The organism is Terriglobales bacterium, assembly GCA_035487355.1.
GTDB lineage: Bacteria > Acidobacteriota > Terriglobia > Terriglobales > Acidobacteriaceae > QIAW01.
Map to the genome: position 1 here is coordinate 1 of DATHMF010000020.1, position 115,343 is coordinate 115,343.

A 115,343-nucleotide genomic window follows, 5' to 3' on the forward strand; every position below is an offset into this window, starting at 1 on the left:
AACCTGGTGGGTAATACCGTGGCGCAATTCGGCACGCGGCCAGTGCAATATCACTTTGCCATTCTGGATACTGACATGATTAACGCCTTTGCAATGCCCGGCGGTTACGTATTCATCACCCGCGGAACGCTGGCCAATATCAGCAACGAATCTGAATTGGCGGGCGTGCTGGCCCACGAGGCGGCACACGTAGATGGCCGGCACCTGGAAAAGATTGTTCGCGGCAAGAAGCTTACCGGACTTGAGGTCCAGACCGGGGCTGATGTGGGCGCCTCGCAAGTGGGCGGCGTTGCAGGTCTTGCGGCCGGATTGATTGACCAGTACGCCACTCAAGCCATCACCACCGCCCTCACGCAGAATTATGGATCCGATAAAGAGCGCGATGCCGACAAGGCAGGAATGGATTTTGCCGCCAGGGCCGGCTACGATCCCGCGGGATTGCGCAACTTCCTTTCCATGCTGGCGGAGGCGGCCAACAACCCCGCGAATAAACAAGCCACCGGTATGTTGAATGGCAAGACGCACCCTCCATTGAAAGAACGCGTTTCCAAATTGACCACGCTTTCGGCAACATATCCCGCCGGCGGCCAGGTACTGGAAAAACGCTACAGGCTGAATGTAAATTTCGGAACGGGTAGCGCTGCTGCGCCGGCAACAGCATCGGCCACAAAATCCAGGAAGAAATCAACCTCCAGCAAATAGTTTTACTCGCAGCTCAGGAGGGCAGATTTGAATTATTCTTCTGAGCTGTTTATTTTTCTGGCGTGATCATGAAATATTTTGCTCTCTTGTTTGTCTACGCGGCTTTTGCGTCATCCGTTTTCGCGCAGGCTGTCCCACCTGTGAGTTTGCAACTGTCGCTGAAAAAGCTTCAAACCCAGGCACAGAAGATTGCGCGCGCGACCACAAACCAGGAAAAAGCCAAGACGTGGCTCGCCCTGAACCACGAGGCGGTCAAGTTCGCCAGGGAAATGAATCGCGCCTTCCCTCACTCCAGCATTCACGGAGACAAAATCAGCCCGCCAGAAGCACAGAAGCTGGCGGAACAGGCGACTTCCTATGGTGTTCGGATTGACTTCTGCGAGTCGGGCGGCGACTGGGGCGCCAACAACGAAGGCTATTTCAAGTACCTCGAGCTCTGGCCCGACGGCCCTGATGCCGACGAGGCCACATGGATGGGCCCCGTGGGAAACCAGTCTTTCTGCGGCGACTTCGAGGGCTCAGTCGAAGAGCTGCAGGAAATCATTCAATTGAATCAGCGCTTCATTACCCAATTTCCCAACAGCCGCTTCGCCCCTGAAGCAAAAGAACGCCTCGCCGACGCCCAGAAGATGCTTGCTCAACAACAGCAATCCCAAAAGGACAAATAGCCCGGCAACTTGCTACGCCGTGGGTCAGAACAACGATCGAAAATCCGCACCAATCCGCGTTCATCCGCGGCGAAAGAACTGCCTTTTCCTCCCCGCCTGATATAATCACAGGTTTGCCGCTCGCGATCTGGACCCATCTGATCTGCGCTCGGACGTTATAGATACACAAAAATTCATCAATACCAGATATACATGAAAATTCACGAATACCAGGCAAAGGCAATCCTGTCGAAGTATGGTGTGGCTGTCCCACGTGGTGAAATGGTCACCAACCGCGAAGAGGCGGAGCGTGCCGCCAAGAACCTGATGTCAGCCGGAGCGCAAGGTGTAGTGGTCAAAGCGCAGATCCATGCCGGGGGCCGCGGCAAAGGAGGCGGCGTGAAGATTGCGAAGTCAGTGGAAGAAGCCGGAGCGCTCGCCGAGAAAATGCTGGGCATGACCCTGGTGACGCACCAGACTGGCCCCGAAGGCAAGAAAGTCCAGCGCCTGCTGATTGAAGAGACCCTGCCGATTGATCGCGAGCTGTATCTTGGCATCGTGATTGACCGCGCCTCCGGCAAGCCTGTGTTCATGGCCTCGGCCAGCGGTGGAATGGAAATTGAAGAGGTCGCAGCCAAAGATCCGAAGGCAATCCTCAAGGAATACATCGAGCCCGGATTAGGACTTGAACCCTTCCAGGCGCGCAAGCTGGCATTCGCGCTGGGCATCAAGCCGGAGCAAATCAATCAAGCGGTGCAGTTCATGACCGCGCTCTACGCGGCCTTTGAAGCTACCGATGCGTCACTGGCCGAGATCAATCCTTTTATTACGACCAATGACGGCCGCCTGTTTGCTCTCGATGCCAAATGGACCTTCGATGACAATGCCATGTTCCGCCACAAGGACCTGAAAGAGCTGCGCGACACCAGCGAGGAAGATCCGCTCGAGGTCGAGGCTTCCAAGTACGGTCTGAATTACATTAAGCTCGACGGCAACATTGCCTGCATGGTCAATGGAGCCGGCCTCGCTATGGCAACGATGGATATCATCAAATACGCCGGGGGCTCGCCGGCAAACTTTCTCGACGTCGGTGGCGGAGCCAATGCCGAGCAGGTCACGCACGCCTTCCAGATTTTGCTGAGTGATAAGAACGTAAAAGCCGTGCTCATCAATATCTTTGGCGGCATTTTGCGCGTGGATACGCTGGCAACTGGCGTCGTAGAGGCGGCCACCAAAACCAAAATTTCAATCCCTGTGGTTCTGCGCCTGGAAGGGACCAACGTCGAGCAGGGCCGCGAAATCCTCAAAAAATCAGGGTTGAATTTTATGGTTGCAGAAAATATGAAAGACGCGGCGGAAAAAGTTGTAGCAGCCGCCAGATAGGTGCGGCGCTAAGTTAGGGTGAGCTTTTGGTGAGCGCCGTCCCGCGCGAACCAAAAGCGAGGGCAAAGCGGTTTACCGCGGAGCCCTCATATAAAAGACGCGGCGGAAAAAGTTGTAGCAGCGGCTCGCTAGTTTGCGACTTATATCGAGATATCAAAAATGGCAATTTTAGTTGATAAAAATACAAAACTTATCGTTCAAGGTATTACCGGCCGTGAAGGTACATTTCACGCCAAGGGCGCGGCAGCATACGGCACCAAGGTTGTAGGCGGCGTCACTCCCGGCAAGGGAGGCACCACGCATGAGGGCTGGCCGGTATTTAATTCCGTCTCCGAAGCCGTGGAAAAAACCGGCGCCAACGTCACTGTCATCTTTGTTCCGCCGCCCTTCGCGGCCGATGCCATCATGGAAGCGGCCGATGCCGGCCTGCCGTTGATTATCTGCATCACCGAGGGCATCCCAACACAAGACATGGTGCGTGCCGCTGAGTTTCTCAAAGACCGCAAGTCGCGCCTCATCGGTCCGAATTGCCCGGGAATCATATCGCCGGGGAAATGCAAGGTCGGCATCATGCCGGGACATATCCATAAAGAAGGTAACGTGGGGATTGTTTCCCGTTCTGGAACTCTGACCTACGAAGCCGTGCATCAGCTCACGCTGCGCGGCATTGGGCAATCCACCGCCATCGGGATTGGCGGCGACCCCATCATCGGCACCACGCATACCGATGCAGTCCGTCTATTTAACGAAGATCCGGAGACGCACGCCATCATCATGATCGGCGAGATCGGCGGCAATGCCGAGGAGCAGGCTGCAGAATACGTGAAGCAGCATGTGAAAAAGCCGGTGGTGGCGTTTATCGCCGGCCAGACCGCGCCCCCCGGACGCCGCATGGGACACGCCGGCGCCATCATCAGCGGCGGCCACGGTACCGCAGCAGAAAAGATCAATGCGCTGGAAGCCGCTGGGATTCGCGTGGCCAAGTCGCCGGCCGTGATTGGCGAAACTCTGATGCAGTCCTGGAGCGGAGCGGCCAAAGCTTAAGTTCGATTTGAATTCCTAAATAATCTAAACGAGAACGAAAAATCATGAAGACTTTGCAACGCACATTTTCCATCATCAAGCCGGACGCGGTCGCCAAGGGCGCAACCGGTGATATTTTGAAGACACTCCAGGAGAAAGGCTTCCGCATCATTGGCATGAAGATGCTGGAAATCAGCAAAGAGCAGGCCGAAGGCTTTTACGCCGTGCACGCTGCTAAGTCCTTCTTCGGCTCTCTCACCGACTTTATGTCGAGCGGCCCGATTGTCGTGCTGGCGCTGGAGAAAGACAACGCCATCGCCGACCTGCGCGAGCTGATGGGAGCGACCAATCCGGCGAACGCTAAAGAAGGAACCATTCGCAAGAAGTGGGCCGACAGCATCGAGCGCAACACTATCCACGGCTCCGATGCGGATGAAACGGCGCGCTTTGAATTGAGCTATTTTTTTGCGGGATACGAATTGACCAAATAGAGCTTTTATCGTCTTGCAGCCATGGCATAGAGTGCCCTGCTCCACTTAGTAGGAAGCTTGGCGCGGAGCAGATAATACTCGTTCACAGGCCTGTCGTCATCCATGGGCTGAACATCAATGTCCTTGAATTTAAGAATTTGGTCTATGGAGATCTCGTTTCTGAACATCAGGGCGAATTGTTGCTCCGCAGTATGTCCTGGCCCCCATTCCAACATATCGGCCACGGCAGCGGGGGGCATACGGCTGGCAAGTTCAGCAGGTGTCAGGTTCGGGATGGGACTCATGCTGGCAATGAAATGAAACCCCCATCCTTCCACAGAGCCCATGCAGCGCACATAAGGAAAAGATTCCTTCAACGCTTTCGTGATGGCTACCAAGTCTACGCGAGGATCTGTGGTCGCGCTCCATACAGCGTTGCTTGCCGTAGTCCATTGCTGCAAAATACCCCCTGGTTTCAACCGGCGCTTTGCAGTTTCATAGAACTCCCTTGAATATAGAAGGCTCACGCCTGCGGCCGAGGTAGGAGGCGGCGGATCAATTGTAATCACGTCAAATTGCTGACGTGTCTTTTCCAGAAACAGGCGGCCATCGTCAATGATCAGGTGCGAGTTCGGGGATTGTAGAAGCCGCTCTCCATCGGGATGGAAGTAAGAGAAGACCTGGGGTACGCTGGGCAAGAGCTCTACCGCAGTGGATGAAACTCCCCAGGAAAGCATCGATCGGTGTGTCGTTCCCATTCCAAAACAGATCACCAGTACATCTTTGGGAGGCTGCTCATGCAATGCAAGCGGCAGATGGGCCATCATCTTTGTCACGGGAGTGAGCTGGGTGATCGTGATCCCATTGACGAACAGCAGTTTCTGCATTCCTTGGCCCGTGGCCACCACCGTTGCTGCATAGTCCCTGCTCACCTCACCTCCACTAAGTTTCATGATGTAATCTTTTGTGAATACGATCAAGGCCAGGGCCACAACCGCGTTTTCCACATAAAAACGGAATCCGTAGCGCGACTTTGCTACCGGTGTTTTGGGTCTGAAAATGTAGAGAAGAGCAAACAGCGGCAAACACAGGAAAATCAGCGACTGACGCTCTCCCACGTACGGCAGCAACAGGAAGCCGGAAAGCAGCGGGCCTAAGATACATCCCATAACGTTGACGGCATAGGCCCGTCCCGCCCGGTCTGGATCTCCTTCCGAATACTGATCCACCAGCATAGGAGTCACGAATCCCATCAGCCCGCTTACGGGCATGATGCCCAACGGAACCCGTAAAAACCCAATAATTGGGAGGCGGGGATCAGACGCGAGTAACGGCAGAAGTCCTGCCAACCCCAAAAGCAGCCAGGCGACTGTTTCGTCGCCCGGCGAGTAGCGCTGCAGCCATTTCCGGTAAATCCGTGAACCGATGAAAGTGCCTATTAAGTAAGAACCCAGAATTGAGGCAAAGGCATAAACTTCCGTTCCGATATATACGGTGAATTGCCTGATCCATACAACTTCCATGGCGAGGCTGACCAGCCCAGTGAGAAAAAGCATGCTCAGGATCAGCTTCGCTGATGAAACAACGGCAGGCTTTGCTGTTTTGGCCTCAATCTCGTACTTTTCCTGCGCATCTTTCACTCGTAGGCTGAGCAGAAACCCGCCTGCCGAGATCAGCAGATTGCAGATTGCCGCCAACTTCATCGTGCCCCGGAAACCGAAGATCTCTACCAGCACGAACGCCGGCAGCAGCGCTCCTACGACGGCTCCAAGAACGTTCGCTACATATAGAAAACTGAAGGATCTCTGTGAAGAAGAACTCAATTTACGGATAGCGGCCATGGCCAGCGGGAACGTCATTCCCATCAAAGTGCACCATGGCACTAGAATAACGATGAGCCATAGGCCTGTGATCCAGTAGTAATGCAGCGAAGAGACAGCAAGGTCGCTCTGATAATTCTCCAGATAATTCTTGGCCCATCTCATTTCCACCGGCACCGCCCAGGCGGAAATACCAATCAGCAATTCGGCCGCGGCGTAGAGACGAAGAGGATATTTTCCGCTGTGCGTTTCAAGGTTGCGCATCCAGCGGCCGGCGATCCAGCTTCCCAAGCCAAGTCCGGCCATGAAGAGAGACAGGAAAATGGAAACCACCGGCGTGGTAACGCCAAAATGGGCCATCCCCAGCCGTACCCAAATTACCTCGTAGAGTAGACTGCAAAAACCGGAAAAGAAAAAGAAAACAAAGAACCACCGCATTCGCACGAATTGCCCCCTTGGGAATTGGTCGCGACTATTGTCGCTGGATAAAATTCCTCAATAACGATGAATTTGGCTTCAATTGTGATGAAGTATTAAAACATGACTTTCCGGAATTCGATACACTAAAGATCCTTATCAAAGCACATCCAGGGCACATCACCGGCGTCATTCCTCAGACGATCGGGTCATACAAATCGCCTTGCATGCGCTCGCCAATCAAAGGAAGTTGTTTGCGTGCGTATTCCAGAAAATGCGGCGTGTTGCGGTGCGCCTCTAAAGCTGCGTCATCCGTATATTGCTCATAAATAAAAAATCGTGCGGGATCGCTGCGGTGGCGGTGCACGATGTACATCAGGCATCCGGGTTCTTTGAGAGACTCGGTGGTTAAGATTTGAAATATTTTTGCAGCTTCGGCTTCGTGGCCGGGTTTGGTGACCCAGATTACGGAAAGAACAGTCATAGTCAGTACTCGGTACTCAGTTGTCAGTACTCAGATTATTTGCGCCGTACAGCGACGGCGGTCTGCACTCCCATCTCAGCCGCAAAGTCCTCCATGAAGATGGTTTGTTCGCGGTCGGGGCCGGTGGAGATCATCCCAATTTTCACGCCGTTCTCTTTCTCCAGAAATTGCAGGTACTCATGGGCCTTTTTGGGGAGCCTCTCCCATTCCGAGATGCCCTCGGTTGATTTCTTCCAGCCCGGCAACTTTGTGTAAAGACACTCGACTTTTTCCAGGACAGCGGCTTCCGCGGGAATTTCATCGATTTTTTTGCCATTCAGCTTGTAACCGATGCAGACGGGGATTTCCGGCAATTCGTCGAGTACATCAAGCTTGGTGACCACCAGCCAGGAGCATCCGTTGATCATGTTGGAGTAACGCAGCAAGGGAAGGTCCATCCAGCCGCAGCGGCGTGGGCGCCCGGTCACAGCGCCAAATTCGTTGCCGCGCTCGCGGAGCCGGTCAGCAATGGCGCCATTGATTTCCGTAGGAAACGGCCCGCCACCTACGCGGGTGCAATAGGCCTTGGTCACGCCAATGACATTGTTAATCGCAGTAGGCGGCACGCCGGTGCCAGTGGCCGCGCCTCCAGCGGTGGTGCTGGACGAAGTAACAAACGGATACGTCCCGTGATCAATATCCAGCATGGTGGCCTGTGCGCCTTCAAACATTACCGCTTCACCATCGGCGATGGCGCGGTTCAGCAGCAACGCTGTATCGGCCACAAAAGGCGCAATCTGCTCTGCGGCTGCAGCGTATTCGGCATACATCTTATCGGCATCAATCGGCTCGGAGTTGAACAGCGCATGCGCGATCATGTTCTTCTCGCGGCAGGCGTTTTCGATGTGCTTTTTCAGAAGCTCCAGGTCGAGCAGGTCAATCACGCGCAGGCCGCGGCGGCCCATCTTGTCTTCATACGTCGGACCGATGCCACGCGAAGTAGTGCCGATCTTGACCCGGCCCGGCGCGTTTTCCGAGGCCAGCTCCATCATACGGTGATAAGGCAGGATGACCTGTGCGCGATTGCTGATGAAGAGATTGTTGCCATCAACCGTGACGCCGGTTTTGCGAAGCTCTTCCACTTCCTTCAAGAAAGCGATGGGATCGAGCACGACTCCGTTGCCGATGACGCCCCGGCATCCCTTGCGGAAGATGCCACAGGGCACAAGCTGCAGCACAAACCGATTGCCATTGATAATGACGGTGTGGCCCGCGTTGTGTCCGCCGGCGTAGCGCGCCACTACGGAAAACTGCTCGGAGAGCACGTCAACGATTTTGCCCTTGCCCTCGTCGCCCCACTGCGCGCCGACAATGACTGCTGTTCTGCTTTTCTTCATCCTGTTTGTATCTTTTCCATTTAAATAAGCTACTTCGCGCTATCGCACACACCGCTTCCCTGCTATAAAGAATCGAAAATTACCAGGGAAAGTTCGGCAGGACGCCAACCTTTTATGATAACTCAGCCCAAAGACCTGCGTCACGGATTTATGCGGGCAATGGATTTATGCAGCACTGGCCAGGAGTTCATCCAAAATTCTCGGTCTTCTCGATATATTCCAGCGCTGCACGGGCCATCTCGCGGTCGCCTTTGTAGGTAAGCAACTTGGGGGCGTCTTGCAGGGGAATCCAGGAGGCCTGCTCGACCTCGTGGCGCATTTCAGGCGTGATGTTTCCAATGCGTCCGGAAAGATAGCGGAACAGGTAGTAGGTCACGACTTTGAACACACGCGCGCCGTCACCCCAACTGCGCATGTAGACGTATTTCACATTGCCGAGCTTGATCACTCGCTCGGCTTCGAGGCCGGTTTCTTCGCGAATCTCGCGCACGGCGGTTTCTTCCGGCTTCTCCCCGGGATCAATCAATCCCTTGGGAAGGGTAAGCACGGGCTTGGGAACCTGCGCTGCCTTGCTCTTTCCAGCCTTTTTCTTCGGGGCCTCACGGCCGGTGGGTTGAATGACGGCCACCCACCACTGCCCGTCTTTTTGCCTTACAACTACTCCACCTGCAGAAAATTCTCGTCCTGTCTTGGCCATAAGGAAATTTAACCATAGCACTCGTGGGGCTTAGAACGCCAATCCTACGGCCATCGGCCGGCCACTACTTGTTTTGCGAGGAATGGCCAACTGATGCCAAAATAGGCGCATGGACCAAGTGAGACTCCCCGAAGCGTGCGGATCCCTGGCCGAAGTCCGTAGCGAGATTGATCGCATTGATCGAAGCATCATCAACGCCATCGGCAGACGACGGCTCTACGTCATTGCAGCAGCAAAGTTCAAGACGAGCCCGGCTGCTGTGGCTGCTCCTGAGCGCTTTGCGGCAATGCTTCAGATGCGGCGGCAATGGGCAGAACAGGACGGCCTGAATCCGGATGTGATCGAAAAGATGTACCGTGACCTGGTTACTTATTTCATCGCGGAAGAGCTGGCTCACTGGAGTGAATCTTCGCAGTCGTCTTCCTGATGTTTATGCTGACGATTCAGATTACAAAGCGCACAGATGGCGCCGGGTTGCTGCGATGCATACGCGCGGATGGCTCAATAACATGGCAGAAGCAGCGCGAGCGGCACGCCGGGTTCTTTGCCTTGCACGATCTCACGCATTTTGCGGTTGAATCGGCGCTTGGGTTTCGACAGGGTTTCTACGGACTCATTACCCAGAGCTGGGAGATAGACGATACCACCGGCAAGGGCGCACGCGGCTCACTGCCGGATGAAGCTGTAGAAGTTGAGCATATCGTCGGATGGTTCGACAGTGAGCGCGCCAGCCTAACTACGGGCACCGCAGAGGAATTCAACCAGTACGCTGCGATGCAAGCAGCATCTTCCGGAAGGCGAACGCCGCGCCGGCTCTCCGAGGATGACCTGGCACGCGTGCGGGAGCTGCGCGGCAGATTGTTCTCGCAGTGGTTCGCTCTGGAACCTGGTGCGACTCTCGAGTTGCATTACGAACTTCAATTGGATCCCCCTAGCACGCTAAGTCTCTAATTCCTCTTTAGTTATCTTCAGCGCCAAGATTTTCCCGCCAAAGTATTACTCCCCCACCCCCCATTACTTGGAGTAGTCCAAGCATTGATAAATCACTATAATTCAATGACATACGGAGAGGGCCGAGTAGTGGTCAGATAACACCCCTTTTGCGGGTAGACTGAAGCTGACAAACTGTTCCCCCCGGAACTCGAAGCTGCTTATTGAATTTTTCAAAGAACCTTTAAAGAGCTAAAGCCCCTGCATTCTGGATGCTGGATACACTTCCGAGACCATGGTAGGCCATATTCAGAAGGAATCAGGACTTTGATACCACAATGGGGCCATGTGGCAAGGTCCAACAAAACGGGTTCACCAAATTTGGGCATTTTTTAAAAGACCAAAAACCGCACATCCGATGGATAATAATTAAGCATCTAACTACAGGGAGACATGAAGCCATTTTCCAAGATCGCGCGATCGCTGAAATCCTTCAAAGAAGTGCTTTCGCGGCGAGCGGGACAGGTGACTGACCCCACCCCGCCAGCACCAGCTTCGCTTCCCCGCAGACCCCGCATTGGCATAGCTCTGGGCGGAGGATTTGCCCGCGGCATGTCGCACATCGGCGTGCTCAAGGTGCTGGAAGAAGAGAAGATCCCTATTGACTACGTCGCTGGAACCAGTGTGGGCGCGGTAATCGGAGCTGCGTATTGCAGCGGCCTGAGCGCCAAGGAGATGGCAGAAACCGCAGGCCTCGTGCGCTTCAAAGATTTTGCCCGCTGGACCATCTCGCGTTTTGCCTTATGCTCCACTGACCGCATGCAGGGTTTTCTGGAGCGGCTGCTCAAAGTGCACAGCTTTGAAGAGCTGCGCATTCCGCTGGCGGTCGCGGCAACCGACCTCACAACCGGACAGGGCGTGGTCTTCAAGTCGGGTTCCCTGATTGACGCCGTGCGCGCAAGCTGTGCCTATCCCGGAATGTTCATGCCGGTAAACCTGAATGGAAAACTTTATGTGGATGGGCTGCTGGGATATCCAGTGCCCGCCAAGCCGTTACGGGAGATGGGCGCCGAGCGCGTGATCTCTGTGCATTTGGCGGCGAACTGGGTCTCAGGCAAAGGCCCACGGCATGTCTTCGACGTTATTGGCCAGTGCTTCTCTATCGCCCAGGAGAGAATGAGTTCTTTCTGGAAGCAGCATACCGATATCATGGTCGAGCCCAACATCGGCCGCTTCGGCTACGACGAATTTCAGCGCTCGCCGGAGATGATCGCCATCGGCGAGGCCGCAACCCGCGAGATCATTCCCCAGATACGCGCCTGGCTCGAGGGCACCGAGCCCGAACCACAGGTACAAGAGCAATCCGCCATCAAAGTCTCAAGCGCGCCTGCGCTGCAAACCGCCCGCTTAACGGCAAAATAGAAAATTAAGAAGTAGGATGTGCGCAGAGCCCTCGCTGTAGCTGCCGAAAAACGTCTTTCTGGGGCGCTCCACTTCGTTGCGCGCCTGCCTGCGGAGGGGTGCCGCATACAAATCTTACCGACACATTCCTGAGATATTTATGCATGTGGTCTACGCGCATCGTTTTCAGCGACGTAAGTGCAGCAAGAAATAGACGAGCAGACCAACCAGCAACGCTATGATCACACGCCAGACTATTCCAGACATACCAGAGCGATCGGCCGGCAGTATTGGCCCCATGGAACTGCTGCTTTGCGGGAGGCCTGGTTGCGACAAACCTGGCTGCGGCAAATCTGGTTGTGAAAAATTTGACTGCGAGAAATTTGACTGCGAAGTTTGGGACGCCGAGCCGAGTGAGAAGTGAAAGTTGGTGTGATGGGTTTCATTGATCTTTTGGGTTAGCGCCCGATCAACCATTTCGGCGATCAGTGGATGCTGGGGACCGAGCAGTTCACCGAATGTTTCCCGCAACTTCTGCGCGACTTCTTCCCGGCTTGCACCCTGCAGCGACTCCAACTTGGGATCGTTGAAATGAGCCGTGAATCCGCCGCCCGTCTTTTCCTCAATATGGTACGAAAACTGGCTGGATGTGCTCATCGCGCTCAGACCGTCGAACAATTTGTTCCGCACAAAACCCGGAAGCCCCGCGCCGAACAAATCGTTCATCCTGGCGTGGATCTTCTGCTCAATCTCTTGCTTTGTGGCTGCCTCGATGGTCTCCATGGTGGGGTCACTGGTATGAGCAATGAATCCGCCGCCGGGCTTTTCTTCGATACGATAGGAGAAACTGATGTTCGTTTTTTTGATGTCCATGGCCAGCTCCGTGGCGCAATTGTACTGCGGAATTCCGGCGACTCGGAAAGATCAATTTCTCAATGCAGTTCCCGGTTGCCGGTTTCTTTTTTCCAAGCCTGACAACCAAAAACTGCTTTTAACTACTGGCACGAGGCGTTCAGGGCTGTGAAGGTTCCGCTGTATGCTCCAATGCACGTATAGGTGTTGCCGCCGCCCGTAAAGACTCCCCCGCCCGCCAACTGCGAGGCTCCCACCTTCACGGCGAATGTGGCACCACCGCTCAGTTGGCTGAAGATGGAGTTCGTGCTGCCGCTGATCTCTGAATTGCTGATATTCAGCGTAAAAGCGCTGGCAGAAAACCCCAGGGTCTCAATTCCATAGTTCGTGGGTGCGAGGGAAGAAGCAATCACACCATTTATCAGGGTGGTTGGGCCTCCGACGATCATGCCCGTGCCATTACTGCTGCCGCCGGTAGTCGTTGCAACAATGTTAGTCATGACAGGCACGCTGGAGTCGTTCTCCACGGCGGTGTTGTCATGACCCCCTGAGGCGGTGGCGGTTATGTTGCTCATTGCCGGCGCACACAGGGGAGCGTTGTTGATAGCGCGGTTGCCGCTTCCCGAAATACCCGTGGCCGTGGCGATGATATTGGTCATTACCGGTGAAGAGCCCGTGCCGCTGCTATTTTCGTTAAACACTCCCATGTTGGACGAGCTCCCGCCCGATGCGCTGGCAATCACATTCGTCATGCCCGGCGACGAGGCGATGTTATCAACTGCTGTGTTGCTGGTTGGCCCCGAAGCATTGACCGTAACACGGGTCATCGTGCCACTCGAGCTGCTGTTAAACATGCCCGTATTATTACTTCCTCCCGTGGCGGTCGCGGTAACATCGTTCATCACCGGCGCGGAGCCGTTGACGTTGATGATCGCATAGGTGGTAGCGGCGCCAGAAGCTGTGGCCGTTACATGATTCATCACCGCAGACGAGTTGTTGTTATAGACACCCTGGCTTTGAACGGTTCCACCCGCACCGAGGGCAGTCACGTGCGTCAGCCGCGGTGAGGCAGACACATTAGCGATGCCTGTGCCAAATGAGTTACCGCCAGTATTCTTTACGGTCAGAAAACGTAATTCTGCGTTGTTTGCGCCTACGACCGTACCCGTGAGAATACTTGCGCTTCCGGCTGCCGTGATCGTGGTCACATCCTCCCCCGAGCCCTCTACATCTACGAACGGCTTCATGGTGAGTGCGCCTGTGCCCAGATCATAAATTCCCGGCTCGATCTTCAGCAGCCAGGGATTCGTGGCTGAGGCTGTGGTAATGCCTGCCAATGCATTCAGCAATGCTGTCCCGCTGGCAACTGCGTTCCCCGGAACCGGACTCACCACCACTGTGCGCATAAATGAGGTCGCGCCGCTGGCAATGGTCAGCGTCTGCCCGCTGGGGGTGATGGTGACATTGGAGCCCGCCGCGAGTGTGACGCCATCGAACAATCCGTTCAGATTTTTGACCACCTGTCCGGTTGCGATATTTCCCGCCTGGACTGCGTTGCTCGCCAACTGTGCGTTGCCGACACCACCGTTGGTGATGCTCACACTTCCCGTGCCAGTGATCGGGCTGGGAGTTGTGGTCAATCCCGTGCCTGCTGTGATGCTCACGCTGGGCACTGTGGCTGCAATCGTCAAGCTCTGACCACTGGGGGTGATGCTCACGTTCGAACCGGCGGCCAGCGTCACTCCATCGAACAATCCATTCAGGTTCTTGACTACCTGTCCGCCAGCGATATTGCCCGACTGCACTGCATTGCCGGCGATATTCGCCGCCTGCACTGCCCCGGCGGCCAACTGCTGGGTGCCAACACCGCCGTCAGCGATGCCGATGGTTCCCGCACCGGTAATGGGGTTTGGAGTTGCAGTCAATCCGTTGCTGGGCGTGATGCTTTCGTTGCTGCCTGCGGCTGCAATCGTCAGCGTCTGCCCGCTGGGAGTGATGGTGACATTTGATCCGGCTGCGAGTGTGATGCCATCGAACAATCCATTCAGGTTCTTGACCACCTGTCCGCCTGCGATATTGCCCGACTGCACTGCGTTGCTCGCCAATTGCGCGTTGCCTACACCGGCGTTCGCGATAGCAATCGTTCCCGTGCCGGTAATCGGGCTGGGCGTTGCGGTGAGGCCGGTTCCGGCTGTGATGCTCACGCCAAGAGGAGACTGCCAGCTTGCATTGCCCGAATTGTCGGAAGTGAATACCTTTCCGGCCGCAGCCCCGGTGGACATCGTGAAGGCTGCCACACTGGTGGTGCCGCCGATACTGACAATACCGTTGCTCTCAGAGACCAGAGAGTTCGTCAGCGTGTAGGTCTGAGAGATCTTCGGCAGGTTCCCGGCGGTAGCGTTGCTGCGCATAATGATGGTGTACAGTACCGGTCCTTCGAGTGAACCGGTGGGAGGCGAGACCCGCTGCCAGCGCAAGGCTGGCATCTGCTGACCCTGCGACCACACTCCCGGAGCAGGGCGCAGACTGGCTACCAGCTCAGTTTGTTTTGGCTGTTGCCCAGTCGACTGTTGAGCTTCGATCCAAGATGGGAATACGGCAAAAACCGCAAGACACACCGACAGGACCTTCAGGTTCCTGAAAGATTGCATGAAAGTTCTCCTGTAATTTTAAAGGGTCGCTCGTATTCTGACAGGGAAGACGTCGAAAGAATAGTGCTTAATATGGCAACAATCGCACTGGTTGAATGCCATGCCCGAGAAGACGCTTATCGGGAGCGCCCAAAACAGGAATGCTACCGCCTGCATGTCTGATACAAAGCAAAATCGGCCTTGATACGTGTGTTGACTCGTCCGTCTAGACCGACCATGAAACAGATTTAAGCCGCCGATTCGACAGAGCCTGTGAGGGGCAATGGTTCTTCAGAATCCGGCGCGGGAGAACATGCCTGGCGATAGATGGGATGCACTTCTTCGCCCTCCCGGAAGGTGCGATAAAAGACGGCAAAAAGAACGCAGCGCAACACGGCCAGCGTGCCAAGACAAAGATTGAACAGAAGGCCAAAATCCATACCCTTCTCCCGTAGCAGAGGCGTCGTTTACAGAGACTCTGCTTACATCTTCAGTTTGTGACATGATCCGGGCAATGGCAAATCTAAACTTTTCATAATGGGAATCAGCAAAACGAATAACGCGCCCTGGACTTCTGGGATCATGCGGATTTTTGAAACAAGTTGTCAGTACCCCTACTGGGACGCTCCGTACTTGTTGTGCAGTTCAAGATTCCCTTCCAGCACGTTGACCATTTTTTCTCCTGCCAAGCCCCTTATTGGTGTTGGCCGCCAGAGAGAACGAATGAGAGACCAGGTGCTGATCTTTAGTTCAGATATGAAATTGGACTTGGATTTGGATTTCACGTTTACGAAGATCACGTGATGGCCCAGGGCAAGCATCAACTGTTCCAGCTTCCGCTCTTGCCGGGGTGTGCGCCAATCTTTTCTTCCACCTATGACAACCAGGGCACGCGGGGCCAAAACAGATTGCAGGCATTGCTTCCGATCGCGGCAGAGATAAAGCTCAAGGCTTACCTCTTCGGCATCAATGCCCGATTCGGAAATCACAGCAAGCTGCAGCCGCTCGAGAAAATCAACCGGCACCGGAGGACGATCCAGCGGGAAGTGGAAAGGAACTACTTTGATCATCATCAGCGCAACCCGAAGGCCCAGGTTCCTGGCCAAATCGTAGGCAGTCTTCAGGGCTGCGATCGTTCCTTCCTGGGAGGTATAGATAACCGTCACTCGCAGGCGATGGTCCGAGTCCGAGTCATCCGCATTAAAACGTTCGCTGCAGGAATGCTCAGACTGAACTTCTTCAAGCCGCTTATCGTGCACTAAGGTCATTGCAGGTACAAACTTAGACCTCAAGCCCTAAGCGAGTCATAAACAAATCATGAACAATTTATAAGGGCAGAAAGGCGATTGAATCCAAGGAGTTACTTTGGAGAGCAACCAAGCTTAGCCCAGAAGAGTTAAGGGGTGTTCCAATCCTCACGCTGGAGGTGGGTCTTTATGATTAAAGATAGATCAATCACATAAAGTACGATCACGACGTCGCCGAGAACAACGGCCACATGACTTGGGGGCAACAACTGAACGATGCCCCACAGAATGAAGGCCAATCCAAGCAACAATCTCTTCAGCGACTCAATGGGCCTGGGCCGAGCCATCGGTTGCAACGAGACATACGCTAACCCGATTAACAGAAGGGGCGCTGCCGAGCTGACCTCATGTTTTGACCGCACAAAATGGGGGAAGGCATCAAGAAGCAGCAGAAAGATGCCGCGGAGAACCGCCACACTCGCGAGTCCGGCACTGACCCACCGCAAGAGACTGTGGAGTATAGATTTGGGTTCCCCGGTCAACTCGTTCAATATTGCTTTGACCTCATCCATGCCGGGCCAGAGAAAACATGAGCACAAGAATGGTGATGGGAATTGCCGCCAGCATGACATAAAACAAAACTACATTTCTCTCGGTTGAACGCCTGGGGCGCGACTGTTGTATTTCTGTACGCTCGGCCACCCCTATCTCATCGAGGTGTTCGAGGTCCCAGGCAAACTCGCGGGCGTGGGCATAGCGGTTTATGGGGTCGCGCTCCATGGCGCGATAAATGACTTCCTGCAAGGCAGGGGAAATTTCCGGATTCAGTTTTCGCGGAGGCACCGGATCATTCACCAGCCGGTCATTCATGATGGCGAGGGAAGTAGGCCCTTGAAAGGGCATTTTTCCGGTCAACATCTCATACAGCATGACGCCCAATGCGTAAATGTCGCTGCGGGCATCGCCGCGCTTGCGCTTTACCTGTTCCGGGGAGATGTAGTCAGGCGTTCCCATGGTATGAGACATTCTGCCGAAGGTCAGGCGCCGCGCCCCGGCCGCTCCGGCAATGCCGAAGTCAATGAGCTTGATATTGTCTTCCGCATCTACCATGACGTTTTCCGGCTTCAGGTCGCGGTGTACGATCTCGTGCTGATGGATGTACTCCAGCGCATGACAGATGCCAAGCGTAATCTTGATCGCGCGCTCGATGGGAAGCTTCTCCTGCTCGGTGAGGATCTTGCGCAGCAGGTTGCCTTCCAGCCACTCCATGGCCATGTAGACACGGCTCTGGTCTTCGTTGGAGATCACTTTGATAACGCAAGGATGATCGAGCTTCTTGCCGATTTCCTGCTCGCGGCGAAAGCGATCAAAGAATACGGGGTCACACTCTACCTCGGGATGCGGAACTTTAATGGCCACTGGGCAACCGGCGCGCAAATCCGTGCCACGAAAAATAGTTGTCATATAGGTGCGGGCAACCGCACTTTCGATGCGGTAGTGGTCGAGCGTGTCGCCAGGATTGATGGGTCTCATCACAGCACCTTCTGCGCCGCAATCATTGAACTTGAGGCCATCTCATAAACTGGAAATTCTGAGGAGAACAATGTTTTCGGAGAATGTTCAGAATGTCCCTCGGTGTCCATAAGATGGCTGAGCTTAAGGTAGGCGAGAGGCCCTAAATTATGCATAAACGACCCATAAATAATTTATAAAGACCACGGATAAGACACTGAAAACGCTGGGGATAGCCAATCTAGATTAATTATTCTGGCAGGCGCAAACGGTAGCCGATCCAGGGCTCGGTGAGCAGAAACTTGGGGCTTGCCGGTGTGTGCTCGATCTTCTTTCGCAAACGATTCATGAAGACCCGCAGGTATTCCTGCTCGCCTCCGTAGTCGGGCCCCCAGACTGCCTGCAGTAACTCGCGGTGGGTAATCGTCTTGTTAGGATGGGCGGCAAGATAGGAAAGCAGATCGAATTCCTTGCAGGTCAGCCGTATCTGTTCATTACGGGAGATGACTTGCCGCGCCTTGAAGTCAATCTCAATGTGTCCCAGTTGCAGATTGGTGACCTCGAATTCCGAAGAGACAGCGGCCCTTCGCAGCGCAGCGCGGATGCGCGCCAGCAATTCAGGCATACTGAAGGGCTTAGTTACGTAGTCGTCAGCTCCAGCATCGAGCGCATCGACTTTGTCTTTTTGGCTGTTGCGCACGGTAAGCATGATAATGGCTGCGTCAGAACCGACGCGGATGGCCCGGCAGGTCTCAACCCCGGTCATGCCAGGCATGTTCATATCCAGAATCACCAGATCGAACTTGGCGGAGCGGAAAAAATCTAACGCCTCGTCGCCGCTGCGAGCGTCGGTAACTTCGTAGCCATGGGTCACGAGTGTGGTCCGCATTACGCGCCGGATCTGTGGCTCGTCATCTACGATGAGAATACGTGCTTCACTCACGCTGACACCTCCTGCACGTGAGGATCTGAGTCAGCCCGATAGGGCATGATTCAACTATTACGCTAGACCTAAGGCCATAAGGGAGGAGTAAAGGGTTCGCAAATAATTCGTAAATGAGGTGTAAAGCCTCGTTCTTCATTCAATTCGATTGACCCCTGCTTGAACACAACATTAAACTAGTAAAGAGTTCCTAATCTTCCCTGTGGATACCAAAATCATTGATCCGCGCAAGCTTGTGAAGCAGATTGAGCGCATTCTGGCACAAAAACCGGTCAGGGGAAAGGACGCACCACTGGAGCAGGTGGTTGATCTTCTCTATCAGCAACGGAGATATTCTTCGATTGGTATCTATGCGCTTGTGGGCAAAAAAATTCTTGGGCTCGCCTACCGAGGGCCAGCATTATCCTGCCTGGAAGTCGCTTTGGGAATAGGTATTGTTGCCCAGAGCGGAGTCATTAAAGCAGCTCCCGAAGTCAGCCCCCAAATTATCCCTGAAGTGAACCCTGCAATCACTCCACAAACCAGCCAAGCCCTGCCAATCAGTGTGGGTTATACCGATGTTAAGCGTGGAATTGTTGTTCCCATCAAGGTCGCCGGACGGGTGCTGGGCGTAATTGACGCGGAAAGCGACAGGTTGAAGAGCTTCAGTTATCATGATCAAGTCCTGCTGAAGCAGGTGGCCTCCCGGGTGGCGCGTTATCTCATCTCAAATGGTAAGGTAGTGATGCAAAAATTACGTAGGCAATCACGGGCAACCGAGGGCAGCAGCCTTGCAACAGAAACAAACAAGGACAAGAAAATGGCGGTTGACCGTCCGTTGAGCGGAGAGAAGACCAGCAGCCTTAAAGCCACCGCAGGAGAGATGCTCCACATATGAGCACAGCCTTGATTTCTAACGCAATTAAGATCACCCCGGCCGGCCCGCGGATTGATTCGACCGAAGAACTGAAACGACTCGCCACGCGCCTGCGCATTGAGATCATAAAGATGATCGGTGCTGCGGGCAGCGGACATCCTGGCGGCTCGCTCTCTGAAGTTGAGTTGCTGGCTGCACTTTATTTCCGCGTGCTGCGGCATAACCCGAAAAATCCGGGCTGGAGAGAGCGCGACCGCTTTATCCTCAGCAAAGGCCACGGCTGCCCGGCGCTTTATGCCGTGATGGCGGAGGCAGGATATATTGATCCAGCGCTTTTATCGACGTTGCGAAAATTGGGGTCGCCACTGCAGGGGCATCCGGATAAACGCATGCTGCCGGCGCTGGAGGCCTCTACAGGATCGCTTGGCCAGGGACTTTCCATCGGGATCGGCATGGCACTGGCGGCGCAGTTAGATAAGCTCGACTACCACACCTTTGTCATGGTGGGGGACGGAGAAATTCAGGAGGGCCAGAATTGGGAGGCGGCCATGTTCGCTCCCTATCACAAGCTGAGCAACTTGACTCTCATCGTTGATTACAACCACCAGCAGCTTGATGGCTTTACCAAAGACATTCTCGACGTGGACCCATTGCCGGCAAAGTTCGCGAGCTTTGGATGGAATGCCGTGGAAATTGACGGCCACAACTTCGATGAGGTAATTCCCGCTTTGGAAAAGGCGCGGGCGAACACCAACGGTAAACCGGTGGCCATCATTGCCAACACGATTAAAGGCAAAGGCGTCTCGTTTATGGAGAATAATCCCAAGTGGCACGGGGTTGCGCCTAAGCCGGAAGAAGTTGCAGCGGCGGTAAAAGAACTGGAAAGTACGAAGTGAGAAGTATGAAGCGAGAAGTACGAATTTACGATTTCTGATTTTCGATTTACGATTTTTACTGTGAGAGATAATTCTGCATTCTTAAATCGTAATTCGTCAATCGTAATTCCCACTTTGTATTGGCAACCTGGCTCGAATCTTGCGATAAATTTTGAGCATTACTTAACTTAAGAAAAATGCACATGGCGACTACTCCGACAAAACCGAAATTCGAATTGAAGATGGGAGCAGCCACGCGCGAGGCCTACGGGCAGGCGCTGGTCGAGCTGGGCACGAAGGACCCGAACGTAGTGGTTCTGGATGCCGATCTGGCAAAATCAACCTTCAGCGCCAAGTTCCAGGAGAAGTTCCCTGAGCGCTTCTTCACCTGCGGCATTGCCGAGGCCAACATGGTGAGCATTTCGAGCGGCCTGGCGCTGTGCGGCAAGCTGACCTTTGCTTCTTCATTCGCAGTTTTTCTCTGCGACAAAGGCTACGACCAGATGCGCACCTGCGTTGCCTACCCTCGCGTGAACGCCAAGTTCTGCGGCTCACATGGCGGCATCTCCATCGGCGAAGATGGACCGAGCCAGCAATCGGTAGAAGACATTGCCCTCATGTGCGGATTGGCTGGGTTCACAGTCCTGGTTCCCTCCGATGAATTCTGTGCGCGCGCCCTGGTGCATCGCATGGCGGAGCACGTGGGACCTGTCTACATGCGCACGGCGCGTGCAAAGAGTCCCATCATCTATTCAGCCGCTGATACCTTTGAGATTGGCAAGGCGAAAGTTCACGGCGATGGCCGTGATGTGGCCATTGTCGCCTGTGGCCTTGAGGTTGGCTATGCCTTGCACGCGCAGGCGCAACTGGAAGAAGAGGGCATTCACGCCCGCGTAATTGACATGCACACCATCAAGCCGATGGATGACGACGCCGTCGCCAAGGCCGCGCAGGAGTGCGGCGCGATTGTCACTGCGGAAGAGCACCTGCTTGATGGCGGATTGGGCGCGCACGTGGCGCAGTCTGTAGCCAAGTCCAAGCCCGTGCCCATGGAGTTTGTCGGCATCCAGGACACCTACGCCGAATCGGGCACGCCCGACCAGCTTATGGAAAAGTACGGACTTACGGCGCCTCACATCGTGAAAGCTGTCCACGCCGTTCTAAAGCGGAAGAGCTAGATTTCTGATTTACGATTTTCGATTTACAGAAACGTGGTTGAATAAATGCTTAACAGAGCCAATTTATAAATTAAGACTACAGAAATCGTAAATCACAAAATCGTAATTCGTAAATCGTCCTTCCCATGCCTCGCTACGACTACCGCCAACTCGGACCAACGCCTGCAGCCGAAAAAACATTTCTTGGCTGGATTGAGTCGCTCGACCGCGAGTTTGCGAACCGCGATCCCGAGCACCGCAGTCTGGCGGTCCGCAACGCTCTGCACGAGTTGTATCTCGGCCGCGGCTACGAAGAGCCCAAGCTCACCGAAACCCTGACGCAGCAGGCATTGGTGCATTCTTTTGATCCGCGCAACGCCACGCTTGAACCCGAATACTACGGCGACGTGGACCCGGCAAAATACGCCGAGCGCAAACCGCTGATCTGGTTCTGGATGATGTATGACCGCTCGCCCGTCGGGCTGAACCACTGGCTGGGCTTCCGCGTCCGCGCTATGCTGGCGCGGCACATCTTCAAATATTGCGGTAAGAACGTAAAAATCTTCCACGGTGTCGAAATCTCCTATGGCTATAACCTGACGGTGGAAGACAACTGCACCATTCACAAATACGTTCTGCTCGATGACCGCGGTGAAATTATTCTCCATGAGGGCAGCTCGGTCTCCGATTACGCCAACGTGTACTCGCACGAGCATGACCTCAACGACGGCATGATCGTCACCAACGTTGCCACCGAGATCGGTCCTAAGGCACGCATCACCTACCACGGCACCGTGCTCAGCGGCGTAAAGATCGGCGAGCATGGCATGCTGGGCGCGATGGGCGTGGCCACAAAAGATATTGAGCCCTATCACATCAAGGGTGGCATTCCTGCCAGGACGCTAAAGGTTAAAACCATTGCTCCTCCTGGCCAGCCCCCATCCCCTGAGAAAAAGTAGGACGCATTGGCATTGTTGGCGTCTTTTTTGAGCAATCGGCGTTGATCCGCGTTCATCCGCGGCGAAAAGATTTGAAACTCGAAACTTGAAACTGTCGCCGTGTTACCATCGTAAAAACCTTCGTCTCCAGAGAGTTGAATGTCACCTGAAGCAACGTCCATACAAAAACCGCGCGTGCTGAGCGGCATGCGCCCCACCGGCAAACTTCATCTGGGAAATTACGTAGGCGCCCTGGAAAACTGGGTGAAGCTGCAGGAGGGTGGTAAGTACGCCTGTTATTTCTTCATTGCCGACTGGCATGCGCTGACCACCGACTACGCCGATACATCACAGATCAAGCAGAATTGCGTAGAGATCCTGCTCGATTGGCTCGCCGCCGGGCTCGATCCGGAGCGCTCGACCATCTTTATTCAGTCCCATGTGCCGCAGCACGCCGAGCTTCATCTTTTGCTTTCCATGATCACCCCGCTGGGCTGGCTCGAGCGTGTGCCCTCGTACAAAGAGCAACAACAGAATCTGGGCAACAAAGACCTCAACACCTACGGCTTCCTGGGCTATCCCCTGCTGATGGCGTCCGATATTCTGATGTACCAGGCCGACGTTGTTCCCGTAGGCGACGACCAGGTAGCACACATTGAGCTGACCCGCGAGGTCGCGCGGCGGTTCAATCAGTTTTATCCGGGAGACGACAAGTTTGTTTTTCCTGAACCGCAGCCGCTGCTCACGCCTTCGCCAAAGCTGCCGGGCACCGATGGCCGCAAGATGTCGAAATCGTACGGCAACACCATCCTGCTGACTGATCCCGAGCCGGTGGTCCGGCAAAAGCTAAAACCCATGGTCACCGATCCGGCGCGGGTGCGGCGCACTGATCCGGGCAATCCTGATGTGTGTCCGGTGGGCGACTTGCACAAAATCTTCAGCAGCGCCGAAACCCTGGATAAGGTAAACACCGGCTGCCGCACCGCCGGCATTGGATGTATTGAATGTAAAAGCTGGGCCGCCGACGCCATTGTGGCAAAGCTTGCGCCCATGCAGGAGCGGCGGCAAAAATATGAACAGAATCCACGGCTGGCTTGGGATATTCTTGATACAGGCTCAGCCAAGGCCCAGAGGGCAGCCGAGGCCACCATGCAGGAGGCCCGAGCAGCCATGCAGATGTCGAAGGAATTTGAATGATCTGCTTTGGCTGAATGCTGAGTGCTGATTACTGATTGCTTAAAATGACTGACGTCGTTCCACAACCCGGTTCGAGCGCTGCTGCTGGCAAACCATCCGTAAACAATTCGGTGGTGGCTCAGCGTGTCAGCGACTTCCCTTTTGCGGTCAGCGTCTCGCAGGTTTATGAAGGGCCGCTGGACCTTTTGCTTGACCTGATCCGCAAGCAGGATATTGATATCTACGACATCCCCATCGCCCGCATCACGGCGCAGTTCCTCGCCTATGTGGAGCGCATGAAGCAGTTGGATGTGGATATCGCCGCTGAATTTATTTATACGGCGTCAATGCTCATCCACATCAAGTCGAAGATGCTGCTGCCGCGCGATCCGGATGCGCCCGCCGACCAGATGGAAGATCCGCGTGAAGAGCTGGTGCAACGCTTGCTGGAGCATGAAAAATTCAAAAATGCCGCGCAGATGTTACTGCAAAAACAGCAAATCGAAAATGCGGTGTGGTCGAACCCGGCGCTGCGGGAATTCAAGGACGCCGAGGGCACCGAGCCGGAGCTGGCTGCCGATGTTGTAGACCTGGTGCGCACCTTCCAACAAATATTGGCCCGCGCCCGATCGCGGCCTATGTTGCAGGTGGATGACGAAACCGTCACGGTCTCGCAGATGATTGATTACATGCGTCGGCGGCTGCTTCTGGAAGAGCGCCCCATACGGCTCAAGCAATTGCTGCAGCACACGCAATCGCGCCGCACGCTGGTGTGCGCATTTCTGGCCTTGCTGGAGCTGGTGCGGTTGCAGGCCATCCTGCTGCGGCAGGACCGGGTCTTCGGCGATATCCTGATTAAAAAACATGCCATGTTCGATACCGTCTTCGCCGAGGGAGAATCCGCGGCCGTCAAAGATGATTGGAGATAACCGTTCCGCTCTGCCGAAGGCCGGCGCGAAGCGCCTATAGAAAGCCAAAGACAGAGCTTTTTTATGAATCTAAAGTCCAAAATCGAAGCCATTATTTATGCTGCCGAAGAACCGGTCAGCATTGACCAGATGACTGCCGTTCTCAAAGATGAGTTGGCAGCCGGGGAAGATGCGGGCACGAAGGACGACGCCAAAGAAAAAGTCCGTGCCGCAGTGGAAGAGCTGATCGTTGCTTTTGCCTCCGACGAACGCGGTATCGAAGTCCGCAAAATCGGCGGGGGCTACCGCATGAGCACCAAGCCCGAGCACCACGATGCGGTGCGTGCTTTTGCGAAAAGCCTGAAGCCGCCTATCAGGCTCTCGTTGCCTGCGCTGGAGACGCTGGCCGTGATCGCCTACAAGCAGCCCATCACCGGGCCCGAGATCGCCGAGATTCGCGGCGTTGACACCAGCGGAGTGCTGGCCACGCTCATTGACCGCAAGCTGATCACCACGGCCGGACGCAAGGCCGTAGTCGGCCGTCCGATTCTGTACAAAACTACAAAGGAGTTTCTGCTGCGCTTTGGACTGAGCGAGCTGAACGAACTGCCCAGTGTGGAAGAATTCGAGAAGATCGCTGGTGAATCGTTGCGCCAGCAAGGACTGTTTGCCGAAGTTGCCATCGCTGATGCTACTGGCATCCCTGATGCCGAGCCCGAGCCGGCGCAGGCTGCTGAAAACACGGAAGCCGTAAGCGCTGAAGTTCCCAAAAACGGAGCTCCTGAAATTCAGACTACGGGAGATCGTGCAACATCGGAAGAAGAAGCCAACACTTCGGAACATCTTGGCTAAGAGCCAAATACCAACTGCTAAAATGCGCCGACTAAGGACTGAGGACTGTTTTTCGTGGATCGTTTGCAAAAAATTATCGCTGCTGCCGGTGTGTGCTCACGCCGCAAGGCCGAAGAGCTGATGACCGCCGGCCGGGTGACAGTCAACGGGCAAATCGTTACCGAATTGGGCAGCAAAGCCGACCCGGCGCACGACCATATCAAAGTTGACGGCAAACTGCTTCCAACCGCCCGCAGCGGACAAAAGACGTATCTTCTGCTCCATAAGCCCAAGGGATATGTCACCACTGTCACCGATCCTGAAGGGCGGCCTACGGTGATGGATTTGCTTCGTAAAGCAAAGCCGCCGGTCTCTGAAAGGGTTTATCCTGTCGGCAGGCTGGATTGGGCCAGCGAGGGGTTGCTACTGTTGACCAACGACGGCGATCTGGCCAACCTGCTCACGCGCGCCGCCTCTCACGTTCCTAAAACCTATCTGGTAAAAATCAGCGGAAAGCCACAAGAAGCTGACCTGGCGAAACTACGGAGCGGGGTTTCCATCACGACGGGCGTCGAGGGCAGAAGAGTAAAGACCGCGCCTGCAAAGATTCAACTCGCCCATAATGCTCCTAATCCCTGGTATGAAGTCACGCTCATTGAAGGACGCAACCGCCAGATTCACCGCATGTTCGAGCGCATTGGCCGTCGCGTGGAAAAGATCAAACGCGTGCGTTATGGACCGCTGCAGCTTGATGTAGAGGCGGGGCGCTTCCGTTCGCTGAATGCAGGAGAAGTCGAAAGCTTGCGTCACGCCGTGCGTCAGCAATCCAAACATCAGCAATCCAAACAAAAATAATTTGGCGCACGTGGATTCGCCCTCACGCTCTCGCTTCGGTCTTTTCCACAACGTGAAGTTCCAACATGGGAAGGCGCGCGGCGCCGTAAAGGCCGGCATCGCTGCCCAGCAGGGCTTGCGTGATGATGGTTTTCTTCGAAGCTGGAAGCTCCGGCTTGGGCTCGGTGGCCAGGTAGACGAAAGAACGCTTGCGGACCTCTTCCATCATGGCGGGGGCAAAAGCGTCCCATGCGCTGGCCACACCGCCGCCGATGACATACATAGGCAGATTAAAAATGTTGATCAGGTCGGCGAGCGTAATACCCAAACGATAGCCCACCGTACGAAATATCTCCTGGGCTGCGGCATCGCCCTGCACCGCCATCTGATAGACAACGCGCGAGCTGAATTCGGGCTCTACCTCCATGGCGCGGGCCAACCCTGGGGCCTCTCCCTTGGCAATGGCCTCAACCGCCATGCGCTTGATGGCAGTCGCCGAGGCAAATTGCTCGATGCATCCCCGGCTGCCGCAGCCGCACGGTGGGCCATCGAGCTGCACGGCGATATGTCCTAACTCGCCGGCCATCCCCGTCATGCCGCGCCAGATCCTTCCATTCAAAACCAGCCCGCCTCCCACCCCGGTCCCGAGCGTAATCATGCAAACGCTTTCCACGTCCCGCGCTGCGCCTAGCCACTTTTCGCCCAACGCAGCCACGTTGGCATCATTTTCCAGGATCACATTGGTCTGTAGCCGGCGCTCAATTTCTTCGCGTACGGGATAATCAACCCAATCGGGCAGGTTGGGAGACTTCCGTACGACGCCGGTTTCCATGTCTATGATTCCCGGCACGCCGATGCCAATACCCTCCAACCGGCCCAGAGAAGAAAATTTTACCGAGAGCTGGCGGATGGAGGCGCACATCTCCTCAACAACAAAATCGCGCCCTTTGGCGACCTGCGCGCCGGTAATGATTTTTTGCAGCAGGTTGCCGCCCGAATCTACGGCCGAAATGCGCAGGTTCGTTCCACCCAGATCAACACCAATCGCGTAGGAAGGCATAAACTTTATTAGGATACTTTGTTAAAGACGCGTTGCCTAGTACTCCGTGCTTAAAGCTTCTAGCCACGCCCAAAAACAGCTAGAAGCTAGCAGCTTCGAGCTACTTTTGGCACTTCGGACAATAGTGTGAACTGCGCCCGGCGATGACCACACGCTTGATGGGAGTCTTGCAGACCAGACACGGCTCGCCTTCACGGCCATACACGCGATGCTGTAACTGGAAAAAACCCTCTTCGCCGGAAGCATCCACGTAGTCGGAGACTGAAGAGCCCCCGGCAGCAATCGCCTTACGCAAAATCTTCTGAATGGCAACATGCAGGCGTTGCAGCTCGACTTGGGTCAACTTGCCGGCGCGGCGGCGCGGGCGGACCCCGGCGCGAAAGAGCGACTCATCAGCATAGATATTGCCCACCCCGCGCAACAATTTTTGGTTCAGCAGCGCACTCTTGATGGGCGTGTCACGCTTGCGAAACAAAGCCATGAAGGTGTTGATCTCGACCTCAAGCGGTTCTTTGCCTGTAAATACGCTTCCATTCTGGCCTTCATCTATAGGTTCTACGACAGATAGTCGGCCGAAGCGCCGGGGATCAACGAAACGCAGCTCGCGCCCGGAGGCGAGCTTTGCGATCAGGTGGGTGTGCTTGGCAACTTCCATCTGCGGATCGGCAATCAGCAATCTGCCCGTCATCCCCAGATGAACGATCCAATGCCCGGTAAGGTCTTTGCTCGTTGCCGATTCATTTCCGCGCTGAGAATTTCGGGCCGGCTGAACTTTTTTCGCCATGGGATTCCGGCCGAGATCCAGTACGATGTGCTTGCCAGTACGGTGCACGCGTTCAATGCTGGCGCCTTCCAGCAAGGCAGTGATGGCGCGAGCCGGCGACTTCAGCGGCTCGGGCTTGCTGCCGATCCAGACCGATTCGATCACGTCTCCGGTGACGCGCTTGGCCAAACCGCGAGCGATGGTTTCAACTTCAGGAAGTTCAGGCATGAGAAAACAGTACTCAGTACTCGGTTGTCGGCACTCAGTTATCATTCCAGTCTAGATTTTAACTGAGTACTGGGTACTATTTTTTCTTCGGAGACGTAGTCTCGGCAACGGCGGTGCGCCGGATGGGAACAATTGCCCCACGCGCGGGATCGGGGACCTCCCGGCGGGCCATGACTTCTTTGCCCACGAAATTCACGAACTCATGCATCTGGCGCTGCATCTCTTCCATGCGCTCGCGCATTTGCAGGATGATGGCAATGCCGCTTATGTTGACGCCCAAATCGCGCGCCAGCGAAAGGATGAACTCCAGCCGCTTCAAATCTTCTTCCGTATAAAGGCGGGTGTTGCCCTCGGTGCGCGAAGGTTTGAGCAGGCCCTCCCGCTCATAGAGGCGCAAGGTTTGCGGATGTATCTCATACATTTCGGCCACCGTGCTGATCATGTATGCGCCCTGGGATTTGCGTTTTGCCATAGGTTTTCTAGTAGTATTTGTCTCTCTATATTATGGAGGATGTCGGCCAATCCCCCAAGCGAAATAGAAGGATTGGCAGTGGGCTACTTTAAATCTGGCAGGCAGACAGTCGCCCCGAAGCTAAAGAGAGCGTAGTTGTTTAGCGAAACACCTTTATGGCTTCCATCGAATCGATTCGCGAAAAGATCAGTGCGGTCAGAGAACAAGGCTTTTGCATCCTCAGAAAGCACTTCGCGCCGCTCCTGGTTGAAGCCTGCCGGCAGGCGTTTTGGCCACGTCTGCTCACGCATCTCGACAGCGGCCATGCGTCGAACCGGGGCCCACATCGCCACTTTCTGGCGATGCCTTTCGAGCCACCCATTTTCATCCCACAATTTTTCTTCGACGATGACGTACTGTGTATTGTGCGTGGGCTGATGGATGACCGGGTTGTCGCTGACCAATGGGGCTGCGATGTGCCTCTGCGCGGATCTGGATATCAGGGGGTTCATGTGGACTATCAGCATCCGCTCTTTCCCGAGGTTCCCGATCTCGCGCTCCCCGCATATGCCCTGGTTGTCAGTTTTGGCTTGGTCCGGATCGCGCGGGAGCACGGCCCCATCGAAATTGCGCCAGGCACCCATCGCATGACGAGAATGGACGCGCTTCGGGCGGTCGAGGCCGGCGAGATTGGTATGCAGGCCGTCCCACTGGAGATCGGCGACGTTCTGATTCGCCATCCGTGGGCGCTGCATCGGGGCACACCCAATACGACTGACGTGCCCCGCGCGCTCGCCACGATCCGCTACGTTCGCCGTTGGTATGCAGACGCCAGCCGCGACGTGGAAGACCTTCCACGCGCGACGTGGGAGTCCCTGACCGCCGAGCAACAAGGCATGATGCGCTTTCCCCAGGCAGGCCGGCATTCTCGGGACGCTTAGCCGGGCCTTAAAGTGATATCAAAGAGGCACCAAACCGTTGGATCCGGAAGAATTGTCGCCTATCATTTCCATGACGTGTGCCTGGAGTCCAGAGGTTTGGGTAACGGTAACTTAATAGAAATGTGTTTAGGAGATGTATGTATGAGAAACACTACGAGACACTGCCCAGCTAGTACTGAATATTTTACGAGTATGTTGTTTATTTTCAATGAATTAGCGCCAGGATGGACTATTCAGCAAGTACCCCCACCCCCGCTGCCTGACTCGGGTGGAAACAATGGAAAGAGCTTTAACTGGGGTCGAAGGTTGAAGAAGACATGGAGGTTCAAAATGAAAGTTTCTCGCGCAGCTCTGATGTTGCTTATGGCCGTTACGTCCCTGTTGGCGTCGGCTGCCGATTATCCCGCTCCTCAAGAGGGAGACTTTGTCCTCAAAGATTTTCAGTTCAAGTCGGGCGAGCGCATGCCTGAGGTCAAACTGCATTACTACACCTTGGGCACTCTGCAGAAAGATTCGAGCGGCAGCTCTCGCAATGCGGTGCTCATCCTGCACAGCACGGGAGGGTCGGCACACCAATTTTTAGTGCCTAATTTTGCCGGCGAGTTGTTTGGTCCCGGCCAACTGCTGGACGCAGCAAAATATTTCATCATCATTCCCGACAACATCGGTCATGGAGACTCCAGCAAACCCAGCGACGGCCTGCACATGCGCTTTCCGCACTATGAATACGACGACATGATCGAGCTGCAGTATCGCCTGGTGACGCAGGGGCTGGGTATCCATCATCTGCGCTTGGTGCTGGGGGCTTCCATGGGTTGCATGCACACCTGGTTGTGGGGCGAGCAGCATCCTGATTTCATGGACGCGCTTATGCCGCTGGCCTGCCAGCCGGTTGAAATTGCCGGACGCAATCGCATCATGCGCAAGATGGTCATGGATAGCATCCGCACCTCGCCCGACTGGAACAATGGAGAGTACAAGAACCAGCCCCACGGGCTTGTCGGCGCGCTCGACGTCCTGCTCATCATGGGCAGCAGCGCAGTACAGATGCAGGCAGCCGCTCCCACACGAGAAGAAGCCGACGGCTATCTTCAGCAGGAACTTTCCAAGCGCCTGAAGATCACAGACGCCAATAACATGCTGTACTACTTCGACGCCTCGCGGAACTATAACCCTGAGCCGCAACTGGAAAAAATCACGGCGCCGCTCACCGCCATAAATTCGGCTGATGATGTGATTAATCCGCCGGAGCTCAAGATTGTGGACAAAGATATACTGCGGGTCAAGAATGGAAAATTTTTTCTGCTGCCCATCACCGAGCACACCCGCGGGCACGGCACGCATACCTGGCCGATAAACTGGGAAAACTATCTGGCCGAGCTTCTGGTGAGATCACAGCGTTAACTGGGCGCCGGCCGCAATAAAGAAATTGCGGTAGAGACGTAGCCTGCTACGTCTCTACGACTGAAGCCTAAACTTCGGCCCGCAGGATCTTCCAGAACCTTGAATCGCAAAGCTAAAGGCCAAGAGCTAAGAGCTGAAATTCATCACGAGAACGTCTCCGGCTCTGTGTTCTTGGCAGATGAGATCATCGCACTCCGCAAGAAATAGACCACGAACCCTGCCGCAATGAGCAGACATCCAAACGCCAGCGCATTCATGCCCGCGATGTGCTCGCTCTCACTGCGCACTACAGAAAAGCCAAGCAGCAGCATGGGAAACACGCCCACGGCAAATGCTCCGAACATTCCGCCGGGTACGCGAAACGGACGCGGCAGATCAGGCTCACGCAGGCGCAACGCCGCCAGCGCAGCAAACTCCAGCAACAGGCTCAGGCCATAAATCAAGATATCAATCGTAATCAGCCGCTCGAAGTTAAGCCCAAGGCACGCCGCCCAGGCGACAGCCAGCGTAAGAATCGCCACCCACGGAGCTTTAGTTTTCGGATGCAGTTTGCCAAACACGCGCGGCAACATGCCATCCTGCGCCATGGCCAGGGGCAGGCGCGAGTAGCTCATGACCAAGGAGTTAAACATACCGAAGGCACTCAACATGCCGCCCACCACTAGCACGACGCGCAGCCACGGCCCGACAACCTGCGCCGCCAGCTCAGCCCACGACCCGGTCTCGGCGAAGGCACTGGGCGAGATTCCCGTCAGCGAAACCGCCGCCGTCGGCAAAACATAGCTCAACGCCACGATGCCTACGGTGATCATCATGGCGCGCGAGTAGGTCTTCTGCGGATTATCAACTTCGGCGGCGATGGTTGAGGCGTTATCCCATCCCATGTAATTCCACATGGCTGCCAGAATGCCGGTGATCATGTCCACGTGCGCGGTGGTCTGCACCGTCTGGCCGGTGAACATGCCGTGCTTCCACAGCGCAAAAACTATCAGTACGGCAAACGGCAAGGAGAGCAGTACGAACAGCCAGAGCGAAGTCAGCGCCACCAGGCGGACTCCGGCGATGTTCAGCAACGCGCATACTGTGACGATGGCCAATCCTACCAGCGCGCCATGATGTCCAATGCCAAAATAGGGAAACAGGTGCTTGAGATACAGAACAAAGAGCGTGGGATAAATCGCCATATCGAAGATGCTGGCCACCAGCGAGAGCCATGCCTCCTGGAATCCCCAGCACGGCCCCAGGGCACGGCGCACCCAGACGTAGAATCCGCCCTCTTCCGGCAGCGCGCCGGCGAGTTCGCCGATCATGTAGGCGGTAGGCAGGCTCCAGAGCACCGGCGTGATCAGAAAGATCAGGATGGCGCCCATGTATCCTGCGCCGTGGACGGTGTCTTCAGTTCCGTAGGTGCCACCGGAGACCATGAAGAAGGTCGCGGCCACGAGCGGCCACAAAGTCAGATTTTTATTTTTGGAAGGGGAGGAAAAATTAACGGTTGGGATAAGTTGCTGCTGTACGGCTGTTTTCAATTTCGATGGCTACCTCCTCAGGCGGTCCTTGTTCTCTGGATCAACGAGCGCACGGAACAAGCCCGCAATTGCAATATACAGGCAATCGACAGCAGCGCAAGAAAAAAATTCAGATTTTTCAGATTACCGCTTATTTATCGCCTCGAGGATTCTCTTCCTTGGGCCGAAATTCGAATAAGATTCCTGTTTCCACTTCTACCGCGTTTCCGTCCAGTGTGTAAGGTTTGAAGACCCATTGCATCAGGGCGTCTTCAATGCTTTTCGCCTGTTCGGGAAAGGCGTGGATCATATGCATCTGCTTGACCCTGCCGCTCGTGCCGATGATGACGCGCACCGGTACTGTGGTGAATTTAGGACCGGTCATGGCTGGATCAACTTTATGAAGAACATTTTCGCCCGAGGCATAATTTTTCACGCATATCGGGGCGGTTATTTCCGTGAACTTAATATTGTTCAAATCCTGCACCAGTTTTTTTAACAGTTGCTTATCACCGGTGCTAATTACAAAGCTCACGACATGACAGCGAATATCGGTGGCGAAGTGGGCATGGTAAAGTCCAGCACCTCTGAAATCAAAACGTGCAAAGGGATGGTTGGCAATCCTGACTTCCGTGGGCCCGCTCTCAGCCTTCATGCCGCGATTCAAGTTCTGCTTGATCTCCTGAAGCAGCCCTATGGAGTTGTTGACGGCGTGGGGATAGAAAAAAAGGTCAACCGCAGAAATCAGAATCGTGGCATTGACTACGCCCCGAGGTCCCAATGAACTCAGCACATAATAGCCGGTGTTAGAAGGCGGCGGCTCCTCAAAGCCCTCGCTCCAGTTTTGCGGCAATGGAAAAGTAAAACCAAAATACTTGTTGACGTAAAAACTATCGGTCACGGCCCCGTCTTCGGGCACAGGGGCCTGCTCACCCGCAACGAAACTGTGCGCAACCCGTTCGGCAGTCTTCCTGGAGTCCTGTGCTGAGCCTAACGCGTTGCCGAATGCGACAACAATAAAAATGATGAAGAGAAACTTTGCAGAACCCTTCGAAAAACACCAGGGGGGCGAATCGCAGAAGCCCAGTTTTAACTGAGAATCGAGGACTGAGGATTGACCGCGGTGCTTCATAGGTTCCGCTCCTGCGAACGGAACGCTATCTTATCCCAATCCACGACTCCTGGCTCGGCTGAAAACCCTTACTGGTTGGGCACGGTAACCTGGGCCAGCAATTGCTGATCAAGCTGCTGCAACTCCGGAGGCAGCTTGGCATAGTGTAATGACGTGGCCGTCTCCTGGCCTGAAGTCGTGATGTATTGCACAAACTTTTGCAGCGCCTGCGCCTTGGCCCGGTCTTTCGGTTCTTTGGGAATCAAAAGAAACGTCAGACCACTGATGGGATAAGCATCAGCCGCAGTCGCCGGCGGATCGACGATCAAAGTACGCACATCCTGGGCCAACTCTTTGCTGAAAGCCGCGATTGCCGCCGACGTGGATTCAGCACTTGGGGCAATCCAGTTTCCAGCCTTGTTGCGAATTTGGGCGACGGGGAGGCCGTTCTGTGAAGCGTAGGTCAGCTCCACGTATCCGATGCCGCCTTCGGACTGCTTCACAACTCCGGTGACGCCCTCACTGCCTTTTCCGCCGAAGCCGGTAGGCCAGTTTACTGCCATGCCCTTGCCAACTTTGGAATGCCACTCGGGACTGACCGCATCCAGATAGGAGGTGAAAAGGTTGCTGGTGCCGCTGCCCTCGGAACGATGCGCAACCAGGATGCTGGTACCTGGCAGTTTGACGCCGGCGTTGTCTTTGGCAATTGCAGCGTCGTTCCACTTCTTGATGGTGCCCAGATAAATTCCGGCAAGGGTCGGTCCGCTCAGCTTCAGCGGATCTTTTAAAGAGGGCAGATTGTACGTGATGCACACCGGGCCGGCGCTTTCCGGCAGTTGGATGAGCGGCGGCATGTCCTTGAGCTTTTCATCAGAAAGCGAAGCATCGGTCGCGCCAAAATCCACTAATCCCTTTTTGAGCTGCTCAATGCCAGCTCCGCTTCCAACCGACTGGTAGTTGATGTGGACGTTTTGATTGGTCTGTTGGAAGTCGGCAATCCAGCGGGTCATGATTGGATTTACGAATGAACTGCCCGCTCCAATGATGGTTGCAACCTCGTTCGACGATTGCCCCGAGTTGCAACTGGTGAAAAGGACCAGACTGGAAACCAGGCCAGCCAATAGCAACCTGCGAAATATGCTGATCATAAGATAGCTCCTTGGTTATGCCATGATCACAAAACGAGGTTAAAAGAATGTTAATGCCATAAGCCCTGCAGAAACGGAAATTGCATCACGTGAGCGTCGTGTGCACAAGATAACCCTTCTTGGCGGCGTCTTCACACAAGGCAATCATGGAGACGTGAAAAGCATAGTCTTTGTATTTTTCAGGGTTCGCGTCAATTCGCTGTTTGAGAAGACGCAAGATTTTCAGCATTTCTTCCGGTTTCCGGCAATCCTTGGCCGTGGGCGTCTGGCTGATCTCAGCATAGAGAGCACGATCGAACCAGTCGAACGTAAATACAGCTTCGCCATCGAGGTCGCTTTCTTCCTCGGCAAGATCGATCAACTCCTGCAATAGTTGGGTGTCTACAAACACCCAACGAGCGTCGGCTACAAGCTCGTAGTTTTTGCCGGCTTTCCTTGCGGCATGCATGCCAAAACTCATTTGTATGTCCTCTGGTTCTCAGTTAGACCTGTTTCCACATCTCGGCGCGCGGGTCTTCGGGATTCATCTTCTGCAGTTGCTGCCAGAGCTCGCGGGCTTTGAGGTCGCGGGCCTCAGGAACAACGATTTTGATCTCCACAATCTGGTCGCCGCGCACACCCTCTTTCGTAGCTGAAGGCACACCTTTCTCGCGCAGGCGCAGTTTCTGGCCGCTCTGCGTGCCGGGCGGCACCTTGAGTTGCGCTCGGCCATCAATGGTTGGAACTTCAATCTTCGCTCCCAAGGCGGCTTCAGGGGCAGTCACGGGTACGGCAATGTGAATATCGTCGCTCTCGCGGTGAAATACAGGATGGTCCCCGGCGCGCACAATAATGTAGAGATCTCCCGGCTGGCCGCCGTGCAATCCCGCGTTGCCTTTGCCCGCCAGGCGGATACGCTGGCCATCGCGCGTGCCCGGCTTGATGCGAATTGTGATGGGCTCATTGCGGGTCACGACTCCTTCGCCCTTGCAAACGTTGCACTCCGTGCGGTCATGACCGGAGCCTCCACAGCGCGGACAGGTCACGTTGAACTTCATGCGTCCGCTGGTTTGTGTGATCTGTCCTTTGCCGCCGCACTCCGGGCAGGTGGCGGTGCTTTCCAGGTATCCCCGGCCGCTGCAGTTGCTGCATACATCACGGCGGCTGACGTTCAGACGCAGCTCAGCGCCGCGGATCGCCTGCCAGAAGCCAACGTTAACCTTGTACTCCAGATCAGTGCCGGGCTGCGGGCCGGTGTTAAACGCCACCTCATCGCCTCCGCCGCGCCCGCCAAAAATGTTGCTAAAAATATCGCGGAAGCCTCCGCTACTGCGTCCGCCGCTGCTCCCAGCTCCGCTGGCAAAATCTGAGAAATCAAAGCCGCCAAAATCAAATGGGACCCCTTGCGCCCCACCTCCTGGTGCATCAGAAGCCCGGCCCGAGCCGCCCCCTGATGCACGCCCTCCGCGGGCGTAAGCTTCAGCAGCGGCAGGATCAATGTTGTCGGAATAAAAGCCGAGCTGATCGTAGATTTTGCGCTTTTTGGGATCGCTCAGAACATCGTTGGCTTCGGAAAGTTCTTTGAACTTTTCCTCCGCCTTCTTGTCATTGGGATTGACGTCCGGATGGTACTTACGCGCCAGCTTGCGGAAGGCCTTGCGAATTTCTTCAGCCGAGGCGCTCTTCTTGACGCCAAGCGTACCGTAATAATCTTTGGTTTGAGTGGCCATGAGTACTTACAAAATAATTCTAATTGCTGGTTCTAATTACAGCATACCCTCAGAACACAAAGTACAAGGGGCGCATTGCTGCGCCCCTTAATACAAGCTAACAGCCAAGAGCTAAAAGCTAATAGCTTATTTTTTCTCATCTACATCCACATACTCGGCGTCTATGACTTCGCCTTCTTTCTTTTGACCATCAGGCTTGGCTGCGCCGTCGTCGCCAGGAGCCGGTCCGCCAGCTTGCGCTCCCGCTCCCGAAGGCTGGGCCGATTTGTACATCTGCTCGGCAAGCTTGTGGGAAGCGGCAGTCAGCTTCTCGCGTGCCGAGTTCATGGCTGCGGCATCGCTGCCTTCCAGGGCCTTCTTGGCATCGGCCAGCGCTGACTCGACGTTGGCTTTCTCGTCGCCTGAGATCTTGTCGCCGTGCTCGCGCAGCATCTTTTCGATGTTGTACACCATGCCGTCGAGCTGGTTGCGCGCTTCGATCTCTTCGCGCTTGGCTTTGTCTTCCGCCGCATGCGAGTCGGCTTCCTTGGCCATGCGGTCAACCTCGTCTTTGCTCAGACCGGAAGAAGACGTAATCGTGATCTTCTGGTCCTTGCCGGTTCCGAGGTCCTTGGCCGTAACGTTGAGGATGCCGTTAGCGTCAATATCAAACGTCACCTCAATCTGGGGCATGCCCCGCGGAGCCGGTGGAAGTCCGGTCAGGTGGAACTTGCCCAGCGTGCGATCGTCTCTCGCCAGAGGACGCTCGCCCTGCAACACATGCACCTCGACCGACGGTTGATTATCGGCCGCTGTGGAGAAGGTCTCCGTCTTCTTGGTCGGGATGGTGGTGTTGCGCGGAATCATCTGCGTCGCCACGCCGCCCAGGGTCTCAATCGAGAGCGTCAATGGAGTCACGTCGAGCAGCAGCAGGTCTTTCACATCCCCTGCCAGCACGCCGGCTTGCACCGCCGCACCTACTGCGACTACTTCATCAGGGTTAACGCCTTTGTGCGGCTCTTTGCCGAACAGGTCTTTCACAAGCTGCTGGATGCGAGGCATGCGGGTCTGTCCGCCGACGAGCACGACTTCATCTATGTCTTTCGGCTCGACGCCGGCATCTTTCATCGCCTGCTTGGACGGCCCGACCGAGCGCTGGATGATGTCTTCTACCATCTGCTCGAGCTTGGAGCGGGTGAGCGTCTTGACCAGGTGCTTGGGACCCGAAGCGTCGGCGGTAATAAATGGCAGGTTGATCTCCGTCTGCTGCGTGGTGGAAAGCTCAATCTTGGCCTTTTCCGCCGCGTCGCGCAGACGCTGTAATGCCATCTCGTTGCCCTTGGAGCGCAGGTCGAGTCCTTCATCTTTCTTGAACTCATCGGCCAGCCACTCCACGATGCGGTTATCAATGTTGTCGCCGCCCAGGTGCGTATCGCCGTTGGTGGACTTCACCTCAATCACACCTTCGCCGACCTCGAGAATGGAAATATCAAACGTACCGCCGCCGAAGTCGTAGACCGCGATGGTCTCGTCCTTCTTTTTGTCGAGACCATAAGCCAATGCCGCAGCCGTGGGCTCGTTGACGATGCGCTTTACGTCGAGTCCGGCAATTTTGCCGGCATCTTTGGTCGCCTGACGCTGAGCGTCATTAAAATATGCCGGAACGGTGATCACCGCTTCGGTCACCCCGCCGCCGAGGTAGTCCTCCGCCGCCTTCTTCAGCTTCTGCAGGATCATGGCGGAAATCTCCTGCGGCGTGTGCTGCTTACCCTGCGCCATAACCGCGATGTGATCGCCAGCTTTGACGACCTTGTAGGGCACCATCTTCATCTCTTCCGTTACTTCCTCATAACGACGTCCCATGAAGCGCTTGATGGAATAAATTGTGTTCTCTGGATTGGTAATCGCCTGGCGCTTGGCTACCTGCCCCACCAGACGCTCGCCGGTTTTTGTGAAGGCCACCACGGAAGGCGTAGTCCGGCCTCCTTCTTCGTTTGCAATTACTTTAGGTTCGCCACCCTCCATCACCGCTACCACGGAGTTGGTGGTTCCCAAATCAATACCGATTATCTTGCCCATAGCAAACCTCCTTACTTTTCTAAGTGCTTTTATCTAAGTAACTTGAGCAACTTATCTCAATTTAGTCGAATTGCATGATAATACTTGAGTGACTTACTGTCAATGTTTAGATGTAGGGCTAGACCTGCGGGTTGCAAAAACTGGCGCCCCAAAATACTGGAAGGGTGTTCGCCCCTACGCTGTTTTCAGTCGTATCTTTCGTAAACGATAGATTTTTTGTCCCAGCCAAACTCTTCCTTGAGCAATTTGCGGTTGGCTGAAACCATATTGTTCAAGCCACAGATGTAGGCGTCCATATTGGTGCGGGCTTCGAGAGGGCGTGAGTTCAAGATTGCACGAACCTGGTCCTGGACGTAGCCGCGCGCTCCCTGCCAGCTTTCATCGGCCCGGCTCAGGGTCACTATGTAGTGAAAATTAGGATGCTGCTTTGCCGTCTGCTCGAACAACTCGCGATAATAAACGTGCTTTTCGTAGCGTGTGCCATAGATCAGCCATATCTCGCGGTCGGCGTGGCGCGACTCATCGGCAAAAAGCCACTGCACAAAACCACGCATGGGTGCTATGCCGGTTCCCGTGGCGATCAGTAAAGAATCGCGCAAGGGGTTGCGCAGCACGAATGTCCCATGCGGACCGTGGAACTTCAGCTCTTGCCCTTCGTTCAGATCGCAAAGCATGTTGGAGAAGAAACCGCTCTCTACGCGGTTCAGGCAGAGATCGAACTGATTGTGGCGTGGCGAAGAGGCGATGGAATAGGCGCGCGTCATGTGCTTCCCCTGGTTGTCAGCCAGCATGGAGACAAATTGGCCGGGAGTGAAGTCGAATCGCTCCGCCTCCTTCACCTCGAATTCCAGGTGCTTGGTTTGATCGGAAAGCGAGACCACGCGATTTAAGTGCGCGGTATAAGTTGGGCGTTCGTGCACAGTTATTTCCCTAAATCCTGTCTTAGCTATTTAGATTCTACAGTCGATGGGAAGTATTCAGTTTGTAGCGCGTGCCTGATGCCTGGGCAGATTATCAGCGCATGACACAGCTGGTGAGGGTTGTGCCACCACGCCCTAAATCCTTTTCCTTTCGACGATTTCTGGGTCTGTCCCAACCACCTTCATACTGTCATGTTGAGCGGAGCGCCAAGAGAAAATCTGTAGCCCTCGAGGCGGATGGGCGCGGAGTCGAAACACCCCGAGCATGCTTCCGTCGGAAATGTTGATTCAGGGAATTCTCCCATGAGCGTCCCGGAACCTGCCTCTCATCTCATCTCCATGATGCGGAACAAACCTACAATCGTTGCTCAGCCAACGTGTTTTGGCAAACGCTGCATGGGAGAGAATTCCCTGAAGCAGTGTGGATTGGGGAGAATTCTTCGGGATGTTTCGACTTCGCGCTTAAGATTCTGCGAGATGCCAGGGGATCGTGGCGCTCCGCTCAACATGACAGAGGGGAGGAACATGGCTCGTGGACGCTCTACAGAAACGCTGTTCCCTTGAGGCTTGCCGCGTTAGGCCACACAAGAATGCGGATATTTATTCGACGGTCACCGACTTTGCCAGATTGCGTGGTTGATCTACGTCGCATCCGCGGCGCACGGCAATGTGATAGGCCAAAAGCTGCAGGGGCACAACATCGAGGATGGGCAGAAGCAGCTCCGGCGCCTGGGGCACATAAATGACATGATCGGCCGATTCGCGGATCTCTTCGTCGCCATCGTTGGCCACGGTGATCACCCGGCCGGAGCGCGCTTTAACTTCCTTCATATTGGAAATGGTTTTTTCATAGCGCACCATCGAGCCCGGATCTTTCAAGTCTCGCGTGGCAATAATCACGACCGGCAGGTTTTCATCAATCAAGGCGTTGGGGCCGTGCTTCATCTCTCCGGCAGGAAAGCCCTCAGCGTGAATGTAAGAGATTTCCTTGAGCTTGAGTGCGCCTTCCAGAGCAATAGGATAGTGCACGCCCCGGCCAAGGAAGAGAAAATCCTGTGCGCGGTAGTATTGCTTGGCCAGGTCTTCTAAGTCCTCGTCACGGGTCAATAACGATTCCAGTTTGCCCGGGATGAGGGTCAGTTCCTTGATGTAGTCCTTCGCCTCGGTTGGAGAAAGCGCGCCACGAACCTCAGCGAGATAGAGCGCGAACAGCAACAGCGCGGTGAGTTGTGCCGTGAAGGCCTTGGTAGAGGCCACGCCGATCTCCGGCCCGGCGTGCGTATAGATCGTACCCGAGGCCTCGCGGGCAATCATGGAGCCCACCACATTGCAGATGGCCAGCGTCTTTGAGCCTTTGGCCTTGGCCTCGCGCTGGGCGGCGATGGTGTCTGCTGTTTCGCCGGACTGCGTAATCAGCAGCGTCACCGCTTTCTGCGAGGTGATGGGGTCGCGGTAACGGTATTCGCTGGCGTAATCCACCTCAACCGGCATGCGCGCCAGGCGTTCGATCATGAATTTGCCGATCAATCCGGCGTGCATGCTGGTGCCGCAGGCGGCAATATTGATTTTGTCGGCGGCGCGTAACTCGGCCTCGGTAATTTCCATCTCTTCCAAAAAGATCTTGCCGCTTTCGAGCGAGACCCTTCCCATGGCAGTTTCGCGCACGGCGCGCGGCTGCTCATAGATTTCTTTGAGCATGAAGTGCCGGAAGCCGCCCTTTTCCGCCATGATCGGGTCCCAGGTGATGTGCTGCACCTGGCGTTCGATGGGCCGTCCGTCAAAATCAGAGAGCTTCACGCCTGAAGGAGTAATCACCGCCAGGTCGCCATCGGCGAGAAAGAACAGATCGCGGGTGTGATAGAGGATGGCGGGAACATCAGAGGCGACAAAATATTCGTTTTTCCCCAGTCCGATGACCGCCGGCGGGCCATTGCGCGCGGCCACAATTTTATTGGGCTCCTCTGTGGCGATTACAGCGATTGCGAAAACCCCGCTGAGTTCCTTGACGGTTTTGCGCACGGCTTCTTCCAGGGAGTTATGCGTGCCATTGTTCTTGCTAAAAAAATACTTTTCGATCAGGTGGGCGATAACTTCGGTGTCAGTTTCGGTGACGAACTTGTGCCCCTCTTCGACCAGCTTCTTTTTGAGCGAGAGATAGTTCTCGACGATGCCGTTGTGCACCACGACAACGTGGCCACTACAGTCGCGATGAGGATGGGCGTTCTCTTCGGTCGGGCGTCCGTGCGTTGCCCAGCGGGTATGGCCGATGCCATAGGTGCCATCCAGCGGCTTCAACCGAATGGCCTCTTCCAGGTTGCGCAGCTTGCCTTCGGCGCGGCGGATCTGCAGGCCATCGCCGTTGCCGGCCACAGCGATGCCGGCGGAGTCGTAGCCGCGATATTCCAGCCGCCTCAGCCCGTCAATAATGACGGGGACAACCCGCTTGTTACCTACATATCCGACGATGCCACACATTTTTGACTTTAACCCTTATCTACCCCGGTCAACTGGAACTTAAAGAACCCTTAAATCCTATTAAATGCGAAAATAAGACCGCCTCAGTAATTTACTGTAATCTGTAATCCTGATTTTATCCGCATTCGTTAGCAGAAACTAATCTTCGATGGAATAACGGTATTCTTCGATCACGGGATTGGTCAGCACTTCGCGCGCCATGCGCTCCACTTCAGCCTGGGCCTGCTGCTTGTTCAGGCCGCCATCCAGGGTAATTTCAAAATATTTGCCTTGCCGCAAATCGGCGACCCCCCGGTAGCCGAGCTTGTTCAGCGCGCCGTGAATGGTTTTTCCCTGCGGATCAAGGACGGTCTTTTTCAGCGAGACGTAGACATAAGCTTTCATCGCGATAATGAAATTATACCCTCAGAGCGCAAACAGGCTGGGATTCTTGAGCACAAGGTCCCTAAAAGGATTTAATTTGGGCCCTACGAAGATAGATCTTTGCCGTTTTTTGACAGAGCAGTTCTTCTCTAAAGAAAAAACTGGACAGGAGCACCCTGTCCAGTTCTATTTTCGGAAAGCCTCTTATTCGTTCTCGCGGATATATTTCAAAGTTGCCCGTACTACTTGTTCGAGTGCGGTATAGACCCCCGGCATTGGTTTAGTGCTTTCGCGCGATTCTTCCGTAGAGTCCAGAAGCGGCGGGTTATTGTTAGCTTTGTTCAGCTTGTAGGCCAACATGACGTCATAGGTGCTGGGTTTCCCCGAGCCTACACCAAAGAAGCCTCCAATTTTTGCGCCGGCAGAGGTGCCTTTGATGCTGGCAATATCCACATAAAGAATGTAATCGCAATCTTTAGATTTGGCATCGGCGATCAGCTCGGCTGGCGTATTGCCATCTACTGGAACGGGATCGAGTTGGGCGTTTTTGAGCTGCAGGATGAGGTAATCGCGCATTTGACCCAGTTTTTGCGAGCTGTCATTTTTGATAAGCGGTACTCCGACGCGAGTTATGCCCGGCTTCTTACGTGAAATCTTCGTGGGCACTGTTGGGGCGCTCTTCCCTTCTCCTGACTGCATCTGGCCCAACATCTGCCCCGCGGAGATTCCCATGAGGTCGCTGTAATTCCTGGCTTCGGTATAACCTTCGGGGATTTCAAAGAGATCGGGGTCAAGGGTTGCCTTGGAAAGTTCTGTTACTTCAACCGAGGTGGTAAAGCTATTTTTGCCGGTATTGTAGGTTGTGATCAGTTTGAGGGGATACCCTGCATTGGCAAATCCGCTGTTGTGAAAGCGGTATGTATCCTGGCATCCGGCGCGTTCGCCGCCTCCGCCCATGGTCATGTTGTGCACGTGTGTGCGGCACACCAGTGTGGGTGAGAGATCGGCATACCATCCGTCGTTTTCGAGTTTGAAATCTCCTTTGGCACAGGCGTCAGGGCTGGCATCCATGCTCATGCTGCTGGTGACATGGCGGGCGGTATAGCCAAACATCTTCTTGCGCTCCCCGGTATCGCTCGAGGAGAGATTCATGGTTACGACTCCGCCATGACGCGATTCGCCCTGATCTTTGTTCTTGCCTTTGGTTTTGCCTTTAGCCGGTTGGCTCTCGCTGGTTTGTGCCGGAGGAGTGCTTGCCGCCTCGGAGCCCGCTTCGGTTTCTAAAGGACTAATGATGTAGGTCTTGTTCGCGGGGTTGAGCTGGATGTAGCGGTTCTTATCGCACTGCAGGATGCTGATGATGTTGACATTCATGCCCATCATCGCGCCCATCTCCGTGCGTTCGCGCGGGCCTTTAATATAAACCGTGTCTTCGCTGGCATGGCCCATGGTTTCACGCTTGGTCTTGATCTTGACATCGGCGGAAAGAGGCATCGCCATCCATGCCGCCAGCGCACATACGATCAGTCGTTGAAAAATGCTCTTTGCCATACGTCTCCTCGTCAATGCTTGCAGGATGATCTTGCTCATGCCACAACGGTTTTTGCCGGAAAACGATTTCTCAGGGCGGTTACGAAGATAGTGTCCGCCTTGCGGGAAAACGTTTCAAGCGGAGAGAAGCCGCGCTTCCACGCCAGGTAAAACGTCACCGCCAAAGCTGCGATCGTGATCACGAAATTGGGCCACGCATTCAATGCCCACTGACCGTGCCAGCTCCACTGCCAGGCCTGCGAAAAAGGCGCAAGATACGGGATGGGCCACTGCTCACCATCCGGTCCCCGGGCTCCCACCAGGTCGCAAAGCAAGTGCAGATGAAAACTCAGGAAGACCAGCAGAGCGGCCTTCAGTTTTACGCCCTGGCTTGCAATCAGGTATCCGGCTGCAGTCACCACCAGCGCAAAGCCGAGATTGTGTCCCAGCGTGTGATGGTATTCGCTAAACCAATGCAAGGGATGGGCCGAGTTGCGGGTCAACCATTCCGGCACAATTCCGAGCCCATCCAGATCGGGAGCCACACCGGCCAGCGTCACCAGCGCGCGTTCTTTGCGTTCGAGCTTCGCCGAATTGGCTACCATCCAGCTAACCAGAAAATGCGTAACTGGACTCAAATCCGTCTCCCAGTCCTAATCAATCTACGTATTCCGCGGTCGCTCAGATTTCCACCAATACGTCATCGCCATCTACCTTAATGGGATACACCGCAACCTTGGCAGCGGGATTGTGCGATGCCGCGCCGGTCTTGAGATCGTATTCCCAGCCATGCCAGGGACAGATGACCTTTCCGCCGTCTATCATGCCCTGTCCTAACGGGCCGCCCCGATGGAGGCAGACGTTATCCATCGCCGACAAAGTCCCATCAACATTGGCGACGCAAATCATCTTGTCGCCGCAAGGGAATTCGCGGGCCTCCCCGGCAGGCGGCAAATCACTCTTGGCAGCTATTTTGACAAAATTGCCCATAAGTCCTCATAAACATAGGGGTTGAGATAAACTTCGTGGGGAGATTGTATCCTGCAAAGCGGCTTTTGGCGTCTTCTATAATGTAGGGAGCCTGAGTCATGCCAGAAGTCAACCAGCCCAACGCGAAGCCTCGTCCCGGCGTGCTGATCGCGCTGATCATTGGCGTAGCCGTGCTCTTCACCATGGTTTTATGGCAGGTGTCGTTCAGGGTAGGCTTCGATCCCCGCACCACGAATCAGACTCTGATTCTTGTTGCTCTTTCGGCTCTTATCTTTCTGTTATTCGTTGCTCTGACTTTTGTTTTGTTGCGTAACCTGCTGAAGCTGTATGCCGAGCGGCGCGTCGGCGTGCTGGGATCCAAGTTCCGCAGCCGCATGGTGGTAGGCGCGCTGATTCTTTCTGTCATCCCTGTTTTTGTTTTGTTCCTCTTCGCCTACGGACTGATGAACCGTTCGATTGAGCGCTGGTTCTCGCGGCCGGTCGAGGATTTGCTGGAAGATTCAAGCCAGGTTACGGGACTGCTCTCGCATTACGCCATCGAAAATGCCAATGTGGAAGCGGAAGCCATTGCTGACATACCGGAGACCCAGCGCTCCTTTAATTCTTCAACGCTGGTGGATGAGTTCCGCGCACGTCAAAAAACCCTGCAAGGTGGCTTTGCCCTGGCCCTCTCCAACGATTCTCTGGTCGCGGGTTACAACCTTCCGGAGGGCTGGGGGGATTTGCGTAAGAAAATTCCCCTTGCCAGCCCGACCGGACCGCAGAACGCTGCGCCTTTCAACTTGAATGGACGCGACTACATCATGGGCGTAGCACATGTGAGAAACAATTCAAACAATCTGATCCTGGTGGCCATCCCTCTGCCGCCCGGATTCCGGCAGACCATAAACCATATTGAAGTGGCTGATAACACCTACCGTGAACTGAGCAAGCAGTCGAAAATACTCCGCAGCACCTACACCGGGCTGCTGCTGCTGATCACCATGATCGTGCTCTTTTCTGCCACCTGGCTGGCGCTGTTTTTATCGAAGCTGGTGACGCGCCCGGTGGCAGCGCTGGCCACAGCTACACAAGAGATTTCCCGCGGGCATCTCGACTACCGGGTTGAAATTCCCGCCATGGATGAACTCGGAGAACTGGTGGCATCGTTCAACGGCATGGCCGCCGAACTGGAAACTTCGCGGCACGCCATTGAAGCTTCCAGCAGCCAGCTCACCAGCGCCAACGTTGAGTTGGAGCAGCGCCGCCGCGATATTGAGACCATTCTGGAAACTATCCCTACAGGCGTGTTGACGCTTGACGCCTCCGGCTGCATCACACGCGCCAATCACGCTCTCACCCGAATGCTGACTGCAGTCATCACAGCCGGCGGCATGCCCAGCTTCCCTCTGGGAGCTGGGCTCGGCAGCCTCTTCCATGAAGATGTCGTTGCCGACCTCGAAACCATGATGCGAAAAGCCGACCGCATGGGATCTGTAACCAGCCAGATGGAAATCCAAGTCCAAGCCTCGCGCACCAGCCTGGATGTAGCCGTCACGGTTGCCGCCTTGCAACATGGCCCACAAAAACTGGGCTACGTGATTGTGTTTGAAGACCTCTCCGATCTGCTGAAGGCGCAGAAGCAGGCTGCCTGGCGCGAGGTGGCGCGCCGCGTGGCCCACGAGATCAAGAATCCTTTGACCCCGATTGCGCTTTCCGCTGAGCGTATCCGCCGGCACCTGGAGCGCGGTAGCCCACCTGATGAAGCCTCGCTGCAGGTCATTGGCACCTGCTCCGCCACGATTGCGGAAGCGGTGGAAACCGTGCGCACGCTGGTGGACGAGTTTTCCGCCATGGCGCGCTTCCCTACCTCGCAGCCGCAGCCTTCCGACATCAACACGATCATTCAAAGTGCGCTCTCCATGTTTAACGGCAGGCTGGAAGGAATCCAGGTGAACACAGACCTGGCACCCGACCTGCCGCCGGTGATGGCCGATCCCAACGCGATGAAGCGCGTGATTGCCAATATCGTGGACAACGCCGCCGACGCCGTGCAGGATTCCCTCGTGCGCGAGGTACATATCTCGACCTCGCTCGTCCAAACCGGAGAGATGGTTGAAATTGTGATTGCCGATACCGGCCACGGCGTAAGCCGGGAGGTGAAGGAAAAATTGTTCCTGCCATATTTCTCCACCAAGAGACGCGGCACTGGACTTGGACTGGCGATCGTAGGACGCATCATGGAAGACCATCACGGCTCGGTGCGGGTGGAAGAAAATTCTCCGCTGGGAGCGCGCTTCATCGTGGAGCTGCCGGTGGCGAATGGCGCACCATCCGGCGCCACCGGGAGGATTGAGCTGCCCGATCATGCATAGCATTCTGATCGTTGACGACGAAAAAGATATCCGCTCATCGCTGAAAGGCGCGCTCGAGGATGAGGGCTACAAGGCCTTAGTCGCGGAGAGCGGCGAGGCCTGCCTGGAGATGATGGAGAAGCACGCCTTCGAGGTTGTGCTGCTCGATGTGTGGCTGCCCGAGATGGATGGCCTCGAGACCCTGCAGAAAGTTCGCACCGTGGATGATCCGCCCGAGGTCATCATGATCTCAGGCCACGGCACGATTGAAACCGCGGTGCGCGCCACCAAGCTGGGCGCATACGACTTCCTGGAAAAGCCGCTGTCGCTCGAAAAAACCCTGATCCTGATCAAGAACGCCATTGACGCCAAACGGCTGCGCGGCGAAAACCGCGACATGAAAAAGCAACTGCAGCCCAAGAGCGAAATCGTAGGGCAAAGCATTCCCATGAAAGCGCTGCGGCAGCAGATTGGCCTGATGGCCCCCACCAACGGACGCGTGCTCATCTATGGCGAATCGGGTACAGGCAAGGAGCTGGTGGCGCTGGCCATCCACGCGCAAAGCCAGCGCAAAGACGCTATGTTCGTCGAGGTCAACTGCGCCGCCATTCCCGAAGACCTGATCGAGAGCGAACTCTTCGGCCACCGCAAGGGCTCCTTCGCCGGCGCACTGGAAGACAAGCAGGGCAAATTCCACAAGGCGGATGGCGGCACTCTCTTTCTGGACGAAGTCGGCGACATGAGCCTGAAGACTCAGGCCAAAGTTCTGCGCACGCTCGATGAACAACGTTTTACCCGCGTAGGGGAAGACGACGCGATTACTGTTGATGCCCGCGTGATTGCCGCCACCAATAAAAACCTGGAAGAAGAAATTTCCAGGGGCAACTTCCGTGAAGACCTTTTTTACCGCCTGAACGTCATTCCTTTTTATGTTCCGCCGCTGCGCGAGCGCCAGGAAGATATCCCGCTGCTGGCGCGCCACTTTTTACGGGAAATTTCCGCCACCTACAGCCGGCGCTCCAAAGATATTACCGACGACGCCGTAGAAGCCCTCATGCGCTACTCCTGGCCGGGCAACGTGCGCGAGCTGCGCAACGTGATCGAGCGCATGATCATTATGAATCCTACCGCGGTAAAAATTGACCGCAAGCACCTGCCACCGCTGGTCTATCGCGACGGCCGACCGAAATCCGCAGCCAAGGAATTTTCGAGTCTCCATCAGGCACGCGCCGCCTATGAGCGCGATTACATCCTGAAGAAACTCGATGAAAACCACGGCAACATCAGCCGTACGGCAGAGGTCCTGGGCCTGGAGCGCAGCCATCTTTATCGCAAGATGAAAGCGCTGGGGATTGCAGTAAAAGAATGAACGTCTGAAGTACGAGACGGGCGAAGACCCAGGCCCTCGCCCGTAAATGATTACGGCTCCAACCTTATAGACGATCCTGATTCGTTTTCGATGGAGAAGTAAACCTCGTGGACCACGATCGCTGCCGGGCTGCTGAAGCTGACATTGTCAAAAATCGAAACCCCAGGCTGGCTGCCAGGATTGAAGAAGCCCGGCGTGCAACCGGAGTTCACAGTTCCGAGGTGGAGTTTATCATTCGTTTGCACGGTACAGGTTATTGAATTGGCGGTTGCCAGGTACTGAATAATGCCTTCTTCGGTGGCAATCTGAGAGCCCCCATCGGTCGCCCGAACCATATAGCGTATGCGTCCGCCCGCAGTGTGGGTCCCAGTAAGGTGGATGGACATCAGGGAAGTAAAACCTGGAGCTGACAGCGTCAATCCTTTGGCCCTGCTGACGATAATGATTCGGTCGGTCAGAAGGTTATCGCTTGTACCCGAAAGATCATTCTGTCCAGCGGTCTGAAAACGCACATTGCCGCTGGCCCCCAACCCGGTGCCGTTCCCGGCGCTAAGCACGACGTCTCCGCCTCTTAGATTCGTGCTTCCAAGGGCAGCAGTGCCGGCTTGCACCGTCAGAATGTTGCCTGCACCCGTCGTCGTTCGTTCCATCGCGATGGTTCGTGCAGCATCTCCTCCCAAGCTCAGATCGAAGCTGGGTGTGAATGTGCCGACGCCCATTTTGTTGCTTGCATCTACGTCGATTCCACTGAAGACCGACCCATTCGCTAACGTGAGGTTCCCGGGATTGGCGATGGTCAAGTTTCCTGTAATCGTCTGGTCAGCGAGAAAGTTGTTGCTGGCGTTGGTCCTGGCCACCGTGCCGTCCACCGCCAGGCCCACAGTTCCGCTTACACCGCCGCCGGTGAGACCATCCCCCGCGGTCACACCAGTGATTGTGCCAATTCCAGGAAAAGTCTGCCCGCCGGCAAAGCTAATAACACCTGTGCCACCGTTGATAGACATGCCGCTAATCACCACATTGCCGCCCACCACAGAGATAGGTGAATTCATCAGGGTAAAAGTGGGTGAGATCACCGGCACATGGTTGGGCGTGGCGCTGGAGCGGAAGATGATTTGATAAAGCACCGGCCCATCCGGCTGCTTCGCGTTGGGTGATGTGCGCTTCCAGACCAAATCTTTTGACGGACGTAATCCGGCAACCATGAAGGGTTTGGTAGCCTGTGCAATTAAGAGTGAAGAAAAGACAGGAACCAGGATAAACACAACAACGCCTAATTTTCGAAAGTCCACAGAATTTAAGGTCCTCACTTGGGTATTTTTGGGGAGATGGCGAATTATACTCGTAAATCTAGCGGCGAGTGTAATTATTCGATGAATTACAAGCTGAGCAGAAGAGATCATTACTTGCTTTAATTTCAAACTGGTTATTGCCGTAGCCGGTGTGGGACCAAGTTCTCAAAATTAGCGAAATCGTGTGGCACAGCCGTCCCCGGCTGTGTCCCTTGTCGTCAATGAATAGTAGACCCAGACGCCGTGAAAACGCTCGAGTACTACTCCCCCACCCCCATTGCTCAGAGTTGATAAGTCACTACGCTTCAATGACATACGGAGAGGGCGGAGTAGTTCAAAAACAGCTCCAAGTTGAGCCGTTTTCGCGGCCTTCGGCTCCGCTCAGGGCAGGCTAAGACCGAGCCGCGAGGCGAAATCCTGAGCGCAGTCGAAGGATCACTGATCAAAGGGCTGAGGATGCTAACAATCAGGCGGTGAACGACCACTGCCGTGGGCTGATTGACGGACCGAAGATTGATAGATTAAGACCAAACACAGGTCCGGTGGGAACGGTTGTAACCATAACGGGCCGCAACTTTGGCACACCACCACAGGGCACCACGGTCGCCGGTACGGTCGTGTTTAATGGGAATGCGCAAGCAACTCCCACAAGTTGGGCCGATAACCAGATAGTAGTAACCGTGCCAGCGGGCGCGACCACCGGTGATGTAGTCTTGAATGTAGCTGAGAAAACGGACAATAAGCGCTTTACCATACGATAGAAACAGTCCAGGAGTAATGTAATGAATAAAATACTAAGCATAGTGATGCTGATTGGGTTGCTTTCGTTAGGTTGTGTTTGGGCACAGCAAAGTGGGACTGTCGACGATAAGGACATCAAGGTGGTCTCGTTTGAGAAAATGAAATATCCCGTGATGAGCTCGGCGCGCATACATGGCCTCGTTGTAGTGCAGGTGAGGCTTGATGATGAGGGCAAAGTCGTAGACGCTACGGCGATATCAGGGAATGAGGTCCTGGTGCCCGATACTCTTGCTAATGTAAAGAAATGGTGCTTCTCTCGCAAATGCGCAAAAGACCGCCGTGGTTGTGTATAACTTCACGCTGGAAGGGGGATGCTACCAACCAGATACGTTTACCCTGGAAGGGCGCAACCTTGCCGTCGTCGTGGCCCACGGCTTTATGATAAATAAATGAAGCTGTATCAGACTACACATACATACACCTCAGATCTAATAGTGATATCACCCTGGTATCAAAACCTTGCTTCCTTGGAAACTGCAGGCCATCATTGTGCTAGACGTGTGTTTACGTATGCATTCAAGAATGCGGGGCTTTGGCCCTTGAAGTTCTTTGAAAACTCATTTGCGATATGGGATTCTAGCCCCGAGGAACTGAGGACTAGCCCAGCAAGTCCCCACCCCGACCTCGACTTTCCCCGCCAAATACGCGGCGATTAGCGTTGTTTTTAGGGCTCCACCCATTTGCAGCAAGTACCCCATCGCCCAAGACTTGAGCGGCCAAAGTGATCGCGCCTCACCTGAGAACTGAGAACCGAGAACTGCTGCAGCAAGTCCCCCGCTTCAGCTCGATTTTCGCCAGCAATGACGCGGGTCAGAGGCGATTTTTGGGCTTCAAATCACTTGCGTGCAAGTGGGGTGGGGGCATCTCCCAAAATACCTTTCAGGCCGGCTTCAGGCCAGGGCTTTACTTTATTCGAGCGCCTGTATGATTCTATACACTGTCTGCTTGGAGCAAGAAAGCGCATGTTGCTATCTGAGGTGTCGAAGATCGGCGGACTCGATGTCATTCGAGACGCGCCCTTTCAGACACTTGGTTTTCTCTCAAACCCTGAGCCCGGGATGCTGGTGTTTGTAGAAGACGAACGTTGCCTGGCCCTGCTGGAGCGCACCCCGGAGGCTGTGTGTGTGATCACGACAGCAGAGTTGGCGCATCGTGCGGTCCGTTGTGCCGGATGCGCAACCAGCGCATCGCCTCGACGTTCTTTTCATCTGGTCCACTCCCACCTGGCAAACTGCGGGTTCTATTGGAGCGATTTTAAGAGCGCGATCCACCCCAGCGCCCGTATTCATCCGCGCGCCTACATCGCAGAGAAGAACGTACGGATTGGCCCTGGGACGCAGATTGGCCCCAACGCGAGCATCATGGAGCGCTCGCTGCTGGGCGCCGACGTCGTGATCGGCCCGGGCGTTGTGATCGGCTCGGTGGGGTTTCAATCTGGCCGCTTCGACGGGAGGCTTGAAGAGATGGTCCACGCGGGGGGCATCACGATAGCCGACCGCGCACACATACTGGCCAACGCCGTGGTAGCCTCGGCGCTGTTCGGCCAACCCACGCAGATTGGCGCAGATGTGCGGATTGGAAACTGCGCCTTCGTCTCGCACAACGTTCGCATCGGCAAAGCGTCGTATATTGGCCACGGCGCGGTGGTGAACGGGAGCGTAAGCGTGGGCGAGGAGGTTTGGGTCGGTCCGGGAGCCAGTCTTGTACATGGCACGCGAATCGGCGATCACGCGCATATCGCCATCGGCAGTGTTGTCATCGGTAATGTAGAACCCGGACAAAAAGTGGCAGGCAACTTCGCAATCGAGCAGACAGCCTTGCTTAAACACCTGGCCTCGATTCGCTAGTCGAGACTATCGCCGACGGAGATTCCCAATCGTTGCGCCATCCCGATGCGCTGCATCTTGCCCGTCGGTCCTTTGGGGATCTCATCGAGGATCAGAATCCGGCGCGGTATTTTGAACTTGGCCAGCCGGTCAGAAGCGAACCTTTTCAGTTCACGCTCGGTGACCTGCTGCCCTTCGCGGGGAACCACGGCGGCATAGACCCGTTCCCCCAACAGGGCAGAATCTACGCCGAAGGCCAGGGCAGTGGCTACGGAAGGATGGTCCGTAAGTACCTGGTCAATTTCTGCCGGAGAGATCTTCTCCCCGCCACAGTTAATGATCTCTTTCAAGCGGCCGGTCAACGTGAGGTATCCCCTGGCATCCATGAAGCCCTGATCACCGGTGCGCAGCCAACCGTTGCAGAAAGCCGCCTGGTTCGCCTCAGCGGGGGCCCAATAACCCGAGGTCACGGACTCTCCGCGGATTGCCACCTCGCCGCGCACGCCGGCGGGCTGCACAGTGCCGGCTTCATCGAGAATGATGGTCTCTGGTCCTGTGGCGGCGCCGACGCTGCCGGGCTCGCGCACCGCGGGAGGAAGAGGATTGGACGTAATCTGGTGGGCTGCCTCGGTCATGCCATAGGCCTCGATGGCCGGGCAGTCGAAGCGCGCCTCAAGCTCTTTCCCGGTGCGCACCGGCAAAGCGGCGGAGCTGGAGCGGACAAAACGCAAACCTGGCTCCCCGGACCGCGATCGCTCGCCCAGGCGCCACAGAATGGCCTGATGCATTGTCGGCACCGCCGTGTACCAGGTGGGGTTCGCCTCGTGAAGCCACCAGGAAAACCGGTAAGCGTTAAATCCTGATGTGCACCAGATCGACGCCCCAGCCGCAATGCTGGAGAGCAGCGCGCCAATAAGCCCATGCACATGGAATAGCGGCATGATGTTGAGACAGCGGTCGTCAGGCGTGAGGCGCAGCGTCTTGCCGATGTTCCGGGCGGAGACGCAAAGATTACTGTGGGTTAGCGGAATGAGTTTTGGGCGGGAGGTTGTGCCCGAACTGTGAAGCAAGAGTGCAACATCGTCGCCCTCTGCCATCCCGGGGAGCGCCGTTGGTCCGCCCGGTCCTGAACTCTCTAATTCGAAGACTCCGGTGACTGCACCCGCCGGACGTTTGAGTGTCAGAATGGGAATATTGAGATCAAGGGCAGCTTTGGCCGCGGCTGGGCAGAATCCCGGCTCGGTCAGCAGCGCGTTGGCCTGCAAGTCAGAGAGAAAGAAGCGGAATTCTGCTGCAGAATACGCGGGATTCAGAGGAGCACAAGTCGCGGCGCTCGAAATACTCAGAAATGCAACTGCCAATTCCGGGCCATTGGGCAACACTACTGCAATGCGATCTTTGCGCCCGATATGATGGCGATTGAGGAAACTTACCGTCTTGCTGACCTGCGCGGCCAACGCACCGAAGGTCAGTACCGAACTCTCTCGCGAAAAGATGGATCCAGAACCGGCGGGAGCAGCCGTGATGAAATCCAGTATGATCATGTATTCTTAATGATGGACGACACTACCAAGAGCGCCCATCATCTCACATTTTTTGCATATCCGAGAGAACGCGCTGCTTCATGCTGAGGTTGGGATTTGAGCGTTCGTTCGTCAGATGCAAAATTGCCAGACTCAGGCCCATTGCGCATTCTATTTACCCTGCCCACCCTGGAGGGCCCGGCCGGGGGCTCGTTGTATGTGCGCGACTTTGCACTGGAGTTACTGAAACAAGGACACCTCCCGGTTGTCTTTGCAACATGTCTGGGCGCACTGGCTGAAACCATGCGCAACCTGACTATCCCGGTCATTGACCGGCTCGACAAGTTGACGGCCACTCCTGACCTGATCCACGGCAATGGCCCTATTGAAACCGTGGCAGCGCTCCTGCATTTTCCCGAGACTCCTGCCATTTTCTCCTGCCACGGATGGAACAGTTCCGATGCAATCCCGCCCAAAATGCCGCACATTGTCTATTACATCGCTGTGGATGAAACCTGCCGTGACCGATTGGTATGTCACGAAGGAATTCCTGAAGAAAAAGTCCGCGTGCACTTCAACCCGGTAGATCTGCGCCGCTTTCTTCCCCGCTCGCCGCTTCCCGCACGTCCACAACGGGCGTTGGTCTTCAGCAACAGTGCCACAGAATTCAATTATGTCCCGGCCATACGCCAGGCATGCGCCGGGCTGGGAATCACGTTAGACGTCGTCGGCGAGCAAGCCAATCGCGTATCGGCCGAACCGGAAAAAATCCTCAGCGGTTATGACCTCGTATTTGCAAAGGCGCGCTGCGCGCTGGAAGCGCTCGCTATCGGAAATGCCGTGATTGTCTGCGATGTAACCGGACTCGCATCTCTGGTAACAACCAGCAATCTCGATAGTCTCCGCAATAAAAACTTCGGCTGGCGGGCCCAGCAGAATCCGATCACTCCGGAATCCATCGCCAGAGAGATCACCAAATATGACGCCGAGGACGCAGCTCGTGTTTCAGAATGGGTGCGGGCCAGAGCATCTCTCGGCCAGGCCACGGAGTCTTTGGTTGCCATCTATCGGGAAGCTATCCGGGATTTTCGTGCTGTGCTTCCGCCGTCATGGGAGCGTGAGCGTAAAGCCACAGCCGACTTCTTGCAGGACATCGCGCCTTTTTCCAATACCTTCTACCTGCCAGAACAGCTCCGGTCCGCCAGGCGTGAAGCCCTCTTCATGCGCCAAACGGTCGAGTGCCTGGCGCCGTTGATGAAAATGGACCGGCTTGAACCTGAGGAACGCCAGCAAATCAAGCTACTCCACCTGGCGGCTCCTCCCACAGTTTTTGCGGGAGAGGTTTTCAAGGCAATTTTGGAATTGCAGAATACCTCTTCGCGCCTGCTGGCAAGTTTCCCCCCGCATCCTGTACATCTTTCATATCACTGGTTGAATGCTGACCGGTCGGAGCTACCTCACACTGAGGGATTGCGGACACATCTTTCTCCCCCACTGCCTCCCAAGGGTGAGTATCGGTATGCTGTAACCGTCCGGGCACCCGAAGAGCCGGGATGTTACTTCCTTCGGGTTACTCTGGTGCAGGAGCAGGTAGCCTGGTTCGATGACGCAGAGCGCGGTGGCTTTTTGGATACAGACGTCACGGTGAACTGAGTTGCCCGCCCCTTACGGCTCCCGCTCTTTCGTCGTCAAATCCTCCAACTGCCTGCGCCAGTCCAACCCCTCAACAAACTCGCGCGAGTCGCGCCAGCCGGAGCGGACTTTGACGAACAGTTCCAGGAAGACCTTGGTTCCCAATCTTTTCTCTATCTCGAAGCGTGCGGCGCTGCCGATTTTCTTCAGCATCAGTCCGCCCTTGCCGATCATGATGCCCTTCTGTCCTTCACGCTCGCAGAAAATGGTGGCGGCAATGCGGGTAACGTTGGGTTTTTCTTCAAACTGTTCAATCACCACCGTGCTGGCGTAGGGGACCTCTTCACCGGTGAGCTGCAAAATCTTTTCCCGGATCAGCTCGGCGACCAGGAAGCGTTCGGGTTGGTCGGTGATCTGGTCTTTAGGAAAATAGCGCGGGCCTTCGGGCAGAGCGTTCACTACTTTTTCAAGCAGCACATCGAGCCCTTCTTTCTTAAGCGCGGAGATGGGAATGACCTCGCGGAAGTTGTGCAACCCCGAATAGCTGGCGATGATGGGCAGCAGCTTGCTTTTTTCCAGCCGGTCAATTTTGTTGAGCAGCAAAAATGTATCTACGCCGGCCTTCTTGATCATCTCCAGGGCAAACTGGTCGCCGGTGCCGAATTTTTCGGTGACATCCACCAGCAGCAGGAACAGGTCGCAGCCTTCGAGCCCGGCGCGGACTTCCTGCATCATCTTGCGATTGAGCGAAGTGTCGGGTTTGTGAATGCCGGGCGTATCGATGAAGACGATCTGTCCGGCGGGGCTTGCTTGTTGTTTTGCCTGCCCTTTTATTCCCTGCGCTTTCTTTGCCTCCACGTTCACAATGCCCAAGATGCGGTTGCGCGTGGTTTGCGGCTTGTGGGTGACGATGGCGACCTTTTCGCCCACCAGCGCGTTCAACAGGGTTGACTTGCCCGCGTTGGGGCGGCCGAGGATGCAGACGAAACCGGAGCGAAGTCCCATGCGTCTCAGGCCCTCAACTGTTCGGGCTGGTGGGTGGGATGCGTGCTGATGCGCAAGCGCTCGATGCGCCGGTCGGTGGATTGCAGAATTTCAAAGCGCAGACCATCTTGATCTACGACCTCGCCCTGGTTGGGGATGCGTCCCAAAGCTTCGCTGACCAGGCCGGCAACTGTAGTCGCCTCGTGGCCCTCGGGACGCACATCGAACAGCTCGGTGAGGCGGTCAACATCCATGTTTCCGGGCACCACGTAAGAAGTTTCGCTTTCGCGCACAATGTCGCTCTTTTCTTCATGCTCATTACGGATTTCACCGACAATCTCTTCCAGCAGGTCCTTGATTGTCACCACGCCGGCGACGCCGCCGTATTCATCTACTACGATGGCCATATGAATTTTTCCGCCCTGCATCTCACGCAGCAACGTCGTGACCTGCTGCGATTCCGGGACAAAGTACGCCGGCTTCATCAGTTCACCCACACGGCGGGTGCGGGCTTCGGTATCGGCAACCTGGATCACATCATGCGAGAAGACAATGCCTTTTATGTTATCAATGGTGCCTTCGTACACTGGGAAACGCGAATAGGGCTTGCCTCGCAAAAGTTCGATGAGCTGCTCCACGGTGGCATCCACGGGAACGGCGGTGATCTCCGGGCGCGGAGTCATGACATCGCGCACAGTCTTGTCGCCGAACTCGACGACGGATTGAATCAGCGCACGGTCGCCTTCCTGCAGAATGCCCTCTTCCTGCCCGGCTTCAATGAGCGCTTCCACAGCTTCGGAGGGACGTTCCGGCTCTTCGGACGCCTGCTCGCGGGAGAGCGATGCCACAGACTCCCCGAATCCCAGTGGGATGGTGATGACCAAGGCCAGATAAACGAGTAAACGCAAAATCCACGTCGAGCGGACCAGCCACTGACCCTTAGTCCGCGTGAACAGGATGAAGGGCAGCAGACGGTTGAAGATCACGATAATCAACAACAGCCCAATGCCTGCGGTCAGCATTTCACGCGGATGCGAATCGGTATCGTGCAACACGGCGTAGGCCGAGACAATCCCCAGCGCAGCGGTGGTCAGTTGCGTCAGAACTGAAACCGACGTCGAAACCCGCTCCCGGGCCATTCCCAGTTTGGGCTCAACTTGCTGTTCGTAGACGTCAATGTTCTCCTGAAATTCACGAGAGAGAAATTTGCCCATCTCGGCGTACATGCGCTCCACGTAGGAGGTGAGCAGCAGGATGCCGACCAGCACAGCAATCGTAATGGGAATTCCAATGCCTATCATGATTGCCTTGTGCGCGCCGTCGTGACACGACGCGAAATGCGATGGGCTGAATTCTTTGTGCTTCCGCTCCGCCGGATCAAACCTGCGGTGAGGCCCAACTTTTGCCGCAAGCGTTCTTCTTTGCGCGCCATCTCTCCGCCGTCGGTCTCGTGATCGTAGCCTGCAAGATGCAACATGCCGTGCAACATCAGCACCTTCAGTTCCTGAGCGAGAGAGTGTCCCAGGGCCTGCGCCTGTTGCGCGGCAATTTCAGCGGAGATAGCGATATCGCCGGCGTATCCTCCGGCCAAGGCAGGAGGAAATGAAAGCACGTCGGTAGCTTTATCTTTTTTCCGGAATTGCCGGTTGAGCGTGCGCAAGGCCCGATTGGAAGTGATCAGGATGTGAACATCACCCTGCAATCCGGCCGCGCGCCGGGCAAGGCGAGCAAACTGCTCCAGCGCCCGGAGGGACACACCCTGGAGGCTTCCGCTCGGTTTTGCGCCGTTCAGTTTTGGGATGTTCATTTTGGGGACGTTCATTTTGAGATCTAGCACGATCAAAGCCTGCTCCTAATAGACTCAGCTCGTAAATAAGAAGTGGGAGGGCATGATGCCCTCCCACCACAATTCCCACCGAATTTAGTTTTCGAGGCGGCGCTCCTCCGTGGTCGGAGTTTCAGCCGGTTGCGACTCGAGAGAAAGTGATAACTGGTTTTGCGCGGTGCGGACCTTGTGGTCCTCGTAGGCGCGCACGATGCGTTGCACCAGGTGATGGCGTACGACGTCGCTCTCATCGAAGTGTATAAAGGAAATGCCGTTCACGCTTTTGAGCACATCCATGACCTCAAGCAAGCCGCTGCGCCGGGTGTTGGGTAAATCAATTTGCGTGATGTCGCCGGTGATGACGCACTTGGAGTTGAATCCCATGCGCGTAACAAACATCTTCATCTGCTCGGAGGTGGTGTTCTGCGCCTCATCGAGGATGATGAAAGAATCGTTGAGCGTGCGGCCACGCATGAAGGCAATTGGCGCAATCTCAATGACGTTCTTTTCCAAATGGCGGTCAACCTTCTCGGCATCGAGCAAATCGTAGAGCGCGTCGTAGAGCGGACGCAAATAAGGATCAACCTTTTCCTGCAACGTCCCCGGCAAAAAGCCCAGGCGCTCGCCGGCTTCCACAGCCGGACGCGCCAGGATGATGCGGTTCACCTGCTTGGCCACCAGGGCAGAGACCGCCATGGCCACCGCAAGGTAGGTCTTCCCCGTGCCCGCCGGACCAATGCCGAAGACCATGTCATTGTTCTCAATGGCCTCGATGTAACGCTTCTGGTTGACGCTCTTGGGCTGCACACTGCGCTTGCCAACGGCCCGTTGCTTGCCCGCTTCGGCGAGCGCACGCAGGCTGGCGTTCGGATCAGAGATCACGATACGCAGCATGGAACCCAGATCGCCGTTGTAAAACGTAAATCCGTTGCGCTGCAGGTGAGCGTAATCGGCAAACACCTGCTCGGCCCGCGATACATCACCGGGAGCACCTTCAATTTCTATAGAATCGGATTTCAGGTCAATGGAAACGTTCAGGCCTTGTTCGAGCAAGTGCAGATTTTCGTCGCGCGTGCCAAAAAGGGTCTCAATCTTCGGGCTTAGTGCTATGTTTTTCTTCATCTATTCTGTTCTGAGGACCTCCAGGCGTCGCTGACCGGCACAAACACTACAGCCAGCGCGCAAACACACAATTTCTTTTGAAGATTGGGAACGCCGAAAAGTGACCGCTGTGGTTGCAATGCTCGCCACAATGTGGAAGCACACATTCAAGTAAAGCGTACTCCGGTACCAAGTTGGAGTCAATAACAGAAATTACCGGTAGGGCCATTTTGCGCAGCGCTCATTCGTCTAAGTACTTCCTCTGTCAATTAGATGTAGCCTATGCGCGCGAGGCTTAGGTTTTCACAAAAATTTAATTTAGGGTGTCCCGCCAGGCTGCTCACCCGCCGACCTGGCGCAATACTGGAATCATCGAGAGCGAAGCGCGGTCTCGGCCGTCAACCAGCACACGTGCGCCGGGCCGGTCAAAAATGTAACTGGTTCTTGTCACGGGCCCGATCATAGCCAAGCGCGTCCTGCCTACATACTCAAACAGAGCGGCCGTGGGCCGCGCGGCCGCCTTTCGGGATTCTACCGGCAAGACCTGACTTCTGGCCTTTCCACAACAACTCATTGGATCTCCTCCTGTTCGTCTTTCGTGGGCGCTGGCCCCTCGAAGTACTGTGGCACCGGCCTGTGGAAACGCTCTATCAAGATGGCAGCTCCCGACAAGGCAGGCCACAAAAAAAGTCTTTCGCGCCAACTGCTCGCGAGTAACCAGGCAAATGGCGCCGCAATCCACACGCTGAGGCAGTAGAAGCAGTCGAGCATTGCACCTAAAATGCCGGAACCGGCCAGGCGGCGCAGCCGAACGAATATTTCTGCTGGCCCATCCTCGGCATTCAGCAGATGTGTAATGCGCCAAACACCGAAAGCTCCGAGAATAAACCAGTAGAAAGTATTCATTTGGATTCGATGCCGTCGCTCCCCGCACCGCACTTTGGGCTGGTGCGAGGAGCGACGCTTCCGCGATCGAGTTTGCGCTATATCAGGCAGAAGCCTGTTGCCGCCGAAGCGCGATTGTGTGCGCCCCATGCGCTGTTTACGATACTGCGATCAGCCACCACAACTTCGATGACGTAACCGCATGACTGCATGCCCCCGGTATTAAGACTCCATGGGTCTCCGGCAACAGCGGTCTGAACTGAACCCGACGAAGGGCTGATGGGCCCGTTGAAGGGTAACGTTCCAAGACCGTAGGAGCCGAAGTTGAGGTCGCGTGCCACAAAGTTCCCTCCCAGCACCGTGCCAACCGGGAACTTGCCGCAATTTCCACCGCCAGTGGTGATGTTCACCGAGGCGATTGGCGGCGTGTTGTCGAGTTGGATCATGTGCATGTCCGGAATAGCGCCGAGCACAGGAGTCCCCAGGGAATCGGCAAAGATCTCGATCTTGACCTCCCAGAGATCGTCCCCCGAGCTGTTCCAGTTGCCGAGCAGGTTCTCAATGTTATTGATGTACTGCTGGTATGGGAAGAAGCCACCGACGGGATTGCTGATATACGTTGTCCCGTCCCAGCGCGTCAGCATCAGCGGCGTGATCACAGTCTGCCACGATCCACCCACGCTGACATCCCGAACCTGGATGCGGTACCAGTAGCCCGGGAACTCGGGTCCTTGCGCTTCGACAACTCCGCCGAATGGGCAAGCCCGGCCGAGGTCATCGGCGAGCAAATTGTTGCCGGCGAAGCGTGCCAAGGCCGTGGTGAAGCCCGTGGTGGGGTCGATCTGGCTGGTTGGAATGCCGCCCAGAATGCTGATCTTGGGAAGCAGCGGGTTTACAGGTGTACCCGGTTGAATCTGAACATGCGCATCAATCAGGTTTCCCCAGGTATTGAGCTGGTCGGGATCCGTCGTCGAGGGAGGAACAGACCACGAGAGCACCGCACGGACACGTGCGATCTTCGGGGTCTCGCAACCGGCGCGATGCTGGCTCAGATCCACCGGCAGAACAGCCGTATAGCAAAGATCTTCCGGCAATGTGCGCTTGATATCGTGCACCCGTACCGGGACCGTGCCCAAATATGTGTATTGGCATTTGTCGTCCCAGTCCGCCCAGAAAGCAACATACTCGAAACTGCCTGCCGTGCAGAGATCGCCTGAGTAGCCGAACTGCTGCTTAATACTGAAGGTGGCGACGAGGCGTTCAAACCCGGCGCTGCCTTCCAAGCCCAAGCAATCCAGCTGTTCGAAGGCAACATCAGCGTTGATTTGTTCGATGGCTCCGACTAACTGGGCCCAATCAATCTTGAGCGCGGCGAACTCAGCGATCTTGTTCGAGACCGCTTGGCTGCTCACAACTGGAGCGTTCACGATCTTGTGAATCTCCGAGAAACCGAAGCGGTGCGCAGGCACGATCTTTGCTGCTGGACCCTCGCCGTAAAGCTTGGCGAGTTCTTTAAGGCCCAGCGGTCCTGGATCGGGCGAAGGAATCGGCAATTCCGCAATCGCCTTGAATTTCGTAGCGATCGGCGGCAGTTTGACGCTTCCTTCAAAAATATCTTCGATGAGGTCCTGAATCGTGAACGGACCAGGGGCAAGCTGGATATGACAGTCGCGGTGATTCCCCCAGATCGGGTTGAAATTCGGATCCGTGGCAGGCGGGATCGTTTGCCACGACAAAATGGCGCGAACCGTAGGCAGTACGGGATCATCGCAATCCTCGGCATTCGGGGGCGTGTAGGAAATGGAAGCCGAATAACTCAGCGGCTTTTCGGCTTGCTCCGCGCAGTCGTTTGCATCGGGAATGTCGTGAACATTGATAGCAGCGAGGCCAGCATCAACGAAGCCAGCACCGCTGTCTACGAAAAAACGGATGTACTCAAACGAACCCGCTGAGCACTCATCCCCTGAGTAGCCCGTGGGCTGTTTGACCTGGATGATGGCTTCAAGGACGCCCAGGTCCGGATTGTAGCCGACACAAGTCAGCTCCTCGAACACGGTGTCGTTTGACAGTGGGAAAATGGGTTTAAGTTTGCTCTCTGGAAAGTTGCCGAAATAGTTGGGATTCTTCGCAATGAGTTTCGGAAACTGGAGGCGCTCGGCGTGCCCTTTCGGGAGCACAGCCGCCTGATTATTGTGCTTAGCCATGACTATTATTTCTCCTTGGTGTGAACACCCATGCGCGCAGACTTACTCGGGTGGTGGGGAGAGCACTCCGTGAGTCGCAGCCGGTCAAGGTTTCTCGCCAGCCGCGCGAGCGGGATGCTTGATAGTGCTTGACCCCTGCGAACCGTTACACAGAACGTGTGCTGACCCTGACAATGAGAAGATATAAGCAGTTTTCTAATCCCATATCGGGAAGAGTGCAATTGTGGGAATTGTGAGACTTAGTTTGTGTCGCCCGTCAGAATTGCAACTGCAACAGCTCCTTTTTCGGGCGCAAACTTTAGATCCCCTACCTGGATTGCGAGGGACAACGGCGCACACGGAAACGGTGCGCTAGAAGTTAATATGCAAAAGGACCTCAATAGAGGAACTTCACTCCAAACTGGATTACCCGAGGATTACTAATGGTCGAAGTGATCGTGCCGAAAGCAGGATTGCCCAGCACTCCATTGGGTTGACTGAACGCTGGAGTATTTGCCAGGTTAAAGATCTCGGTGCGGAGTTGCAAATCGAGATTTTCTCTGATCTTAGAATTCTTAATGAATGCAATATCTGCATCGCGGTAGGCGGGACCGCGAACCGGGTTGCGCGAACTGTTGCCTAAAGTGAATTGCGGCGCGGTGACGAACGCAGCGGTATTGAAGAACTTAGCTGTTGATCGTTGATCGGAAGAAAGATTAGGGCTGGCGATCACGTTGGGGCGCTGCACTCCGTATCCGGCAAAAGCATTGAAATTGGTCACCTGAGTAATGGGCACTGGCAAGCCTGATTGCAATGTAACAAGCCCTGTGATCTGCCAACCGTTTGCCAGAATTGCCGGGAAGCCCTGGAGATGCACTGGGAGGTCCCATGTATAACAGGCGCTCAACACGTTAGGCATGTCTCCGGTAGAAGAATCACGTTCACGGCGCAGATTAAAGCTGTCTGCCACGGGAAAATTCGCAATGGGGCCGGTGAGCACAGAAGCGTCGAAGACAGACGAGGCTTCGTCAATGAGCTTGGAGTGTGTGTAACTCACCAGGTAAGAAAGACCATGAGAAAGCCGCTGCTCCAGCCTGGCCTCGAAGGCATGATAATGCGTCCCACCGATGTTGTTACGGTAAAAGGACACCTGGGTAAACTCAGGAAACGGCATCAGCAATTGCGCCCGGGTGATGGTGGGCCCGCCCAGCGAAGAGCTGCGTGGAATGATGCCAAAGAACGGATTAGGAACGGTCTGGGTCAAGAACGGTCCAAGAGCGAGCTGACTCGGTTTCAACTGATTGAAATTTACGTCGGGCATGCCAACATGCACAATATGCGAGCCGGCATATCCCACCTGGAAAGAGACATTTTTGAACAACTGGTGTTCGACGGCAAGGTTCCATTGCTGAACGTAACCGGAACCCAGGTTGTGGTTGGCGGTAAATACGCCCTGGCCTAGACCGGCGTCGGGCGTGAGTGGAATAGGCGCAACACTAGGTCCACTGGAGAGGATGAAGGCAGGAGAGACATTATTCAACGTCTTTTGGTTTACGGTCTGCAGAAATGGAAACTGCGGAGTGGTAAAAGGCGTAGTGATTCCGGCTTGCTCGATCCAGACCAGCCCGTAGCCGGAGCGAAGAACCGTCTTCGAATTCAGCAGGAAAGAGAGCCCAACCCTCGGCCCGAAGTTCAGCCAATGCAGTTTGCGCGCGCTGCGAGAGAAACCGTTCTGGCCAAGATAATCAAGTTTTTGAGTCTGAAGGTTGAAAACAGCGCCCTGATTGTCAACTTCAGTGGAAGGAAAGTTCAACGTGTATCGCACCCCAGCGTTGATCGTCAGTCGCCGCGCAACCTTCCAGTCATCCTGAACAAAATACTCTTCAATCTGGGCGCGTGGACGGATGGGTTTGCCTTGAAGGTCAATCTGGAATTGTTGCACCTGGCCGAGCAAAAAGCTTGCCACCGCATTCCCGGTGGATGCCGCTTTTATCGGTGTGGACGGGTCGTTGGTGAAGAGCTGGGTAAACTGGAATGTTCCGGTCGGGTTGGGTGGTTGCAAAATGTCCAGGCGCTCCCAGCGGAAATCAGCGCCAAATTTCAGACTGTGCTTCCCTAGCTGCCAGGAAACGTTGTCCACAAATTCAGTAACGTCGGTACGGGAATTCAGATTGGTGCTGGCAGGAGCGCCTATCTGCTGCATTCCCGATATCTGGAAGACCGGTATAACGTTTTGAAATGCGCTGTTCGCGGGAATACCGGGCAGAGTAAGAGCTTGCGCAATGGGCGCGCTCAGGGTCGCTCCCCGGCGAGTCACGCCCCGCCGGGTATAACCAAAGCGGATTTCGTTCAGAAGGTATCCGTTGAACTCGTGCGTGTAATTGCCCACCACCTGCTGGCCCAGAGCATCGGTTGGACCGGCAACGCCGCTGGTGCCGGCAATGTTCACAATGTTTCCACTGCCATCGGGAAAAGGTGTTGCCGGACTTGCCACATCATGGAAATAAGAATAGCGGCCGAAAACCTGGTTACGTTCGTTGAAATGATGGTCCAGGCGGAGGTCAAACTGATTCTGATTTTCTGCGTCAATGGCAACACGTCTGAAATTATTGGCGGTTCCTGGCAGGTTGGGTAAAGGAAAATGGTTCAGAACGGCCAAGGCTGCCGCATCCATCCGGCCCGTGGGGATAATATCCCCAGAAAACTCTGTGCGATTGAACCCGCCGCTGCCGTTGGGTGTGGTGGTGGCCGGATCAAAGATTTTTTGGCCACTAAAGTTTCCCTGCCGTTGCGCCAGAGTTGGAACAGTGGAAATTCGTGTAACCCCAATGGCCTGCCGGCTGCCCTGGTAGTCGGTAAAGAAGAACGTGCGGGCGTGGAGGATAGGGCCGCCAACCGTGGCCCCAAATTGATTGCGACGGAATTCAGGGTTTCGGCTGCCCGGTGGCGCAAAAAAATCGCGGGCATTAAACATCTCGTTACGAACAAATTCAAAGGCGGTGCCGTGGAACTGGTTCGTTCCGGCTTTGGTGGAAAGGTTGACCACGCCTCCGTTGAACCGGCCAAATTGTGCCGGAACACTGTTGCTTTCAACGCTGAAATCCTGAATGGCATCAATCACGGGGAAAAACACTACTTGGCCTGGCTCAGGCAATAACGAAGTAATACCGTCAAACAAGTACTCATTGGTTCGGGGCCGCCCCCCGTTGATACGGGGTAATACGGTTCCTGGAGGCAACGCCACTCCTGGAGACAGAGTAGCCAGGGTCACAAAAGTACGTCCGTTGAGAGGGATCGCCTCCATCTTTTCGCGTGTAACCACCTGCCGCAGGCTGCCTGATTCGGTTTGTAAAAGAGGAGCATCAGCAGTAACCGTCACCGCCTCGCTCTTAGCGCCTGCTACCAGATGCGGATCTATCACTGCCCGGTCGCCTGTTCTGAGATTGATTCCGGTCTGCTCCAGACGTTTAAACCCATTGGCTTCTACCGCGAGTTTGTAGATACCAGGCCGGAGTTCGCTGAACAAATAGATACCGTCGGCTCCGGAATTGGTAGTCACGTCGATTCCGGTTTCAATTGCCGTAAGAATCACATGGGCATTGGCTACTGCCGCCCCTGATGCGTCCAGAACCCGGCCGGTCAGGTCGGCGCTGCCGGCCTGCGCGAAAGCGACAGATCGCAATCCAACAAGAAAGACAATCAGCAGTACGAAACGTGCGCTCTTCTTCATAGCGTTTTTCATAAAAATAACGGTTTTATACTGTTAAAATCGCTATGTCAAATCGTATATATACGATTTACTACAATTTCCCTTCTATGAAAAACGCCCGTTTATTTGCCGCTGTTTTCGTTCTGCAAGTTATTGCCTTGGCCCAACAAACCAGCTCTCTCCGGCTGGAAATCAATGGTGACGTGGCCAAATCTATCGTGTATGAGGAAGCACAATGGAAACAACTTAGACACATTTCCATATCAGCAACCAATTTGCATGACAAAAAGACCGCTACTTACAGCGGAGTACGATTACTGGATTTGTTGAAAGAAGCGGGAGTGCCGAGTGGAGAGAGTTTGCGGGGCAAAACCTTGGCCTCCTGCATAGTTGTAATCGCTGCCGACGGCTATCAGGTAGTCTTTTCCCTGGCCGAACTGGATGAGAGCATCGGGAATGAACAGGTGCTGGTAGCCGATGCGGAAGATGGCAAACCGTTGTCACCTGAGACAGGACCATTACGGCTCATTGTTCCAGGAGACAAACGCCCAGCCCGCTGGGTGCGGATGGTGAAAACAATCCGCGTAGTCACCAATCCTTCATCAGCATCAGCTCCGTAGATTTGTAGCAGTTCTAATGCTTCTTCATTCAGGCGGCATAAGCGGTTCTGTGGGCGCAATCTGAAGTGTGAAATCAAGCTTGTTCGGCTGCATTCTCAGGATATATACCTTGGCACACTGAGGGCGAAAGCCTTGCCTCGAAACCATCACATCATAGTAATAACCTGCCGGTAGTTTCATCTTGAATTCACCCGATGAGGGACTGGGGTTGATCTTAAAATCTTCGTATTTTGCTTCGATCTTCTTCCCATTCCGAGCAAGCGATCCATCAGCATGAACGATGATTACCGCGTCAATGAGGACTGCGCCTTGTGGGTCCTTGATCTCCCCGGTCAGAATACCCATGCGTTGAGCATAGACCGGCGATATCACTACACAAAGTAGCCCGAGCATAGTTAGAGTTCGCATGAAAACCCCTGATGAAATTTTGTGGCTTTACGCCGAGACCTCCGCGGCATCGGGCAACGAAGCTTGCACCGCGCGTTCCTGCGCCCAGGCTCGCAGCTTATCAATGTCTTCAGCGCGTGTGGCTGAGAGCGGAACGGTAGCAGCCAACTCGTCGAGGATGGTATCGGTAGTCATAAATTTTTTGTCGGCATAGGCGGAGTACATGGCCGATTTGATGGCGGCATCAATCTCCGCTCCGGAATAGCCGTGTGACGCTGCGATCAGCTTAGGCAGGCTGAAATCGGAAACGTTTAATTTGTGCTTGGTCAACTGGACGGTCAAAATCGCCTTACGCTCGGCGGCGTTGGGCAGGTCCACGAAAAAGATCTCATCAAAGCGGCCCTTCCGAATCAGCTCAGGCGGGAGCGCATTGACGTTGTTGCAGGTGGCGGCGACGAAGACCGCGGCTTTGCGGTCCTGCATCCAGGAGAGAAAGGAGCCGAGCAGTCGCGAACTCACGCCTGCGTCTACAGAAGCCGAATCCGGGCCGCTGCCGGCAAAAACTTTTTCCAACTCATCAATCCACAGCACGGCGGGCGCCAACTGTTCGGCAATGGTGAACATCTTGTGGATGTGTTTTTCGGTTTCACCGACGAATTTGTCGTAGATCGCCGAGGTATCAAACTTCACCAGCGGCAGCTTCCACTCGCCGGCGACGGCGCGGGCACACATGCTTTTGCCGCATCCCTGCACCCCCAGAATAATGACTCCGCGCGGCGGTTCAAGGCCTGCAGCACGGGCGCAGTCTTCCCAGGTGCCTGCCCGGCGCCCCAGCCATTTCTTCAGGTTCTCAAGCCCGCCAATCGAAGAGAGGGTTTCTTCTGCGTCAACAAATTCCAGCATGCCGCTGCGCCGCAGCATCTCTTTTTTCGCTTCCAGCACATCAGTCGCAACTTCCGGCGTCAAGGCGTAGCGGCTCACAATCGCATGGGCTACGGCACGCTCGGCTTCCTCCTCCGTCAGGCCGCAGAGGTTGCAGCCCATCGCTTCCATGTCGGCAGGGGAAGTTTTACGTTTGAGGGTGAGCTTTTTGCCCAGCCGCTGAAAAGTTTCTTCCACGATCTGCTTCAAACGGGTGCGGTCAGGCAGGGGCAGGTCGAGGTATTCCGCCTGGGACTGGAGCTCGGGCGGAAGCGCGATCGAAGGGGCGGTAATGACGAGCGTGCAATGCTTGTCAGAAAACTCTTGCGCCACTTCGCGCAGGCGGCGCGCAACCACTGCATCTTCAATGTGACGGTGAAAATCTTTCAAAATGTAAACCGCCGGCAGCGTCAGGGTGAGCAGATGCGCCAGTACGCCGCCGGGTTCCTGGGTGTTCAAGATTGATCCCGCACCGCTGGCTATGTTGATCTCGTTCTGTGTGATGGGCGCAAGGAAATCCTGCACAGCATAGTGACTGGGCGGAATTGGCTTGTTGGGCTTGGCTTCATAGCGCCTGAGCCCGTCGGCCACGCTCCACTCAAAAACCGGCAGATCCAGTTCGCTGGCGGCCAGGCGCACCATCTCGAGGGCCTGCAGCTCCTCAACCGTTTCCATGATGATCAAGGGAGAGCTGGAGTTGATATAGACCTTAAGCCGCTCGACAGGAGACCCGTTTGGCATACGTTTGACCGTAAATGTCTGGTTTGCGTACAATACAGTATTCCGCGTTGTTCGGAAACATTTTCTTGGACCGCTGCTTCAGCGGCTTCTGAAGGATTTCAATACATCATGGCCAATCATTTTTCGGCGCTGAAACGCGCCCGACAGACAGAAAAACGCACCGCCCATAACCGCGCGAATAGCAGCACGCTGCGCACACAGATCCGCGGCCTTCGTGAAGTTTTGGCCGGCAAAGATAAAGCCGCAGCCGAAACCAAATTCCGCGAGACGGTCGCGCTCATTGACAAGGCAATCCAGAAGGGCGTAATCCACAAGAACACTGCTGCCCGTTATAAGTCCCGTTTGTCGGCCCGCTTGAAGAAAATGGCATAGTTCCCGCTGTAAGTTCCAAGTTTCTAGTTCCAGCTATACCGGAAGCTCTTCCTGCTGCCAGGCGGGAGGCAGTACCTTTGGCTCCGAAGCCAAATCCAGAATCAGATTTTCCAGAACCAGACGCTTGCTGGGAGGGCTGCTGCGCAGAGCCAGATCGGCACGGGCGATGAGGCGGAGTGCGCGGGTAATTTCGCGGCGGGATTTATAGCGGCGGGCCTGGCGGATGATGTCATCCGCGGCAAAGGGCGGAACACGAAAGCCCTGCCACAGGGCCTGCCAGATGGTGCGCGAATCGCGCACATTTTTTTCCAGGATGACCAGCATCTGCCGGAAGGTGCGCGCCAGCATGTAAAGATGCCCGATGGAAGCTTCTTCGCCGTCGCCCGTGCTAAGAATGGCATCCAGGATGTTCAACGCACGCGCCCGGTCTTTGGAGCTGATGGCATCAGTCAGCTCATAGAGAGAACGCTGCTTGGCGGCAAGCACCATGGTCTCAACATCGCCCAGCGAAATCTTCTTTCTCTCGCCGGTATACAAGATCAATTTTTCCAGCTCGCCAGAGATCATCGTCATGTCGCCGCCGAGAGCGTCTACCAGTTCGCGAGCGGCGTCGGAATCAATTTTGACATCCTGGGCCGCGGCGCTCTCCACCGTCCAACGCACGGCATCGCCTTCTTCTACGCGCGCCAGCTCAACGATGCCGCAGAATTCCCCCAAGGTCTCGCGGATGCGCTCGAAGCGCTCTTTATCCTGCATATCCATGCGGCGCACATCGGCGGGAATGCTGAGGTGATCGGCAATCAGAATGAGCAGTGCATCGGGATTGGGGTTTTTCACATAGCGCTCAATCGCGTCAAAATCTTCCTTGTGGCTGCCGCGCCCATAAAGAGCTTTGACACCGCGAATAAAAAACACCTGGAATGGGGCCATCAGTGAAGGGGTGCGCGCGCGATCAAGAATTTCTCCCAGATCGGTTTCGGCGAGATCAAACTCATAAAGGCTGAATTCGCGAAGCTCGGGAGGAACAAGGTGCTCGAGGATGGCGTCGCGGCAGCGGCGGCGGAAAAAGGCCTCGTCGCCAACCAGAATATACGCAGGATTCAGCTTGCGCGTCGAAACTTCGGCTTCAAAGCGTTCGGTTTGGCTGAATCCGGAGCGCGGCAATTCAGTAATTCTCCAAAATGTTACTCACCAGTGTACGCGCGAAATCGTTGGAGAGACGGTCCAGTGCGGGGGTTTCTTCGCGAAAAAAGGTGGCCGGGTCGAGAGAAAACTCATATTCCTCACGGAGCGAATAGTTCGGATTTTCAAATAACGTCTTGCCGTTACGGTCCACGAGCTTAACCCGGGCGTAGACTACAACCTCCGCGCTCGACTGGCGTCCGTTGGTTGGGTCATAGGTCAATCCATAGATATAAATGCCGGCCACGGTACCGCTCAAAGTGGCGTCGGCCTGCGGAGAGTCAGAGTTCACAATGCGATAGTTGGTCCGGCTGGTAAACTCGCGCACCACGGCCGCGGTCAGAATTTGCTCGATGCGATAATTCTGCGTGTTGTTGGCGAACATAGGAATGGCGATGGTGCGGACTTCAGTAGGAATTCTCACCGCTTTGCCGGCCGTGTGATAGCCACAACCGGTCAACGCCAGGAACAAAAGCAGGCTTGCAACAAGAATAGGTTTCTTCATCGTCAAAACAGATCCCCTCGCATCAGTTCGAATGACAAATACAGATTTCGCTTTCACTGCACCCGGCCTTTCGAGTGTGTTAACAGCAGCGCGGCCACGGAATCCACCGCAGTGATGGCGCTGAGCTTTAGATTATCCGCTGCCGCCCAGAGCCAAAAAGCATTTTTTCGCCCGCCGATGTTGTCGGCGCGAACGCTCAGCAGAATGTCTTCCTGCCCGGCGACATTCACATTATTCGGCTCTTCTCCGCCGGCCGACGTAAGCGCAATATGCTCGCCGACAAAAGCGTTGGTGAAAGCCTTCAGCGACATTTCCTGCTCAAGCTCAATGTAAATCGAAAAAATGTATCCGTGAAAGATAGGGGATTGTACCAGCACCAGCGAAGGCACCTTCACTTTGTTCTGGGTAATGCGCGTCAGATGCTGCACAATGCGGGTCTCCACCGAGGCCAACGGCGTAAGCGCCTGCTCACCGTAATGCGACAGCATGTTAAATGCAACCTGCACATCAAAAACCTTCTTCGGCATCTCCTGGAAGGAAAGCAGGTTCACGGTCTGCTCGTGAAGCTCATCCATGCCGCGCCGGCCCCGCTCGGAGACAGGTTCGAACACTGTAGCTGTCACATGCGCGATGGGCGCGGCTTTTTGCGCGCGCAGAAGCAGCAGCGCCAGAACCGTAGCCGCCGGATGCGCCACCACGACGGCATTGACTGCCAGATCAGCCGCCGGGGCAGTTTTCAGCTCACGCTCGATCCAGGGAGCGCGGATCGAAATGCCGGGTTCCTGTTCAAGGCCATAGGAGAGATCAATCACAGCGCTTCCGGCATCGCGGGCCAACTTCCAGTACTGGCGCGTAAAAGTAGTTTCCCCGGCAAAGAAGGTGAAATCCACCTGCTGGAAATTTTCCTGCCGGGTGCTCTGAATGAAAGTGGCTTCGTCGCCGACCGCATCAATCTGCCCCAGGGAATCGTCGTCATCGAGCAGCTTGAGGTCCACGGCCGAAAAATTGCGCTCATTCAAGACGTCTTTGAGCTCGCGCCCTTTGAGTCCGGCGGCGCCGACAATGGCTACACGATAGAGATTGCTTTGCATGCGTTATTCCTGCGTCTGCACTTCCGAAGCTGGCGGCGGGTCCTTTTTGTGGCGCATGGCCCAACCGAAGCGCAAAAGCACTCCAGAGAGCATATACCCTAGAGCCATCACGAAGAGGGTGCCTTCCGAGTACAGCCAGATCAGGTAAATCAAAGCCCCCAGTAAGATAATGCTCCAAAAGCGGCGGCGCTGGCGCAGGTCAATGTCTTTGAAGTTGGGAAAGCGCCAGGTGCTTACCATCAGGAACGCTACCGCCAAAATGAAAGCGCACCAGGAGGCGGAGACCCACCAATAGTCCACCGGATAACCATCGGCAAAGTGCACAATGGCGGCGATTACGGCCGCGCCTCCGGGCGTGGGCATGCCGACAAAATATTTCTTCCCCGGACGGCCCGGATTGGAAGGCTGCGGGTTTTTATCAATATTGAAGCGCGCCAGGCGGCTGGCGCTGGCGCTCAAGAAGATGAAGCTGGCCACGATGCCAAGGTTCACCAATTTCAGGCGCAAATCCGTGTTGCTCAAATTGGTCAAGTTGATCCACCAGGGAAGGTTCCCCTGAATTGGAGGGAGCAGGTGAAAGCCCCACATCCAGGCTAGAACTGCGGGAGCAACTCCAAAGGTGATAACGTCGGCCAGGGAATCAAGCTCACGGCCAAAGTCGCTGGCCGTGTTGGTCATGCGCGCAATGCGTCCATCGAGGCCGTCAAAGATCACGGCTATCCCGATAGCTTTCGCGGCGTTATCAAAACGCCAGGGCTCGAGAGCCGATCCTTGCAGGGCCTGCAAGATGGCGTAATAACCGGCGGCAATGTTAGCGATGGTAAACAACGATGGAAGCAGGTACATGCCTTTTCGGAACCGGCGGCGTCCGGGCAGAATGTCGTCGAGCTGTTTTAGAGGATTATCAATCATGATGAAGCGCCTCCCTTCTGCGCATTCGTGGCGCTGTTCGCAAAACGCGCCAGCACAGTAGATCCGCCTTTCACCCTGTCGCCGACCTTCACCACAACCTGTGCTTCCGGCGAAAAAATCACGTCGGTGCGCGAGCCGAATTTGATCAGCCCTACACGCTCGCCACGTTCTACATGCTCGCCAATTTTCTTGGTAAACACAATCCGCCGAGCAATCAGCCCGGCAATCTGCTTGAACACCACACTGTGACCCTCGCCTTCCACCGTCACGGTATTCTGCTCGTTTTCCTCGGCGCTGGCCGGAGCCATAGCGTTGAGAAACTTGCCCTTGCGATACTCAGCGCTCCGGATAACGCCCGCAATAGGTGAACGGTTTACGTGAACATCAAACACATTCAGAAAAATACTGATCCGCATGCGGGGCACGCCATTCACCGAATACACGCCTACATCTGTCACTTTGCCATCGGCCGGGGAAACCAGCGCACCCGGCTCGGAAGGAATGGCCCGGTTGGGGTCGCGGAAGAACCACATTACAAATAACGCAACCAACAAAGGCACCACTGCCAGCCAAGGCGTGGTGAAGTAAGCCACCACGGCTGCAACTACAAGTAATCCTATGCCGTAATAAATCCCGTCGCGTACCATTTGGGGTCAGGTTGAGATTATAAATGCTTCAATGCATGGAATTTGCATGCCTTACGTTATGCCACATTTTCCTGAATTCTCATTGTGTCCGGGAACACTCTTTTGCGAAAGTTAAAAGAATGTGAACGTACCTCAAGCTTCAGCGGCAGGGGGCTGTGTCCTAAGGAGGACACTACCGGAGCAGGTCTGGGTTTGACCCCTCATTTTGCCGCATGATATAAAATCTAGTTCTATGTCTGGGCGCATAGAATAGAACTGTACGATGTAATTTGGAGACGCGGCCAAACCTCAATTCCATTTTCTTGAAGTGGAAGCGCGATTCCAGTATCCCAGCGGCTCTCGCCAACTCACGAACGAATGTGGGGGCGTGATTGACTCCAAAAAATTTTAATAGTTATATGACGCTGCTGGTAACGCAGCATCCCAGGCGCGGCAAAAACGCAGCCCCATAATATCGGAGGAATTCATATGTTTAAATGGCTCGCAGCAGGCGTGTGGCTCATGCAGGCTGCTTCAGCGTTGGCCCAGGGGGGCCCATCTCAGGAAGCAGGCGGAGAAGCCGGCCTGAAATTACCTGACCTTACGCAGGTTTCCTTTCACGGTCTTGATGGACACAAACTCTTGCTGGTCGGAATTCTCTTTTGTCTTTTAGGCCTGCTGTTTGGGCTGATCATTTACCTGCACCTGAAAAACCTGCCCGTGCATAAGAGCATGCGGGAGATTTCTGAACTCATCTACGAAACCTGCAAAACCTATCTCGTCACCCAAGGCAAGTTCATTCTTGTTCTGTGGGCATTCATCGCGGTGGTCATTGGGTTGTACTTTGGGTGGCTGGCCCCCGTACCAGGCAAGCCGATTGGGGTAACGCTTCCCATCATTCTGCTCTTCAGCATTGTCGGTATTGCGGGCAGCTACGGAGTTGCATGGTTCGGGATCCGCGTCAATACTTTTGCCAATTCACGCACTGCATTCGCCAGTCTTGGGGGCAAACCATATCCCATTTATTCCATCCCGCTCAAAGCCGGCATGAGCATTGGCATGCTGCTGATCAGCGTCGAGTTGCTGATCATGCTTTGTATCCTCTTGTTCGTGCCGCGTGACTACGCTGGGCCGTGCTTCATTGGCTTTGCTATCGGTGAATCGCTGGGCGCGGCGGCGCTGCGCATCGCGGGCGGAATCTTCACCAAGATCGCCGATATCGGCTCCGACCTCATGAAGATCGTTTTCAAGATCAAAGAGGATGATGCCCGCAATCCAGGTGTCATTGCCGACTGCACCGGCGACAACGCCGGCGATTCCGTCGGACCCAGCGCCGATGGCTTTGAAACTTATGGTGTCACGGGAGTAGCCCTGATTACCTTCATCCTGCTGGCGGTAAAAGACCCGGTGATCCAGGTGCAGTTGCTGGTTTGGATCTTCGTCATGCGCATCATGATGCTGGTTTCGAGCGCCCTGGCGTACTTTGTCAATGCAGGAATCGCCAAGGCGCGCTACAGTAACGCAGACAAGATGAATTTTGAAGCTCCACTGACTTCGCTGGTGTGGCTCACATCGATTGTCTCCATTGCACTGACCTATGTTGTCTCTTACGTCATCATTCCTACTTTGGGAGGAGACAGCACGCTCTGGTGGAAGCTGGCAACCATCATCTCTTGCGGAACTCTGGCTGGCGCCGTGATTCCCGAACTGGTTAAAGTCTTTACTTCCACCGAATCACGGCACGTGAGAGAAGTAGTAACGTCTTCCGAGGAAGGCGGCGCGTCGCTGAACATCCTTTCCGGACTGGTTGCCGGTAATTTCTCGGCCTACTGGCTGGGGATCACCATGGTCGCACTCATGGCCACCGGCTACTACTTCAGCACTCTGGGATTGGGAGCTGTACCACTTGGCGCAAGCGCTCCGCTCATGCTGGCGCCAGCGGTATTCGCCTTTGGTCTGGTCGCTTTCGGCTTCCTGGGCATGGGACCGGTAACCATCGCAGTGGATTCCTACGGCCCAGTAACAGACAACGCGCAGTCGGTGTACGAACTGTCGCTGATCGAGCAAATCCCTGGAATTTCCCAAGAGCTCAACAAAGATTACAAAATCTCCGTAAACTTCGAGCGGGCCAAGCACCTGCTGGAAGAAAACGACGGTGCAGGCAATACCTTTAAAGCAACGGCCAAACCGGTGCTGATTGGAACCGCGGTCGTGGGCGCTACCACCATGATTTTTTCCATCATCATGGCGCTCACGCATGGCTTGACGCAAAACAAGGAGTCTTTATCGCTGCTGCATGCTCCTTTTGTGCTGGGACTGATCACCGGAGGCGCCATTATCTATTGGTTCACCGGCGCTTCGATGCAAGCAGTGACTACAGGCGCCTATCGCGCGGTCGAGTTCATCAAGAAGAACATCAAGCTCGAAGGCGTGGAGAAGGCGTCGGTTGCCGACAGCAAAAAGGTTGTGCAAATCTGCACCCAGTATGCGCAGAAGGGCATGTTCAACATCTTCCTCACAGTGTTTTTTGCTACGCTGGCCTTTGCTTTCGTGGAACCCTTCTTCTTTATCGGCTATCTCATCTCCATTGCCATCTTCGGACTTTACCAGGCCATCTTCATGGCCAACGCCGGTGGTGCATGGGACAACGCCAAGAAGATCGTCGAAGTCGAATTGAAGCAGAAAGGTACCCCCCTGCACGATGCGACCGTCGTGGGTGATACCGTAGGCGACCCGTTTAAAGACACGTCGTCGGTGGCCCTGAACCCGATCATCAAGTTCACCACATTGTTCGGCCTGCTGGCAGTCGAATTGGCTGTGCAACTAACCACTGAAAAAGGATCGGAACTCACTCACTTGTTGGCGGGTGCTTTCTTTCTCGTATCGGTGTTCTTTGTCTGGCGTTCGTTTTATGGAATGCGAATTGGAGCAGCCAAAGAGGAAGCTGCGTAGAAGGCCTTGAACGCTCATTAACCATTGCCTAGAGACGTAGCATGCTACGTCTCTTTTTATTTAAGGGCTCCGTAGCCAAAAAAGGCCGCTGCGCCCTCGCGTTCGCGCCACACGGCGCTCACTTCACGCTCACCCATTATTTAAGGGCTCCGCAACGCTCCACTTCCTTCCGCTGCTGCGGCTTGTCCAACGGCAGAGAACCCGGCCTTCCATCCTAGAACCGCCATCGCCAGCAAGCCAAGCAGCAACAACACTGCCATGCCCGGATCCGTGGCGCCTGCCCACACAACATCACTGCTGTGAGGCCTCCCAAAGGCTTCGGTGAACGCAAAGAGCGGAAACAATACCAGCACCTGCAAGCCGAACAATGTATACATCAACCGAGGCGTTGCAACGGCGAGGGTAACCATAAGGCCTACGAAAAGAAGGGTGTCATCGGCCAGCGAGCCCTGGTGAATCACTGTAGACCCGGGTATATACATCAGCAGACACCACACTGCTATCGAGACAAAGGAAAGCAGAAATAGCCGCTGCACGGCGGAGAGCGTAGCCGAGGGCGAAAGTTTAAAAGACCCAGACTTAAAAGAAGAGACACGGGCAGCCAGAAAAACAAAAAAACCCAGGTTCAGGAAGTTGAAGGTCTGGAACAGGTAGAAGAAAGTTCCTGTCTTATACCAATCCAGAAGCCCTTTCCCTTGCGCACGAATTAACGGCAAGATGTCCCAAGGCCCAAAAAGCGTTTTCACATTCTCGATTTTGTTTTCAACAATCTGAGAGGGTTTGGGTTGGCTGTATGCGTCGATGAGCGTTTGTCCGAACGAGCGCGAGTCCAGGCTCATAGCTCCGGCCAGATGCCACTTCAGCAATCTATTGCCGGGCGGATCGTAGAGCTTTTGATACAGCATCCAGGGCAGCAGAAACAGCAGCAACATTGCAGCTCCGGCAATGAGTGAACGCAGTGGTGGCAGCTTCCTGCCCGCGAGCAGAACGATTGCAACCGCAATAACGCTAAAAGCAACGCCACCATGACTCAGTAGAGCCAAGGCAATTGCTGCCCCGGCAACGGCCGCGTCAAAGGGGGCGCAGCGATCAACCTTGCTTTCGGCAAAGCGCACAGCGGCCAGGGCAAAGATGAAGAAGGAGGCCGACAGAAGTTTGGGCCAGACGTAAAAGCTGTGCATCAGGAAGAACCTGGAGAAGATGCAAAAAGCGCAGACAATAACAACGACCCGCCTATCAACGGAAAGCTGGCGCAGGAGAATCCAGATGGCCACGAGCCACATGGATTGCAGCAATGTCCCAAGAATCTGGTAATTGAGCTCGCGGTTTTCAGTTTGCCACAACGGAAACTGGAGCAGCGCGAGGCCGGTTTGCAAAGGAGGCCGGTCACTGCTCTTCCAATCCCCCATCAGGAAGGGCCGAACGGGCTGGGAACTATATAACTTGTCGGCAAACAAGTAAGGAATGCCGTTATCCACCGGTAGAGGATCAATGAAGCGTTCCTGCGCTTGTTCAACGGGATCCTCTGAATACTCGTAAAGAAACCCGACCGCAGTGTAGAAGGCGGTCAGGGTCACCATCAGGAGCGCACAAGCGGCAATTTCTCTGAACAATTTTAGGTTCGCGCGACGTGCCAGCAGTGCATAAACGACAATCACCAGAGAGGCGAAAACCAAGCCTTTCGATGCAATTTTCCCGGCTTTGGCGTTCAGCAGATAAATCCAGAACACGAAATAACCGGCAGCCCCGCCGCCGAGAAAGGTTACGCACACGAATCGAATCTCATCGAGTTTGTACCGGCAATCAAGCAACCAGGCTATGGCAATCCCGGGAAGCAGAAAGACAATGCCTGCCAGCAGAATGCTGGCGACCGCGAAGAAAGCGCGCGACAAAGAAGTTTGCAGTTCATCCGTGGCAGTATTTCCGCGAGGAAGGGTTATCCCCAACCAACCTTGAGGATCTGTGGAGTGATCGTCGGCTACAAGCTGGACCGCTCGTCCTCTCCAGTTTTTCGGAAGTATCCAGTGATGCTGCCGCCACTCGTCTGCGCGGTCGCTCATCGTTCTGAGGTACAACTTTTCCGAACCGCCAACAGTCTCAAGATAAAGTTGGTTTCCCTCCAAACTTGGATTGCCGGAAACAAAGAAACTAAGTGCTTCTGGAGCGGCAAAAGCACGCGAGACAAAAGTTCCGGTGTTACGGTCATCTCCTGCATGGGAGCCAAGTGAAAACTGAATGTCCTCATTACGAAGCCATCGGGTAGTGGCAGGGACGCCATCAGGAACGAAAGAGCCGGAGACCTGGTAGCCGGCGGGATCCAGCAAAGGCTGATCGTGGCGGTGGCGTAACGCGAAGTTGCCCCAAAGAACCAGCCCAACCGCTCCGAAACATAATAAATACTTCCAGAAATAGGAACGTAGCGCTTCTTTTGTCTGCATGTCGTGAGACAAATCCGATGTGAATCAGATAGAGATGCTTTTTGATTTTAAAAACTTTTGCTGCTGATCTCGCTATTGCCCCGGCGATTGAACCATGAGATCGCAGTAGCCGCCGCTCTTCATCTTGTCACGAATTGATTTGGCCAGCTTTTCCACCTCTTCAGTCTTACGAATCACTGCCAGTGAAAGCTGGTTCTCGTTGGTCTTATCCACCTGCTGTTTGAGTTCCGTGGCAATCTGCAAGAGCTTATCGGTATCTTTCTTGAGCGAGGCCTGCCGCTCCTGGTTCATCTCCTTCGCCTGCTTGCGTTGCATGTCGGGAGGAATCTCAGGCTGCTGCTGCGTAATATCGCGAGGCCGTGACGGGTCGTACATCGACCGGGGCTGCTGTAACTGATCGTTGCAGAGCGTACTTTGAGCAAGAGCAGGCAGGTATAAGAAGAATGATAAAGATAGTAATAAAAGCATTCGCTGGAGCACGGTGCACCTCTACTGGACGTGGATAATAAGCCCACTTATTATAGCCGCCTCGGGGCGAAGGGAGCCGCCCACTTGTTATAATTCGCGCATTGTGTGCGCAATCTTCTCGGCTGTCTGGACCAGAATTCTATTTCCCGCCACGCTGACGGTGCAGTCTTCCCCGTTATTTCAATTTGGGCATCGCCGCACTGAGAAGCCAGATTTGAACTATCTTCCCTGGCTGCAGGAGGCAGCGCAGGAAGTGGCCGTGATCCTGTTGATCACGTTCATCTTTATCCGTCTGCTGAAGCTCGGCACTCGGCGGCTGATCAAATTGAGCCACTCTCAGGAGCTGATTGCCGGACGGCGGGCATTGCAATTGCGAACCCTGGCGGGTGTGCTGAACAGCGTAGGCATCTTTATCGTGATTTTCATCGCCGCCATGGAAATCCTGCCTATCTTCGGCCTGGACATGGGCCCGCTGCTCGCCAGCGCCGGCGTTGTGGGCATTGCCATCGGCTTCGGCGCGCAGACGCTGGTGAAGGACATGCTCAACGGATTTTTTATTCTGGTAGAAAACCAGTACAACGTGGGCGATGTCATCCAGGTGGCCGGGGTCGGCGGCACAGTGGAAGATATGACGCTGCGCCGGACGGTGCTGCGCGATGCTGACGGCACACTGCACGTAATCCCCAACAGCGAGATCAAGATCGTTTCTAACAAGACGCGTGACTGGTCGCGGGTGCAGTTGCGCGTGGCCGCAGCTTATGAAGAAAGCAGCGACCGGGTCATGCAATTGCTTCGTGAGGTGGCCGATGAGCTGCGCAATGACCCCGGCTTTGCCGGAATGATTGTTGCTGAGCCGGAGATCCCCGGCATCGAGCGCGTAGCCGGTGGTGAGGTGGATTACCTGATGCAGGTCAAGACCCTGCCCGGCGCACCACAATACGCAATCAGCCGCGAGCTGAGACGGCGCATCAAAGAGAAATTTGAGAAAAACAACATCAAGGCCGCCGGGCCGGCAAAAGTTTATGTAGTCAATCCTGGCCAGACGGCGAGTGGGCAGGAGAATACATAACGAAATCTTTCACACAGAGAAAAATTCAGGACGGAACTCATGCAAACCGGATTGAAAGACCGAATCGCGATTGTCTGTGGCGCCAGCAGCGGAATGGGGCGCGCCACTGCTGCTGCCTTCGCAGCCGAAGGCGCTAAAGTTGCCATGTGCGCACGTACGGAAAAGACGCTGTTCGCAGCTGCTGATGAAATCAAGGGCGACTATAAAACCGCCGTCTTCGCGCAGGCGGTTGACGTTACCGATTCCGACGCAGTCAAGAAATTCGTCGCTGCCGTGGCCGAACGCTTTGGCGGAGTGGATATCTGCGTAGCCAACGCCGGGGGACCGCCGACAAAGAACTTTCTTTCCATCACCACGGAAGAGTGGAACAAAGCAGTCGCCACCAATTTTTTGAGCGTTGTGCATCTCGCCCGCGAAGTCATTCCTCACATGCAACGCAAACGATGGGGCCGCTTGATTACCATCACCTCTACATCAGTCCGCCAGCCTGTTCCTGATCTAGTGCTCTCGAACTCCGTGCGGCCGGCTGTGGTGGGATTGGTCAAGAGCCTGGCGGGTGAGTTCGGTAAAGACGGAATCCTGGTCAACAATGTGGCTCCCGGCTATACCGAAACGGAAAGGCTTTCCGAGCTGTCGAAGGTCCGCGCATTAGCCGCGGGTGTGTCGGAAGAGGAGATCAAGAATCGTTGGACCGTTGATATTCCGCTACGGAGGCTGGGCAAGCCGGAAGAAATTGCGGATGCGATTGTATGGCTGGCTTCGGAGCGGGCCTCGTACATTACCGGGCAGACCATCCTGGTGGATGGTGGGATTTACAAGGGAATGTAACGGCAGTTCTCAGTTCCTGGTTCTCATCTCTCAGAAAAGCTCACCGCGACAATACGGGATTTGCGATCGGGCTTTGAGGGGGGTACCCCTGCGCGCTTGGGGGTAATCAGTAAGTCATCCATGGTCCAGATGGACATGTAAGAAGGGCGCCCCACATGCTAGCTTGTGGGTGAAAGCCGTAAGTCATTCATAATCCTATGGATTAAAGAATGACTGCTGGGTCAAGCATACGGGGTCAGATATTTACCACGCGGTAAACTTGATAAACACAGTTTCAGTCTCGAGAACCCATATCCCTCGACTACGCTCGGGATTTCGCCTCGCGGCTCAGACGCCGCGAAAACGGCTCAAGTTTCGAGAACAGCAACTAACAAATTTTCAAAGATCCATGAGAGGCCAAAAGCTCTGCATCCTGGGATGCCGGATACACTTCCAGAACCCATGATAATCTTAGTTCTTTAATAGCCCAATATTTTGATACCACAATGGGACCACGAATCAAGCGACGAACCGCAGGAGGGCGCCTGGAGGGCCACTCTGAGCAAGAACGCCGTCTGATTGCCCGCGGGTTCTCACGCCCCCTTTGAAAAACGGCCGGCGGCGTTACCTTGGCCGGAACCGCCGGGAAATGTTCCCGATGAGGTCATGAGGCAGGTATGGGTGGGAAGAACGGGAAACCGCTAGCCGCTTTAGGCCGGCTCTTCCGCGGTTGGAGGTGAAAGCTTTTCCGCGAGATCTTCTGCCGTCTCTGAAAATTTTTCTTTCAGTTCGTCTGCGGTCTCGGAAAATTTCTCAGCCAGTTCATCCGCAGTTTCTGAAAACTTTTCCTTCAGCTCGTCAGCGGTTGCCGAAAACTTTTCGGCCGTCTCGGAGAATTTCTCAGCAATCTCGTCGGCCTTCTGCACCAGCTTTTCTTTCATGCGCTCGGGCGATGGAACATACAAGTCCCAGGCCAAGCCTACGGCCTTAAGGCTGCGGATGAAATAGTAGGAAAAATCAATCTCCCAGGCCTTCATTCCATGGCGGGCAGAGGTGGGAAATGCGTGGTGATTATTGTGCCAGCCTTCTCCGTAGCTGAGCAGGGCGACCCACCAGCAGTTGGTGGAAAGATCATCGCTCACAAAGTTACGGTATCCCCAGGTATGCGAGGCCGAGTTTACCAGCCAGGTAATGTGATACGTGGCCACCAGGCGCACGCACACGCCCCACACCACAAAGGGCCATCCCCCGAGAAAATAAAGACCAATGGCCAGCAGAATTGAGCCCAAGTAATGCGTACGCTCGAGTACGCGATAGAAAAGCTGTTTTTGAAGGTCGGGGGTGTAGCGTTCCCGGATTACATTCCAGGTTTTTGGCGTAGGAGTATAGAGCACCCAAAGCATGTGGCTCCACCAGAAGCCCTCGGCCGCGCTGTGCGGATCGCCATCCTTATCGGAATGCTGATGATGCTTGCGGTGCAGCGCCACCCACTCCAGCGCGCCGCCTTGCATGGAAAGCGAACCGGCGAGAGCAAAGAAGTACTCCAGAAACTTGGGACATTTGAAGGAGCGGTGCGTGAGCAGCCGGTGATAGCCGACGCAAACTCCGAGGCCGCCGCAAATAAAGTGCAGCAACACAGCCACGGCAATGGCCCGCCAATTAGTCTGCCAGAAAACAGCCACTACACCCAGATGCAGGGCTGCGAAAAAGATGACTCGGGTAAGATTAAACTTATCGCGATCAGAAAACTCTACCGACTGCCAAACGCTTGTTCTCGCCATGAAACCTCAAACCTGGGGGTAAATATTTAGGAGTGAACCGTGTTGTAGTATATCTGAAAGCCTAACAAACGGTGGAATTTAAAGCAATTTTTCACGTGCGCCATGGTTACTTTCGTACCGCACCTTTGGCCTGCGCGGGTTGCATTCCTGCCCACTTTTCCAGCAAGGTGAGCGTGGCGGCATAGTCCAGGTCCTCGTGCCCCTCTTCGATCGCCAGCTCATAGACTTCTTTGACCGTCTCAAGCGCGGGAATTTTTACGCGCGCCTGTTTGGCGGCGTCGAGCATAAGCTGGAGGTCCTTGTACATCAGGCGCATGGGAAAATTGGGTGTAAAGTCGCGGCGCAGCACGAACGGCGCCTTGTAATCCACCACTCCGGAGCGCACCATAGAAGCCTGAATGAGCGAAACCAGCGCCTGCGGATCAACTCCCAGCTTGCCGGAGAGAACCAGCGCTTCCGCGAAGCCTTCGTAGATAAGCGCGATCATCAGGTTCATTGCGAGCTTGGCCGATTGCCCCATGCTGGTCTCGCCCATGCGGATCACGGTTTTTCCCATGGCCTGGAAAAGCGGCTGCAGTTTTTCTAAGGTCTCTTCCCTGCCGCCGGTCATGAAAATAAGTTGAGCGCCTTCGGCTGCAATCTTGGAGCCAGTCATGGGAGCATCAACGTAGTCAGCGCCGCGCTGTCGTACGCGCTCGGCAAATTGTCGGGTCGCATCCGGAGCAATAGTGCTGGAGTCAACCACAATCATGCCTTCGCGAAGCTGGGTTTCCACTCCGTCAGGGGCAAACAGCACACGCTCCACTGCCGCCGTATCCGAGACGCACATCCATACCACTTCAGCGTCTTTGGCGGCATCGGCAGGTGAGGTGGCGCTATGTGCGCCTTCCACCGGCCTGCCGGCAGTTCGGTTCCACACGGCGACTTCGTGGCCGCCCTTTACCAGATTCGCGGCCATTGCTCGGCCCATGATCCCTAACCCTAAAAACGCAACGCGCATTCGCTCCTCACTTTCTGAAGTATTTATTAGAAATGAGCTTAGACAGAGAATCAACTCGCAAGCTCTATAGTATTCGTCTGGGATGGTCTAGAGCCTCTCTATCTGTGCCCGCTTCAGACCTTAATTACTATTACTCTCTCTTTGAAATAGTTGCCGCGATAGGCCGTGGCTGTTCGGGCAAACTTTAGTAATCATCTTTATTTCAAAGGGAAAAATTTTACAAAACACAACAATATGGGTCGTTGATTTCGTATTAATATTGAGTTAACGCATCCAAAAGTGAAGATGTGTGAAATTTGCATCATTCAGTAATTTTTGGGCGTCTAATTGAAATAGTTCATGCTGAATGTCACTCTGAGAAGAAAGGTCCGCCAGTTCGGACGCATCGTACGTCACTCCGCACTGACTCCGCGCAGCGGAAAAAGCCATAAACCCGTACCGGTTGCCCAGCAAGATCTGGGAATCACATTTATTGGACATTCCGGCTTTCTGATTCAGATCGGCGGAAGGAATGTTCTGGTTGATCCTAATTTTGCCCGCTGGCTGTTTGTGCTTAAGCGCCTCCGCCATCCTGGCATACGGATCAAAGATTTGCCGCAGATTGATGCGGTGCTGATCACGCACGCGCATTTTGATCATCTCCACCGCCCTTCATTGCGGGCAATCGCGCGCCTGAATCAACGCAGATTTGGCAGTGTGCCAATGATGGTAGTGCCCAACGATGTTGGTGATGTGGTCCAGGGTCTGGGCTATCGCGAAATCGTTGAGCTAAGTTGGTGGGAGAGCTGCCAACATACCGACCTCACCATCACCCATACTCCGTCGCAACACTGGGGCGCACGCATGTTGCACGACCATCACCGCGGGTACGGCGGCTATGTGATCAACGGTGGTGGCTACTCGATTTACCACGCAGGCGACACAGCATACTTCAATGGCTTCCACGAAATCGGGCGGCGGCTCGAGCCGCAGATCGCATTGTTGCCTATCGGCGCATACTCGCCGCCATCGTTCCGCAATGTGCACACCAGCCCGGGAGACGCGGTCCAGGCATTTACCGACCTGAAGGCCCACTGGATGATCCCCATGCACTACGGCACGTTTCGCCTTTCGCACGAACCCGTCGAAGAGCCTGTTCAGCTCCTGGCAAGCGAAGCTACAGCGGCGGGCGTGCAGGAAAAGGTCCTGGTATTGGAAGAAGGCAAGACGCGGATTTTCAGTCTGCCTGAACAGCCGAACGTCAGATACAAACAGCCGGAGCGCTGGAGCGCTCCAAACTTAGTACCCCAGCAGAATTCTTAGATCGCGCAGGTTGTTGCCTGTAGGTCCTGTGATTACCGCATCACCCAGCACTTCAAAAAAGGGATAGGCATTGAAGCCGGCGAGCGCGGCATCTGCAGATAATCCTTGGGATTGGGCGCGCGCGATTGTAGTTCCATCCACCACTGCGCCTGCCGCCGGACTCACGCCGTCAACGCCGTCACTGCCTGCGCTCAGCACGGTCACGCTCTCACCAGAAATTTTCGTTGCACAGTAGAGTGCGAATTGCTGGTTACGGCCGCCAACTCCGCCGGCAGTTTCTGGTACGCGAACTGTTACCTCTCCGCCGGAGATCAGGCACACGCGTGTAGCCCCTTGCCGCAATTTACGCAAACGGTCGAGCAGATAATCGGCGGCGCGGTCGTACTCCCAATCGTCGCATGTGTTGTCAATTTCCACGGTAAAGCCCGCTAGTGCGGCCTGTGCGGCAGCCGCCTTCTGCAAAACCGCGCTGGAAAGAATGGGCCACCAGCGCGAGCTATGAAAGATACCGTCGTCGTATTTTGGAGTCTCTTCCAGCAGCTTCTTCTCAAGAAGCTCTTGTACCGAAGCTGGAAAGACTTCAAGCAGCCGGCGCTTTTGTGCGATCTCGTAACATTGCGCCACGGTGGTGGAATCAGGCATAGTTGGCCCGGAAGCCAGCGCGTCCAGCGCCGATTCGGGCACATCGGAGACCAGGATCGAAACCTGCTGCACATTTTCTGTGCCACCCGAGGAGTTCGCCGCCAACGCCATGCGTCCTCCTTTGACTGCCGAGAGATGCTTGCGAATGGCGTTGATTTCGGCAATCGGTGCACCGCAGTTTACCAATGCACGGTAGGTTGCGATGAGATCATCGAGGGTGATTTCTTCATCCAGAGGCTTCTCTACCATGCTGGAAGCGCCTCCGCTGATCAGATAGATCACCAAGGATGGCCCAGAGAGAGAGCGCAGGGAGTTCAAGATAGCATTTGCAGCGCGAACCGACTCCGCGTTGGGCAGCGGATGCCCACCCGCAAAGTGCCTGAAACCTTCGAGCATGGGCTCAGGGTCAGCGTGTGCCGTTTGCGGTGCAACCAGAATTCCGCTAGCCATGATCCCAAGCTGCCCTTTGAGCGCTTGCGCCATGGGATAAGCCGCTTTCCCCATGGCCACCACGAAGATGCGCGAAAACGAATTTAAGTCATACAGGTCTTCGCGCACCCGCAGCAACCGGCGGTTGACCTCTACATGTTTTTCAAATGATTTCTCGACGCTGGTTTCGGCAAGCGCTGCAAGAAAGACCTGCCGCACGAGTGCGCGCATGTCATTGTCATGAGCAGCGTTGGACATGATTGCATTGATTCTATTGCAAGCAGCAGTTCATGCGTACTTGTCCTATTTTCCCGATTTGCAGCACCGATTGAGGACAGCAACCAACCAGCTAACAATATCCCAGCAATGAGAGGACCACCTTTGGGTCGGCTAGCTGAAAGGCAGCGGTGGGCTGACAACGCGTGCATGCTTTCTCTGTATCGTTCGAGTAGCGGGGAGCGATAAGCAGCTCCGGATGGGCTGGGATCAAATCCTTGAGCAAACTACTGGCCTCTTCGAAGGTCACAGGGTGCTTCGGTCTTCGGTGATCCTGCCACGCGGTTTCTACATCCGCCGGATTCACCAGTTCTATCAAACGCAGAAAATCTCTTGCGTGTTTGGACGGCACGGGGATGTTTTGTGCAAGGTCCAGCGCCAGCCTAGCCTCTCTGGCTAACAAGTCTTCGAGAGAGATCAGTTGAACAGTCACCGACTGAAGATTCAATCTGGACGACCTACCCATCGTCGCGCCTATGGCGCGGAAAACGTCTATACGCAAGGCGCTGTCTGGATCTATTAATTGCAACATGGTCTTGCCTGGAGGGTCCAAAGGATGAATGTGCCGGAACAGGAAATCATCAGCTAATGTTTCGGGGATGCAGTCGAATGAGCCGGTGATGAAATCGAGGTCGTTCAGGGAGCGGATGGAAGACTTATGTCCTAGGCGCAGATGGTGAATTTCAATGGCGAACCCGCCAGTAACCGCCCAAGGCTCGATGTTGTGGCTTGCGAGTTTCTGAAAAGTCTGTGAAGCCCGGTCTGCGTCAGAGACGGATAGAAATTGTTGGAGCATCTATCCGGCTATATTCTCATAGGAAGGCCTCGGGCATACATTCTGGTCCGATCTTCTAACGGTAGACCCGCGCGCCCGGGATTACAGCGTAGTCGGAAGCTGAACCCCCAAGAAGCGATTGTTGAACATTCAATCTTTGCCCTTTGTCATGAGCGCAACGTTATCCACACCTGCATTGTGGGCTGCGTCTATGGCCTCTGCGATATAGCGAAAATCAATTTCCCGATCGCTGGTCAGGAAAAGAGTTTTATCACCACGCGTCTTAAAGATTTGCTGCAGCGTGCTATTGAGGGCGCTCCACTCCACCTTCTGCTGGTTGATGGCAAGCTGAATTGCATCTGAGGAACCAGCATTGTGCGTGAGCTTGAGCTGAAGAACGACCGTTTCGGGGTGGTCGGGTTGGTTGGGTTGGTCGGTGGAATCCTGCGGAATTCGCGCGTTCTCGCCTTTTGGCGTTATCGGCGTGATTAGCAGGAAGGTGACCAGCAATACCAAAAGGATATCGATGAGCGGTGTAACGTTGATCTCGGCGGAGTTCTTCCCGCTTGGGCTGAAAGCCATGGTGCCCTCTCTTCGGGAATTAGACACCTATGACTCTTCCAGAGTTCCCTGCTGTTTTAAGCAGTACCGGCAAGGGCCAGCCATGCCACAAGAGCAGAATACTTTTCATCCTGGCCCCAGGGTGGGCCGAGGGGTTTTCCTATTTCTGCGAGGTGGCGCTGCAGTTCATCGGCGGAGATGCCTAACTCGGCTGTGCTCTGCAGAAAGAGTTCGCGTTCCCGCACGGCCGTTACCGGAATCTTGTAGTGCTCGCTGGCCTGCGTGAGCACATCGCGGAAAAGTATGCCTTCGGCGGTGTGCAAGAGCGGATGAGAAGCCAGGATTTTTGCCAGAGCCGGAAGAGCCCGGCCTGATCCCTGGAGAACGCCGCAGCCACTGACCTCATATCCCTTTTTTCGAAGCTCGGCGATTACCTTGCGCAAACTCTGCCGCGCCAGGAGTTTTGTCTTTCCCGTGTATTGGCGGATTAGCTTTTCGGCTTCTTTCAGCTCGAGTTCGGCGGCAGCGTGATAAGGCTGCTTGGCATGCGGATCTCGCAGATCAACCAGTTCGATGCGCCCGCGCTCCACGACCGCCGGTGAGCGTGATGGCCCCGCGATAGCCACAAGGGCCGCCCATCCGGAGTGCGCCCGAAAACCCAAAGCTGCGTGAATTGCCACGCAGAAGATTCTACTGCAATCCACGCTGGCAAAAACTGAAAGCTTTTATTCTTGCCGGACTTCGCTTGTCGCTAAAAACTGCTGCTTGACCCATTGCTCAATGGAGCTGCGCACCTCATCGAGCTTGCCCTCAAAGAAGTGGCCGACGCCTGCGACAACCACAAACTGCTTAGGCCCAGGCACCCGGTCAATGAGTTTCTGCAATTCCGGCAATGGCCCAAACTGGTCACGGGCGCCGCTGATGAAAAGTTTGGGCTTTGTGCAGTCGTGCAGGAAGTTGTAGGCATAGAGCCGGCCTTCCACCTCGACCGGAGTTCCCAGCGAGATAAGGCCCACGACGCGAGTGTCCGGACAACAGGCACGCAAGCCAACGGCGGCGCCGAACGAGAAACCGGCGAAGATAATTGGCAGATGAAATTCGCTGTCGAGCCAGTCGAGGGCGGCGCGTACGTCCTCTACTTCGCCGTGCCCGTGATCGTGTGTTCCTTCGCTCAGCCCAGCCCCACGAAAATTGAAGCGTAGTGCGGGGAATCCCAGGCCATTGAGCGCCTTCATGGCGTTAAATACCACCTTATTATGCAAAGTCCCGCCATGCAGCGGGTGGGGATGACACACCAGCGCCGCATGGCTTGCATGGGGCGAACCGGCATGCAGCAATGCTTCCAGCTTGCCGGCCGACCCGTGGAGAAAAAAACTCTTAATCTCATCGGCCACTGAGCAGTTTTTCCTCGAAGTTGGTTTTGGTAGGAACGAAATCGAAATCGTATTTCTTGGCGAACTGCAGAAGAGCTGAGGCAGCTCCCGGATCGGCGGGGACGCTCCATTCGTTGGCTGTATCCAGAGGCTGCGCGCCCGGTATAGCTTGCAAGCTTTGCACGACTTTCGGACCATCAACCGGATCAGCGGCAAAGCGCACCAAGAATCCACCGCCCACCCGGGCCACGATCGAACGCAACGACTCACGTATCCATTCATGGCTCAACCGATAGACCGACAAGACCAGTACCACCAGCAGCAGAAAGCCCAGCAATGCTAATTGCACGATCGTGATCTGGTTGGAAGTTGTAGGCGTGATGCGGCGCGAGATCACAACCACGTAAGCGACACAACAGATCCAGGCGACGGCCGCCCAAAGTTTTCCGGCCGTGCTCAGGTAGCGAACGGACTTGTGGTCTTGAATAGGAATAATGAGAAACAGGTAATCCGCCACCAGAAACGCTGCCAGCAACTCCCACCACAGGCGTTGATGTCCGTGGCTGTTGAACCACTCCCAGCGCGCAAACAATGCGGCCACGGTCAAGACGGCGAGAGCCATCCAGAGATAGGAGACGCCCGGGCTGCGAGTCAGCTTCATTTATTGCGACCTTCAGTTTATCCTCTTTAGCGTGGACCTGTTCGCTCTAACCCGTCAACTGGTTGATATTGAATCCGTCACCGGCAACGAAGCCGCGGTCGGCGAGTTCCTTGACCGTACATTGAGCCTGCTCGACTACGAAGTCCATCGGACTCCGGTCGAAGAGAAGCGCTTCAATATTTACGCCGTACCGCGTGGAAGCCCTCATCCGCTGGTGGTGTTTTCCACCCATACGGACGTGGTCCCGCCATGGGTGCCCTCTTCGGAAGACGAACACAACATCTACGGCCGCGGCTCGTGCGACGCGAAGGGGATCATCGCCGCGCAGATCGGCGCCGCCGAGCGCCTGCGTACAGAGAACTTTCCCATTGGCCTGCTCTTTGTCGTAGGCGAAGAGCGCAACAGCGTGGGAGCAATCGTCGCCAATGAAAAAGCCCACGAACTGCATGGCGGAAGCTGCAAATTCCTGATCAACGGCGAACCCACGGACAACAAGATCGCTATCGCATCCAAAGGCGGACTGCGCGTAGAGGTGATCGCGCACGGCAAACTGGCGCACTCGGCCTATCCGCACCTGGGCGACTCGGCCATTGAGAAACTCTTGACTGCGCTCGAAGGCCTGCGCCGCATACCGCTTCCCCAGAACCCGGAAGTCGGTCCGTGCACCATGAACATCGGCGTCATCGAAGGAGGCCACGCGCCCAACGTGATCGCCGATAACGCCCGCGCACAATTGCTCTATCGCCTGGTGGGGCCGTCGGAGGAATTGAGACGGCAAATCATTGCTGCGGCAGGAGACCAGGTGCAGGTCGAGTTTCCATTAGAGATTCCCTTTTTGAAATTCAGAAGCCTGGATGGCATTCCAACCATGATCGCCGCCTTCACCACCGATATCCCAGCGCTGACCAATTGGGGCGAGCCGGTGCTGCTGGGGCCGGGATCAATCCACGTGGCGCATACCGAGCGCGAGTTCGTCGCCAAGCAGGATTTACTCGATGCGGTGGAACTGTACTGTGCGGTGGTGAAGAAACTGCTTTAAGAGCAGTTCTCAGTTCTCAGCTTGAACAAACCAGTTTCTTGTCATTCCGACGCGGAGCGGAGGAATCCCTTTTGTGCCGATGATCCTTAAGCTCTTCTACCCGTAGATTCCTGAAAGCTGATAGGGATTCCTCGTCGCTGCGCTCCTCGGAATGACAACCCAAAACTCCGCGTCTCCGCGCCTCCGCGGTTGGTTCCCATTCTCGATATAATAAAAAGATTCTCCCTGCTCAAAATAGCGGCCGGGGAGCACCAGGCCCAACTCCAATGGATTTCAAACTACAAAGCGACTACAAACCCCAGGGCGACCAGGGACCAGCCATCGAGCAGCTCACGCGCGGCCTCATTGACGCGGAAAAGCACCAGGTGCTGCTGGGCGTGACCGGCTCGGGCAAGACCTACACCATGGCCAAGATCATCGAGCAGTTGCGGCGGCCGGCCGTGGTGATCGCGCATAACAAGACCCTGGCGGCGCAGCTTTATCACGAATTCAAGAACTTTTTTCCGCAGAACGCGGTGGAATATTTCGTCTCGTACTACGACTACTACCAGCCTGAGGCCTATATCCCCGCCGGCGATGTGTATATCGAAAAAGAGGCGACGGTCAACGAAGAATTGAATAAGCTCCGCCTCTCTTCCACCCGATCGCTCTTTGAGCGGCGCGATTGCATCATTGTGGCCTCGGTAAGCTGCATCTACGGTTTGGGTTCGCCTGAGGCTTACTACGGCATGATGCTCTTCCTGGAAAAAGGACAGAAGATCAAGCGCGAAGACATTCTGCGCAAGCTGGTGGAAATTCTCTACGAGCGCAGTGAAGGAGATTTCCGCCGGGGAACGTTTCGCGTGCGCGGCGACGTGATCGAGGTGCAGCCTCCGTATGACGACATGGCCTACCGCATCGAGCTGTTCGGCGACGAAGTGGAATCACTCTCGCAGATTGATCCGCTCTTCGGCACCGTGAAGCAGAAGTATGCGCGGCTGCCCATTTATCCCAAGACCCACTATGTCTTGAAGCCGGAGAGCAAACATAAGGCGATAGCTTCTATTAAAGAAGAGCTGGCCTGGTGGGAAAAAGAGCTGGAAAAGCAAGGACGGCTGGTGGAAGCCCAGCGCATACACCAGCGCGTGCGCTTTGATCTGGAGATGATCCAGGCCATGGGCTACTGCCACGGCATTGAGAATTACTCGCGCCACTTCACCGGACGCATGCCCGGCGAAGCCCCACCCACCTTGCTGGATTACGTCCCGCGCGATTACCTGCTCTTCATTGACGAATCGCACCAGACCGTTCCCCAGCTTCACGCCATGTGGCACGGCGACCGTTCGCGCAAGCAGGTGCTCATTGAATACGGCTTCCGCATGCCTTCGGCGCTGGATAACCGTCCGCTTTCGTTTGAAGAGTTCGAGCATCGCGTGAACCAGGCGGTCTATGTCTCGGCGACGCCGGGACCGTATGAGCTCACGAAATCCGCCGGGGTAGTGGTGGAGCAGATTATCCGCCCCACGGGCTTGGTTGATCCTGAGGTCGAGATCCGCCCGGTCAAGGGACAAATTGACGACCTGCTGCATGAGATCCGCGAGCGCGCCAACCGTCATGAGCGCGTGCTGGTGGGAACGCTCACCAAGCGCATGGCCGAAGACCTGGCGGAATACTACAGCGAGGTCGGCGTGCGCTGCCGCTACATGCACTCGGAGATCGAGACCCTGGAGCGCGTCAAGATTTTGCGCGACCTGCGCAAGGGTGAATATGACGTATTGATCGGCATCAACCTGCTGCGCGAAGGCCTGGACCTGCCCGAGGTCTCCCTCGTCGCCATTCTCGATGCCGATAAAGAGGGCTTCCTGCGCTCCTCGGGTTCGCTGATTCAAACCATGGGCCGCTGCGCACGCAACCTCAACGGAAGAGCGATTCTCTACGCCGACAGAATCACTGATTCCATGAAGAAAGCCATGGATGAAACCGACCGGCGCCGCGCCCTGCAAAGAGCTTACAACCAGGAGCACGGCATTACCCCGGAGAGCATTGTCCGGTCTTTGGATATGACGCTGGCCAAGATTGTGCAGGCCGACTATACGGACTTCGTCGATGCTGCCGATGGAATCCCGGACTTCAAATCGCAGGAAGAGCTGGATGCCCACGTCGCCAAACTCGAGAGCGATATGCGCGAAGCCGCCAAACGCTTCGAGTTCGAAAAGGCGGCGAAGCTGCGCGATACGATCAAGGATTTGCGGACGAAGGAGTTTCTGTTCACATGAGAAAATCTTCGCCGCGGATGAACGCGGATTTGCGCGGATTTCTGTTGGAGCTATTTTGAGTCCCCACCACGCCACTTGCTGAAAAGGCGCAACAGATGCTAAGTCTTTAATAATAAATGACATATCGAAGAAATATAGTGCACTAGCAGCTAGTGGCTGGCCGTCATCAACATTTAGAGCATCCGGTTAAGATCGGCGCTCTTCTATTCGCCATCGTACAAGTCGTTCGGATGTCATGCCGAGCGAGGGCGTGCCCGAGTCGGGGCACCCCGAGGATATCTCGTTTTGCCCATGCCGCTGTAAGGCATTCTCTAAGAAACCTTCAACCTGAACTGAGCTGCTGTTTTGAGTCGTCCCACGAGCCACTTGCAGAAGAGGAGGCATGACCGCTAAGCCTCTAGTAATCAACAACATACTGTCGAAATATAGTGCACTAGCAGGTAGTACACTCCCGTCATGCGCCGTCTTGCTGAGTACTGAATTCCGAGTACCTGCGTACTACTCAATAAATTTTCAAAGAGCTGGGACCAAAGCAGCATCCTGAATGCCGTCAGACCATTATGATCCACAATTTTCGTGGAGTGAACTGTTTGATATCAGCTTGATACCACTACCGGAAGCCTTTCTTTCCGCCGCGGATGAACGCGGATTTGCGCGGATTTCAATGCCGACGGACGTAGTAGTGGGTAGTCCGGCCAAGCTTCTGGTCATCAAATTCGCGCTTTTTGCGAAGGGCAGCGGTTTTCTGTATAACATCATTTGCAGAAAGCTGATCGGAGCCGCATGGATGTGCACTTGGTTGATGGGACGTATGAATTGTTCCGGCACTTTTTCGCTGTGCCCTCTGCGAAAGATGCGAACGGCAAGGAAGTCGGCGCAGTACGTGGTGTGCTGAATTCCGTTTGGTCCATGATCGAACGCGGTGCAACCCATATTGGGGTGGCAACCGATAAGGTCGTGGAGTCGTTTCGCAACGATCTGTATCCGGGATACAAGACCAGCGAAGGTGTGGCTCCGGAGTTGCTCTCGCAGTTTCCCATTCTGGAAGAAGCGCTCGAAGCCATGGGAGTGGTGGTGTGGCCCATGGTCTACTATGAGGCCGATGACGCGCTCGCTTCCGCCGCCGCCAAAGCAGCCAAAGATCGCAGTGTGAAGCAGGTGTTCATTTGTACGCCGGATAAAGACCTCAGTCAGTGTGTTGTGGGCACACGAGTCGTTCAACTGGACCGCAGGCGCGAAATCTTGCGCGATGAAGCCGGCGTTGTGGCCAAGTTCGGGGTGAAGCCGCAATCCATTCCGGATTACCTGGCGGTGGTCGGCGACAGTGCAGATGGCTTCCCAGGTGTGCCAGGATGGGGCCTGAAAGCTGCATCTCTTACCTTGTCCCGATACCCCCACCTTGAAGATATTCCGAAGGAATGGCGGGAGTGGCACCCCTCGATCAAGAAGGCGCGCACGCTCTCGGAATCGCTATTCAACGCATGGAACGACGCTCTGTTGTTTCGCACCCTCGCAACCCTGCGCCTGGATGTTCCCGTTTTTGATACGGTCGAGGACCTTGGCTGGAAGGGACCGCGCCCGAACTTTGAGGAATACTGCCGGCGAATGAAGTCACCTGCTCTGCTTGGCCGCGTTACGTCGGCAAAATCAAAGTAGTTTCGGGTTTCAAGTTTCGAGTTTCGAGTTTTCCCAAATACGAATTTTCCCGAGAATGCCCTGCTGCGGCATGACAGCAGACCCCTTTGCGGGGCTTGACAGTCGATTCGTTGCGGCAGTAATATAACTTTTCGGTTATACAACCGATAAGTTATGGAACAAATGACCCCTGATCGCCTTGACGCAACGTTCGCAGCGCTGGCTGATCCCACGCGGCGGGCGATCCTGGCCCGGCTGGCCTCGGGTGAGGCGTCGGTAATGGAGCTGGCTGAGCCGTTCGCGATGAGCCAGCCCGCGATCTCCAAGCACCTTAAAGTTCTGGAGCGCGCCGGCCTGATTTCGCGCGGCCGCGACGCGCAGCGCCGGCCGCGCCGGCTCGAAGCCAAGCCGCTCGCGGAGGCCACCGACTGGCTGGAGCGCTACCGGCAGGTTTTGGAGAGCAACTTCCAGCGCCTCGATGCCCTGCTCGGCCAGATGAAGTTCGAAGAGAAAAAAGGTGGACGCACGAAGCGTCACGGGAAAATACCAATCGCCAGGAGAAAACACCAATGAGCAGTGGAACTTTGAAAGTAACAACGCGTGGCGACCGGGAGATCGTGATGACACGCGTCCTCGACGCGCCGCGCCGCATGGTCTTCGACGCTTTCACCAAGCCCGAACTGGTCAAACGCTGGTTACTCGGGCCGCCGGGCTGGTCAATGCCGGTCTGCGAAATAGATCTGAGAGTCGGCGGCAGCTACCGCTACGTGTGGCGCCACGTCAACGGAAATGAAATGGGGATGGGCGGCGTCTACCGCGAAATTGTGGCGCCGGAGCGGATTGTCGCCACCGAGAAGTTCGACGAGGCCTGGTATCCGGGCGAGGCTGTAGGCACGCTCCTCCTGGTTGAGCAGGGCGGAAAGACCACAATCACGCAGACGGTGCTCTACGAGTCGCGCGAGACACGCGACGGCGTTCTCAAGTCCCCCATGGAGAGTGGCGTAGCTGCGAGCTACGACAAGCTCGCTGAGATGTTGGCGGTAAATTAAAAAATAATTAAAGGAAACTATATGCAAAAAATCACTCCGTTCTTGTGGTTCGACGGCAAAGCCGAAGAGGCGATGAATTTCTATGTTTCTGTCTTCAAGAATTCGAAGGTTGTGCGCGTTAGTCGATATGGAGAAGGAGGACCAGGACCGAAGGGGACGGTCATGTCGGCGACATTCCAACTCGATGGACAAGACTTTTTCGCACTCAACGGCGGCCCGCAATTCACCTTCACGCCGGCCATATCCTTTTTCGTGAACTGTGAGACGCAGCAAGAAGTAGACGAGCTGTGGGAGAAGCTTTCTGAAGGCGGGAAAAAAGAAAGATGCGGCTGGCTCAAGGACAAATATGGTCTGTCGTGGCAGATCATTCCCTCGGCTTTAGGCAAAATGTTGCAAGACAAAGATGCTGAGAAATCAAAAAGGGTCATGAAGGCAATGCTTCAAATGGACAAAATTGACATAAAAGCTCTAAAGCAAGCGTATGAGCAACAATAGTCCAGCACAGGCGGATGACGCTGGGTTAATTTGGATCGGCGTTCATCTGTTTCACCGCAGAGGGCGCAAAGGAACGCAGAGGAACCAGGCACAACAGGGATTTCGCCATTTCCTTTCGGCAGACTCAGGGCAGAAATTTAGTGCCAAGGAGGTTATGGCTGGGCTTCGGATTCGGTCTGGAAGCGGCGGAAACGCTCCGTGGTTTCACCGCCATGCGCGGCGTACCAATCTTTCCATTTTACTGGATCATCGCCCAGCTCCTGGTCTGTAATCTCGCGGAGCGCGCGATAACCGTAGGGACGGGTGTCTTCATCGAGCTGCTTGTCTTCCACCATTTCAATCAAACCGGGAACCGCCAACATTCGTTGAGCACGAGTCAGCATTCCGCAGTGGGCCAAACCGCATCCGCCGCCCTGGACGCGCACATAGTCCGAAGAATCATGATGGAAGGCATTCACCAGATCAGGCACGGTGTCGTCTGTACCGATAAATGAAATTGCTGAAACTGCGGTATAGCGGACTTGCTCATCCTCGGAGCGCATCCATGCCCGCAGTTCGTTGTGGATTCGCTCAGGCTCAACGCCACGGTTGGCCAACAGCCCAAGTTCGGTGATGGCTGTCAACTCCTTGGAAGCATTGTTCTCGACTGCGTGAATCAATTTTTCGGCTTCTTCCTCGCTTTTGTGAATGCCGAAGGCAGCGAGTTCAATTTCGCAGGAAGCGGCCCGCACGCGCAGATCGTCTCCGTTGAGCGCCACTTCAAGCAAAGTGTTCAGGGAATCGGTGTATTGGATTTTGCCCACCCACTGGGGCGCGCGCCGCTTAATCTCGTTGGTGGCGCCACGATGATGGGAGATGGCAAATTGCAGCAGCATCTCGGCCTGCTTCTGGGTTTCGAGGCCGTTTACGATGTCGTACTCTACTTCAGACATTTTGGATGTAGTGCCCTGGACTGGCTCTCCCGGCGGAGGGAGCTTGTGTCCGGTGATTTCTCCCGGCGCGCTCTGCCCAAGCACGAGGGCCGATGTAAAGAGAACGCACAATAAGAGTGCCGCGCACGATGCTGCCCTGCATTGGAATGGTTTCATGGTTGTGTCTCCCACTATCCCTGGAACGGCAATTTTTCCTTTGCTTGCAAAGTTTTTCAGCCGTTCGGGACCGGATTCTGAGAGACGCGGTCCTGCAACAGATTTTTGGCCAATTCACTGGCGGTGTGCGCAATATTCATGTTGGCTGCAGGTGCGGTTGTTTTCTTCTTTTGTTTCAGGTCAGTCAACTCGTTCACGACCGCGATTAATTGCTCCTCTTGCACGGGCTTCACCAGGAACGCGGCGGCGCCTTCCTTGAGAGCGTGCTCCCTATATTTGACACCGGCGCGGGAGGTTACGACCACGACAGGAACACGATTAATCTCAGGTTGCTCGCGAAGCAGGGCCAGCAGCTCGTATCCGTTGGTACGAGGCATCTCGAGGTCGGTAATCAGCAAGTCACAGTTGCTGCGGCCCAGCATTTCCAGCGCCTCCAGGCCGTCGGAGGCGAGCTTGACGCGGTAGCCGGCTTTTTCCAACATACGGCCGACAAACTTGCGTACGCTGATGGAGTCATCAGCAAGAATAATGACTTTTTCTTCGGCCACAACATCGGTAGCCGCTGCGGGAACAGAGCTGTGGACCGCGGCGGCCATTTCGGGAGCGTAAATCCGCGTTACATTAGGATGGGTGTGGGCCATCAGCGGACGCCGCTCGGCAGATTCACCCACCAGCAACCGGTTCAGATCAACCAACAGAATCAAAGTGCCATCGGGAGCGATCGTAGTTCCGGGGAACAATTTCACGTTGCGCAGATATTCACCCAAGCTCTTGACCACGATTTCATCCTGGCGGAGAACGTCTTCAACAATTACGCCTACCTGCCGTCCGCTGGCACTGACCATCACCATGCGATAGTGGTCGTTGACCGGCTCAACCGGTTCCAGTTGAAGGAGCGCATCAAGCCGCACGACTTCGGTCACAACCTCGCGGACCTTGGTAAACAGCTTGCCGTCGGATTCTTCAAGGTCGTTGATCTTCACGCGACGAATCTCTTCCACAAAAGCCAGCGGGAAAGCAAAGGTAGAGCTGCCGCAGCGTACGAAAAGCGCCTGCGAGATGATAAGCGTCAGGGGAACCTTGAGGGTGAAACGCGTGCCCAGCAACTTTTGCGTATCCACTTCAATCTCGGCATTCAAGGCATTCAGGTTGGCGCGCACAACGTCTAAACCAACGCCGCGTCCGGCCAGCTCGGTCTTATGAGGAGCGGTAGAGAAGCCGGGATGAAAGAGAAACTCCAGCAATTCGCGCTCACTCAGCTTGGGCGCGTCTGCGGCGCTTACCAGTCCTGCCTCGACTGCCGTGTTGCGTACGCGGTCAAAATCAATGCCATGGCCGTCGTCTTCCACCTCAATAAAAATGTGGTTGCCACGAGGATAGGCGCGCACGGCCACCTTGCCGACTTCACTTTTTCCGGCGTGATAACGGTCTACGCCGCGCTCCACGCCGTGGGCCACTGCGTTGCGTACCAGGTGAATGAGCGGATCGGAAATCTGCTGGATGATGTTGTTGTCGAGCTCGGTCTCTGCGCCAGAGAGCGCAAGCTCCACCTGCTTGCCGCTGGCCTTGGCGGCATCGCGGGCGGCGCGCGAAAGGCGGGTATAGAGATTGCCGATGGGCACCATACGCGCTCGCGTGATCTCATCCTGCAGACCACGGGTAAGCTTGGTGAAATCGTCCACGTCGGAATCCATGCGGCGCACCAGACGATCCACTTGGGTCAGAAGCTCTGCGATATCCGACGAAATTTCTGAGAGCGAGTGGGAAAAAACGCTGAAGTCGTCTTGGCGATCCAGCTCCAAATCGCCGAAATTGGGAAACTTGGTGCGGCTGGAGGTTTCCCGAAATAGGGAGGCTTCGCGCTCGCCGCTCACCCAGGCCGTCTCACCGCCAAAGCCGGATTTACTGAAACCGCCTCCCGGCTGCGAGGTTGGACGGGAGAGAGTGAGTTTGCCGAACTCGTATTTTTCCTGGAACTCGGAGATTTTTTCGGAGATGCGTTCCCTGGTGAAATTGAGGGCATCGGCCAAGCGCGCCAGCTCGGCCATGCGTCCGCGCATACGCGTGCGGTTGATCACCAACTCGCCTACCGCATTCAACATCTGGTCCAGGCGCTCGAGAGAGATGCGGACAGACTTAGACAGCGGCAAAGCGATAGGCTCATCCAGGCGGGCGGCAGGCAAAATCCGGATTTCTTCTTTCGCGGCTAGATTCTTCTCTGTGCGCGGCCGTTTCATCTCGATGCGAGCGAAAGGCTGCGGAGGTTGAGTCGGAGCTGGTTCAACGGAAGCTGCGGCGGATTTTTTTGCTGACGCGGATTTTTTTCCTGGCTCGGCAGCTTTAGATTTCGCTTCGGTCTCTGCAGCTTGTTCTGGAGCTTCTTCCGGGGCGAGGCTCGCGATGCGAATCAGCAGCAACTTGACCGAGAGCTGCAGCGTGGTTTCATCCGGCCATTGTTTGTAGAGGATCTTTTTCAGGACATCTACCGATTCCAGGCAGATATCCACAATTTCAGCGCTGGGTGGCAGCAATCCGTCACGCAGACGGCCTACCAGGTCTTCTGCGCGATGGGCCACGCGCGCAATGCGCCGCCATCCTACTTGTGCCGCTGCGCCCTTCACCGTATGAATTGCGCGAAAAAGACGATGAATGTCTTCATTGGCGTGTGGATTGGCTTCAAGCGAGAGCAGGCACTCGGTCACAACCTGGAGATGTTCTTCTGCTTCAGGAATAAAAAACTCCAGGACTTCCTGGGATATTTCGCCATCCGGGGGCAGGTCGGCAATTTGAATTTCCGCCTGCGGTGCAGCAGAAATAATCGGCTCTTCCGCGACTCCCTGCCATAGGGCAGCGCCTGCGGCTGAAGGCACAGCTTTTCCGGTCTTGGAAGCAACCGCCGGTCCCTGCTGCTTGAACGCAAATGGATACTTCTTGCGGAAGGCATTGATGTCTTCGGTTGTCTCAACTCCGTTGGTGTTGATCATCAGAAGATCAGACTCGAGGAGAGCGCCGGCTTCTGAGATAAACTCCACGATCGGCGCGGTCGCATCTGCTCCCAGGGTCGTATTCATGGCGTACTGAAAGATGTGCGCCAGCTTGCCGGCAATTTCGGAAAATAGCGGGAAGCCACTGGAAGCAGCACTCTCCCGCAAGGTCTGCGCCGAAACGAAAAGCCGCTCAATATCTTCCGGCATGGGATAGGGATCCAGCAGAAGGCCGGAATACTCGCGCAGAAATTGCAAATGCTTGGAAGCGTTGTGCAGAAAGGTTTCCGCGGATGGCGCAAGACGATGGGGAGGCGTTTTTTTCATGCGTTCTTCTCCCGTTCGGCTTTCCGTTCAGCCTTTCCGTTGTGGCGAGCCATCCCGTGCACGCCCTTGCTGGGTTTGGGTGCAATCGGTTTCTGGTACAGAATGAAATCACCGTGCGTCGAGGCCTCGAATTTTCCACTCGCCCTGGGGATGGGCTCTTCGTGCCCAACAAAAAGATATCCTCCGGATTCGAGGTACTCGTAAAAACGGTGGACCAGCGCAGCGCGGCGCGTCTCACTGAAGTAATTCAGCACATTGACGCAAAAGATAATGTCGAAGCGGCCCATATACACGGATTGCGTCAAATTCATTTGCGCGAAGGAGACCATGTTGCGCACCTGGGGCCGAACCAGGTATTGATCACCCAGCCGGGTGAAATACGTTTCTTTTTGCCGGGGACTGAGCGCCACAAGCGACTGCGCCGAATAAAGACCGCGCTCAGCCTGTTGCAGAGATTTTCGGCTGATGTCGGTGGCCAGAATGTGAATGTTCCAGGCGCCGGCAAACTCCAGCGAATCGCAAATCCCCATGGCGATGGAATAAGGTTCCTCACCGGTGGCGCATCCTGCGCTCCATATTCGCAGGCTGCGGGGATTCTCCCAGAACTTTTTCTGGTGCATCTCGCGCAGCACCTTTTTTTCGAATACGGTGAAAACGGAAGGATGGCGCAAGAAATGAGTTTCCTGGGCCAGCAGGTGTTCCAGCAGCTCATCGTATTCCAGGCTGGAAGCACGCACAACGCGCAGCAGGTCTGAGACATGCGGCATTTTTCTTGCGCGCATGTATTCGTGAATCCGGACTGGGAAGTGACGCTCCTGGGAATTGTCGAAAAGAATTCCAGAACGTTCTGCAATATGCGCGCAGACCTCGGAAAGCTCATGCCCGGTCACGGTCACGTTCGCGGATTGGTTTTTTTCCGTCATTCGACGGGGTGTCAGTCCAGGGCCAGTCTTGTCTCAATGAACGAAGTGCTTATCGCCGCCGTACGGACCTTGCCGGATATTATCTCTGGGAAGCGGCCATGATTTCCACTACATTTCCGGCCACCGGCGCCGGCGAGCTGATGCGGAACTGCGACAGTGCTTCATTCAACTGTTCGGAGAGCTTTACCATGTTCTCAACCGTGCGGGTTGTCTGGCGAGCACCTTGCGATGTTTGCCGTGTGATGTTGCTGATAATTTGCATCGCCTGGGCCACACCCTCCGTACCACGCACCTGCTGCTTGGAGGCAAGAGAAATTTGCTGTACCAGGTCCGCCGACTGACGGACCACGATGGAAATGGCTTCCAGTGCCCTGCCCGCCTGGTCGGCAAGACGCGCCCCCACTTCCACCTCCTTGGTGCCCTCTTCCATCACCACCATGGCGTCGTTGGTTTCAGCCTGGATGGCTTTGATGAGAGCAGCGATATCTTTCGTGGCGGTACGTGAATGCTCCGCCAGCTTGCGTACTTCGTCGGCAACCACGGCAAAGCCGCGTCCAGCCTCGCCGGCACGCGCCGCCTCAATGGCTGCATTCAGGGCCAACAGGTTGGTCTGCTCGGTAATGTCGTTGATTACCTTCACAATCTCAGAGATTTCCAGAGAGCGTTCGCCCAGTGATTTGACCTTCCTGGCCGTGGCCTGCACCGAAGCCCGGATGCGTTGCATGCCCTCCAGCGTGTCGCGCACAGAACGGTTGCCTTGTTCAGCAGCATCAAGGGCGCGGCGCGCGGCCTCTGCGCTGGCTTCCGCATTATTGGAGACTTGCTTCATGGAGCGAGTGAGCTCTTCTACCGCAGAGGAAGTATTGCCGATCTCCTGGTCCTGTTGCGTAGCGCCACTGGCCATCTGCTCGGAAGAGACCAGAATCTCGTTGGCGCTGCTGGAGACATCAATCGCCGCCTTGCGTACGCGCTCGAGCAGCTTGGTAAAGTTGTCGAGCATGTCGTTGACCGAATCCACCACGTTGCCCAGGGCATCATCGGTTACAGTGCCGCGCAGGCTCAGGTCACCACGGGCAATCTGGCTGGTAATGGTGAGAAATTCAGTGACGCTCTTCTGCAGGGCTTCCTGGGCCTCTTGGTTGTAGAGCTGGAGGACGACCTTTTCCATGGTGTGATTCAGATTGTCGGCAATCAGGCCAAAATCGTCGTGAGTTTCGATCTGTACTCGCGAACGGTAGTCGCCGCTTTCCAGTTTCTCGGAAAAATCGGTAAGTTCCTGCACCGGCTCGATCAGCTTCTTTCCTAAAAACCAGATCAGCCCCACGGGCAATGCACAGGCAATCAAGTAGGCGAACCACATCTTTATTGCCGAAGTACCCGACCAATTCCCAACGTCGAAAACACCCGCTTCAGGTGATTGCCTGCCCGCGCTGTAAGACAAAAACAGAACTGTAAAGATGGCAACGATATTCACTGCCACCAATATCCATAAGACCGTCTTTAACTGGCCTTTCATAACTGCCTCCACAACCAAACCCAGTCCCAGAAATAAACTCGCCGTTGCTGAGAACTGAGAAACGACAAACTGCTTCTAAATCACTCCTATTGAAAATGCCTCTGCCATGCCTCTCAAATCAAGCGCCAAGGCCAAACGATCTTCCTCATGCCGCAGCATGCCGCAGCAGTGGCTTATGCCGCTCGGCGCCTCTTCCAATTGCAGCGGCCCGGAGCTGGCAAATGTTCCAATCACCTCATCGGCAGCAATTCCTAATCGCACGACGTCCTGCCCCGGTTCTTGTGACAACACGGCTACAACCACATGCCGCGGGAGCAGGTCCGGCCTGCGGCCCTCGCTGAAGGCGATATCGACAATCGGCACAATCGCACCGCGCAAATTGAAAATTCCCATCAAAAACGCCGGAGCCAGCGGAACAGGCGTAACCGCCGGCCACTCCACTACCTCTTCCAACTCCAGCATGGAAAGGCAAAACCGTTCCCTGCCGGCACGGAAGACGCAATACTGTCGCTCGGGAAGTCTCTTCTGCAGGTCGGCTTCAACCGGCTCATTCAAACTCTGCTGGTCTAGATTCTGTTGGTCTAAATTCTGTTGCTCCTGGCTTTGTGCTTCCTGCGAAGCCGGTTGTACGGCCGGTTCGACTTGTCTTCTGTCAGCCAAGAGATCAATTCTGCTTTCTGCTTATGTAATTATCCCAGTGAAAGGTGCAATTGTTCAGCCACAGCATCTCACCTGTCACTGAATGATTAACAATATTTTTAATTGCCAAGTAAATCAGATATTTACCGCAAATTTTCAGATGAATTATGCGCCGGAGACAGGAGACTGAGATACACGGGCTGTCTCAGAATGAGACCCTTTTTCGGCAAACTGCATTTCGCTCTCCAATGAAGAAAAGCGCTGCATTACTTCGTGCATACGCATCGCCATGGTGTGAATGGTATGCACCTGATCGCGGGCTTCTGCACTGAGCATGCCCGGTTCGAGCAGCAGAAGCTCGGCATTTCCAAGGACCGAGGTCAAACAGTTATTTAAGCCGTGGCGCATTTCCAGCATGTAACGGCCCAGGGTGGCATGGCGCTGGCTGGCCGCCACTACCTGCTCAGCGTGCTGAAGATAACGTTGGGCTTCGGCGCGACGAAGTATCTCGCCCGCCATTTGAATCAGGACATCGAGCCAACCATCGGTCTGGCGCAAAACCAGCGCCCGCGGACGCATACTGCGAACCTGGCTGGCATCGCCATCGGCTGCCACCACCAGGGCCGGAATGCCGGAATTTTCCAGCGCCGACAAGACTGCTTCACGGCCGCGGACCCGCGGACCGAGAATCGCAATTCCGTGAACGGAAAAGTTCGCAGTCTGGCATAAGTCGCTGCTCATCAAGGTGAAAGCCGGAACGAGACGTTCCATCTGCCAGCGGCCGACAACGCTACGGGCAAATTCGGCCTCGTCGGCAATGATCAGCACAGCTTCGTTGACGGCAAACCCGTTGGTCTCTTCGGGCGGATTTTGACCACTCGCAGGATGCCCATTATGGGACTGCGGCGTGCTGGCGGATTCGGTCGCGATTCGTTTTTCGTTCATAACATCCGTCTTTGAACCGTTCCTCAGCGGCCTTCTATAAAAACTCTACTTAGCAAGCTTCTCGGCTTCCTCAATGATCATGAGGAGGCGCTTGCTGGTGGCTGCCAGATTTACCGTGCTATCAATATCGTTGTTCTGCTTGGCAACCGAAACTCTTGCCTGAATCTTTGCCGATTCATACTTGGCAACATGGATGGCGGAGCGCAGGTCGGTAGCAGAGCCTCCGTGTTTGCGCAATTCCATCTGCGCTGCCAGGAATGCACGGGCGGCTACAGAGCGCTGCAGCGTCTCGGAAGTCTCGTCTCCCCCTTTGAGAAAAGCAGCAACTTCCCAGGTAGAGAGCATGAGTTTTATGTTCCCCACCGTAACACTGGCCACCGCGGGAGTCTTAATGTTGTTGCTGGCCAACTCCTGCGGAATCTTGTGCTGGATGGCCTGCAAATCGGCAATCACAACCGGCGTCGGAGTGGTAATGACTGGATTCGGCGACGGGATGGCCTTTTCCGGCGTAACCACTGGCCTCGCCGGTACGGGCGCAATCACGGGAGAGAAAGTTTTTTCTGGCGTGACCACCACCGAAGATCTCTCTGCCTGGAAAACCGGTGGCATCTCCAATTTCTTTTCGGCAATCGGCTCCCTGGCTGGCGGCGGTGAAAAAGTTGCAGCCGGCGCAGGCGGTGTGGGAGGAGGAGCAGAGAATACTGGTGGCGGTGGTGGCGCGGGGCTTGGCGGCGCCTTTGGAGCTGCTACCGAAGCAATTGCATCTCTGACAGCAGAACTTGTTGATGGCGGCGGCACATCGGCTCTGGGAGCACCGTTGCTGGAGTGATCGGTAACCGCCTGCATCATGGCATCTTCGGAGAAATCGGCTTCTGGCGGAACTGCGATCGATCCTTTTTCAGGAGCAAGCGCCAGGGCCTCTTCCACGGCGCCGCGGATTTCGATCAGCTCCTTAAAATTCTGCCCGGCGGCATAGGCGGCACGGAAGGGCTTTTTCCATTCCTGGCAAACCTGGCGCAGGTTTTCGAGTGTTTCCATCGGGCCCAGGCTGGCGCGCACGCAATTCACCGTACGCACTCCACGTTGCTCCAATTCGTTGATGGAGAAGCGAATGGCGTGCAGGTCAGCCGCAATCAACCGGACAAAAGTACGCCTGACCAGAAAATTGAATCGCGCAATCGCAACCAGGGCGGTTGGGCCAAAATACATATCACCAGCACTGGTCTTAAGCTCGCGCATTTTTTCCAGGATGCCTTCCCCCAGCAGGTCGCGCAGGCTGTGGAGCGTATCCAGGTCCTTGGCGCCGCGGTCGAGCGGCTCCAGCCACTTAGGCGGATGCAGCCCTACTTCTCCCAAGATTGGTTCCAGGACCTGCGCTACCTCTTCAAATTCCACATCGCGCTCGTAAAAACCTGTAGGAGCACAAGAAGAAAGATATTGCACGAGAAGAAAATCAACTTTGTCGCGATCAGATTCGGTTTTGGTTTCCTTCTGCAGGTGATGATTGACCAGAGAGCGCAAATTATCTTCGGTACCAAGCCGGGACGTCTGCAAAAGCTGGCGGAGCTGATGCACATGAACCCGCTCATCCATTTGCGCGAACCATCTCTGGATGTTCTGAAGGCTCTCGGGCTCACTGCGGTCAATGGGAGACTCCAGTTCACGGCAAGGAAGCAAACCCACAGAGAACCGTTCCAGCAGGGAGCTGTAGACGGTATAAAGCTTGCGGGCCTCACGCCAGTAAGCAGCAACTTCCGTGATTGGCTTGGCGGTTGTAGTCATGCCTTGATGATCCAGTTGCTAATCTCGTGGCTAAAGCGGGCAGCCACCACGGTCTTTCCGTTGTGATACTGCACAGCAATCACCGCGGCCTCAAAACGGAGAGAGCCGTCTGCGTTTTCCAAGCGCACTCTGTCTTCGAACTCCAACGGCAAGGAGGAAATAAATAGGACCTCCTGTGAAGTACCGACTTCGATTAGCGTGTTCTCACTCAAAACGTGCTCCGCGGGTTCAACCCCCTGGGCGTTCAGCGCGGTCACGCGCACCGGAATGCGCATGGGAGTTGCGCCCGGGAAAAACTGCGCCAGCTTGGTTACAGGTGATTCTTGCGCTGCGCCAGCAGTGGCCGCGTCAGCCCGTGACCGGGGCTGCGATTTCCAATCAACTGCAGCTTGGTTGGACACTGTCACCTCAACTCTCCACTCGTCTCAAAATGAATCAGATGACACCAACAACGTTTCCCATCCTTAGCTCGGAGAAAGCGAAATTGGAATTGGGGTCGCGCCTTCACCAAAACCATTTCTGCAAGCAAAGTTTTATTCAATCCAGGCAGAAACGTTGCGAGTAGTGAAGCTGACCTCTTAAGGTAACAGCACGAACATGGCCAAAATCTGCTAGTAGGAGAATTGTATCTAAATCTTTTGATTTGTGCCATTTGGAAAAATAAATCCACGCAAAAATACCTGAATCTCTCATTTTTCCGTCTCAAGATGAAACACTGTCTCACAGGAAATCACAACTGGGGGAGTGTAGCTACCCTTCAAGCACTGATAGCCGTGGATTTCAGTAATTTGTAACGCTTCAATTTGCGGTAGAGAGTGGCCCGGCTGATGCCTAATATCTTGCCAGCCAGCACTTTATCGCCCTTAACCTGCTCGAAGACACGCTGAATTGTTATCCGCTCCAGGTCTTCCAGGTCGGAGGTGTGTGCCTCAGCCGCCTGGGTTGGCATTTCTGTTTCCAACCCTGCCGCATACGAGGGGCGCAAAGCTGGCGGCAGATCATAGACATCAATCACATCCTGATTGCGCAATGTCACCGCGCGCTGAATGCAATTCTCCAGTTCGCGGATATTGCCCGGCCAGTCATACTGCTGCAGACATTTCATGGCGGCATTCGTCATGCGCAGTATCTTCTCGGCAGAGAACCGGTCGAAGAAGTACTCCACCAAAGCAGGAATGTCGGATTTACGCTCGCGCAGCGGCGGCAGATGTACGCTGATGACATTGAGCCGGAAAAAAAGATCTTTGCGGAACGTGCCGTCGCGGTAAGCCGCTTCCAGGTCACGGTTGCTGGCCGCGATCACGCGTACATCGATCTTTACCCGTTCGCTGCTGCCCACACGACGCACCTCTTTTTCCTGCAGGACGCGCAGCAGCTTGGTTTGCATCTCCAGAGGCAGCTCCCCGATCTCATCCAGAAAGATTGTGCCTCCGTCGGCTGCCGGGAAGAGCCCTTTGCTGGATTTGATGGCGCCGGTAAAAGCGCCTTTTTCGTGTCCGAAGAGCTCGGCTTCGATGAGGGTGGGAACAAGCGATCCGCAATCCACGGCAACAAACGGCCGGCTGGCAAACGATCCCCGAAAGTGAATGGCCCGCGCAACCAGCTCTTTTCCGGTGCCACTCTCGCCCATCACCAGCACCGGACTACGCGAATCTTTGAGGCGCGCAATCAGACGCAGCACCTCCTGGATTTTGACCGAAGAACCAACCATGGCATTGAGCTGCATCTCGTTGCTCACGTGGGCACGCAGGAATTGGTTCTCCATCACCAGCCGGACTTTTTCTGCCATGCGCTGCAAAATGAGCTTGAGTTCTTCCACACGGAAAGGTTTGGTCACATAGTCGTAGGCGCCCAGCTTCATGGTTTGCACGGCGCTTTCAATGGAGCCGTGCCCGGTCATGATGGCCACTTCCGTCCGCGGCAGAAGGGCCTTGATGCGCTGTAAAAGCTGGACTCCGGTCATGCTGGGCAGCATGAGGTCGGTCAGGACAATATCGGGCGCCTGCGTTTCCAGCACGGCCAGAGCTGCCTCGGCGGACTCGGCTTCCGAACACACAAAGCCCATGGATGCGCCGATGGTCATGCACAGTTTGCGGATGCTCTGCTCGTCATCCACAATCAGAAATCGCACTCGTAAATCATCTGTCATACATACTGTCTCAATGCGTCTGGCCTACAATCTTTTCCACCGCTGCAACCAGTTGCTGCACGCGGAAAGGTTTTTCCAGACAAGGTGTACCGGTTTTCACCAGGATGGCTGCTGTCTCTTCGCTGGCCGTATCCCCGGTGGTAAATAAAAGCCTGGAAACCATTTCAGGACGATTGGCCGCGATCCAGGCATGCACATCAGCCCCATTAATGCCTCCGGGCGTGCGCATGTCGGAGATGACTCCACTGAACTCCTGTTCTCTGAGCAGGCGCAGCCCTTCCGTTCCGGTGGTCGCCTGGACCACGCGATAACCGTTGCGCTCTAATGCGGAACAGATAAACGCCAGCACCGAAGGCTCATCTTCAATGACCAACACCGGTGCGATTGCCTCTCCTCGCGAATTTGAATTCAACTTCATGCTTGTCCTGGGGATGCTGTGATGATTTTGGCCAGGGTCATTCCGGCCACAGCTTTATCCAAAGCTGCCGGCAGGCGGACGACAAAGGTTGCGCCCGGGCCATTTTCGTTGTTGTGACATAACACTTCCCCGCGATGATCACGCACAATTCCGTAGCAAATGCTGAGACCCAAACCTGTGCCTTTGCCAACTTTTTTTGTTGTGAAGAAGGGATCAAAAATCCGCTCGGGATGCATGACACCAGCACCGTTGTCGCGAACAATGATCTGGCTGAAGCCGTCGCGCTGTTCGGTGGCGATCTCGATGCGTCCTGGCCGGCTGGTTTCCAGCACCGCATCATAGGCATTGTTCAGAATATTGAGCAGGACCTGCTGCAGTTGATTGGGATCTCCCCAAATGGGAGCCAGGGATTCCTGCAATTTTTCCACTACCTCAACCCCATGATTGGCAAAATCATAAGCTCGCAACTGCAGAGTGCGGCGCACCACGGAATTGAGTTGCACCAATTGACGTTGTGGCGGCATCTTGCGGGCGAAACTAAGCAGGTTCTGCACGATCAGCTTGGTCCGCTGGGCCTCCTGCAAAATCATTGCTAAATCTTTTTTGGCTGCAACCGGTATATCAGGGCTGTCGGCCAGCAAGTCCGCAAATCCCAGGATGGCAGTCAATGGATTATTGACCTCGTGTGCCACACCCGAAACCAGTTGCCCGATGGCAGCCATCTTTTCAGCCTGCACCAGTTTGGCCTGCAGCATGACCGCCTCGGTGATGTCGGTCATCACAAAAACCAGGCTGTTCACATTCCCTTGCTCGTCGCGCATGGGACTTAAGTTGACGGAAAATTGCCCCACAGCGCCGTCTCCGCGCGTGATGTTGAGTTCGAGATTATCCACTTGCTGGCCCTGCAAGGTGGCTGCTATCGCCTTCTCCAACGCCTCGCGCGCGGAAGGGTGCACAAGCTCGTGCACATGCCGGCCGAGAATTTCTTCGTCATGATAGGCGCCGGCTTCATAACAGCGGCGGTTGGCGAAGCTGACCAGGCCGGCTGTATCCACCACTAGGATCATGCTTTGCGTGTTGTTCAGGATCTTGCTGTTAAAGTCGCGCTCCCGCTGCAGTTGCGTCTGGATTTCTTTCAATTCGCTGATGTCGAGAATAAGTCCGCGATATTGCAGCACATTGCCCTGCGCATCACGCACTGCAAACGTATTCTGCAGCGTATGAATCAAGGTGCCGTCTTTGCGGCGCAAAGGTTCTTCGAAGTTGTGCAAGACGCCTTCGCGTTCGATGGCTTCGCTGAAACGCGCGCGCCATTCGGGTGAAGGATAAATCTGCCGGCTGATATCCACCTGCAGCAACTCTTCGCGGCTGCTGTATCCCAACATGTGCACAAAGGCTTCATTGACTTCAACAAAGCGGCCCTCAGGTGTGGAGAAGAAAAGCCCCTCGTGGATGTTATCGAACAGTTCGCGATAGCGGCGCTCTACTTCGCGGCGGTCGCTGATATCTTTCAGGACGTGAATGGTCTGCAAGCCTTCTTCGAGTGCACCGTGAATGCGCGAGGTCGAGACCAGATAGCTCCGCTCCTGCACCGGATGAACGTAGTCATCCGTACGATCGGCGCCGCGTCGGCAAAAAGGACATCCCAGACCGTAATCACGGGCAAAGGCAAAAAGGGCACGCATGCTGATGCCAATCAACTCGGGCGGACGCGCCCCAATGGATTCAGCCAAGGAGCGATTCACACGCAGGACCCGGTTGCCCTCGTCATGCACCACGATGAGATCTTCAATGGAATCGAAAATTTCAAGCCAGTGCCGGTTGGCCTGATAAATGCGCGAGAACAGGCGGCAATTATCCAGGGCGACGGATGCCTGGCCCACAACGGCATGAAGAAGATGCTCGTCGGCTTCTTCGGCGGCAATTCCACGGTTCGCCAGACAGAGCAGGCCCAGCAGGTCACCCTGGCCCCCGGTCAGACGGGCCAGCGTTACATCTTTCCACCCGAGTTGGTCGGCTAGTTCCTTTCCCAGCAATTCTTCAGCAGAGGTAATGGCCGTCAGTTGCGTCCCTTCTTGCACCAGTTCCGTCAGGCGCAGATTTAAAGAGCGGGTGAGCGCGCGGTCGGGTTCCCCCGTCGAATCGTGCATGGCCACGACTTCCAGCAAAGTTCCGCGCGCGAGTGTGAGCACGCCTACACGCGCGCCTAACATCTCTGTGATACGCGCGGTGAAACTCTTGACAAAATCCGAAAGCCGTAAAGAAGAGCCTAAATCGAGCGCCAGCTCGATCAGGTCTTCGGAGCGTTTGCGATGTTGGTCCGCAGTGCCTTGGAGCCGGAATAGCTCAAGCAGGGTGCCTAACTGTTCCCCCAAAACGGTCGCCTGATCAGCTACATCGTCATTGAAGAACCGGGTGTTGGTACGATGAAGAAAAACAGCAACTCCGATGACCCGGCCAAATACGATGACCGGCACTACCATCAGAGACTTGGCTTTGTGAAAATCCTTTTGGTTGTCTTTTCCGGGACCCAGTTGGTTTGTGTATAAGGTCCGGTGCTCGCGAACGGCTGTCATTGCTACCGAATCTTCCAGAGACAGCGGCGACTTCTTAAAAGCCCGAGCAAAATAACCATCGGCCTCAAGAGGTCTCAACAAACGCTCGGTTTCTTGCAGCTCCCAGTACCCAACGGCACTTGCATTGAAAAACTTTCGGCTTTCGCGGCAAAAAACAGAAAGGAGGGAGGATAATTCACCGCCATGGGTGGCGGCGGACAACATTGTCAGCAAAACCTCTCGAAAAGGATCACGGGCACCAGAGCTTCGTTTTGCCCGGCTGGCATGTTTTGGGGAACGCGAAGCTGTTTTCTTTGGGGTAAGCATGACGAATAAACGGAAATACCGTTTGTCTCAAAATGAGTTTCCGGGGGAAGGCCGAATGCGAACCTTAATCCCTAATCTCACTTTGAGTCAAGTTAAATTAGGCTGACTGTATCCTCGGAGATAAATCACAAGATTTACAATTCATCTCAACCTGAGACATACTTTCTAGAATATAGACGCGATGAGACAAAACCAAAGCCAGATTTTGAGTTAGAGGTAACTCTTCAGTTATAGACTCAAGTGTATGATTTAATTGACCTTATTCTATTATTCGCGCCCGGTTTTATTTTCATGTCGCACTGGCATTGGCCGTGCAGTACTCTACGAGTCCCAGTGTGTTCCGACGCCGGATTGAAAAACGGCACTTAGCTGTTAAAAGGCGAGAGCGTGTCATCACGTTTGTATAAAAGCAATCAGCAAACAAACGTTGCAATGCTTGACAATGCTCCGATGGCGTGGAGGCGGTAAATGACGATAAGAAAAAAACTGTATATCGGGTTCGCGGCCCTGCTGTTCATAGTCCTTGTGCTGTGGACACTTACCATGCTGTTTTTCCGGCAAGCGTCGCGCACCGGAGACAACGTGCAGAGCGCGGTTAACTCCTCAAATAGCATTGAGCGGCTCCGCTCCCAAATGATGCAGGAACATATGAACCTGAATAACTACCTGCTGAGCGGTGATACCGCAGACTTGAATGAAATCGAGAGCACACGGACCGATTTCAAAACCCTGTTGGGGAAAACAAAGGGCACATTAGGTTCCGATGGGAAAGCCCCCCTGGACAGAGTGGAGAGCGCCGAGCAGGCCTGGTATGACAACTTCGCCTCTCCTCTGATTGAACAACGCAAAAAGTTAGCTGGCAATAATATCGAGGGGCTGCGTAATTTTTATCGTGATTTTTATGCGAGTCACGATCCCGCCGCGTGGGTAAAGACTTCCGATGACAACCTGACTGCAGCCGAGAACGCCAGCCGACAGGCCTTGTTACAGTGGATCGAAGAAGACAATCGTGCTCAAGCCCAGACGTTTTGGGTCGCATTGATAGTAATTTCTGTTTTGGCCGTCCTTCTCGGATGGATGGTTGCAAGTTTTACGGCGAAATCCATCACTGAGCCTCTAGCCCAGCTCATGATGGTCACGCGGGAGGTCAGTGAAACCGGCGACCTGGACCAATCTTTTGCGGTTGACGGCAACGATGAAATTGGCGCACTGGCCACAAACTTCAAGAGCATCATCGTTTATCTGAAGGAGATGGCCGCTATTTCTGAAGCCATTGCCGGCGGTGATTTAACCGTTGCCATCGAACCGCGCTCAAAACATGACACGCTTATGCTGGCCATCGCCCGCATGACAGAGAGCCTGCGCTCCATGGTCAAAAGCGTGCGCGACAACGCAACCCAAGTAGCCAGCGGGTCGGGGCAGGTGGCCGACACTTCCGACAGCGCCGCCAAAGTCAGCGTGCAGGCTTCTTCTGCCATTGATGAGGTCACCAGCACCATGCACGAAATGAGCGTCAACGTGCAGAACATGGTGAAAAATACGCAAACTCAGGCACTCAGCGTGAGCGAAACCTCCGCTTCCATTGACCAGATGGTGGCCTCGATCCAGCGCGTAGCCGACACCTCCAAATTGCTGCTCGACATCTCGCAGAAATCGCGCGAAGAGGTGCACCAGGGCATTACGACCATGGATAAGACCACCGACGGCCTGAGCCGGATCAACGGAGCAATACAGGCTACCGGGCAAATTATTGATGCGTTGGGCAAGCGCGCTGACAGCATTGGCAATATCGTTGAGGTGATTGACGATCTGGCCGAGCAAACCAACCTTCTGGCCTTGAATGCAGCCATTGAAGCCGCCCGGGCCGGTGAACACGGTGCAGGATTTGCTGTCGTGGCCGATGAAGTCCGCAAATTGGCGGAAAAATCAGCCGCTTCGGCCAAGGAAATCTCCGATTTGATCGCCAGTATCCAGAACGAAGCCCGCCAGGCGGTGGACAAAATGGAAAAGAGCACAACCATTGTCAACGAGGGACTGGCCTTCGGCAACGACCTGCAGAATGCGCTCAAGAAAATTTCTTACGTTGTGACCGAGGTATATAAATACGCCCAGGAGATCGGGGCGGCCACCAGCCAGCAATCGCACGGCTCCACGCAAATAGCAAAAGCTACAACCCGGCTCAATGAGATCACACATGAAATCAACTCTTCGGTCGAAGAGCAGGCTGCCGGCGCACAGGCCGTGGTGCGCGCCATGGAAAAAATGCGCGAACTGATTGCGCAAAACACTTCAGGTTCGACCGAACTGGCGAGCTCAGCAGAGCAGATGTCCAAGATGTCGCGCAATCTGCTGGAAACCATGGACCGCTTCGTGCTGGAAACCGGCGGCAACGGTGCTGGTACTCTGCGCAGCCGTGCCGAAGCGCAGACCGCCAGCTACGCTTCAGCGGCGAAGTCCTAGGAACAGAACATGTCGAAACCTCTACATGTTATCGGCTTCAGCATCGGACGCGAGACTTTCGGTGTCCCCATCGAACTCGTGCATCAAATCGTCGGTGTGCCTGAAATTACTGCTGTCCCCGAATCGCCGGATTGTGTGGAAGGCGTGATTAACCTGCGTGGAAAAATTGTTTCCATTGTCGATTTACGCAAACGCTTCGGGGAAAAAGAAATTCAGAAACACAGGAAAAACCGTGTTCTGGTTGTCGAAGTGAACGGCAAAATGGTTGGCTTGATCGTTGATTCAGCCTCCGAGGTCCTTAAAATCCCTCACTCTGAAATTGAGCAGCCGCCCAGTGTTTTCGAGGAAGGCGAGCTGAATTACGTTACCGGGGTGGGCAAGCTGAATGGCCGGCTGATTATCCTGGTTGATCTTACAAAGATTCTGCAGCGGGGCGAATTGCGGCGCGTGGGTGAATTTGCGGAAACTCAGGAGAGTGATGGAAATTCTTCATCCTCAGACAGAGAATCAGCCGGGCCCATGGGTGGCACCGTCAAGGTGCACTGAACGGACATATAGAAAACACTGATGACTACATCTGTCATTCCGATCCAGCTTTCTCAAGCCGAACTGAGGTTGCTGCAAACGCTGATCTA

Annotated in this window: 103 protein-coding genes (1 of these 103 running past the window's edge); 39 read left to right on the top strand and 64 right to left on the bottom strand. The window is 55.2% G+C overall.

Features of this window, described 5'->3' with window-relative positions:
* From VK738_03415 to ndk, 5 genes are all read left to right on the top strand, one after another.
* The coding region (locus VK738_03415; protein HTD21673.1) for a M48 family metalloprotease at positions 1–702 on the top strand (702 nt) is incomplete at its 5' end.
* A gap of 68 nt (positions 703–770) precedes the next feature.
* On the top strand, positions 771–1,370 hold the full coding sequence (bamD, locus tag VK738_03420) for an outer membrane protein assembly factor BamD (GenBank protein HTD21674.1): 600 nt from the start codon (positions 771–773) through the stop codon (positions 1,368–1,370).
* 192 nt (positions 1,371–1,562) lie between these two features.
* On the top strand, positions 1,563–2,732 hold the full coding sequence (gene sucC, locus VK738_03425; protein HTD21675.1) for an ADP-forming succinate--CoA ligase subunit beta: 1,170 nt from the start codon (positions 1,563–1,565) through the stop codon (positions 2,730–2,732).
* A gap of 159 nt (positions 2,733–2,891) precedes the next feature.
* Positions 2,892–3,776, top strand: coding sequence for a succinate--CoA ligase subunit alpha (gene sucD / locus VK738_03430; GenBank protein HTD21676.1), 885 nt, complete (start codon positions 2,892–2,894; stop codon positions 3,774–3,776).
* Positions 3,777–3,820: 44 nt separating this feature from the next.
* Positions 3,821–4,246 carry a nucleoside-diphosphate kinase gene (ndk, locus tag VK738_03435; protein HTD21677.1) on the top strand — a complete coding sequence of 142 codons (426 nt, stop codon included), beginning with the start codon at positions 3,821–3,823 and terminating at the stop codon, positions 4,244–4,246.
* 5 nt (positions 4,247–4,251) lie between these two features.
* Here ndk and VK738_03440 read toward each other — a convergent pair whose 3' ends face one another.
* The 4 genes from VK738_03440 to VK738_03455 form a co-directional block, all read right to left on the bottom strand.
* On the bottom strand, positions 4,252–6,405 hold the full coding sequence (locus VK738_03440; protein ID HTD21678.1) for a fused MFS/spermidine synthase: 2,154 nt from the start codon (positions 6,403–6,405) through the stop codon (positions 4,252–4,254).
* Between the two features lie 253 nt (positions 6,406–6,658).
* Positions 6,659–6,946, bottom strand: a complete 288-nt coding sequence (locus VK738_03445; GenBank protein HTD21679.1) for a putative quinol monooxygenase — start codon at positions 6,944–6,946, stop codon at positions 6,659–6,661.
* Positions 6,947–6,981: 35 nt separating this feature from the next.
* A complete protein-coding gene (locus VK738_03450; protein HTD21680.1) occupies positions 6,982–8,322 on the bottom strand; it encodes an adenylosuccinate synthase in 1,341 nt (446 codons plus the stop codon).
* 187 nt (positions 8,323–8,509) lie between these two features.
* The gene (locus VK738_03455; GenBank protein ID HTD21681.1) at positions 8,510–9,019 is read right to left on the bottom strand and encodes an NUDIX domain-containing protein; all 510 of its coding nucleotides are present in this window, start codon (positions 9,017–9,019) and stop codon (positions 8,510–8,512) included.
* 109 nt (positions 9,020–9,128) lie between these two features.
* Between VK738_03455 and VK738_03460 the strand changes: the two genes are divergently transcribed.
* From VK738_03460 to VK738_03470, 3 genes are all read left to right on the top strand, one after another.
* Positions 9,129–9,446 carry an isochorismate lyase gene (locus VK738_03460; GenBank protein HTD21682.1) on the top strand — a complete coding sequence of 106 codons (318 nt, stop codon included), beginning with the start codon at positions 9,129–9,131 and terminating at the stop codon, positions 9,444–9,446.
* A gap of 5 nt (positions 9,447–9,451) precedes the next feature.
* Positions 9,452–9,970: a hypothetical protein gene (locus tag VK738_03465; GenBank protein HTD21683.1), complete on the top strand. Its 519-nt coding sequence runs from the start codon at positions 9,452–9,454 to the stop codon at positions 9,968–9,970.
* Between the two features lie 432 nt (positions 9,971–10,402).
* Complete coding sequence (locus VK738_03470) at positions 10,403–11,371, top strand: patatin-like phospholipase family protein (GenBank protein HTD21684.1); 969 nt, start codon at positions 10,403–10,405, stop codon at positions 11,369–11,371.
* Between the two features lie 165 nt (positions 11,372–11,536).
* On the opposite strand, the gene VK738_03475 is transcribed toward VK738_03470, so the two are convergent.
* From VK738_03475 to VK738_03505, 7 genes are all read right to left on the bottom strand, one after another.
* Positions 11,537–12,223 (bottom strand): hypothetical protein, encoded by a 687-nt coding sequence (locus VK738_03475; protein HTD21685.1) that lies wholly within the window; start codon positions 12,221–12,223, stop codon positions 11,537–11,539.
* A 122-nt stretch (positions 12,224–12,345) separates the two neighbouring features.
* On the bottom strand, positions 12,346–14,853 hold the full coding sequence (locus VK738_03480; protein ID HTD21686.1) for a hypothetical protein: 2,508 nt from the start codon (positions 14,851–14,853) through the stop codon (positions 12,346–12,348).
* 227 nt (positions 14,854–15,080) lie between these two features.
* Entirely contained in the window at positions 15,081–15,272 is a 192-nt protein-coding gene (locus VK738_03485; protein ID HTD21687.1) for a hypothetical protein, read from the bottom strand.
* Positions 15,273–15,446: 174 nt separating this feature from the next.
* Positions 15,447–16,100 (bottom strand): hypothetical protein, encoded by a 654-nt coding sequence (locus VK738_03490; GenBank protein HTD21688.1) that lies wholly within the window; start codon positions 16,098–16,100, stop codon positions 15,447–15,449.
* A gap of 128 nt (positions 16,101–16,228) precedes the next feature.
* Entirely contained in the window at positions 16,229–16,555 is a 327-nt protein-coding gene (locus tag VK738_03495; GenBank protein ID HTD21689.1) for a hypothetical protein, read from the bottom strand.
* Between the two features lie 88 nt (positions 16,556–16,643).
* The gene (locus VK738_03500; GenBank protein ID HTD21690.1) at positions 16,644–17,612 is read right to left on the bottom strand and encodes a serine/threonine-protein kinase; all 969 of its coding nucleotides are present in this window, start codon (positions 17,610–17,612) and stop codon (positions 16,644–16,646) included.
* Positions 17,613–17,841: 229 nt separating this feature from the next.
* Positions 17,842–18,534, bottom strand: coding sequence for a response regulator transcription factor (locus tag VK738_03505; GenBank protein ID HTD21691.1), 693 nt, complete (start codon positions 18,532–18,534; stop codon positions 17,842–17,844).
* Positions 18,535–18,736: 202 nt separating this feature from the next.
* On the opposite strand from VK738_03505, the gene VK738_03510 reads away from it, so the two are divergent.
* The 8 genes from VK738_03510 to VK738_03545 all read left to right on the top strand — a co-directional run bounded on the left by VK738_03510 (position 18,737) and on the right by VK738_03545 (position 26,130).
* Positions 18,737–19,411, top strand: coding sequence for a GAF domain-containing protein (locus VK738_03510; protein HTD21692.1), 675 nt, complete (start codon positions 18,737–18,739; stop codon positions 19,409–19,411).
* A complete protein-coding gene (locus VK738_03515; GenBank protein ID HTD21693.1) occupies positions 19,408–20,286 on the top strand; it encodes a transketolase in 879 nt (292 codons plus the stop codon). Before VK738_03510 ends, VK738_03515 begins: the two co-directional genes overlap by 4 nt.
* 182 nt (positions 20,287–20,468) lie before the next feature.
* Positions 20,469–21,443 (top strand): transketolase C-terminal domain-containing protein, encoded by a 975-nt coding sequence (locus tag VK738_03520; GenBank protein HTD21694.1) that lies wholly within the window; start codon positions 20,469–20,471, stop codon positions 21,441–21,443.
* Between the two features lie 125 nt (positions 21,444–21,568).
* Entirely contained in the window at positions 21,569–22,381 is an 813-nt protein-coding gene (locus VK738_03525; GenBank protein HTD21695.1) for an acyltransferase, read from the top strand.
* A gap of 138 nt (positions 22,382–22,519) precedes the next feature.
* Positions 22,520–23,557: a tryptophan--tRNA ligase gene (gene trpS, locus VK738_03530; GenBank protein ID HTD21696.1), complete on the top strand. Its 1,038-nt coding sequence runs from the start codon at positions 22,520–22,522 to the stop codon at positions 23,555–23,557.
* A gap of 44 nt (positions 23,558–23,601) precedes the next feature.
* Complete coding sequence (locus VK738_03535) at positions 23,602–24,465, top strand: segregation/condensation protein A (protein HTD21697.1); 864 nt, start codon at positions 23,602–23,604, stop codon at positions 24,463–24,465.
* A gap of 63 nt (positions 24,466–24,528) precedes the next feature.
* Positions 24,529–25,296: an SMC-Scp complex subunit ScpB gene (scpB, locus tag VK738_03540; protein ID HTD21698.1), complete on the top strand. Its 768-nt coding sequence runs from the start codon at positions 24,529–24,531 to the stop codon at positions 25,294–25,296.
* A gap of 54 nt (positions 25,297–25,350) precedes the next feature.
* Positions 25,351–26,130 carry a pseudouridine synthase gene (locus VK738_03545; GenBank protein HTD21699.1) on the top strand — a complete coding sequence of 260 codons (780 nt, stop codon included), beginning with the start codon at positions 25,351–25,353 and terminating at the stop codon, positions 26,128–26,130.
* A 22-nt stretch (positions 26,131–26,152) separates the two neighbouring features.
* Here VK738_03545 and VK738_03550 read toward each other — a convergent pair whose 3' ends face one another.
* The 3 genes from VK738_03550 to VK738_03560 all read right to left on the bottom strand — a co-directional run bounded on the left by VK738_03550 (position 26,153) and on the right by VK738_03560 (position 28,632).
* Positions 26,153–27,169, bottom strand: coding sequence for an ROK family protein (locus tag VK738_03550; protein HTD21700.1), 1,017 nt, complete (start codon positions 27,167–27,169; stop codon positions 26,153–26,155).
* Between the two features lie 100 nt (positions 27,170–27,269).
* Entirely contained in the window at positions 27,270–28,160 is an 891-nt protein-coding gene (gene mutM / locus VK738_03555; protein HTD21701.1) for a bifunctional DNA-formamidopyrimidine glycosylase/DNA-(apurinic or apyrimidinic site) lyase, read from the bottom strand.
* Between the two features lie 76 nt (positions 28,161–28,236).
* Positions 28,237–28,632 (bottom strand): helix-turn-helix transcriptional regulator, encoded by a 396-nt coding sequence (locus VK738_03560; protein HTD21702.1) that lies wholly within the window; start codon positions 28,630–28,632, stop codon positions 28,237–28,239.
* A 155-nt stretch (positions 28,633–28,787) separates the two neighbouring features.
* On the opposite strand from VK738_03560, the gene VK738_03565 reads away from it, so the two are divergent.
* Both VK738_03565 and VK738_03570 read left to right on the top strand, forming a co-directional pair.
* Complete coding sequence (locus VK738_03565; protein ID HTD21703.1) at positions 28,788–29,552, top strand: phytanoyl-CoA dioxygenase family protein; 765 nt, start codon at positions 28,788–28,790, stop codon at positions 29,550–29,552.
* Between the two features lie 330 nt (positions 29,553–29,882).
* Positions 29,883–30,956 (top strand): alpha/beta fold hydrolase, encoded by a 1,074-nt coding sequence (locus VK738_03570; GenBank protein HTD21704.1) that lies wholly within the window; start codon positions 29,883–29,885, stop codon positions 30,954–30,956.
* 143 nt (positions 30,957–31,099) lie between these two features.
* On the opposite strand, the gene VK738_03575 is transcribed toward VK738_03570, so the two are convergent.
* The 12 genes from VK738_03575 to VK738_03630 all read right to left on the bottom strand — a co-directional run bounded on the left by VK738_03575 (position 31,100) and on the right by VK738_03630 (position 44,768).
* Positions 31,100–32,485 (bottom strand): APC family permease, encoded by a 1,386-nt coding sequence (locus VK738_03575; protein ID HTD21705.1) that lies wholly within the window; start codon positions 32,483–32,485, stop codon positions 31,100–31,102.
* Positions 32,486–32,615: 130 nt separating this feature from the next.
* Positions 32,616–33,596 (bottom strand): hypothetical protein, encoded by a 981-nt coding sequence (locus VK738_03580; protein ID HTD21706.1) that lies wholly within the window; start codon positions 33,594–33,596, stop codon positions 32,616–32,618.
* A 68-nt stretch (positions 33,597–33,664) separates the two neighbouring features.
* The gene (gene pstS / locus VK738_03585) at positions 33,665–34,723 is read right to left on the bottom strand and encodes a phosphate ABC transporter substrate-binding protein PstS (GenBank protein HTD21707.1); all 1,059 of its coding nucleotides are present in this window, start codon (positions 34,721–34,723) and stop codon (positions 33,665–33,667) included.
* 85 nt (positions 34,724–34,808) lie between these two features.
* Positions 34,809–35,183, bottom strand: coding sequence for a hypothetical protein (locus VK738_03590; protein HTD21708.1), 375 nt, complete (start codon positions 35,181–35,183; stop codon positions 34,809–34,811).
* 22 nt (positions 35,184–35,205) lie between these two features.
* Positions 35,206–36,432 (bottom strand): J domain-containing protein, encoded by a 1,227-nt coding sequence (locus VK738_03595; GenBank protein ID HTD21709.1) that lies wholly within the window; start codon positions 36,430–36,432, stop codon positions 35,206–35,208.
* A gap of 126 nt (positions 36,433–36,558) precedes the next feature.
* Entirely contained in the window at positions 36,559–38,490 is a 1,932-nt protein-coding gene (dnaK, locus tag VK738_03600) for a molecular chaperone DnaK (GenBank protein ID HTD21710.1), read from the bottom strand.
* Positions 38,491–38,675: 185 nt separating this feature from the next.
* A complete protein-coding gene (locus tag VK738_03605) occupies positions 38,676–39,410 on the bottom strand; it encodes an FAD-dependent oxidoreductase (protein ID HTD21711.1) in 735 nt (244 codons plus the stop codon).
* 600 nt (positions 39,411–40,010) lie between these two features.
* Positions 40,011–41,885 (bottom strand): glutamine--fructose-6-phosphate transaminase (isomerizing), encoded by a 1,875-nt coding sequence (glmS, locus tag VK738_03610; GenBank protein HTD21712.1) that lies wholly within the window; start codon positions 41,883–41,885, stop codon positions 40,011–40,013.
* 138 nt (positions 41,886–42,023) lie between these two features.
* Positions 42,024–42,269 carry a phosphoribosylformylglycinamidine synthase subunit PurS gene (gene purS / locus VK738_03615; GenBank protein HTD21713.1) on the bottom strand — a complete coding sequence of 82 codons (246 nt, stop codon included), beginning with the start codon at positions 42,267–42,269 and terminating at the stop codon, positions 42,024–42,026.
* A gap of 183 nt (positions 42,270–42,452) precedes the next feature.
* The gene (locus tag VK738_03620) at positions 42,453–43,799 is read right to left on the bottom strand and encodes a hypothetical protein (GenBank protein HTD21714.1); all 1,347 of its coding nucleotides are present in this window, start codon (positions 43,797–43,799) and stop codon (positions 42,453–42,455) included.
* Positions 43,800–43,834: 35 nt separating this feature from the next.
* Positions 43,835–44,416, bottom strand: coding sequence for a metal-dependent hydrolase (locus VK738_03625; GenBank protein ID HTD21715.1), 582 nt, complete (start codon positions 44,414–44,416; stop codon positions 43,835–43,837).
* A 43-nt stretch (positions 44,417–44,459) separates the two neighbouring features.
* Entirely contained in the window at positions 44,460–44,768 is a 309-nt protein-coding gene (locus VK738_03630) for a Rieske (2Fe-2S) protein (GenBank protein ID HTD21716.1), read from the bottom strand.
* A 98-nt stretch (positions 44,769–44,866) separates the two neighbouring features.
* Here VK738_03630 and VK738_03635 point away from each other — a divergent pair, with 98 nt between their 5' ends.
* Positions 44,867–47,122 carry an ATP-binding protein gene (locus tag VK738_03635; protein ID HTD21717.1) on the top strand — a complete coding sequence of 752 codons (2,256 nt, stop codon included), beginning with the start codon at positions 44,867–44,869 and terminating at the stop codon, positions 47,120–47,122.
* On the top strand, positions 47,115–48,470 hold the full coding sequence (locus tag VK738_03640; GenBank protein ID HTD21718.1) for a sigma-54 dependent transcriptional regulator: 1,356 nt from the start codon (positions 47,115–47,117) through the stop codon (positions 48,468–48,470). The genes VK738_03635 and VK738_03640 overlap by 8 nt, the downstream gene beginning before the upstream one ends.
* A 50-nt stretch (positions 48,471–48,520) precedes the next feature.
* On the opposite strand, the gene VK738_03645 is transcribed toward VK738_03640, so the two are convergent.
* A complete protein-coding gene (locus tag VK738_03645) occupies positions 48,521–49,762 on the bottom strand; it encodes a hypothetical protein (GenBank protein HTD21719.1) in 1,242 nt (413 codons plus the stop codon).
* Between the two features lie 473 nt (positions 49,763–50,235).
* Here VK738_03645 and VK738_03650 point away from each other — a divergent pair, with 473 nt between their 5' ends.
* The 3 genes from VK738_03650 (at position 50,236) to VK738_03660 (ending at position 52,410) form a co-directional block, all read left to right on the top strand.
* Positions 50,236–50,523 carry an IPT/TIG domain-containing protein gene (locus VK738_03650; protein HTD21720.1) on the top strand — a complete coding sequence of 96 codons (288 nt, stop codon included), beginning with the start codon at positions 50,236–50,238 and terminating at the stop codon, positions 50,521–50,523.
* A gap of 21 nt (positions 50,524–50,544) precedes the next feature.
* Positions 50,545–50,856, top strand: coding sequence for a hypothetical protein (locus VK738_03655; GenBank protein HTD21721.1), 312 nt, complete (start codon positions 50,545–50,547; stop codon positions 50,854–50,856).
* Positions 50,857–51,525: 669 nt separating this feature from the next.
* Positions 51,526–52,410: a DapH/DapD/GlmU-related protein gene (locus tag VK738_03660; protein HTD21722.1), complete on the top strand. Its 885-nt coding sequence runs from the start codon at positions 51,526–51,528 to the stop codon at positions 52,408–52,410.
* On the opposite strand, the gene VK738_03665 is transcribed toward VK738_03660, so the two are convergent.
* Positions 52,407–53,933, bottom strand: coding sequence for an acyl--CoA ligase (locus VK738_03665; GenBank protein HTD21723.1), 1,527 nt, complete (start codon positions 53,931–53,933; stop codon positions 52,407–52,409). The two genes, VK738_03660 and VK738_03665, sit on opposite strands and share 4 nt — an antisense overlap.
* Before the next feature lie 123 nt (positions 53,934–54,056).
* Between VK738_03665 and VK738_03670 the strand changes: the two genes are divergently transcribed.
* Positions 54,057–55,565 carry a glycosyltransferase gene (locus VK738_03670; protein ID HTD21724.1) on the top strand — a complete coding sequence of 503 codons (1,509 nt, stop codon included), beginning with the start codon at positions 54,057–54,059 and terminating at the stop codon, positions 55,563–55,565.
* A gap of 12 nt (positions 55,566–55,577) precedes the next feature.
* Here the strand turns inward: VK738_03670 and era are convergent, their stop codons facing one another.
* The 8 genes from era to VK738_03710 all read right to left on the bottom strand — a co-directional run bounded on the left by era (position 55,578) and on the right by VK738_03710 (position 66,252).
* Positions 55,578–56,549: a GTPase Era gene (gene era, locus VK738_03675; protein ID HTD21725.1), complete on the bottom strand. Its 972-nt coding sequence runs from the start codon at positions 56,547–56,549 to the stop codon at positions 55,578–55,580.
* A 5-nt stretch (positions 56,550–56,554) separates the two neighbouring features.
* Entirely contained in the window at positions 56,555–57,829 is a 1,275-nt protein-coding gene (locus tag VK738_03680; protein HTD21726.1) for a hemolysin family protein, read from the bottom strand.
* Entirely contained in the window at positions 57,826–58,335 is a 510-nt protein-coding gene (gene ybeY / locus VK738_03685) for an rRNA maturation RNase YbeY (protein ID HTD21727.1), read from the bottom strand. Before ybeY ends, VK738_03680 begins: the two co-directional genes overlap by 4 nt.
* Before the next feature lie 114 nt (positions 58,336–58,449).
* Positions 58,450–59,475: a PhoH family protein gene (locus tag VK738_03690; protein HTD21728.1), complete on the bottom strand. Its 1,026-nt coding sequence runs from the start codon at positions 59,473–59,475 to the stop codon at positions 58,450–58,452.
* Positions 59,476–59,794: 319 nt separating this feature from the next.
* Positions 59,795–60,028, bottom strand: coding sequence for a hypothetical protein (locus VK738_03695; GenBank protein ID HTD21729.1), 234 nt, complete (start codon positions 60,026–60,028; stop codon positions 59,795–59,797).
* A complete protein-coding gene (locus tag VK738_03700; protein ID HTD21730.1) occupies positions 60,025–60,360 on the bottom strand; it encodes a hypothetical protein in 336 nt (111 codons plus the stop codon). Before VK738_03700 ends, VK738_03695 begins: the two co-directional genes overlap by 4 nt.
* A 77-nt stretch (positions 60,361–60,437) precedes the next feature.
* Positions 60,438–62,543, bottom strand: coding sequence for a hypothetical protein (locus VK738_03705; protein HTD21731.1), 2,106 nt, complete (start codon positions 62,541–62,543; stop codon positions 60,438–60,440).
* A gap of 376 nt (positions 62,544–62,919) precedes the next feature.
* Entirely contained in the window at positions 62,920–66,252 is a 3,333-nt protein-coding gene (locus VK738_03710) for a carboxypeptidase-like regulatory domain-containing protein (GenBank protein ID HTD21732.1), read from the bottom strand.
* A 44-nt stretch (positions 66,253–66,296) separates the two neighbouring features.
* On the opposite strand from VK738_03710, the gene VK738_03715 reads away from it, so the two are divergent.
* Complete coding sequence (locus tag VK738_03715) at positions 66,297–66,851, top strand: molybdopterin-dependent oxidoreductase (GenBank protein ID HTD21733.1); 555 nt, start codon at positions 66,297–66,299, stop codon at positions 66,849–66,851.
* A 24-nt stretch (positions 66,852–66,875) separates the two neighbouring features.
* Here the strand turns inward: VK738_03715 and VK738_03720 are convergent, their stop codons facing one another.
* Positions 66,876–67,259: a carboxypeptidase-like regulatory domain-containing protein gene (locus tag VK738_03720; protein ID HTD21734.1), complete on the bottom strand. Its 384-nt coding sequence runs from the start codon at positions 67,257–67,259 to the stop codon at positions 66,876–66,878.
* Between the two features lie 27 nt (positions 67,260–67,286).
* Positions 67,287–68,900, bottom strand: coding sequence for an AAA family ATPase (locus tag VK738_03725; GenBank protein ID HTD21735.1), 1,614 nt, complete (start codon positions 68,898–68,900; stop codon positions 67,287–67,289).
* Positions 68,901–69,008: 108 nt separating this feature from the next.
* Here VK738_03725 and rpsT point away from each other — a divergent pair, with 108 nt between their 5' ends.
* The gene (gene rpsT / locus VK738_03730) at positions 69,009–69,272 is read left to right on the top strand and encodes a 30S ribosomal protein S20 (protein ID HTD21736.1); all 264 of its coding nucleotides are present in this window, start codon (positions 69,009–69,011) and stop codon (positions 69,270–69,272) included.
* A gap of 33 nt (positions 69,273–69,305) precedes the next feature.
* On the opposite strand, the gene holA is transcribed toward rpsT, so the two are convergent.
* From holA to VK738_03755, 5 genes are read right to left on the bottom strand one after another with little or no spacing between them, the layout of a single operon-like run.
* Entirely contained in the window at positions 69,306–70,436 is a 1,131-nt protein-coding gene (holA, locus tag VK738_03735; protein HTD21737.1) for a DNA polymerase III subunit delta, read from the bottom strand.
* Position 70,437: 1 nt separating this feature from the next.
* Complete coding sequence (locus VK738_03740; protein ID HTD21738.1) at positions 70,438–70,959, bottom strand: LptE family protein; 522 nt, start codon at positions 70,957–70,959, stop codon at positions 70,438–70,440.
* A 53-nt stretch (positions 70,960–71,012) separates the two neighbouring features.
* Entirely contained in the window at positions 71,013–72,050 is a 1,038-nt protein-coding gene (locus VK738_03745; GenBank protein HTD21739.1) for an Asd/ArgC dimerization domain-containing protein, read from the bottom strand.
* Positions 72,051–72,053: 3 nt separating this feature from the next.
* The gene (locus tag VK738_03750) at positions 72,054–72,962 is read right to left on the bottom strand and encodes a phosphatidylcholine/phosphatidylserine synthase (GenBank protein HTD21740.1); all 909 of its coding nucleotides are present in this window, start codon (positions 72,960–72,962) and stop codon (positions 72,054–72,056) included.
* Positions 72,959–73,609 carry a phosphatidylserine decarboxylase family protein gene (locus VK738_03755; GenBank protein ID HTD21741.1) on the bottom strand — a complete coding sequence of 217 codons (651 nt, stop codon included), beginning with the start codon at positions 73,607–73,609 and terminating at the stop codon, positions 72,959–72,961. The genes VK738_03750 and VK738_03755 overlap by 4 nt, the downstream gene beginning before the upstream one ends.
* Before the next feature lie 468 nt (positions 73,610–74,077).
* Here VK738_03755 and VK738_03760 point away from each other — a divergent pair, with 468 nt between their 5' ends.
* Positions 74,078–76,540: a sodium-translocating pyrophosphatase gene (locus tag VK738_03760; protein HTD21742.1), complete on the top strand. Its 2,463-nt coding sequence runs from the start codon at positions 74,078–74,080 to the stop codon at positions 76,538–76,540.
* 140 nt (positions 76,541–76,680) lie between these two features.
* Here the strand turns inward: VK738_03760 and VK738_03765 are convergent, their stop codons facing one another.
* A complete protein-coding gene (locus VK738_03765) occupies positions 76,681–78,978 on the bottom strand; it encodes a hypothetical protein (protein HTD21743.1) in 2,298 nt (765 codons plus the stop codon).
* A 72-nt stretch (positions 78,979–79,050) separates the two neighbouring features.
* A complete protein-coding gene (locus VK738_03770) occupies positions 79,051–79,353 on the bottom strand; it encodes a hypothetical protein (GenBank protein ID HTD21744.1) in 303 nt (100 codons plus the stop codon).
* A gap of 307 nt (positions 79,354–79,660) precedes the next feature.
* On the opposite strand from VK738_03770, the gene VK738_03775 reads away from it, so the two are divergent.
* Both VK738_03775 and VK738_03780 read left to right on the top strand, forming a co-directional pair.
* Positions 79,661–80,515 (top strand): mechanosensitive ion channel family protein, encoded by an 855-nt coding sequence (locus tag VK738_03775; GenBank protein ID HTD21745.1) that lies wholly within the window; start codon positions 79,661–79,663, stop codon positions 80,513–80,515.
* A 39-nt stretch (positions 80,516–80,554) separates the two neighbouring features.
* Positions 80,555–81,343 carry an SDR family oxidoreductase gene (locus VK738_03780; GenBank protein ID HTD21746.1) on the top strand — a complete coding sequence of 263 codons (789 nt, stop codon included), beginning with the start codon at positions 80,555–80,557 and terminating at the stop codon, positions 81,341–81,343.
* Between the two features lie 689 nt (positions 81,344–82,032).
* Here the strand turns inward: VK738_03780 and VK738_03785 are convergent.
* Both VK738_03785 and VK738_03790 read right to left on the bottom strand, forming a co-directional pair.
* Complete coding sequence (locus VK738_03785; protein ID HTD21747.1) at positions 82,033–83,103, bottom strand: fatty acid desaturase; 1,071 nt, start codon at positions 83,101–83,103, stop codon at positions 82,033–82,035.
* Positions 83,104–83,209: 106 nt separating this feature from the next.
* On the bottom strand, positions 83,210–84,103 hold the full coding sequence (locus VK738_03790) for an NAD(P)-dependent oxidoreductase (protein ID HTD21748.1): 894 nt from the start codon (positions 84,101–84,103) through the stop codon (positions 83,210–83,212).
* 339 nt (positions 84,104–84,442) lie between these two features.
* Here VK738_03790 and VK738_03795 point away from each other — a divergent pair, with 339 nt between their 5' ends.
* Positions 84,443–85,405: an MBL fold metallo-hydrolase gene (locus tag VK738_03795; GenBank protein HTD21749.1), complete on the top strand. Its 963-nt coding sequence runs from the start codon at positions 84,443–84,445 to the stop codon at positions 85,403–85,405.
* Here the strand turns inward: VK738_03795 and VK738_03800 are convergent.
* The 6 genes from VK738_03800 to VK738_03825 form a co-directional block, all read right to left on the bottom strand.
* Positions 85,382–86,734, bottom strand: coding sequence for a DUF4147 domain-containing protein (locus VK738_03800; GenBank protein HTD21750.1), 1,353 nt, complete (start codon positions 86,732–86,734; stop codon positions 85,382–85,384). The genes VK738_03795 and VK738_03800 overlap by 24 nt on opposite strands.
* Positions 86,735–86,825: 91 nt before the next feature.
* On the bottom strand, positions 86,826–87,548 hold the full coding sequence (locus VK738_03805; GenBank protein HTD21751.1) for a hypothetical protein: 723 nt from the start codon (positions 87,546–87,548) through the stop codon (positions 86,826–86,828).
* Positions 87,549–87,677: 129 nt separating this feature from the next.
* Positions 87,678–88,109 (bottom strand): biopolymer transporter ExbD, encoded by a 432-nt coding sequence (locus VK738_03810; GenBank protein HTD21752.1) that lies wholly within the window; start codon positions 88,107–88,109, stop codon positions 87,678–87,680.
* 56 nt (positions 88,110–88,165) lie between these two features.
* Complete coding sequence (locus VK738_03815; GenBank protein HTD21753.1) at positions 88,166–88,768, bottom strand: hypothetical protein; 603 nt, start codon at positions 88,766–88,768, stop codon at positions 88,166–88,168.
* Between the two features lie 45 nt (positions 88,769–88,813).
* The gene (locus tag VK738_03820; protein ID HTD21754.1) at positions 88,814–89,482 is read right to left on the bottom strand and encodes an alpha/beta family hydrolase; all 669 of its coding nucleotides are present in this window, start codon (positions 89,480–89,482) and stop codon (positions 88,814–88,816) included.
* Positions 89,472–90,122, bottom strand: a complete 651-nt coding sequence (locus VK738_03825) for a hypothetical protein (protein ID HTD21755.1) — start codon at positions 90,120–90,122, stop codon at positions 89,472–89,474. The genes VK738_03820 and VK738_03825 overlap by 11 nt, the downstream gene beginning before the upstream one ends.
* 31 nt (positions 90,123–90,153) lie before the next feature.
* Here VK738_03825 and VK738_03830 point away from each other — a divergent pair, with 31 nt between their 5' ends.
* The 6 genes from VK738_03830 (at position 90,154) to VK738_03855 (ending at position 96,595) form a co-directional block, all read left to right on the top strand.
* Positions 90,154–91,161: a M20/M25/M40 family metallo-hydrolase gene (locus VK738_03830; protein ID HTD21756.1), complete on the top strand. Its 1,008-nt coding sequence runs from the start codon at positions 90,154–90,156 to the stop codon at positions 91,159–91,161.
* A gap of 266 nt (positions 91,162–91,427) precedes the next feature.
* The gene (gene uvrB, locus VK738_03835; protein HTD21757.1) at positions 91,428–93,416 is read left to right on the top strand and encodes an excinuclease ABC subunit UvrB; all 1,989 of its coding nucleotides are present in this window, start codon (positions 91,428–91,430) and stop codon (positions 93,414–93,416) included.
* 783 nt (positions 93,417–94,199) lie between these two features.
* On the top strand, positions 94,200–95,072 hold the full coding sequence (locus VK738_03840; protein HTD21758.1) for a 5'-3' exonuclease H3TH domain-containing protein: 873 nt from the start codon (positions 94,200–94,202) through the stop codon (positions 95,070–95,072).
* Positions 95,073–95,225: 153 nt separating this feature from the next.
* Positions 95,226–95,624 (top strand): metalloregulator ArsR/SmtB family transcription factor, encoded by a 399-nt coding sequence (locus VK738_03845; GenBank protein HTD21759.1) that lies wholly within the window; start codon positions 95,226–95,228, stop codon positions 95,622–95,624.
* Positions 95,621–96,100 carry an SRPBCC family protein gene (locus VK738_03850; GenBank protein HTD21760.1) on the top strand — a complete coding sequence of 160 codons (480 nt, stop codon included), beginning with the start codon at positions 95,621–95,623 and terminating at the stop codon, positions 96,098–96,100. Before VK738_03845 ends, VK738_03850 begins: the two co-directional genes overlap by 4 nt.
* Before the next feature lie 21 nt (positions 96,101–96,121).
* The gene (locus VK738_03855) at positions 96,122–96,595 is read left to right on the top strand and encodes a VOC family protein (GenBank protein ID HTD21761.1); all 474 of its coding nucleotides are present in this window, start codon (positions 96,122–96,124) and stop codon (positions 96,593–96,595) included.
* A 152-nt stretch (positions 96,596–96,747) separates the two neighbouring features.
* Here VK738_03855 and VK738_03860 read toward each other — a convergent pair whose 3' ends face one another.
* From VK738_03860 to VK738_03910, 11 genes are all read right to left on the bottom strand, one after another.
* Positions 96,748–97,683 (bottom strand): HEAT repeat domain-containing protein, encoded by a 936-nt coding sequence (locus tag VK738_03860; protein ID HTD21762.1) that lies wholly within the window; start codon positions 97,681–97,683, stop codon positions 96,748–96,750.
* 56 nt (positions 97,684–97,739) lie between these two features.
* Positions 97,740–100,994: a response regulator gene (locus VK738_03865; GenBank protein ID HTD21763.1), complete on the bottom strand. Its 3,255-nt coding sequence runs from the start codon at positions 100,992–100,994 to the stop codon at positions 97,740–97,742.
* Positions 100,991–101,917, bottom strand: a complete 927-nt coding sequence (locus VK738_03870) for a protein-glutamate O-methyltransferase CheR (GenBank protein ID HTD21764.1) — start codon at positions 101,915–101,917, stop codon at positions 100,991–100,993. Before VK738_03870 ends, VK738_03865 begins: the two co-directional genes overlap by 4 nt.
* 79 nt (positions 101,918–101,996) lie before the next feature.
* Positions 101,997–103,433 carry a methyl-accepting chemotaxis protein gene (locus tag VK738_03875; GenBank protein HTD21765.1) on the bottom strand — a complete coding sequence of 479 codons (1,437 nt, stop codon included), beginning with the start codon at positions 103,431–103,433 and terminating at the stop codon, positions 101,997–101,999.
* Positions 103,434–103,508: 75 nt separating this feature from the next.
* A complete protein-coding gene (locus VK738_03880) occupies positions 103,509–104,093 on the bottom strand; it encodes a chemotaxis protein CheW (protein ID HTD21766.1) in 585 nt (194 codons plus the stop codon).
* Between the two features lie 144 nt (positions 104,094–104,237).
* Positions 104,238–105,017: a hypothetical protein gene (locus VK738_03885; GenBank protein HTD21767.1), complete on the bottom strand. Its 780-nt coding sequence runs from the start codon at positions 105,015–105,017 to the stop codon at positions 104,238–104,240.
* Between the two features lie 45 nt (positions 105,018–105,062).
* Positions 105,063–106,799 (bottom strand): hypothetical protein, encoded by a 1,737-nt coding sequence (locus VK738_03890; GenBank protein HTD21768.1) that lies wholly within the window; start codon positions 106,797–106,799, stop codon positions 105,063–105,065.
* Positions 106,796–107,200 carry a hypothetical protein gene (locus tag VK738_03895; protein HTD21769.1) on the bottom strand — a complete coding sequence of 135 codons (405 nt, stop codon included), beginning with the start codon at positions 107,198–107,200 and terminating at the stop codon, positions 106,796–106,798. Before VK738_03895 ends, VK738_03890 begins: the two co-directional genes overlap by 4 nt.
* 356 nt (positions 107,201–107,556) lie before the next feature.
* The gene (locus tag VK738_03900; protein HTD21770.1) at positions 107,557–108,948 is read right to left on the bottom strand and encodes a sigma-54 dependent transcriptional regulator; all 1,392 of its coding nucleotides are present in this window, start codon (positions 108,946–108,948) and stop codon (positions 107,557–107,559) included.
* 10 nt (positions 108,949–108,958) lie between these two features.
* Complete coding sequence (locus tag VK738_03905; protein HTD21771.1) at positions 108,959–109,366, bottom strand: response regulator; 408 nt, start codon at positions 109,364–109,366, stop codon at positions 108,959–108,961.
* Positions 109,363–112,248, bottom strand: coding sequence for a PAS domain S-box protein (locus VK738_03910; GenBank protein ID HTD21772.1), 2,886 nt, complete (start codon positions 112,246–112,248; stop codon positions 109,363–109,365). Before VK738_03910 ends, VK738_03905 begins: the two co-directional genes overlap by 4 nt.
* Before the next feature lie 468 nt (positions 112,249–112,716).
* On the opposite strand from VK738_03910, the gene VK738_03915 reads away from it, so the two are divergent.
* The 3 genes in view from VK738_03915 to VK738_03925 are tightly spaced (at most 21 nt apart) and all read left to right on the top strand, a layout consistent with a single transcriptional unit that may run on beyond the window.
* The gene (locus VK738_03915) at positions 112,717–114,708 is read left to right on the top strand and encodes a methyl-accepting chemotaxis protein (protein HTD21773.1); all 1,992 of its coding nucleotides are present in this window, start codon (positions 112,717–112,719) and stop codon (positions 114,706–114,708) included.
* Between the two features lie 9 nt (positions 114,709–114,717).
* The gene (locus VK738_03920) at positions 114,718–115,254 is read left to right on the top strand and encodes a chemotaxis protein CheW (protein HTD21774.1); all 537 of its coding nucleotides are present in this window, start codon (positions 114,718–114,720) and stop codon (positions 115,252–115,254) included.
* A 21-nt stretch (positions 115,255–115,275) separates the two neighbouring features.
* Positions 115,276–115,343 carry the start of a CheR family methyltransferase gene (locus VK738_03925; protein HTD21775.1) on the top strand. Its footprint extends 838 nt past the window's final position, so 68 of the gene's 906 nt are visible here — the first part of the coding sequence; its start codon is at positions 115,276–115,278; its stop codon lies off the right edge, out of view.

Bases quoted from the DNA above. Each gene is read 5' to 3' on its own strand.
- bamD (HTD21674.1), top strand. From the start codon at position 771: ATGAAATATTTTGCTCTCTTGTTTGTCTACGCGGCTTTTGCGTCATCC.
- sucC (HTD21675.1), top strand. From the start codon at position 1,563: ATGAAAATTCACGAATACCAGGCAAAGGCAATCCTGTCGAAGTATGGT.
- sucD (HTD21676.1), top strand. From the start codon at position 2,892: ATGGCAATTTTAGTTGATAAAAATACAAAACTTATCGTTCAAGGTATT.
- ndk (HTD21677.1), top strand. From the start codon at position 3,821: ATGAAGACTTTGCAACGCACATTTTCCATCATCAAGCCGGACGCGGTC.
- VK738_03440 (HTD21678.1), bottom strand. From the start codon at position 6,405: ATGGCCCATTTTGGCGTTACCACGCCGGTGGTTTCCATTTTCCTGTCT.
- VK738_03445 (HTD21679.1), bottom strand. From the start codon at position 6,946: ATGACTGTTCTTTCCGTAATCTGGGTCACCAAACCCGGCCACGAAGCC.
- VK738_03450 (HTD21680.1), bottom strand. From the start codon at position 8,322: ATGAAGAAAAGCAGAACAGCAGTCATTGTCGGCGCGCAGTGGGGCGAC.
- VK738_03455 (HTD21681.1), bottom strand. From the start codon at position 9,019: ATGGCCAAGACAGGACGAGAATTTTCTGCAGGTGGAGTAGTTGTAAGG.
- VK738_03460 (HTD21682.1), top strand. From the start codon at position 9,129: ATGGACCAAGTGAGACTCCCCGAAGCGTGCGGATCCCTGGCCGAAGTC.
- VK738_03465 (HTD21683.1), top strand. From the start codon at position 9,452: ATGCTGACGATTCAGATTACAAAGCGCACAGATGGCGCCGGGTTGCTG.
- VK738_03470 (HTD21684.1), top strand. From the start codon at position 10,403: ATGAAGCCATTTTCCAAGATCGCGCGATCGCTGAAATCCTTCAAAGAA.
- VK738_03475 (HTD21685.1), bottom strand. From the start codon at position 12,223: ATGGACATCAAAAAAACGAACATCAGTTTCTCCTATCGTATCGAAGAA.
- VK738_03480 (HTD21686.1), bottom strand. From the start codon at position 14,853: ATGCAATCTTTCAGGAACCTGAAGGTCCTGTCGGTGTGTCTTGCGGTT.
- VK738_03485 (HTD21687.1), bottom strand. From the start codon at position 15,272: ATGGATTTTGGCCTTCTGTTCAATCTTTGTCTTGGCACGCTGGCCGTG.
- VK738_03490 (HTD21688.1), bottom strand. From the start codon at position 16,100: ATGACCTTAGTGCACGATAAGCGGCTTGAAGAAGTTCAGTCTGAGCAT.
- VK738_03500 (HTD21690.1), bottom strand. From the start codon at position 17,612: ATGAGACCCATCAATCCTGGCGACACGCTCGACCACTACCGCATCGAA.
- VK738_03515 (HTD21693.1), top strand. From the start codon at position 19,408: ATGAGCACAGCCTTGATTTCTAACGCAATTAAGATCACCCCGGCCGGC.
- VK738_03520 (HTD21694.1), top strand. From the start codon at position 20,469: ATGGCGACTACTCCGACAAAACCGAAATTCGAATTGAAGATGGGAGCA.
- VK738_03525 (HTD21695.1), top strand. From the start codon at position 21,569: ATGCCTCGCTACGACTACCGCCAACTCGGACCAACGCCTGCAGCCGAA.
- trpS (HTD21696.1), top strand. From the start codon at position 22,520: ATGTCACCTGAAGCAACGTCCATACAAAAACCGCGCGTGCTGAGCGGC.
- VK738_03535 (HTD21697.1), top strand. From the start codon at position 23,602: ATGACTGACGTCGTTCCACAACCCGGTTCGAGCGCTGCTGCTGGCAAA.
- scpB (HTD21698.1), top strand. From the start codon at position 24,529: ATGAATCTAAAGTCCAAAATCGAAGCCATTATTTATGCTGCCGAAGAA.
- VK738_03550 (HTD21700.1), bottom strand. From the start codon at position 27,169: ATGCCTTCCTACGCGATTGGTGTTGATCTGGGTGGAACGAACCTGCGC.
- mutM (HTD21701.1), bottom strand. From the start codon at position 28,160: ATGCCTGAACTTCCTGAAGTTGAAACCATCGCTCGCGGTTTGGCCAAG.
- VK738_03560 (HTD21702.1), bottom strand. From the start codon at position 28,632: ATGGCAAAACGCAAATCCCAGGGCGCATACATGATCAGCACGGTGGCC.
- VK738_03565 (HTD21703.1), top strand. From the start codon at position 28,788: ATGGCTTCCATCGAATCGATTCGCGAAAAGATCAGTGCGGTCAGAGAA.
- VK738_03570 (HTD21704.1), top strand. From the start codon at position 29,883: ATGAAAGTTTCTCGCGCAGCTCTGATGTTGCTTATGGCCGTTACGTCC.
- VK738_03580 (HTD21706.1), bottom strand. From the start codon at position 33,596: ATGAAGCACCGCGGTCAATCCTCAGTCCTCGATTCTCAGTTAAAACTG.
- pstS (HTD21707.1), bottom strand. From the start codon at position 34,723: ATGATCAGCATATTTCGCAGGTTGCTATTGGCTGGCCTGGTTTCCAGT.
- VK738_03590 (HTD21708.1), bottom strand. From the start codon at position 35,183: ATGAGTTTTGGCATGCATGCCGCAAGGAAAGCCGGCAAAAACTACGAG.
- VK738_03595 (HTD21709.1), bottom strand. From the start codon at position 36,432: ATGGCCACTCAAACCAAAGATTATTACGGTACGCTTGGCGTCAAGAAG.
- dnaK (HTD21710.1), bottom strand. From the start codon at position 38,490: ATGGGCAAGATAATCGGTATTGATTTGGGAACCACCAACTCCGTGGTA.
- glmS (HTD21712.1), bottom strand. From the start codon at position 41,885: ATGTGTGGCATCGTCGGATATGTAGGTAACAAGCGGGTTGTCCCCGTC.
- purS (HTD21713.1), bottom strand. From the start codon at position 42,269: ATGAAAGCTTATGTCTACGTCTCGCTGAAAAAGACCGTCCTTGATCCG.
- VK738_03620 (HTD21714.1), bottom strand. From the start codon at position 43,799: ATGGCAAAGAGCATTTTTCAACGACTGATCGTATGTGCGCTGGCGGCA.
- VK738_03630 (HTD21716.1), bottom strand. From the start codon at position 44,768: ATGGGCAATTTTGTCAAAATAGCTGCCAAGAGTGATTTGCCGCCTGCC.
- VK738_03635 (HTD21717.1), top strand. From the start codon at position 44,867: ATGCCAGAAGTCAACCAGCCCAACGCGAAGCCTCGTCCCGGCGTGCTG.
- VK738_03640 (HTD21718.1), top strand. From the start codon at position 47,115: ATGCATAGCATTCTGATCGTTGACGACGAAAAAGATATCCGCTCATCG.
- VK738_03655 (HTD21721.1), top strand. From the start codon at position 50,545: ATGAATAAAATACTAAGCATAGTGATGCTGATTGGGTTGCTTTCGTTA.
- VK738_03660 (HTD21722.1), top strand. From the start codon at position 51,526: ATGTTGCTATCTGAGGTGTCGAAGATCGGCGGACTCGATGTCATTCGA.
- VK738_03665 (HTD21723.1), bottom strand. From the start codon at position 53,933: ATGATCATACTGGATTTCATCACGGCTGCTCCCGCCGGTTCTGGATCC.
- era (HTD21725.1), bottom strand. From the start codon at position 56,549: ATGGGACTTCGCTCCGGTTTCGTCTGCATCCTCGGCCGCCCCAACGCG.
- VK738_03680 (HTD21726.1), bottom strand. From the start codon at position 57,829: ATGATAGGCATTGGAATTCCCATTACGATTGCTGTGCTGGTCGGCATC.
- ybeY (HTD21727.1), bottom strand. From the start codon at position 58,335: ATGAACATCCCAAAACTGAACGGCGCAAAACCGAGCGGAAGCCTCCAG.
- VK738_03690 (HTD21728.1), bottom strand. From the start codon at position 59,475: ATGAAGAAAAACATAGCACTAAGCCCGAAGATTGAGACCCTTTTTGGC.
- VK738_03695 (HTD21729.1), bottom strand. From the start codon at position 60,028: ATGAGTTGTTGTGGAAAGGCCAGAAGTCAGGTCTTGCCGGTAGAATCC.
- VK738_03700 (HTD21730.1), bottom strand. From the start codon at position 60,360: ATGAATACTTTCTACTGGTTTATTCTCGGAGCTTTCGGTGTTTGGCGC.
- VK738_03705 (HTD21731.1), bottom strand. From the start codon at position 62,543: ATGGCTAAGCACAATAATCAGGCGGCTGTGCTCCCGAAAGGGCACGCC.
- VK738_03710 (HTD21732.1), bottom strand. From the start codon at position 66,252: ATGAAGAAGAGCGCACGTTTCGTACTGCTGATTGTCTTTCTTGTTGGA.
- VK738_03715 (HTD21733.1), top strand. From the start codon at position 66,297: ATGTCAAATCGTATATATACGATTTACTACAATTTCCCTTCTATGAAA.
- VK738_03720 (HTD21734.1), bottom strand. From the start codon at position 67,259: ATGCGAACTCTAACTATGCTCGGGCTACTTTGTGTAGTGATATCGCCG.
- VK738_03725 (HTD21735.1), bottom strand. From the start codon at position 68,900: ATGCCAAACGGGTCTCCTGTCGAGCGGCTTAAGGTCTATATCAACTCC.
- rpsT (HTD21736.1), top strand. From the start codon at position 69,009: ATGGCCAATCATTTTTCGGCGCTGAAACGCGCCCGACAGACAGAAAAA.
- VK738_03740 (HTD21738.1), bottom strand. From the start codon at position 70,959: ATGAAGAAACCTATTCTTGTTGCAAGCCTGCTTTTGTTCCTGGCGTTG.
- VK738_03745 (HTD21739.1), bottom strand. From the start codon at position 72,050: ATGCAAAGCAATCTCTATCGTGTAGCCATTGTCGGCGCCGCCGGACTC.
- VK738_03750 (HTD21740.1), bottom strand. From the start codon at position 72,962: ATGATTGATAATCCTCTAAAACAGCTCGACGACATTCTGCCCGGACGC.
- VK738_03755 (HTD21741.1), bottom strand. From the start codon at position 73,609: ATGGTACGCGACGGGATTTATTACGGCATAGGATTACTTGTAGTTGCA.
- VK738_03760 (HTD21742.1), top strand. From the start codon at position 74,078: ATGTTTAAATGGCTCGCAGCAGGCGTGTGGCTCATGCAGGCTGCTTCA.
- VK738_03765 (HTD21743.1), bottom strand. From the start codon at position 78,978: ATGCAGACAAAAGAAGCGCTACGTTCCTATTTCTGGAAGTATTTATTA.
- VK738_03770 (HTD21744.1), bottom strand. From the start codon at position 79,353: ATGTACGACCCGTCACGGCCTCGCGATATTACGCAGCAGCAGCCTGAG.
- VK738_03780 (HTD21746.1), top strand. From the start codon at position 80,555: ATGCAAACCGGATTGAAAGACCGAATCGCGATTGTCTGTGGCGCCAGC.
- VK738_03785 (HTD21747.1), bottom strand. From the start codon at position 83,103: ATGGCGAGAACAAGCGTTTGGCAGTCGGTAGAGTTTTCTGATCGCGAT.
- VK738_03790 (HTD21748.1), bottom strand. From the start codon at position 84,103: ATGCGCGTTGCGTTTTTAGGGTTAGGGATCATGGGCCGAGCAATGGCC.
- VK738_03795 (HTD21749.1), top strand. From the start codon at position 84,443: ATGCTGAATGTCACTCTGAGAAGAAAGGTCCGCCAGTTCGGACGCATC.
- VK738_03800 (HTD21750.1), bottom strand. From the start codon at position 86,734: ATGTCCAACGCTGCTCATGACAATGACATGCGCGCACTCGTGCGGCAG.
- VK738_03805 (HTD21751.1), bottom strand. From the start codon at position 87,548: ATGCTCCAACAATTTCTATCCGTCTCTGACGCAGACCGGGCTTCACAG.
- VK738_03810 (HTD21752.1), bottom strand. From the start codon at position 88,109: ATGGCTTTCAGCCCAAGCGGGAAGAACTCCGCCGAGATCAACGTTACA.
- VK738_03825 (HTD21755.1), bottom strand. From the start codon at position 90,122: ATGAAGCTGACTCGCAGCCCGGGCGTCTCCTATCTCTGGATGGCTCTC.
- uvrB (HTD21757.1), top strand. From the start codon at position 91,428: ATGGATTTCAAACTACAAAGCGACTACAAACCCCAGGGCGACCAGGGA.
- VK738_03840 (HTD21758.1), top strand. From the start codon at position 94,200: ATGGATGTGCACTTGGTTGATGGGACGTATGAATTGTTCCGGCACTTT.
- VK738_03845 (HTD21759.1), top strand. From the start codon at position 95,226: ATGGAACAAATGACCCCTGATCGCCTTGACGCAACGTTCGCAGCGCTG.
- VK738_03850 (HTD21760.1), top strand. From the start codon at position 95,621: ATGAGCAGTGGAACTTTGAAAGTAACAACGCGTGGCGACCGGGAGATC.
- VK738_03855 (HTD21761.1), top strand. From the start codon at position 96,122: ATGCAAAAAATCACTCCGTTCTTGTGGTTCGACGGCAAAGCCGAAGAG.
- VK738_03860 (HTD21762.1), bottom strand. From the start codon at position 97,683: ATGAAACCATTCCAATGCAGGGCAGCATCGTGCGCGGCACTCTTATTG.
- VK738_03865 (HTD21763.1), bottom strand. From the start codon at position 100,994: ATGAAAAAAACGCCTCCCCATCGTCTTGCGCCATCCGCGGAAACCTTT.
- VK738_03870 (HTD21764.1), bottom strand. From the start codon at position 101,917: ATGACGGAAAAAAACCAATCCGCGAACGTGACCGTGACCGGGCATGAG.
- VK738_03875 (HTD21765.1), bottom strand. From the start codon at position 103,433: ATGAAAGGCCAGTTAAAGACGGTCTTATGGATATTGGTGGCAGTGAAT.
- VK738_03885 (HTD21767.1), bottom strand. From the start codon at position 105,017: ATGAACGAAAAACGAATCGCGACCGAATCCGCCAGCACGCCGCAGTCC.
- VK738_03890 (HTD21768.1), bottom strand. From the start codon at position 106,799: ATGACTACAACCGCCAAGCCAATCACGGAAGTTGCTGCTTACTGGCGT.
- VK738_03900 (HTD21770.1), bottom strand. From the start codon at position 108,948: ATGACAGATGATTTACGAGTGCGATTTCTGATTGTGGATGACGAGCAG.
- VK738_03905 (HTD21771.1), bottom strand. From the start codon at position 109,366: ATGAAGTTGAATTCAAATTCGCGAGGAGAGGCAATCGCACCGGTGTTG.
- VK738_03910 (HTD21772.1), bottom strand. From the start codon at position 112,248: ATGCTTACCCCAAAGAAAACAGCTTCGCGTTCCCCAAAACATGCCAGC.
- VK738_03915 (HTD21773.1), top strand. From the start codon at position 112,717: ATGACGATAAGAAAAAAACTGTATATCGGGTTCGCGGCCCTGCTGTTC.
- VK738_03920 (HTD21774.1), top strand. From the start codon at position 114,718: ATGTCGAAACCTCTACATGTTATCGGCTTCAGCATCGGACGCGAGACT.